The organism is Streptomyces sp. ITFR-16, assembly GCF_031844705.1.
In the GTDB taxonomy this organism is placed as follows: Bacteria; Actinomycetota; Actinomycetes; order Streptomycetales; family Streptomycetaceae; genus Streptomyces.
This window is the reverse complement of record NZ_CP134609.1, coordinates 7,651,106-7,764,121: the sequence shown is the minus strand read 5'-3', so window position 1 is coordinate 7,764,121 and position 113,016 is coordinate 7,651,106. Positions and strand designations below refer to the sequence as shown.

Genomic DNA, 113,016 nt, shown 5'->3' with positions numbered 1-113,016 from the left:
TCGAACAGGAACATGTCGGTGATGATGTCGAACCAGTTGCCCGGCCCCATGACGGCCAGGGCGTCCCGGGCCGCGCCCCCGCCGCCGAGCGTCCACGAGAGTTTGAGTGCGGGAACCGCGGCCAGGACCGCCGGCACCGTCACATGTGCGGCGCTGCTCCGCCAGCCCTCCGCACGCTCCCGCTCGTCCATCCGGCCAATCTAGGGCCCGCTCCCCGGCGCCCCGTCCCGACACACGTGAGCGGCCGGGGACGTCCGCCCCGGGGGGGGGCGGCCTGGTTGTGCCGCCCCGCCCTCCCCGCCCCGGTCCCTATGGCGTGGAGGCGAAGACCCACCGGTTGGCGGCGAGCGTGTCGTCCTTCTCCGGGAGGGGGCCGCGGCCGTGCTGCCGGGTGAAGTCGAAGGGCGTGCGGACGGTCGTGGTCCACCCGCGCGCGGCCAGGTCCGCAGCGGAGTCCGGCCGGGGCTCCGCGTTGAACAGGGCCGACAGGTCGACGCCGATCCGCTCACGTACCACGGTGTGGAGGGGGTAGCCGAACTCCCCGGCAGGCTTCAGGCCCTCCTTCACCTCGTAGCACAGGGCGCTTCCCGCGACGCTGTGCGCGGCGATGGTGGCGATGAGATTCCGCTCCGCGTCGGGGGGCAGGTACGGCACCAGCCCCTCGGCCAGCCAGACCGTCGGCCGAGCCGGATCGAAGCCCGCCGCGGTCAGGGGCCCGATCCAGTCGAGCCGCATGTCCACGGCGATCGGGCGGCGTACGGCCTTCGGCTCCGCGTCCAGGGAGTCGAGGACCGCCTGCTTGAAGGCGAGGACCCCTTCCTGGTCGATCTCGAAGACCGTGCGGCCCGGCGGCCACGGCAGCCGGTAGGCGCGGGAGTCCAGTCCCGCGCCCAGGATGACGATCTGGTGGGCGCCGGCTGCCGCACACTCCAGCAGGAAGTCGTCGAACACCCGGGTGCGCAGCCCGAAGAAGCGCGCCAGCCTTCCCCAGAGCGGGTCGGTGTCCCGGCCGGGCACCTGGTCGGGGTGGACGGGCCAGTCGGCGGCGGCCCGGGCTGCGCGTACGAAGTGCTCGGCGTAGGTGTCCCTGGCCAGGGCGTCGGGGCGGCCGCACTCGATGGCGCGTGCGGCGGCCACCATCAACGCCGTACGCCCGACCCCTTCGTCCACACCGGTACGTTTGCCGATGGCCTCCACCATGCTTCCTCCGACCATGTGATGGGCACTCATGTCTGCGTTCACTGTTGATCTTCCGGACGAGTTCCTCAACTGCTTCTACATCGACGGGCACTGGGTCCCCGCCGCGTCCGCCCGTCGCGTCTCCCTCGTCTCCCCGGTCTCCGAGGAAGAGGTGCTGAGCCTGCTGCTGGCGAGCGGTGCCGAGGTGGAACATGCCGTGGCAGCCGCCCGTGCCGCCTTCGACACTGGACCGTGGCCCCGCATGACCGCCCCCGAACGCGCCGCGTATCTGCGGAGGTTCGCCGACGAGGTGCGCGGGCGCCTTACCCTGCTGGCCCGGCTGTGGACGGCTCAGGTCGGGGCTCCCGTCCGCTTCGCCCAGGGGCTCATCCACGCCGGTGAGGATCGGTTCGACCACTTCACGGAACTTCTCGGCGGGTACGCGTTCGGCGAGCGGCGCCCCACGCGGCGCGGCCATGCCCGGGTCGTACGGGAACCGGTCGGGGTGGCCGCGCTCATCGCCCCCTGGAACGCCACCTTCAACATCTTCGCCCACAAGGTTCCCGCCGCGCCGGCCGCCGGCTGCACGGTGATCCTCAAGTCCCCGGTCGAGAGCCCCCTCGACGCCCTGGTGATCGCGGAGGCCGCAGCGGCGGCCGGTCTGCCACCGGGGGTTCTCAACGTCGTCACGGCCGGTGCGCGGGAGTCCGCCGAGCTGGTGGCGAGTGCCGGTGTGGACAAGATCAGTTTCACCGGCAGTGTGCCCACGGGGCTGCGGATCGCCGAGGCCGCCGCCCGGCGTATGGCCCGGACGACGCTCGAACTGGGCGGCAAGTCGGCCGCGATCCTCCTCGACGACGCGGACCTGTCGACGGCGCTGTGCGCCCTCACCCCGTTCACGATGCCGTTCTCCGGCCAGATCTGCTTCGCCCAGACCCGCATCCTCGCTCCCCTGCACCGCACGGCGGAGGTCGAGGAGGCGTACGTGTCCGCCGTACGGAGACTGTGGGTCGGCGACCCCTGGGACACGGCGACCGACATGGGCCCCGTCCTCGACGCGCGCCAGTACGACCGTGTGCTCGGGTACATCGAGGCCGGCCGGGCGGAAGGGGCCCGGCTTCTCATCGGTGGCGGAAGGAGCCCCGGCTTCGACCGGGGGTACTACATCGAGCCCACCGTGTTCACACAGGCCGCACCGGAGATGACGATCGCCCGCGAGGAGATCTTCGGCCCGGTGGTGACCGTGCAGGGGTACCGCGACGTCGACGAGGCCGTCCGCCTCGCCAACGACACGGACTTCGGCCTGAGCGGCAGTGTGTTCGGCGCCGACGTCGAGCGTGCCTTCGAGGTGGCTCTCCGCGTGAAGGCGGGTCATCTCGCGGTCAATGGCTTCGAGATCTCGGCCGGCGTGCCGTTCGGCGGCAGGAAGCTGTCGGGACAGGGCCGCGAGGGCGGTCCCGAGGGGCTGGAGAGCTTCCTGGAGACCAAGGCCGTGTTCATGCCGACCCCCTAGAACGCGCTGCCGCGGGGCTCCGACCGGGCGGCGCGCACGCAGTCGAAAGCCTCGGCGGTGGCCGGGGCACCGTCGCCGGCATAGCGGGAGACCAAGGGGTAGCGGCACAGCTCGCGCGTGACCGTCCCGCCGGAGGCATCGGTCAGGGCGGCCGTCAGCGTGCCGGGGGCGCGCCCCTGCTCGACCCAGGCCCTGAGGGCGCCCAGGTCGTCGGTCCTGCCGCTGAGCCCGCAGTGGGCCGTGCCCGGGGCAAGGAAGAGCCGGTAGAAGTCGTCCACCCGGTGCGAGCCGCCCATCTGCCGCTCCACGCGCTCGCGGTAGTCCACCGTGCCCTGGGTGGGGATCAGCTGGTCGGCCTGGCCGTGCCAGGTGAGGAGCTTGCCACCGGAGTCGCGGAAGCCCGACAGGTCCGGGTCGTCGGAGCCGATCACGGAGCCGAACTCCGCCTGGGACTGCCGGAACAGCCGGGTGAACTGGCCGGAGGTGAGCGTCGAGGTGTCGAAGGAGGGCTGCTTCTTGACGAACGTCGCGACCCAGGCCGCCGGTACGGAGAACGGCGTGCCCTTGACGTTGCCGTCGTCGGGCGCGGACGCCGCCAGGGGCTCGAAGTCGGCGCCGACCGGCAGGCCGTACCAGAGCCTTCCGCCCGCCGTCGTGCGGGGACCGTCCCAGATCTTGCGTACGACGGCCGCGTCCGCCGCCGTGAAGACCCCTTCCTCGCCGTCGCACACGGTCTTCGTGCCGATCAGTTCGCGGGGGTCGTAGGCGCACCGGCTCACGTCGGCGACCAGCCCGTCCTTGGCCCCGTCGAGCGTGTCGCACGCCTTGAGGACGGCCTCGTTGACGGCTTTGAACTCGCAGGAGGTGGGGTAGGCCCGCTCCTCGTTCATCACGACCTGCGGCCACAGCGTCGCGACCTCGAACTCGTCCCAGTTGATCGCGGGTGCGCCGGCGAGAATGCCGTCGAAGTCGTCGGGGTGGCGCTGGGCCTCCATGTACCCCTCGCGGCCACCGGTCGAGCAGCCGTTGAAGTACGCGTACGAGGCGGCCCTTCCGTACACCTCGGCGACCACCTGCTTGGCGACCACGGCCGCGTCGTGCTGGGACCGTTCGGCGAAGTTCTTCAGCAGCGGGGTGTTGATCCTGCCCTTGCCGTCCAGCGCCCAGGTGGTGTCGAGGAGATCGCCGACGCCCGCGTCGGTGGTCGCGGCGGCATAGCCCTGCTTGACCGCGCCGGCCAGCCCCAGGCCGTTGTCCCCCGCCGCGTAGGCGCTGCCGCCGAGGGCCTGGAACCGTCCGTTCCACCCGGTCGCGGGCAGCCAGACCCGTACCTTCGCGTGGTCGCCGGCGCCGGGGTGGGTGAGCGTGAGCGTCACCTCGCAGTAGGCGGGGACATCGGTGACCGAGCCGGCCAGCGGCCCGGACTCCACCTCGACGGTTCCGCCCGCCTGTCGCACCGCGGTCACGTGCTCCACCTCGGTGCCCGCCGGGGGCTTCACGGACACGGCCGAGCAGTTGAGGGGCGCGGAACCGGCGGCCACGGTCTCCGCCGACGCCGTCGGCAGGAACACCGCCGCCGCGATCAGCGGGAGGCCCGCGGCGAGCAGGACGGGAGTGCGTTTCATGACGTTCTTCCTGTTCAGGGTCGTCTGCAAGGAGGTGTACGGGAAGGTGTCCGGGCCGGGGGCGGGTGCCTCTCCGGTGTCCGGGCGGATCAGAAATCCGTCGACGCGGCGACGAGCGCGGCGGCGCGCTCCGCGATGCCGTAGACGGTCGCGTTCGTGTTGCCGGAGACGATCGACGGCATGACGGAGGCGTCGGCGATGCGCAGGCCCCGCAGACCTCGGAGCTTCAACTGCTCGTCGACCACGGCGCCTTCGTCCGTGCCGATCCGGCACGTCCCCACCGGATGGAAGTACGAGGCCGCCGCCGCTCTCAGGTACGCGCCGATCTCCGCGTCGTCGTTCACCTCCGGGCCGGGGACCACCTCGGCGCCGCGCCAGGTGTCCAGGGCCGACGCGCTCCCGATGGTCCTGGCCGCCCGGACCCCTGCCACCATCGCCGCGAGGTCCCGGGCATCGGCGTAGTAGCGCGGGTCGATGAGCGGGGAGTCGGTGGGGTCGGCCGAGGCCAGGCGGACCGTGCCGTGGCTGTGCGGGCGCATCAGCGAGACGTTGAGGGTGTATCCCTCCCCCGGGCCGGTGAACGCGCCCGCGTACTGCGGGACGTCGACGAAGATGATCTGCAGATCGGGGGCGTCGACCCGGTCCGAGCTGCGCAGCAGCCCGAGTGCCTCGCCGTGGTTGTTGCGACCTGCGGGCACGGGGCGGGCGGCGGAGTACACCACGCTCGCCATGACGTGGTCCTGGAGGTTGGCGCCGACGCCGGGAAGCGGGTGCACCACGTCGATCCCGGTCGCCCGCAGATGTGCCTCGGGGCCGATGCCGGACAGCATCAGCAGGTGCGGGGTGCCGATCGCGCCGGCCGCGAGGATCACCTCCCGGGCCGCTCCGACGGCGACCTCGTCCCCCTGGGCGTCGCGGTAGAGCACGCCCGTGCACCGGTCTGCGGTGATCCGGACTCGGTGCACCGGCGCGTCCGTCACCACGGTCAGGTTGCCCCGTCCGGCCGCCGGGCGGAGGTACGCGTCGGCGGCGCTCTGCCTGCGCCCTCCGACGATGCTCAGGTCCGGCAGGCCGAACCCCTCGTCCAGTCCCGAGCTGATGTCCCGGGCCCGGGGGAAGCCGGCCTCGGCCGCCGCCTCCAGACAGTCCGTGAGGACGGGGCTGGGACGGTGTGCCGGAGCCGTTCTCAGGGGCCCGTCCTGCCCCCGCGCCCCGGCGTCACGGCCATGGGCGCTCTCGCTCCGCTTGAGATACGGGAGCAGTTCGTCGAAGCCCCACCCCTTCGCCCCGGCGTCGGCCCAGGCGTCGTAGGCGGAGCGGTGTCCACGGGTGAACACCATGGCGTTGATGGCCGACGAACCGCCGAGCCCGCGCCCTCGGGCCAAGGGAATCGACGTGCCCGTGAACGCCTGCTCGGTGGTGCGCTCTCCCCAGTTGCGCCCGGTACCCAGAAGGGTGGGCCAGGCGGGCGGGAGTGATAACGCGCCGCCGGGGTCGTCGTCGCCGCCCGCCTCGATCAGCAGGACGCTCACCCGGCTGTTCTCGGACAGCCGCGCCGCCAGCACGCTCCCTGCCGTACCGGCGCCCACCACGACGTAGTCGTACTCCACGGTCTGGGTCATGAGATCCCTTTCATGCGTCACCGGTTAAGGTGGTGACGATGCTGTCACGGCCCCTCACTCACTGTCAAGGAGGCAGGGTGGGTGACAGCGGGCCCCGCGCCCCAGTCCTTGCCGCGCATGGCAGTCACCTGTCAAAATGGTGATGTGAACCTCAACCATGTCTTCGTCTGCGGAAACCCGGCCCTCGACTTCGCCGCGACCCTTCGCGCGCGCCGTTCGGCGCGGTTCGAGATGTTCGTGACCCCGGACCGACTGGATGCGTGGTACCTGGAGTCCGGCGTCGTCGACACGGTCACCCCCGGTGACGAGAGCGACGTGGAGCAGGCGAGAGCCGTGCGGGAGGCCGTCTACCGGCTGGTCACGGACCGCCGCCTCGGAGCCCCGTTCGACGAGGCCGCCCTCGGCATGCTGAACCAGGCCGCGCGCAGGCCCTCCGCCACCCCCCAGCTCACCCAGTCCGGGCGGGCGACCGCGGCCACACCGGAGCAGGCGCTGTCGACGGTCGCCCGACTGGCGGTCGAACTGCTCAGCGGGCCGGACGTGCCGCTGATGAAGGAGTGCGGCAACCCGGAGTGCACCCGCGTCTACATCGACCGCTCCCGCGGGATGCGCCGACAGTGGTGCGGCATGGACTCGTGCGGGAACAAGATCAAGGCCGCCGCCTACCGCGCCCGCAAGAAGAGCGCGCCCGCCGCCACGGCCGCGCACTGACGGAACCCCGCTCGACCGCGGCTCGGCGGCCGCCCCGCGTCCGCACTGCCCGAGGCCGGCGAAGTGCCGGGACCTATCCGATCTGTTCGGCCAGGGCGACGATGATGCCCGACGGGCCGCGAAGATTGCAGAGCCGGTAGGCGTTCTCGTACTGCGCCACCTCGCCGAGGAGTTCGGCGCCGTGGCCGCGCAGACGGGCGATCGTGTCATCGATGTCGTCGACGGCGAACATGACGCGGTGCAGGCCCAGCGTGTGGGGCGGCGGGTTGAGCGGTCCGGCAGTGACCGCCTCGGGGGCGTGGAACTTCGTGAGCTCCAGCTTTCCGTCGCCGTCCGGGGTGCGCATCATCGCGATGGCGCTGCGAACCCCGTCGAGGCCGAGCATCCGATCCGGGCAGGCCCCCGCAATCTGCGCTTCACCTTCCAGCTCCATGCCGAGCTCGGCGAAGAAGGCGACGGAAGCCTCCAGGTCGTCCACAACGATGGCCACGTTGTCCATCCGCCGAATCGCCACGGGGTGCTCCTTCTTCCTTCGTCGAGCAGGTCTGTCTTCCTGCTCCTTGTACCCCTGGGACGGAGCCGGTGCCGCGTCCTCGACAGCCGGAGGTGCCGAAGTTCTGAGTGCGTGCGCCTGAAGCGGGATCCGGCCCCTGACTCACGGCGCGGCAGTGTCGCCGGCCGCCCCCGCTCTCGTCACGCACGTCGGACATCTTCCCGTGCCACTCGCGGGGAACAGGTGCCGGTACACCGTCACACGGTTCTCGCGAATGCCACAGAGCGTGGCCCCCTCCCCCAGAGCGTGCTCCACAGCCGGTTCCCCGATCTCGCGGCACGCAGCGAACGGCAGTGGCTTGCACACGACCGGACTCCCCAGAGATCGGAGGCAATGCCCCATGTTCAGCAGGGCTGCCACTCTCGCATGACGGCCGGCCTCCCCGGATCCCCCCATACATCGCGCCGCCGCACGCCTCTGCGGCGGGGCGACGGCGCGCAGCGCTCCCGGAAACAGACTCGTCACCGTCTTGACCGGTGACGGCAAAAGCTGCCATGATTGCGTCACCACCTCAACCAGTAACGCTCGTTGAGCCGTCCCATGAACCCCGAGCAGCTACTCGGCGCCGGCTGGGCCGCATGCCTTTCGGCGCCGCGCGCCGCGCATGACGGTCACCCAGGTGTGCATGTATGTGTGTGACGTTCGGATCGCTGACCGAAGGCTGGAGCCCGCCCATGGACGATCAGTTAACCCCTGGCACAGAGCAGCCGACCCCCCGGGTGGGCACTCCGCCCGTGGACCCGGCCCTCGCGCTCGTCGAGGCGGCCCGCGCCGTCTCGCCCGTGCTGCTGCGGGACGCGGACACCGCCGAGCGGGAGAGCCGGCTCACCCACGCGACCGCGCAGGCCCTGCGCGAGGCGGGCATGTTCCGCCTCGGTGTGCCCAAGAGTCTCGGCGGACACGAACTCCCCGTCACCGGCTGCGTCGACGTACTGGCCGAGATCGCCCTGGCCTGCCCCTCCAGCGCGTGGATCGTCATGCTCTCGTACGGCGCCCAGCAGATCGCCGCGTCCTTCGGCGACAAGGCCCGTTCCGACCTCTGGGGCGAGAGCCCGGACGTTCCCATGTGCGGTGTGTTCAGCGGTGCGGGGGCCACGGCCGAGCCTGTCGAGGGCGGGCTTCTGGTCTCGGGCCGGTGGCCATGGGCATCCGGCTGCCATCACGCGGAGTGGGGTGTGCTCGGGGTGCCTCGGACCCGGCACGGCGACAGCGGGCCCGGCGGCCCGGGTGTCGCGCTCGTCCCCGTCGGGGGCCTGACCACCTCGGCCACCTGGGACATGGCCGGCATGCGCGGCACCGGAAGCGACACACTCGTCGCCGACCGAGTGTTCGTCCCGTACGACAGGATCCGGGGCTTCTCCGACGTGATGGCGAGCGGCCCCGGACCGGCGAACCGCTGTACCGCGTCCCGCCGGGATCGCTCACCCTGACGTCCCTGGCCCCCGCACTCGGGGCCGCACGCGCGATCTTCCGGCTGACGATGGAGACCGTCGACAGCGGGAAGCCCATGGCCATGTCCCTCCACGGGCGCCTGGCCGACTCCCCCAGCGTCCAGGCCGCACTTGCCGACGCGGCCACACTGATCGACTCGGCCCACCTCCACCTCATGCGGTCCGCCGAAGCGGTCGACACGGCAGCGGCGCCGACGGACGACGCCCCGACCCTTCTCGACCGGGCCCGGGTGCGCATGGACGTGGGCCACGCCTCCACCTGTCTGCGGCAGGCGGTACAGCTGCTGCTCACGGTGAGCGGCGCGGGCAGCTTCGCCCGGACCCGGGTCATCCAGCGCTACTGGCGCGACATCGAGACGGCGGCCCGGCACCCCACGCTGAACCCCGGTCTCGCCCGGGAGATGTACGGGCGGGCACTGGTCGGCGACGAACGGCCTGTCAGCCCCATGGTCTGACCCTGGCCCGGACGCACTCCCCGGCCCCCGCACTCCGCAGACTCCACGACTCGGCGCACAGCCCCCGGGCGTCAGCGTCATCACGGCATACGACCCGCACCACGGAGGACTTCAATGATCGACAGGCGTACCTTCGGCACGGCCGTCGGCCTGGGCACGAGTGCGGCCGCCGCAGTCTCGCTCACCGGTCCGCAGAACGCCGCGGCTGCCACCCGGAAGGCCGGGGCCGGTTCGGCGTCCGCCTCCGCCGACCCGGCAGCCGGCACGCACACATCCTTCAGCAGGGTGAAGCAGGTCAGGGCCGGACTGCTGAACGTCGGCTACGCCGAGGCCGGTCCCGCCCACGGCCCCGTGGTGATCTGTCTCCACGGCTGGCCGTATGACATCCACAGCTACGTCGACGTGGCTCCCCTGCTCGCGGCGCGGGGCTACCGCGTGATCGTCCCCTTCCTGCGCGGTCACGGTACGACGCACTTCCTCTCGCCCAGGACGTTCCGCAACGCCCAGCAGTCGGCGGTCGCCCTCGACATCATCGCGCTGATGGACGCACTCAAGATCGAGAAGGCGGTGCTGGCCGGTTTCGACTGGGGATCGCGTACGGCCGACATCATCGCGGCGCTGTGGCCCGAGCGCGTCAAGGCGCTGGTCTCGGTGAGCGGCTACCTCATCACCGATGTGGAGGCTCAGCAGACGCCTCTGGAGCCGGCGGCCGAGCACACCTGGTGGTACCAGTACTACTTCGCCACCGAGCGCGGGCGCCTGGCCATGGAGGACAAGGACCACCGGCCGGACCTGTGCAGGCTCGTCTGGGACACCGTCTCCCCCACCTGGGACTTCGACGACGCCACGTTCGCCCGCACCGCCGCCGCCTTCGAGAATCCCGACTATCCCGCGATCGTCATCCACAACTACCGCTGGCGGCTCGGTCTCGCCGAGGGTGAGCACCGCTACGACCGTTACGAGAAGCTGCTGTTCGCGAGGCCGACGATCAGCGTGCCGACCGTCGCCCTCGACGCGGAGCGCGACCCGTTCACGGCGCCGGGCGAGGGCACCTCGTACCGTGACCGTTTCACGGGCCCGTACGCGCATCGGACGCTGGCGGGCGTCGGCCACAACCTGCCGCAGGAGGCGCCCACAGCGTTCGCCCGGGCCGTCGTCGATGCGGACCGTCTCTGACCCGTACCGCCCCTACGGCAGAACGCCGTTGCCCGCTGTCGAGCCCCATGAGAGCATCAAGGCTCAACGGTCCGTCTCCTTTCCTCTGCGCTTCACGCGCACATGAAAGAGCGCGGGCCGTTGCCATGTTCACGGTTGGGAAATCCGTCAAGATCTGCGAATGGCAGGTGCGGTTTGATGTACACGACAGAGCCGGCAGAAGCGCGTATCGAGGATGCGGGCACCGCTTTGGTTGTGCCTTCCGCGTTGCTGGACGGTGAAATGGCCGATTTGGCCAGGGACTTCTTCGGGGCCACCGTCACGCCGGAGGACCTTGCCTCTGGTTCGGCCGACCTCACGCGGAAGACGGTCTATCTGTGTGGCGACATATCCGCGATCAGCGGCCACCAACTGCGTTCGGCCGAGCGCATATTCGTGGTACGGGAGCTGTCACACGGATACCGCGAGGATGCCGACGGAGCGTGGCCCGTCATCGGCCTCGGCCGCGTTCCCGTCCACGTACACGGTGCGGGCGTGTACTACCGACGCTTCTTCGACCTCCGTGACGACCACTTCGGACGGATCAGCGCGGAGCACACATTCCAGTCCCTCACGGAATCCACCAAGCCGGGAACAGCCCACCGCAGCGGGATCTATCTGACGCCGGTCACACAGAACGGTGACGAGCTGCATTTCCGCCTGCTGCGCTGCTCGACGAATCTTTCGGGTCCGACCGAGGGCTTTCGTCAGACCGACACGCGCATCGTCGAGGATCTCAACCGCGAGGCCGCGTCCGTCTTCCGGAACCACGCGCCGCTGAATCACGTCCTCGCGCAGATCTACCACAACACCCGAGCCACACCCGAGCGCAAGCAGTCCAAGGCCAGGATCTCGGCCCATGCGGACAAGACCAAGGACATGCCCGCCAACGGCATCATGGCCTTCTGCACCTTCTATGACGGGCTCGACAAGCTGCGGCCCCTGGCCGAAGACCCCTTCGACTACGGCGTGAAGCGTGCCAGTGGGCTGACCAGGCTCCATTTCCGCCTCAAGGAGCCGACCGCAGAACGCGACGGGGTCTCGCTCCCGGCGCAGTTCACGGTGACGCTCTATCCCGGCTCCGTGTTCTTCATGCCGCTGTCGACCAACCGCCTGTACACGCACGAAATCCGGCCCTCGACGTTGGATGCCTCCATGCTCCCGACCCGCCTGGGGTACGTGGTGCGCTGTTCCAGCGCCGAGGCCGTTCACAAGCACGGCCACACGTTCCTCAAAATGGCCGGAGACCTGGTGAAGCTGGGGCCACCCACACCGGCCGGCATGGACGAGCTGCGCCGGCTCTACGCCGAGGAGAACAGGACCTCGTCGTTCATCGACTACGGCGACGACATTCTCTTCAGCATGAATACGGGAGACTATGGTGCACCCCGAGCCTAGGTTCTCGGAACGGATCATCTCGTGTGCTCTGCCGGGCGGGGACAACCTCTTCGCGGAGCTGTCAGCGTCGGCTCATCTGGAAGACGCGGGAAAGGGCCGGCGCGGCGCCGTCCTGACCAGGATCGACGAGGCGGGCGGTGTGCCTCTCGTACGCACCACTACCCGATACGGCAACCCGGCGCAGCGTTTCCGGGCGGTGCACGAACGGCTGGCGCGACAGGTTCAGGAGCGTGCCGAGCTCTCGGTCGGATTCAACAATGCCCTCATCGAGAGCTACACGAACGCCTACAGGACCATGGGCAGCCATTCCGACCAGGCGCTCGATCTCGCCGACGACTCGTTCATCGCCGTCTTCTCCTGCTACGAGCATCCCGAGGTGAACCCGCCGAGGAAGCTGATCTTCGAATCGAAAGATCCTGTCGGCGAGAGGTTCGAGATCCCTCTCGCTCACCACGGAATCGTCGCGTTCTCCGTTGCCTCGAATCGGAGATTCAAGCACAGAATCGTCCTGGAGGCGCCCGCCCTGACGGCGGACAACCAATGGCTGGGTATAACGTTTCGAACGTCAAAAACCTTTGTACGGTTTCGCGATGGAGACGCGTACCTCCCGCAGGGGGCGCGCCTCGTATCGGCCGACGACCACCAGAGCCGCGAGTTCTACCGAATGCGGCGCCGTGAGAACCATGAAACGGACTTCGTCTACCCCCAGCTGACGTACACCGTCAGCGAGAGCGACCTGATGCCGCCCGTGTGACGTGAGGCGTGCCCGCAGGCATCACCGAGAGGAACAGCACCCGTGACTGAATGGCAGCTGACCAAGACATTCCGGAGCACGTCCGGCGAGGTCCGCTGGGAAAGGCTCGGAGAACGCGGCCGGGATCCGGTCGTCCTCCTCCACGGCACCCCTTCTCCTCGTATGTCTGGCGCGGCATCGCCCGCTCGCTCGCCCGCCACCACGAGGTGTTCGTGTGGGACATGCCCGGTTACGGAGCATCGGAGAAGTCCGCCGGCCAGGATGTCTCGCTGGCCGCCCAGGGCAGGGTCTTCACCGCGCTCCTGGCCCACTGGGGCCTGGAGGAACCTCTTGTGGTCGCCCACGACTTCGGCGGGGCCGTCTCCTTGCGGGCGCATCTGCTGCACGGCGCCCGCTACCGCGCTCTCGCTCTGGTCGACCCGGTCGCCCTGGCGCCCTGGGGGGTCGCCGTTCTTCCGTCTCGTCGGCGCGCACTTTGCGGTCTTCGAGCAGCTGCCGCCCCCGCTGCACCGGGCGCTGGTGCGCGAGTACGTGAGTTCGGCCAGCAGCCCCGGGCTGCACCCGGCCGTCCTCGACCGGCTCGTCCGGCCCTGGCTCGACGACCTCGGCCAGGCGGCGTTCTACCGGCAGATCGCCCAGGCCGACCAGCTCCACACCGACGAGGTGCAGGACCGGTACGGCGAGATCGACATCCCGACACTGGTGTGCTGGGGCGAGGACGACACCTGGATTCCCGTGGCGAAGGGACGCGAGCTCGCCGCCCGCATCCCGGGGGCGCGCTTCGAACCCCTCGCGGATGCGGGCCATCTCGTCCAGGAAGACGCACCCGCAGAACTCACCGCCGCTCTCCTCGCCTTCCTGCGGCGCAACCCCGTGTGAGCCGGGCCGAGGCCCTGTGCGGCTCGTGGGAGTCGGGTCTTCAGAGGTCGAGGGCGAGACAGGAGTAGTGGTTCCACGCGCCCTCGGGGTTGTAGCGATCGCTTGCCCCGTCGGCCGGAGCGGCGACTTTCACCTCGACCATGTCCTCGGACCTGACGCGCTCGGGCAACTGCCCGAAGCGGGCGTGTCGTGCCACTGCGGCACCGTCCGTCATGCCTTCGGTCTTCATCGTGGATCTCCGCTCGCTCGATGCGGATGTGCCGTACCGCTTGGGTGATTCGAGCTTGCCCCGCCCCGCGTCACCTGTCAAGCCGGTGACGCGGCGAGTGGCCCCGCAGTCGCGCCTGAGGCGCGGAACTCCCGCTCGGCGAGCGTCAATCCCCGTTCGGGAATCCCCTCGGAGCGTGAAGAAGGGTCACACTTTAGGTGACAGATCGAACACGTGGAGTGATGTGCGGTCATAAGGTGTGCGTGCCGGCGTTGCCCCGGCCCGTCCGCTCGCCGCTCTCAGAAAGATGCGCCATGACCACGATGCACGACGACGTCTTCAGCGATGAGATCAAGGAGCTGGTGGGGACCGTCGTTCGCCTGGAGAAGGACGCCAACGCCAAGACCGTTCTCCTGACCGACAGGAACGGGCAGCTGCTGGCCTGCGCGGGCGAGGTCGATCAGATCGACGCGGGCTGGCTTCCCGCACTGGTCGGGGAGGGCCCCGCTGCGGCCGGTGCGGCGACGAGGGAGCTGCGTGACGGGGGAAGCCTCGCGGTGCTTCCCCGGCAGGGGCAGCCCGACCACGCCCACGTACAGATCGCGGCCGAGCGCTTTCTGCTGGCCGTCGTCTTCGACGACCGCTCCTCCCTCGGGCTGGTCCGGCTCCGGTCCAGGAAGGCGGCCCAGGAGCTGAACCGCACCTACGAGGAGCTGGCGAGGAAGGCCGCCGCGGCCGGGGGCGACGCGGTGTTCGGCGAGATCACCGACGAGGACATCGACGCGTTCTTCCAGAGCTAGGGCAGGACGGGACCGGCGGACTTGCACCTCACGCGACGTCAGGGAGCATGGTGGGTGCATGAGCATCGACCGGACATGGAAGGTCGGAACGCTCGCTCAGACGAGTGGGCTGACCGTCCGCACCTTGCATCACTGGGACAAGATCGGCCTTCTGAGTCCGTCCAGGCGCACGGACGCCGGGCATCGCGAGTACGGCGAGCAGGACGTGATCCGCCTGTATCAGGTACTCGCGCTGCGTCGTCTCGGGCTGGGGCTGGAGAGCATCGCCACATGCCTGGACGTGGGCGTCGACCCGGTGAGGCTGATGGGCGATCACCTGGCCGGTGTCGAGGCCTCGATCGCGTCTCTGGAAGCCCTGCGGGAGCGGCTGGCCCACATCCACGGCGAACTGGTCTCCGACCGGGCACCGGATGTCTCCACATTGTTCGGGGTGCTCCAGACCATGGGCAGCGCGGGGCCGGAGAGCCGGCAGGCGCTGCTGCGCCACCTCGACGACGACCAGGTGCGGACTCTGCACGACCGTGCGGCGGCGCTGGGCCCTGCCGCGCATTACCTGCTGGACGTCGAGTGGCCGGAGCTGTACCGCAGGGCCGAGGCACTGCGCAGCTCCGGGGTGGAACCGACGGCGCCCGAGGTGAGGAAGGTGGTGGAACGCATGGACGAGCTCAGCTCGCTGTTCACCGGGGGCGACCGCGGGCTCTCGGCTGCGGTGCGGTCCGCCTGGCGCGACGATCCGGCCGCGATGTCCGGTGACCCCGAGGCCCCGGCCGACGCCTGGCACGACCTCACCGCCTACCTCGACCGCGCACGCTCCGCCGCATGACCGCCCTGGCCCGGCAGCCACGTGCCCCGTTCAGCCCCCGCCCCGCTCGACCGATCCCCGAGGAGGGTTCGTGACCCGTCGCCTTCGCATCGGCATCTCCGTCTCCGCCGCCCTGCCCACGCTCGTGGCGGCACTCGTCGTCCTCACACTCCTGGCGATCGGCGGGGTGGTGCCCTGGGCGGTCCTCCCCGCCGTCCTTCTCGCCATCGCCGTCCAGGCGTTCATCATGTTCGTCCGGCTCGGACGCGTGGCGTAGGAACCCCGCCCGTCGAGACCGTCCCGGCGCTCCACCGTACGGGGCAGTGGCGTCCCGGCCGCCGGATCGGCGAGGTGGTCGCGTATGACGTGCGGATCCTCCCCGCGTACCGGCCGCCCGGGCGGCCGACCGTCGATCGCAGCCACCAGCCACCTCGCCGAGTTCGAGCAGTTGCCGTGCCTCCTCGAGTGAACGCCGAGGAGGGGCGGCCTGAGGCCTCGTGGACCGCCGTTCGCTTCGTCAATCGTCATTGGTCATAGAATCGTGCCGTGAGCAGCGAGGATGCCGCCCTTGAGGCGTTGGTCGTACTGGGTGACCCCGTGCGGCGCGGACTGTACCGGCATGTCACCGCGACCCCCGGCGAGGTGGGGCGGGACGCGGCGGCCGAGGCGGTCGGGGTGTCCCGTTCGCTGGCCGCCTTCCATCTGGACAAGCTGGTCGACGCCGGGCTGCTGGAAGTGTGTTTCAAGCGGCTCTCGGGGCGCAGCGGCCCCGGGGCCGGGCGGCCCGCGAAGATGTACCGGCGGGCGGAGGGCGAGCACGCGGTCTCCGTGCCGCCCCGCTCGTACGACACGGCGAGCCGGCTGCTGGCCGAGGTGGTCGAGCGGGCCGGGCTCGACGGGGAGTTGCAGGCAGCGGCGAAGAAGGCCGGCGAGGCGGAGGGCAGCGCCTCGGACGGCGGGACCGACCCGGTCGAGGTCCTGCGCTCACGCGGTTACGAGCCGTTCTGGGACGGCGACACGCTGCGGCTCAACAACTGTCCCTTCCACGCGTTGGCCGACCAGTTCCCCGCCCTGGTGTGCGGCATGAATCTGGCCGGGATCGAGGGACTGCTCACCGGATTGACGGATGGTCAGAGCTGGAGTGCGGCCATGGATCCGCTCCCCCAGGGCTGCTGCGTCGCCCTGCGTCTCACGGAGGAAATCTAAAAAAGCATTCGTTGACTTTAGAAGGTTCACCCGGGCATGCTGGACCGCGTGAACGACTTCCACCTTGCCCAGGTCAACGTCGGGCGGATTCTCGCCCCGCTCGACAGTCCACAGCTGGCCGACTTCGTCGCCCAGCTCCCGGAGATCAACGCCGTCGCAGACGCGGCCCCCGGATTCGTCTGGCGCATGGTCGACGACGGCGGAGCCGACTCGACCGGCCTGCGTCCCGAGAACGACGACGCGATGCTCCTGATCAACTGCTCGGTCTGGGAATCGGTCGACGCGCTGCGCGACTTCACCTACCGCAGCGGGCACCTCAAGGTGCTGGCGCGCCGCCGGGAGTGGTTCGAGCGGCTGGCCGACTTCCACCACGCGCTGTGGTGGGTCCCCGCCGGACACCGCCCGAGCGTCGAAGAGGCGATGGACCGCATCGCCCTGATCCGCTCGGCCGGCGAGGGGCCGGACGCCTTCACCTTCCGGGCTCCGCACCCGCCTCCGTCGAGGCTGCCGGTGAGGTGACCGGCGGGCACAACCGCCCGGTCCTGCCCGGGGAGGGCGGCCAGCCGCCACGGCACGGCGGGATCAGCCCAGCGCCGCGCCGAACACCGAGCGGTGGGCGGCCGTGAACGCGTGCTCGCGCCGGGACCACGCGATGCGTTCCGCGATCTGCGCCTCGGTCCCGAGGCGAGGTGCGCCGGAGCCCAGCTGTCCGCGCCACCACTCCGCGTTGCGGGACTGGCGATCGAGCATCGCGTCGGGGAGGCGGGCACGGGACAGTCCGTCGAGGCCGTACGCGTCGGCCAGGAGCCGCACCTGGGCGGCCTGTTCGGTGACGGGCGGCGCACCGGACTTGGAGGCGACGCACCACGTCCACGCCAGGTATCCGAGGTCGTCCAGCGGGTCACCCGGCGCCGCTGTGTCGAAGTCGATGAACGCGACCGGGAGGCCGTCACGGAAGACGGTGTTGTTCGGGCCGGGGTCGTGGTGGCAGACAACGGGATGCGAGCCGGTGAGCGGGCTGTCACGGGTGGCGTCGTGCAGCCCGCGCAGCAGGGTTCCCGCCGCCCGGACCTGGGCGTCCGTCCAGGTCCGGAATCCGGCCGACACCCAGCCGTGCAGGTAGGTGAAGGAGTCACGGCCCGCGGCGTCACGCCCGAGGTGGCGCGGTGCGCCGGTGAAGCCCCGCGCTGTCAGATGGGCGAGCAGGCACGCGACGAAGGGCGACGCGGGGCCGGCGGGGCGCCGCACCGTGTCGCCGACCCGGACCACGCCCTGGGTGATGCGACCGCCGCTCAGGGGCACTTCGTCCTCCACAGCGGCCATCCTCCCAGCGCGGTTGAGATCACGCCGGGTATGACGCGCATCCTGACCCGCGGCGACCCGGAATCCGTGCTGGAGCCGGCAGCCTGTGTCGCCGCCCTCGACGAGGGGTTCCGCTCCACCGACCCCTGGTCGGGGGCGGGAGAGCGGGTACGGACGGACCTGCCGTTTCCCGGCACCGCCACGGCCCTGATCCCCGGGGTGCCGCCCGGGATCGACGCGTACACGGTGAAGGTGAACGCGAAGTTCCCCGGCGCCCGGCCGGCCCTGCGCGGCGTGATCTGTCTGCACAGCGGCCACGACGGGGAGCTGCTGGCGCTGCTGGACTCCGCCACCATCACGGCGTGGCGTACGGGGCTCGCGGCGGCCCTGGGTACGCACGTCCTGACGAACCCCGGCCCCGGAGCGGGCACGGCGCTCGGGGTGATCGGAGCGGGTGCCCAGGCGGAGCTCATGGTCCGTGGGCTGCGAGAACTGCGCGGCATCCACGAGGTGGTGGTGCACGACACCGATCCGGGCCGTGCCGACGCGTTCGCCGCCCGGCACGGCGGGCGGGTCCTCGGCTCCCCCGCCGAGGTCGCGTCGGCCTCGGAGGTCGTCCTGCCGGCCACCTGGTCGCGTACCCCGTTGCCGCACCTCGCCGACACGCGCCCCGGGCAGCATCTGACCTCGCGGGGAGCCGGCGAACCCGGGAAGCAGGAGCTGTCCGCCGACCTGCTCGCCTCCTCGGCCGTCGTCGTCGACGACCGTGAACTGGCAGGATCCACGGGAGGGCTCGCGGCAGCGGCCCGGGCCACCCTCGGCGAGATCCTCCGCGCGGGCCCGCCCGGCCGTACCGACCGCGCGGAGCGGACCGTGTACGCCCCCGTCGGGCTGCCCCGGCAGGACCTCGCCCTGGCCTGGCTCGCGTACCGGCAGGCCGGACGGCGCGGCATCGGAACGCACACCGACCTGCTGTCCTGAGCGGTCCGGTGTGCAAAACCACCGGGCTCCGGGCCGCGTCCGTCCACACGTCGGAAGATCATGACCACTGACGGAGGATCCATCCATGACGGCAGCAGCTGCCCGCTACCTGTACGTGACGCGCCATGGTGAGGCCGACTCGGACGAGACCGCCCTGACGGAGAACGGTCGCCGGCAGGCCGTGCTGCTCGGCGAGCGGCTCCGAGGCGTCCCCCTCACGGCCGTTCACCACGGGCCGCTCGCACGTGCCGAGCAGACGGCGCGGCTGGTCGGGGAACAGCTCGACGGCGTTCCGCTGCTGCGGTCCGAACCGGCCGGTGACTACATTCCCTATGTGCCGAAGCACGAGGAGCTGCCGCCGGAGTCCGCCGACGCGATGCTCGCGCACCTGGCGCAGTTCCCCGCGGAGGAACGCGAACAGGGGCCGGGGCTGGCGCAGGAGGCCCTGGACCGGTTCACGGGAACGGTGGAGGGGGACGAGCCGCGCCACGAACTCGTCGTCACCCACAACTTCCTCGTCGGCTGGCTCGTACGGGACGCGCTCGACGCCCCGAAGGCACGCTGGCTGGGGCTCAACCACGCGAACGCCGCGCTGACCGTCATCCGCTACATACCCGGCCGCCGCCCGTCCCTCCTCCTCTACAACGACACCGGCCATCTCCCCGCCGAGCTCCGCTGGACCGGCTTCCCTCCCGAACTCCACGTGTAAGGACCGAGAACCGTGACCGACCTGGATCCGTTCACCGATGTGCTCGACTATCCGCTGTACGTGGTGGCCGCCGAGGCCGACGGGGAACGGTCCGGGTGTCTGGTCGGCTTCGGTTCGCAGTGCTCGATCGCCCCCGTCCGGTTCATGATGTGGCTGTCGAAGGCGAACCGTACGTACCGGGTCGCCCTTCGTGCCGAGTGGCTCGCGGTCCATGTGCTCGCCCGTGACCAGGAGCATCTGGCCCAGCTGTTCGGCGGCGAGACCGGGGACCGCACCGACAAGTTCGCCCGCACGGGCTGGCACGCCGGGCACGGCGGGGCGCCGGTGCTCGACGAGGCGCCCGCCTGGTTCGTCGGCCGCGTCGAGAGCCATCTCGACGGGGGCGACCACGTCGGCTTCCTGCTCGCCCCGGAGGCGGTGCGCCACCCCGAGGACAAGGGGCTTCGCCCCTTCACCCTGGCCGACGGCCACGGCATCACACCGGGCCACCCGGCAAGCTGACGGGGCGTAATCTCCGTCACGCTTCGCTGCCCGGACCGGCGGCACAGGCCAGCGGAGGGGCGATCGCCTGGGCGTCCGCTCCCTCCCCCACCCACAGGGCGATGAACAGCGCCGCGGTCGCCTCCAGCAGGTCCGCCCGGTCGAGACCGCCGCCGGCCACCGGTTCACAGCCCACGTTCCGTACCAACTCGTGTACGCGGGCGAGGGACCGCTCGTCGTCCCCGCAGACCGGGACCGCCAGCGGCCGGCCGTCGAAGACGGGCGGCCGCATCCGCCAGACGTCCTCGTGGCAGAGGTTGAACGCCTTGACCACATGCGCTCCCGGTGCCGCCTCGGCCAGCAACCGCGCGGCCGACGGGCCTCCTTGGGTCAGCAGCCGGAAGCCCGGACCGACCGGGTTGGAGCAGTCGAGCAGCGTCCTGCCGTCCAGTACGGGCGCCAACTCCCGTACGACGAGTGCCCCGGCCTCGAAGGGCAGCGCGGCCAGGACGACTTCGCCGGACCCGGCCGCCTCCCGAAGGCCGGCGGACCTGGTGGCGCCCCCGATGCTCCGCGCGAGGGACTCCGCCCTGTGCGCGTCGCGGCCGCCGATGGTCACCTCGTGTCCGGACCGCGCCCAGTGGGTGGCGAGCGCGTCCGCCATGTTGCCCGTTCCCAGCACACCGATTCTCATCACGTGCTCCCTCTCCCTGCCCGCTTCGACCGTTCGGCACGACGTTAGGAGGCCGGTCGGGCACCATCTGGTAAGTGACGACCGATACCTTCCTCGCCGACTGCCGTGCCCGCCTCGCCTTCGATCTGCTCTCCCACACCTGGAACGCCGTGGTGGTCCGGGCGCTGCGTGACGGTCCCCGGCGCCCGGTCGAGCTGCGGGAGGACATCGGGGGCATCAGTTCGAAGGTCCTGACCGAGACCTTGCGCCGGCTGCAGTTCAACGGGCTGGTGGAACGGCACGCCCTGCCCGGTGCGCCGCCGAGGGTCGAGTATCAACTCACCCGGCTGGGGCAGACGTTGCTGGCACCGATCGAGGCGGTCGGCGCCTGGGCCTTCGAGCACGGGGACGAGGTCATGGCCGCCCAGGAGGCCGCGTGCGCCGCCGGTCCCGCCCCCTCGGACGGCGGCCGGGGGCTCAGCTGAAGCTGCGGCGGTAGGCGAGGGGGCTCACGCCGGTCGTGCGCTTGAAGCGGTCGCGGAAGGCGGTGGGTGAGCCGAAGCCGACCTGTGCGCCGATGCGCTCGACGGACTGGCGGGTGGTCTCCAGGAGGTGCTGCGCTCGGCGGATGCGGGCGCGGTGGAGCCACTGCAGCGGCGTGGTGCCCGTCTGCTCGCGGAAGCGGCGGATGAGCGTACGGGTGCTGGTGCCGGCCCGGGCCGCGATGTCGGCGAGGGTGAGGTCGTCGGCCAGGTTGTCCTGCAGCCAGCCGAGCAGGGGCTCGAAGGAGGAACCCTGGGGTGTGGGCACGTAGTCGTGGACGATGAACTGCGCCTGTCCGCCCTCGCGTTCCAGGGGCATGACGGAGAGTCTGGCGGCGTGGGCGGCGACCGCCGACCCGTAGTCGCGGCGGATCATGTGCAGGCACAGGTCCAGGCCGGCGGCGGCACCGGCCGAGGTGAGGAGTTGGCCGTTGTCGACGTACAGGACGTCCGGGTCGACCTCGACGGCCGGATGGGTGGCCGCCAGGAGCCCGGCCGCCGCCCAGTGGGTGGTGGCCCGCAGACCGTCGAGGAGCCCGGTGGCGGCGAGCGGGAAGGTGCCGGAGCAGATGGAGGCGATACGTGTCCCGTTCTCGGCGGCCGCCCGCAGCGCCCGGCGGACCGCGGGGGCGAGCGGGGCCTCCGGGTTCGCCGTGCCGGGCACGATGATCGTGTCCGCGCCCTCGATGCCCTCCAGCCCCCAGGGGGCACGCAGAGTGAAGGAGCCCGCGTCGGTCTCCTGGGTCTCCGCGCACACGCGGATCCGGTAGCCGGGGCGGCCGTCCGGGAGACGGGTGCGGGTGAAGACCTCGATCGGGGTGGACAGGTCGAACGGGATCACCCCGTCCAGGGCGAGGACGGCGACAGTGTGCATGGCCAGAAGGTACCCCCTCGCCGCCTGGACCGGTGCGGGCCGGGTGCACCGGTTCTCGTTTCTGTGCAGGTCAGTGGTCTGTTGTGGGCTTTGGCGTTATCCCGTGGGAAGGTGTCATTAATGCCACTGGGCGGGAGGGCGGCGGCCGCCTAGCGTCGTGGACGAGCCCGGCGGGGACCGGGTCAAGGCACCCACGAAGGACCACCTCATGCACGCCCAGATCGTCCTGTTCGACGGCTTCGATCCGCTCGATGTCATCGCTCCCTACGAGGTGCTGTACGCCGGGCGTACCGCCTCCGGCGGCGCGGTGGATGTGGAGCTGGTCTCCGCCGAAGGGCCGCGCGAGGTGGTCAGCGGCACCGGCGGCCTGGCGCTGCGTGCCACCGCGATGCTCGACCCGGGGCGCGCGGGTCTGATCCTGCTCCCCGGTGCCTCCGGCCGGGTCGGCGAACCCGGCGAGGTCCACGACGAGGACGCGGGCGCCGGCGGGGAGTGGCAGCGGGACGCGTTCGTCCCGGTGCTCCTGGGCCGCACCCTGAACACCGGGCTGCCCGCGCTGATGGCGGCGGCGATGAGCCATCCGCAGGTGACGGTGAGCGCGGTGTGCGGCGGCTCGCTGGTCCTGGCCATGGCCGGCCTGATCGAGGGCCGCCACGCCACGACCCACCACCTGGGCCTGGACATGCTCGACGCCACGGGTGTCCACGCGGTGAGCGCCCGCGTCGTCGACGACGGCGACCTCGTCACCGCTGCCGGCGTCACCTCCGGGCTCGATCTCGGGCTGTACCTGCTGGAGCGCGAGGTCGGGCCCCGGATCGCCCATGCCGTCGAGGAGTTGTTCGCGCACGAGCGCCGGGGGACGGTCTGGCGCGCCCGGGGTCCCGTGCCGGCCGGTCTCTGACCTCACGCCCGCCACCGCAGCCACGACCGTTGACCCCTGACCCGTACGGCACCGTTGACCCGTACCGCACCCCAAGGAAGCACCTCACCATGTCCGTCGAAGGCACCTGGGACCTGTCCGTCGCCACCCCCATCGGCAAGATCCGAGCCGTGACCGAACTCCGCCGCCGGGGCGGTGTCCTGACCGGGTCCGCCCACGGGGCCGGTCAGGACGTCCCGCTCACCGATGTCGCCCTCGAAGGCGACCGGCTCAGCTGGCGGCAGGCCGTCACCAAACCCCTGCGCCTGAACCTCGCCTTCGCCGTGACCGTCGACGGCGACACCCTGACCGGCACCGCGCGGGCGGGCCGCCTTCCGGCCTCGGCGGTCAGCGGCCGACGCCGTACCGTCCCGGCGCACGTGGAGCGCTGACCCGTGACGAAGCTGTTCCTCTCCCTGCATGTGCTGGCCGCCGTGCTGACGATCGGTCCGGTGACCGTCGCGGCCGGCATGTTCCCGAGGGCGCTGCGCCGCGCCCACAGCGATCCGGATGGCGCCGAGGCGCTCACCCCGCTTCGGATCCTCCACCGCATCTGCCGTGTCTACGCGGCCGTCGGCATGGCGGTTCCCGTCTTCGGGTTCGCCACGGCCGGCAGTCTCGGGGTCCTGGGCAGCGGGTGGCTGATCGCCTCGATCGTGCTGACCGCAGCGGCGGCCGCCGTGCTGGCCCTGCTGATCCTGCCCGCCCAGGAGGCGGCTCTCGGCGCCGGCCGGGCCTCCGTGTCCGGCTCGGCCGGCCGCCTCGCCCTGCTCACCGGCGTCTTCAACCTGCTGTGGGCGACGGTCACGGTCCTGATGATCGTCCGCCCCGGCTCCACCACGGGGGCCTGACGATGGACCACCGCGCCCTGCGCATCGCGGCACATGCCGAGCTGGTATCGCTGCTCGTCATGCTAATCAACCTCGTCACCGCCCACCTCGCCCCCGTCTCCGCCCTGATGGGACCCCTCCACGGCTGCGCCTACCTGTTCGTCGTGGTGGGGACGTGGCGCACGGGCTTTGTGACGACGGCCGCAAGAGCCGTCGCCCTCGTTCCCGGCGTCGGCGGTCTGCTCGCTCTGCGGCTGATCCCGCCGGGGGCGGCCGCCCGGCGCGGCGGCTGACGGCAGTACCCGCCGGCCTCGGTGGCCGCCCTCAGCGACCACCCTCGGTACCGGCCGCCGGCACCGTACCGCCGGATCCGCCGCTGTCGTCGCCGTCCGTCTGGGAGAGCGGCTTCGCGATGTCCTCCAGGGAGCGCTGCTCGGCGTTGACCGCGAGAAAGGCCGCGACGATGCCCGCCGCGCACATCAGCGCCGCGCCGATACTGAAGGCGAGGGCGGTGTCGCCGCGTACGCCCGATTCCGTGAGGTCGGCGAAGATGAGCGGGCCGCTGATACCGCCGACGGCCGTACCGACCGCGTAGAAGAAGGCGATCGCCATCGCCCTGGTCTCCATCGGGAAGACCTCGGAGACCGTCAGATAGGCGCTGCTCGCCCCGGCCGAGGCGAAGAACAGCACGACGCACCAGCACGCGGTGAGGGTGTTGGCGGTGAGCGAGCCCCGGTCGAAGAGCCAGGCCGTAACGAACAGCAGGATGCCCGGCACGATGTACGTACCGGCGATCATGATGCGGCGTCCGATGGTGTCGAACAGCTTGCCGAGGACGAGCGGGCCGACGAAGTTGCCGGCCGCGATCACGGCGAAGTAGTAGCCCGTGTGGCCGCTCTGGACATCGTAGAAGGTGGTGAGGATCGCGCCGAAGCCGAAGGTGATCGCGTTGTAGAGGAAGGCCTGCCCGATGAAGAGGGAGAGGCCGAGCACTGCCCGCTTGGGGTAGCTGCGGAAGACGGTCTTCGCGATGAGCCCGAAGCCGATGCTCTTGCGCTCATGGATGGTGATCTCACCGGCCGGAGGGGGCAGCTTCTCGTGCTTCTCCTCCTCGATCTCCCGCTCGACGGAGCCGACGAGCCTGTCCGCGTCCTCGCCGTGGCCGTGGATGAACTGCCACCGCGGGCTCTCCGGCACATGCCGGCGTACGAGCAGGATCACGAGGCCCAGTACGACACCGAGGGCGAAGGTGAGCCGCCAGCCGAGGTCCTTCGGGAAGTAGTCCGTGTTCAGCATGACGATGGACAGCAGCGCCCCGCCGACCGCGCCCAGCCAGTAGCTGCCGTTGATGATGAGGTCGACCCGGCCCCGGTACTTGGAGGGGATCAGTTCGTCGATGGCCGAGTTGATGGCCGCGTACTCGCCGCCGATGCCGAATCCGGTGAGGAAGCGGAAGAGGAAGAACCACCACGCGCTGAACGACAGGGCGGTCATCGCGGTCGCGGCGAGATAGACGGCGAGCGTCACCATGAACAGCTTCTTGCGGCCGAAGCGGTCGGTGAGCCAGCCGAAGAACAGCGCGCCCGAACAGGCGCCCGCCACGTAGAGGGCCGCGGCGAGACCGGTGACCTGGGCGGAGGTGATGTCCAGTCCGGAGCCGTCCTCGGACAGCCGGCTCGCGATGTTGCCGACCGTCGTCACTTCGAGGCCGTCCAGGATCCACACTGTGCCGAGGCCGATGACGATCATCCAGTGCCAGCGCGACCAGGGCAGCCGGTCGAGCCGGGCGGGTACCGCCGTGGTGATGGTGCCGAGCCCGGAGTCGCCGGGCGCAGCGGCCTCGTCGCGCGGGTCGCGGCCCCGGTCACCCCCTCCGCCGCCCGGGCCCTGCTTCCTGCCTCCGGGGTCGTCCGATGCGGCGGGGGTCGTCACGGCAGCCTCCTCGTCCGGGGCGGCCGCACACCGCGGGACCGCCGAGAGTCCAATATCCGCCAGTTGCCCGGACAGCGCCGCCGCACACGCGCGGACTCCCCCACATGGGGCTCGGCCGGCCGTTACGGGACTCGCGGCGCGACATGGAGCGCGGCGTCGTGCGTCACGGTGGCGGCGGCCGTGTTCGCCATCAGCGGCGAGCGTGCCGGCCGGAGACGGGCGGTCCGCAATCCGGACAGGCTCCGGGTCCGGAGCGACGACGGGCCGAGCCGATCCGGCGCCGCGAGGGCTCAGGGCCGGTGGGCGGCCCCTCGGCACTTCCGGGCCTGCGCGAGCAGCGCCTCGACCTGGCACCCCACCTCCGTGGCGTCGCTGACGGCGGTCGGGAAGAGGAGGCGGGCGTCACGGTGCCCCTGGGCGTACTCGTAGCGCAGGGTGAACCCGTAACGGTCCATCGCGTACGGACGTACGTCGACGACTCCACGCCGGACGTCGGGCGCGGCCAGCCGGGCGAGCCGGGCGACCACGTCCCGGTGGCCGTCCTCGAGATGGGCGAGCATGGGCGCCTCCTGGAGCGCGAGCGCGTCCGGCTCCGCGCGGAACACCTCGTCGAGGCCCACGTGGTGCATGCGCCCGTCCCACTGGATGCAGGCGCGCCCCGGGTCCAGCTGGAGGGGGATGACGTTTCCGTCCCGGCCGCCCGACGGGGCGAGCCAGCCGGAGAGCGAGATCCGGGCACGGACCCGGTCGCGCGCCCGCACGGGCGAGATGTCCGTGAACTCCACGAGCGCTCCGAGCGCACCGCGCGGTGCACAGACCATCTCGGCGGCGAGCGGCGTGTCGTCCGGCACGCGGAGCACGAGCCGTCCGTCCTCGACCGTGTGCATGGCGATGAGGTCGTAGGACGCACCGACGGTGGTCAGGCTGAGCGAGTCCGAAGCGGCGACGACGGAGCGGATCCGCTCCGCGTGGGAGAGCTCGGCGGTGCGGGGACGGGCGAAGACCATCTCAACTCCTTAGGTTAGGCTTGCCTAACTTAGCATCCTCCGGAGGTTCTGGTTCCTGGGCCACCGAGGAATCGGAAGCCGGGCGGCGGGTGCATCAGGAAGTCGCGATGGGAGATGTTCCAGGCGTAGGCCCCGGCCAGCGCGAAGACCACCCGGTCCCCCGCCCGTAGCCCCGGTGCGACAAGTCCGCTGGTGAGCACGTCCTTCGGGGTGCAGAGCTGGCCGGCGACCGTCACCCGGCCGCCCTTCGCGGCGGGCCTCGGCCACGGATGCGGCCATGCCTCGACGGGCACCACCTCCGCCGGCTGGTCGTGGCCCTTGGCGGCGGGCGTCCGCAGGTGGTGGGTTCCGCCTCGGACGACGGCCACGTCCTGCCCGTGACTGCGTTTCACGTCCAGCACCTCGGTCACGTACCAGCCGCAGTAGGCGGTCAGCGCGCGGCCGGGTTCGATCCGCAGCCGCAGGCCGGGGTGGCGCGCGACGAGGGACGCCAGCCCGGCCCCGTAGGCAGCCCAGTCGAAGCGGTCGGCGGGGCTCGTGTAGTCGACGCCCATGCCGCCGCCCAGGACCACCTCGTCCAGCGCGGTCCCGTGACACCGCGCCAGAGCGGTGGCCGCCGCCACGACGGCCTCGGCGACGCACAGCAGCGCGCCGGCGGGCAGGCCGCTGGCGAGGTGCGCGTGCACCCCTGCGGCTTCGAGACCGGGGCAGTCGCCGTCGGTGAGCAGCCGGAGTGCCTCGGACGCCTCCTCCGGGCCCATGCCGAAGGGGGCCGGGCGGCCGCCCATGGTGAGGGCGCTGCCGGTCAGCGTGCCGTCCGGAACGGGCGGGTTGATCCGGACCAGGACGCGGGTGGGCGGACGGCCGGGGACAGGGGTGTGCGCGGCGAGCGCACGGAGCATCCGCACCTCGTGGAGGCTTTCGGCGTGGACGCGCTCCACGCCGGACGCCAGCGCCTCGGCGAGTTCGGCGGGGGTCTTTCCCGGTCCGGAGAAGGCAAGGGGCCGTCCGGGCACGGCGGCCCGGACGTGGGCGAGTTCACCGCCGGACGAGACCTCGAAGCCGTCCGTCCACGGGGCGAGGGTGGCGAGGATCCGGGGGTCGGGGTTGGCCTTCGCCGCGTAGTACAGCTCCACCTCCGGCGGAAGGGCCGTGCGCACAGCCGCGGCGTGCGTATGCAGGTCCGTCAGATCGTGTACGTAACAAGGAAGTTCATGGGCAGCGAGGTTCCGCGCATCCGAGCGGACGGCGGGGGTGAGCAGTGGCGAGGGCACCGGTGATCCGTTCGAGTCGGTGGTAGGGCGGGCGGGGCTCCGGACGGGGGGCGCGGTCAGGTGGGGCGGCGGCCGTTCGCGGCTGCGGGGGCCAGCGGTGACGGCAGACGCACGTACCCGGCGTCGCGGTCGGCCGAGCGGCGCCAGCGGGTGAGGAGGTTGGCCTTCGCGGGCAGCGGCGCGCCCGCCAGCAGCGCGCGCAGTTCCCGCGGCCGGCCGAGGGTGCCGGAGCTGCTCTCCAGGACGGTGCGTACCTGCCGCCACAGGGCGGGTTCGGTCTCCGGGTGGAGGTCGGCCACGGCGGCGAGGACTTCCGCGATGTGATTGACGAGCAGGCAGTAGACGACCCGGTTCCATCCCCTGTCGCGGTCGTACGTGAGGGGGCCCGCGACCTCGTGGGGCAACTCGCGCAGGGCCTCGGCGTGGTGGCTGCGCAGGAGCTTGGTGCCTTCGAGGTCGCGGAAGAGGGCACGCTCCGCGAGGCCGTCGGGGCCGAAACAGACGACGACGTTCTGCAGGTGCGGTTCGAGGACCACCCCGTGGCGGAAGAAGGCGGTCAGGACGGGAGGGATCAGCACGGCGGTGTAGCGGCGCCACCACGCGGCGGCCTCCTCCGGCCCGGCGTCCGCGAGGAGCGTCAGGGCGCGACCCGGGGCGAGCGGGTACTCGTCCGCGACGGCTGCCGCCAGGAGCGGGGTGGCGCCCTCGGGGGTGTGACGGGTGAGGCCCTCGCGGACGATCACGCCGAAGCCTTCCAGGAGGGCACGGTCGGGGCGGCCGTCCGCGCCGGGGAGGGCGAGCGAGCGGTAGGCGGGCTCCCGGAGCACGGCGGCCCGGGGGTGGCGCGCCGCGAGGTCGGCGAGGACGGGTCCGAGCAGCCGGGTCAGGGCGACGGCTCCGGTGAGCTCGTACGAGGAGTTCTTGCGCAGGCAGTTGGTGATCCGCACGTCCAGGCTGAACTTCAGGAAGTCCGTCCCGTCGTGGACCGTCCGCACGGAGGCGGTGGGGGTGACCGGGGTCGCTGCGGACCCCAGGTCGAGCACGTCCCGGCGGGCGAGGGCGGCCCGCAGCGCGGGATGCCCGCCGAGCATGCGGAACTGCCAGGGATGCGCGGGGAGCAGCCGGTACCCGGGAGGTGCCTCGCCCGCCCGGTCGAGGGCCGCCGCTCCCCCGGGTTCCACCGTGTCCCCGACGAGGAACGCGTCCCGGACCGCCAGCAGCCGCAGCGGGAACCGTGCCCCTTCCTCGGGCGCGTACGCGGCCCAGGTGTCGGGATCGGCGCCGTGTGCCTTGGGTGTGGGGTGGAAGCGGTGGCCGAGGAGCAGGGACTGTTCGGAGGCGAGGTAGGCGTCGAGGGGGTCCCCGGCGCCGGCCTGGTCCGGGGTACGGGCCGGTGCGCGGACGAGAGAGCTGGCGATGGCGCGGTGGCTGGCGGCCACCTGGGACAGGAACTCGTCGTTGTCCGTGCCGGTGCGCAGGGTCAGTTCGCCGTGCACCAGTTCGGCGAGCCGCTGCCAGCCGATCGTCTGCCAGGCGCCGCCGCGCGAGACCTCCCTCAGCCCGGCGGCACCGGAGAAGCGGTGGGCTCCCAGGAGGGAGGTGCGGCGCACGCCGATCCGCAGCAGGGTGTCCAGGTGCGGCAGACGCACGACGAGGCGTCCGTCGGTGAGGGTGCGGTCCTCCGGTGCGGTGGCCTCGCGCAGCAGACAGTTGAGCAGGGTGTGAGCGACCGCGTCGTCGGCGGTGGGGAGGAACGTCGCACGGGCCGGTGTGCGCGTGGTGGTGCTGGGCATCGGCGGTTATGCCTTCCGCAAAAGGTAGTTGGGGCCTGTGGTGTAGTGCTTGTTGATGTCGGTGGCTCCGGACCGCGCCTTGGTCAGCAGAGTGCCGGCCGTCACCATGGCCTTCACGGGCAGCTCGGCGGCGTCCAGGACTCGGGCCCGCAGGACAGCTGCGGCCTCCGGGCGGGTGCCGGCGGTGCGGTCGACCGCCTCCGCGAGCCGGTCGCGTACGAGGCCGAGCAGCCGGTCGAGGGGTGCGGTGCCGTGCGCGGCCAGGCCGAAGGCCAGGGAGCCCGCGCACAGGTGGACGGTGATGGCGGTGAACAGGTCGGCGACGGGCCCGTCCTCGCTGACGCAGATCCGCCGGTCGTCGAAACCGAGGCGTTCGGCCGTCGGTTCGGGACAGCCCCAGGCTTCGGCCAGGCGGCGGGTCCGGACACGCGGGCCGTCGTTGTCCTTGAGGAGCAGGCGGGGGCCGTCGGTGCCGCCGCCGAGGACGAGTGAGACGTTCTGCTGGTGGGACTCCAAGGCGATGCCGTGGGCGAAGAGGGTCGTCTGCCAGTCGAACAGCAGGGTCAGGACGGAGTCGGCCAGGGCGACCGGGTCGCCGCCGTGGAAGCGGTCGGCGAGGCCGTCGATGACGGGCCTCCCGTCCGGGGCGGTCGCGAGGAGTGCCGCGAGCGGGAGGACGGTTGCGTCGTCGAGCCCGGCGGGCTGCCGACGGTGGAGCACGGCGAGGAGTGGGTGTCCGGCGTGGGCGTAGTGGGTCTCGTCGGCGAGCAGGACGCGTCCGGCGAAGCGTGGCTCGCGCCGCAGGACCCCCTCGATGAGGTGTTGTCCGGCGGCGCCGTCGCGCAGGGAGCCGGGGGTGACCGTACGCCGGTTGAGCAGGCCCAGGGTCGCGGTGGCGAGCGGGAGTTTGATGTGGGTGTCCGGACGGCCCGCGAGTGCGACCGTCCGCATGGACAGGGTCGGTACGACGTCGAGCGACGGCCGTTCGGCGAGGTGTGCGTACGGGGCGAGGCCCGTCTCGGCCAGGGCGGCGCGCAGGGGGCCGGCGGCGGTGAGCGGGTGGACGGGAAGCAGGAGGTGGCCCTCGCGGTGGCGGGCCGGCAGCCCGAGCTCTTCGGGAGTGGGACGGATGCCGTCCGGGGCGGGCCCTGCGTACGGTGGAGCGCTCCCGGTGGCGGATGCGGTGCGGACCGTGCCGGTCGCGGCCGTGCCGGGTCCGGGCACCAGGGTGACGCGCGGGGCCGGCAGCGAGAGCCAGCGCAACGGGAACCGAGGGTGGAATTCGGGGGCGTACGCGCGCAGTTCCGGCTCGCCCAGTCCTTTGCGGCCTCGGGAGACCGGATGGACCGGATGGTCGGTCCGGGCGGCCAGGGTGTCGTAGGCCAGTGATCCGGTGTGGCCGCGCCAGTGGGCCGCGTCGGTGCCGTGCCCGTCGGCCAGCCTGGCGAGCACCGGGGCCCGGGTCGCCGTGTGCAGGTGGCGGGCCGCGAGGTCGCCGCGGCACTCCTCGGCGAACGCCGCGTAGCCGGCGGCGTCCTCAGGGGCGGCGAGCCGGGCCAGGGCGCGGAGCACGGAGTCGGTGGTGACCAGGTCGGTACCGTCCGGCTCCTGGCGAAGGAGGGGCAGGCGGGCGGCCCAGATGCTCTGGAAGCCGTCCTTGCGCAGGGGCAGGAGGAGAGCGCGGCCGGGCCCCGTGACAAGGCGCAGCCAGGGTCCGTCGGCCCGGTCGAGGACGGTGCCTCGGGTGCGCAGCCCTGCCACGTCCTCGCGCAGCAGGGCACTGAGAACGCGCAGGAGCTGGTGTGCGGCGTTGTGCGTGGTGTGCGCGGGTTCGGCGGCCGGGGCACCGGGGACCAGGCGCGGGGCCCCGGTCACGGGGTGATCTCCCAGCGCTGGGCGGCGAGGAAGGAGTCGGCGGCGCGGTCCACCGCCGCCTGGTCGGGGCCGATGGTCCGCAGGATGCCGAGGTAGTCGCGGTTGGTGCGGTACAGCGGCCGGTGCGCGCCGACCGGGCGCAGCGGGCGGTAGGTGAGGCGTACCCCCGCCTCGGTCAGGTCGGTGTCGCCGGGCGCGGAGGTGAGCACTCCGGCCCGGTCGGCGCACGGGGAGTCGATCCGCGCGGCGCCCTCCGCGCGGGCGCCCAGGGTCTCGGGCAGAGGTTCACCGAGGTGGGTGGCGAGGACGAGGTCGAAGAGCGGGATGCCGAGCAGGTCGGCGAGGAGGAGGTCGCAGTGGTCCCCGATGACGCGGTAGTTCACCTCGATGATGCGTACGCGGCCGTCGTGGACGACGAACTCGGTGTGGCAGGCACCCGCCCCCACGCCGAGCGCCGCCAGCCGGCCGAGGACTTGGGTGACCACGGCCGCGGGGTGGTCGCGGACGTAGGTGAGCCGCTGTTCGATGAAGTGGGGCGGCGCCGAGAGGCGGGTGTGGAACCCGCCGAGGACATGCAGACGGCTGCCGTCTCCCAGGGTCTCCAGGGTGTACAGCTCGCCGGGCAGGAACTCCTCGACGACCAGGGCGGCACCCGGGCGGCGTGCGCGGATCTCCGCGCAGTGGCGCAGGAGTTCGTCGGGGTTCTCGGCGCGCACGACGTCCTCGCTCGCCACACCTTCGCGCGGTTTCACGACGCACGGGAAGCCGACTCCCGCCGCTTCGAGGCGGTCACGGGGCGACTCCCCCGGCAGGATCTCGGCCGCAGTGACGGATTCGGCTCCGGACAGGGCGAGGTGACGGCGCATCAGGGCTTTGTCCTTGGTACGCAGAGCGGCGCGCCAGCTCTTTCCGGGCAGGCCGAAGAACTCGGCGGCCAGTGCGCCCTGCACCTGGAGATGGTCGCTGTTGGTGAAGACGGCGTCGGGTTGCGCGTGCCGGGAGATGTGGCTGATCACCGCGCGGTGGTCGCGGACGTCGCAGGCGGCGATGCCGACCCGGGGCCCCAGGAGTGCGGGCGGTCCGTACGCGTCGGGCCGGTCGGTCAGGACAGTCACGGACAGGCCGAGCCGTGCGGCGGCCGGAAGGAATCCGCTCACCACCGAATCGGTCGGATTGAGGGCGAGCACATACATCTGCATCAGCGGTCACTTCCGGCGCACTGGACGAGGAGAGACGACGGAAGCTTAGGTTAGGCATGCCTAATTCCACCAACTGGGCGACAACACCCCGGGGTTCGCTCGACCGCCCCCCAGGCAGTAGTAAGGTGAGCCTCCCCTAAGCTGACGATCCGCTGGTCATCACCACTGCCGCGGGTTCTGTCCGTCGTGTGTGCACTTCCTCCTAGGAGCCCCCGTGATCCTCGCCCCGGCACCGGCATCCCTCCGGACCGCCGAGAGCAGCTCCGCCCTCCTCGCGGCCACCTACCGCCGGCTGATCGATGTCTGTCCGGGGCTCGACGCCGAGGTGGCCGAACCGGGTGCTCCGGCCGCGCAGAACTGGGTCGATGTCGCCGAGCTCGCGGGCCGGCCCGGTCTGCTGGACGCCTTCCTCGACGCGGAGCGGGGGCGGATCGCCGAGCAGTACGAGCACCGGGCGCGTCCCGATGTGGTGGCCTCCCGGCTGCTGCACAACTGCCTCTGGTCGCTGTGCCTGCTGCTCGGCGGGCCCTGGTACCTGGAACGCCGGGTGCCGTTGCTGCGCCCGGAGGACGTACGGATCGGGCGGTGCGAGGACCGGTACCAGGTGGTGCCGGGGACGTTCGCCTGTCTGCCGGGCGATCCGGCGGAGGGGCTGCCGGGGGTGCGCCGGGTGCCGGACGAAGCGGCGCTGGGCGACCTGTTGCGCGGCGCCGTCGCCGAGTTGGTGCGGCCGCTGTGCGCGGCGCTGGGGTCCCATGTGCGGCGCGGGCCCCGGACGCTGTGGGGCATGGTCGAGGACGATCTCGTCTCGTCCCTCTGGTACGTGGGCCGGATGCTGGGCGAGGAGGAGCAGGCCGTCGCCGCCGCCGGGCGGCTGCTGCCGGGGCCCCTTCCGCCGTTCCCCGCGGGCGCCGGGTTCCGGCGGCTGACGGGGGCGGACGGTGCCTCGTACCCGACCCGGGACCGGGCGGGGTGCTGTCTCTTCTACACGATCCGCCCGCACGAGGCCTGCGACACCTGTCCCCGGACCTGTGACGCCGACCGGCTGCGCGGTTTCGAGGCCGGGCGGGGCTGACCGCCGGGAGGCGGGGGCGTACACGGCGGCGGGCCGCCGGACGGGGAGTTCCCGGTCCGGCGGCCCGCCCGTGCGTCATGGCTTCCTGGGCTGGGTCCGGGGCAGCCTCGTGGCCCCGGCGGCGGCGAACAGGCAGAAGCCGAGCACCCACCAGAAGGTGTCGCCGAACGCCGCGGAGATATCCGTGCCATGGGCCGACAGGCGGTTCTGCAGGACCACGGCCAGGGCAGCGGTGCCGACCGAACCGCCCACCGTGTTGAGCAGGTTGAGCGCTCCGGACGCCCGGGGCAGGTGCTCGGGCTCGATCCGGCTGTAGACGATGTTCATCACCGGCGCGCCGATCATGGCCATCCCGAAGCCGCGCACCACCAGCGCCGAGGCGATCACCACGTCCGGGACGCCGTGGCCCAGCTGGGTGAACGGCACCGTGCCCGCGAGGATCAGCACGATCCCGGTCACCACCAGGGTCCTCGGCGCGACCTTGCTGATGGTGCGGTTGACCAGCACCGACCCGGCCGCCGCACCCAGCCCCTGGGGGGCGAGCAGCAGGCCCGCCTCCCAGGCGGACATGCCCCGGCCGGTCTGGAAGTACAGCGGCAGCAGGAACATCGTGCCGAACACCGAGGCGCCGAGGACCAGCAGGGCGACGGCGGCCGCGCCGAAGGGGGGCCGGGCGAACAGCCGGGGGTCGACCAGCGGGGTGGCGCGGGTGCGCAGTCCGTGCACCGTGAAGCCGGCCAGCATCGCCAGCCCGGCGGCCACCCCGGCGGTGGCCGGGACGGTGCGCCCGTGGGCGACCTCGGTCAGGCCGTAGACCAGCACGGCCAGGCCCGGCGAGAGGAGCAACGCCCCCCGCAGGTCGAACGCGGTGCGCCGGGTCGACGGCGGCACCACCGGCACATGGCGGCGGGCGAGCAGGACCGCGGCCACCCCGATCGGCAGGTTGACCAGGAACAGCCACGGCCAGGGCGCCACCGCGAGGATGGAGCCGCCGGCCAGCGGGCCGAACACCGGTGACAGGAGCGGGACGACGGCGACGACACTGATGACCCGTCCGGTGCGCCCGGGGCCCGCGACCCGGGCCAGCAGCGCCTGCCCGGTCGCGGGCAGCAGTCCGCCGCCGAGGCCCTGGACCACCCGGAACACGATCAGGCTGGTCACCGACCAGGCCGACGCGCACAGCACCGAGCCGAGGAGGAACAGGCCCACGGCGGCGATCCAGGTCCGCCGGCCGCCGAAGCGGTCGGCGAGCCAGCCGGAGGCCGGCACGGCCGCGACCACGGCCAGCAGATAGGCGGTGGAGACCCACTGGATCTCGGCGACGGACGCGCCGAACTCCTCGGTGAGGCGGTCGATCCCGACACTGACGATCGTGGCGTCCAGCGTGGCCATGAAGGTGCCGAGCACCAGGATGAACGCGATCCGCAGGAGTTGTCTGTCCACACGCTCCACCGGGGGCGCGGCGTCGGCGCTCATCGGCCCTCCAGAAGGTTCAGCACGTCGTGGTCGAGGTGGGTGTCCAGGCCGCGGAGCAGGCCGAGGAGTTCCCCGGCGAGCCCGCTGACGTCCGTGCCGGCCCGGTGGGCGAGCACGCCGGTCCAGCCCTCTCCGTCGGGCATGACGGTCAGGGTCGCGGGGTGGTGGGTCGACTCCCGGAACCGGGTGCCGGTCACGGTGAGCCCGGGGGCGGGCTCCCGCAGGCGCTCCGGGTCGACGGGGTAGTTCTCGAAGACCACCATGCTGTCGAAGAGCCTGCGCCGTCCCATGAGCCGTTCCAGGTCGGACAGGGGAACGTGGTGGTGTTCGACCAGGCTCCGCTGTCCCGACTGGAGGGCGGTGAGCGTCTCGGCGAGGGTCCCGTCGAGCCGGGCCCGTACCGGAACGGTGTTGGCGAGCAGGCCGATGATCTCCTCGACGCCCTCCAGCTCCGGCGGGCGGCAGGAGACCATGGCGCCGAAGCAGACGTCCTTGTGGCCGGAGCGCCGGGCGAGGAGCACCGCCCAGGCGCCCTGCACCAGGGTGTTGAGGGTCAGGCCGCGCCTGGCCGCGAGCCGGGTGAGGCCGGCGACCAGGTCCGGGCCGAAGGTGATGACCTCGGGTTCCTGCCAGGCGGGACCGGGTTCGCCGTCGCCCAGGTAGTCCCCCTCGGGCAGCCCGTCCAGTTCGGCAGCCCAGGCGTCGAGGTCCGGCTCGTGCTCGGCGCACCAGGTGAGGTAGTCGGCGAACGGTACGGGGGCGGGCAGGGCCGGGGCCTCGCCGCTCAGCCGCGCGGTGTACAGGGCGAACAGTTCGCCGAGGATGCGCGGGGCGGACCAGCCGTCGGAGAGCGCGTGATGGCTGGTCATGACCAGGTCGGCCGCATCGGGACCGCGACGGATCACGGTGAGGCGGAAGAGCGGGCCCCGAGCGAGGTCGAACGGCTCGGCGAGGTCGGCCGCCAGGACCGCGTCCGCCGGTTCGTCGGTGACGCGGAACTCCGGCCGGGGCGTGGTCGGGATCACCGCCAGCGAGGCGGGGAACACGGCGCCCAGGTTCGGGTGACGGGCCAGCAGGTCGTCGCCCGCCGCGCGCAGGGCGTCGGTGTCGAGCCGGCCCGCGAGGGAGAACGTCGACTGCACGGTGTACGGGTCGGGGCGCTCGGTCCGCGAGTGCCGCAGCATCACCTCCTGGAGCGGGGTGAGCGGCTGGACCCCGGCGACGGGACGGTCCCGGTCGAGCGCCTCGATCTCCGGTGCGGCGGCGGTCCGCAGCAGCGCGGTCCGCAGGTGCCCGGCCAGGTCCTCGATCTCGGCGGCCGTGAACAGCGCGGCCGGCCAGGTGATCCGGACCCCGAGGGCGTCGTCGCGCACCAGGGCGTTGACCATCAGGCTGTACGGCAGCGGCATCGCGTCGGAACCGTTGGAGCCGAGCGGGTCGGCGTCCGGGGGCGCCTGCCACGGCGTCTCCTGTTCCGGGGCGCCGGGGTACTGCCCGAGGTAGTTCCAGGCGATCTCCGGTTCCACGCGGTCCAGCAGGCCGGCCGAGGTGAGGATGCCGTGGCCGAGGCCGTCGCCCTGGGCGCGCAGCCGCTCCCTGACAGCCCGCACGTCGTCGTCCGCGTCGAGCCGTACGGGGTGGACGGCGGTGAACCAGCCGACGGTCTGGGAGAGGTCGACCTCGCGCGGGCGGCCGTGGCTCTCCAGCGCGACCAGCACCTGCGGTGCCCCGCGCCACGCCCGTACCGCCCGGGCGAGCGCCGTCAGCAGGACGGCGTCCGGGGTGGTGCGGTAGGCGGCCGGCAGGGTCGTGATCAGGGCGCGGGTCGTGTCGGTGTCGAGCCGGAGTTCATGGTGTGTCGCGGTGGCCACGGTGTCCCGGGCCGGGTCCAGCGGGCCGGTGAGGGGCTCGGTGGCGGTCATCCGCCGCCAGTGCGGCAGTTCGGCGCGCCGGTCGGCGTCGTGCAGCGAGCGCGCCCAGCCGAGGAACGACTGCCCGTGCCGGGTCAGCGTGCCGCCGGAGTAGGCGTGTTCCAGGTCGTCGAGCAGAACGCGCCAGGACACGCCGTCGATGACCAGGTGGTGGGCGATCAGGGCGAGCCGGCCAGGCCGGCCGGGTCCCGCGTCGACCCACAGCGCGCGCAGCAGCGGACCGGTGCGCGGGTCCATCGCCTTGCGGGCGGTGGCGATCCCGGCGTCCACGGCGGCGCGCGGGTCACCGTCCGCCCGGACACAGGTCAGCATCTCGGCGCCGGTCACCGCGCCGGCCGGCGGGATGCGCAGCATGTCCCCGGCCAGGTGGGCGCGCAGCACGTCGTGGCGGGCGAGCACGTCGTCGAGCACGGCCTGCCAGGTCCTCTCGTCACCGCCCGGCGGGACGCAGACCTCCACCCACTGGCAGAAGCCGTCGGCGGCCGTCCCGGAGCGGCGCAGCAGGTCCCGCATGACCGGGGTCAGCGGCGCGTCGCCCACGGCGGGTGCCTCACCGCCGTCCAGGGTGCGGGCGCGGGCCGCGATTCCGGCGACCGTCTCGCCCTCGAAGACGTCCTTCGGGGTCAGTCCGAGTCCCTGGCGCCGGACCCGGGAGACCAGTTGCAGGGAGACGATGCTGTCGCCGCCGATGTCGAAGAAGTTGTCGTCGGGCCCGATCTCGTCGGTGCCCAGGACGTCCCGGAACACGGCGAGCAGGACGGCCTCCGCCTCGGTGGCGGGTTCGCGCCGCGCGGTGGCGGCGGTCTCGGGGGCGGGCAGTGCGGCGGAGTCGAGCTTGCCGCTGGGGCTCAGCGGGAGCCGGTCGAGGGGGACGAGTGCCGTCGGCACCATGTGGTCGGGCAGTTCCTCGGCGAGGTATGCGCGGACCTGGGCGGTGTCCAGGTCCGCGTCGTCGGTCGGGATGACGTAGCCGACGAGCCTGCCCTCGCGCATGATCACGGCGCAGGCGCGCACATCGGGGTGGCCGGTCAGGGCGGACTCGATCTCGCCGAGCTCGACGCGGAAGCCGCGGACCTTGACCTGGTGGTCGGCGCGGCCGAGGAACACCAGCTGTCCGTCGGGCCGCCACCGGACGAGGTCGCCCGTGCGGTACATCCGTTCGCCGGGCGGGCCGTAGGGGTCGGCGACGAACGTGCCGGCGGTCAGACCGGGGCGGCCGAGGTAGCCGCGGGCCAGGCTCGGGCCCCCGAGGTACAGCTCGCCGGTGACCCCGACGCCGACGGGCTGGAGCCCGCCGTCCAGGACGTAGGCGCGGACGTTGGGGTCGGGCCGGCCGATCGGCAGGGGCCCGGCGTCGTCCGGGTCGTAGTGCCAGGTGGTCGAGTTGATGGTGACCTCGGTGGGTCCGTAGGCGTTGAAGAGCGCCCGGCGGCCCCGGCCCCAGCGCCGGGCCAGTTCGGGATCGAGCCGCTCGGCGCCGACGACGAAGAACACCTCGGGGTCGACGGTGCGGTCGTCGGGCATCGCGGCCAGGAACGACGGGAGCAGGTTCACTCCGGTCACCCGGTGCTCGACGATGTAGTCCAGCAGTTCGTCGCCGGGCACGCGCACCTCCTCGGGCGCGATCACGGACGTACCGCCGGACAGCAGCGGCACCATCGTCTGCCAGAACGCGACGTCGAAGCTGGTCGAGGCGAAGTGCAGATACCGGTCGTGCTCGGTGACCCCGACGACCTCTTCCTGAAGGGCGATCAGGTCGGGCACGCCCCGGTGGGTGACGCCGACGCCCTTGGGGCGCCCGGTGGTTCCGGAGGTGTAGATGACGTAGGCGAGGGCGTCGTCGGTGAGCCGTGCGCGGGCGTCGGCCGGGTCGGTGTCCGGTACGGAGGCGAGGGTGGCCGCGTCGTCCAGGCGCAGGACCGGGATGTCGCGGTCGACGGGCAGTGCGGCGCCGGTGGTGACGGCCGCGGCCGGGTTGATGTCGTCGAACATGTACGCGAGGCGCTCGCGCGGGTAGCTCGCGTCCATCGGCACGTACACCGCGCCGGCCTTGGCCACGCCGAACAGGGCCACGGTCATCTCGATGTCGCGGCCGAGGAGCACCGCGACCGGGTCCTGCGGCCGTACCCCGCGCGCGATCAGCGCGTGGGCCAGCCGGTTGGCCTGCCGGTCCAGCTCCTCGTAGCTGAGGCTACGGTCGCGGCAGACCAGGGCCTCGGCACCGGGCTTGCGCCGCACCCAGGCGGCGAACTCCTCCAGCCAGTGGCCCCGGTCCTTGGCGGCGACGATCTCGGTGCCGGTACGGAGCATCAGGGCGCGCTCGTCGGGGTCGAGCGCGGGCAGCCGGAGTGCGGGCCTGGCGGGGTCGTCGACGATCTCGCGCAGGAGGTGGTGCAGCCAGCGGCCGTAGTCGCGCACGGTCGCCGCGTCGAAGGCGCGCGGCTGGTAGCCGAGGCCGATGGTGATCTCCTCGTCGGGGATCACGATGACGGTCAGGGCGTAGTGGGTGGCGTCGGTGATGTCGACGCCGGCGAGTTCGAGACCGGGGGCGAGGGGGGTGCGCTTGCGGCTGGAGAGCGGGAAGTTCTCCATGACCAGCATGGTGTCGAAGAGTTCACCGATGCCGACCGCCCGCTGGATCTCTGGCAGGCCGACGTGGTGGTGCTCGGCCAGGGCGACGCTCTCGGCGTGCACCTGTGCCATGAGGTCGCGCACGGTGCGGTCCTGGCTGTGCCGGACCCGTACCGGGACGGTGGTGCCGAGCTGGCCGATCATCGACTCGACGCCGTCGACCTCGGCGGGCCGGCCGGAGACCGGGCAGCCGAACACGACGTCGCGGCGGCCGGTGAGCCTGCCGAGGAGCAGGCCCCACGCCGTCTGGAGCACGGTGGTGAGGGTGACGCCCTGTTCGCGGGCGAAGGTGCGCAGCCGGTCGCTGAACTCGACCCCCAGCGCGACGGTTTCGCGGCCGGGCCGCTCGACGCCGCTGCCGGTGGCGGCGGGTGCCAGCCGGGTCGCGTCGTCCACACCGGCCAGCGCCTCCCGCCAGGCGGCGAGCGACGCGTCCTTGTCGCGGTCCGCCAGCCAGCGGAAGTACTCCGACAGCGGCGGGGAGGCGGGTGCGGCGGGGCCGCCGCTCAGCTCGGCGTACAGGGCGAGCAGGGTGCGGCCGACCAGGGGCATCGACCAGCCGTCGAGCAGGGCGTGGTGGTTGGTGATGACCAGCTTGTGCTCGGCGGGGCCGACGCGGGAGAGCAGGAAGCGGATGAGCGGCGGCCGGGACGGGTCGAAGGGGCGCTCCAGATCGGCGCGCGCGGCTTCGGGGAAGCGGTCGTCCTGGCGCCAGTCGAGGGCGACATCGGCGGGGATCACCTGCACCACCTCGTCCCCGGCGGTGCCCAGGTACACGCGCAGGGCCGGGTGGCGGCGCAGCAGTTCGTGCGCGGCCCGGGCCATCCGGTCCGGCTCCAGCTCGCCGGCCAGGGTGGTCACGGCCTGCACGACATAGACATCGGTGTCCTCGTCGTCCCGGACCATCGTGTGGAAGGACAGCCCGACCTGGAGCGGGGTGGCGGGCAGGACGTCGCTGAGGCGGCCGGTGCGTTCGAGGGCGTCGATGGCGTCCTGGTCGAGGCCGACCAGCGGGAGGTCGGACGGGGTGAGTCCGCCCGCGGTGTGCAGGGCGTGCGCGGCCAGGGCGTCGAGCGCGGCGGCCCAGGACTGCTGGAGGCGGCTCACGGCCTCGGCGCCGAGGACCTCGGTCGCGGCGGTCCATTCGACGGCGAGGCGCGGCTCGTCGCCCTCGTGGACGAAGCAGTTGAGGGCCAGCACCTGTTCCAGGGCCTTGGCGGCGGGTTCGGTCACCGAGAAGGCGTCGTGCTCCGGCAGGCTCCAGCCGGACGCGGACAGCGGGGCGAACCGGCCCAGGTAGTTGAGCAGGACGTCCGGCGGCGGGGTGGCCGCCAGTCCGGGTCCGGCCTCCGGGTCGAGGTGGCGCAGGACGCCGTAGCCGACGCCGCCGTCGGGGACGGCGCGCCGGGCCTCCTTGGCGGCGCGCAGCGTCCGGCCGACGTCGTCGGACGCGGGCACCCGGACCGGGTACTCGCTGGTGAACCAGCCGACGGTGCGGGACAGGTCGAGGTGTTCGCGGCCGTGGCCCTCCATGGAGACGGTCACCGCGTCGTCGCGCAGGCCCCAGCCGCGCAGGGCGAGGACGAGCGCGGCGAGCAGCACCTCGTCGACCCCGGCGCGGTAGGCGGCGGGCAGGGTGGTCAGCAGGGCCTCGGTCGCCTCGGCCGAGGCGACGGTGACCGACCGGTGGGCGGTGGAGACCGTGTCGCGGGACTGGTCCAGGGGGCGGGCGCCGAGCCGGGAGGCGGCGGCGAGGGCGGTCCGCCAGTGGTCGAGCTCGCCGCGCCGGGCGCCTGTCCTGCCCTGTTCGGCGAGGAGCGTGGCGTGCCGCCGCCAGGAGGTGCCGACGGGTTCGAGCGTGCCACCGGTGCAGGCGGTGTGCAGGTCGGGGAGCAGGACGCGCCAGGAGACGCCGTCCATGGCGAGGTGGTGCACGACGACGACCAGCCGGTCGGGCGTGCCGTCGCCGGTGCGCAGCAGGGTCACGCGGAGCAGGTCGCCCGACCGGGGGTCGAGCTGGCCGGCGAGCCGCTCGGCCAGCGCGGTCACGTCGTCGTCGTGGACCTCGTCCACGACGGCCCGCACCAGGCCCCGGGGCAGGACCTCCAGGCCGTCGGCGACCCGCAGGCGCAGGGCGTCGTGGTGGTCGAGGACGGTCTGCACCCCCTTGACGAGCGCACCGTGGTCGAGTGCGTCGATGCTGAGGGCGGTCCACTGCGCGTACCCGGCGACGGTGTCCACGTCCGGATGCGGGTCGAGCAGGCCGCGCACGATGGGCGGGGCGGGCACCGGCCCGATGGGGTCGTCCGCCGGTTCGGGCGAATCGGCGAGGAGGGTGGCGGAGGCGGCCAGCGCGGCGAAGCTGCGGCGGGCCAGCAGATCGCGTGGCCGCAGCCCGATGCCGAGCGCCCGCAGCCGGCTGCTGACGGTGATCGCGGTGATGCTGTCGCCGCCGAGGGCGAAGAAGTCGTCGTCGACACTGACGCGTTCGACGTCGAGTGCGTCGGCCAGGACCTCGCAGAGCAGCCGTTCGCGGTTGGTGGACGGCTCCCGGCCGGTGCCGGAGAAGGCGGGTGCGGGCAGGGCGGCGCGGTCGAGCTTGCCGTTGGGGGTGAGGGGCAGCCGGGTCAGGACGACCACGGCCGAGGGCACCATGTGCTCGGGCAGCCGCGCGGCGAGGTGGGCGCGCGCCTCGTCGCCGGTGACGGAGGCGGACACGATGTATCCGACGAGCCGGGAGGAGCGCACCCGGGCGGCGGACGCGGTCACTCCGGGCACGGCGGACAGGGCGGCCTCGACCTCGCCGGTCTCGATGCGGTGGCCGCGGATCTTGACCTGTCCGTCGCCCCGGCCCAGGTACTCCAGGCCCCGGCCCGGTATCCAGCGGGCGAGGTCGCCGGTGCGGTACATCCGGTCCCCCGGTGCGCCGAAGGGGTCGGCGACGAAGCGTTCGGCGCTCGCGCCTGGCCTGCCGAGGTAGCCGCGGGCCAGGTGCGGTCCGGCGAGGTACAGCTCGCCGGGCCGGCCGTGCGGGACCGGCTGGAGCGCGCTGTCCAGCAGGTGGATCCGGGTGCCGGCGAGGGGGTGGCCGATTGTCGGCTCGTCGCCCTCGATCCGGGCGGTGGTGCTGTCGACGGTCGCTTCGGTGGGCCCGTAGATGTTGCGTGCGGTGATCCCGGACTCGGCGACGCGCCGCCACAGGGCGGGCGGGGTGGCCTCGCCGCCGAGCACCAGGAGGGCCGGGCGCAGGTCCAGGAGCCCGGCGTCGATCAGGGGCGCGGCCATCGACGGGGTGGTGTCGACGATGTCGATGCCGTCGCGGGTGTACGCGGCGAGCAGGGCGTCGGCGTCGCGGGCCGTCTCGGTGTCGTACACGTGCAGTTCGTGCCCGCACAGCAGCCAGACCAGGTGGTCGAAGGCGGAGTCGAAGGCGAACGAGTAGGTGTGCGCGACGCGCAGCCGGCGGCCCGTCGCCCGTTCGGCCTCCGTGACGACGGTGGCGCGCTGGTGGTGCAGCAGCGCGGCCAGGCCGCCGACGCGGCCGAGCACGCCCTTGGGGCGGCCGGTGGAGCCGGAGGTGTGGATGACGTAGGCGAGGTGCTCGGGGTGGCGCGGCGCGGCCAGTTCGTCCTCGGCCAGGGGCGCTGCGGACCGCCCGGCGGCCTCGTCGAGCAGGGTGGTCCACGGGAGTCCGTCGACGGCGCCGGCGGTCAGGACCAGCGCGGGGCGGGTGTCGTCGATCAGCTCGCGCAGCCGCTCGGGCGGGTAGGCGGCGTCCAGCGGGAGGAAGGCGGCGCCCGCGTCCAGTACCGCGAGCAGGGCGACCACGGAGTCGGCGGAGCGGGGCAGGGCGAGGGCCACGACGTCGTCGGGTCCGATCCCCCGTGCCCGCAGCGCACGGGCCAGCCGGTGCACCCGCTCCGCGAGCGCCGCGGCGGACAGCCGCTCGTCGCCGCAGACCAGGGCCGTGCGCCCCGGGTCCACCGCGGCCATCGACGCGAAGGCGGCCGGTACGTCGACGGGGGTGCCGGGCAGGGCCGGCGGGCACCAGTCGGCCCGCAGCCGTGCCACGTCCTCGGCCAGGGCGATCCGGCCGACGGGGCGGCCCTCGGTCAGCCCGGCGAGCAGGGCGCGCAGGCCCGACATCAGGCTGTCGACGGCGGCCTGGTCCTTGGTCCGGGAGTCGACCTCGAAGCCGAGCAGCAGCCCGCCGTCGCGGGTCGGCAGGACGCTCAGGCCCATGTCCTCGGGCGGGCCGCCCGCGACATTGCGCATGACGCCGCCGGCACCGGCGAAGTCGAGGGCGAGGTCGAATGCCTTGAGGTTGATGCCGCGTCCGTGCAGCAGCGCGCCCGCGCCGGGCACGCCGAGGTCGCGGGGCAGGTCCTCGCCCCGGTAGCGCTGGTGTTCACGCATCTCGCGCATGGCGGAGGCGACCCGCCGGCTCAGCTCCCCGAGCCCGTCCCCGCCGCGCACGGTGACCCGCAGCGGCAGCACGTTGACGGCCATGGAGGGGGTGCGCAGCTCGGCCGAGGCCACCCGGCACATGAGCGGCAGGGCGAAGACCACGTCGGTGCGGCCGAGCATGCGGTGCAGGAAGGCGGCGTAGCCCGCGATCAGCGCCTCGCCCCAGGTGACGCCCTCCTTCTCGGCGAACTCCCGCAGCCGGGCCGTCTCCTGCGGAGAGACGACGGCGCGTGCGGTCAGGGTGCGGCCGGGCTCGTCCGAGGCGTCGGGGTCGTCGGCGGCGCCGAGGTCGGGCAGCGGGGTGAACCGCTCCACCCAGTAGGCGCGGTCCTCGGTGAACCGCTCGCTGTCGCGGTACTCCCGGTCGGCGGCGACGAGAGGGGCGAAGGTGCCGAAGGTCGAGCGCGGCGGCTCGGTGCCGCGGACCAGGGCGGTGTAGCGGGCGGCGGTGCGCCGGGCGAGCATCGCGGCGGTGTAGCCGTCGAAGATCAGGTGGTGGCCGAGCTGGGTGTACCAGACCTCGCGGTCGGAGAGCTTGATGACGGTACGTGAGTACAGGACCCGGTCGGTCATGCCCCGGCAGGCCTCGGCGGTCCGGGCCCGTTCGGCGTCGACGAGCGCCTGGGCCGCGGCGGCGGGGTCGGCCGCGTCGCTGACGTCGACCACCGGGGGCGGTGCGACCGGTTGGCCGCTCACCGCCTGGCGCGGCCCGTCCGGGGTGTCGTACACCCGCAGCCGGAGGGTCTCGGCCTCTTCGGTGGTGGCGCGGACCGCCTCCGCGAGCGCGGCCACGTCGACCGGTTCGCTGCCGGATATCTCCACCACGTCGCCGACCACGTAGTACGGCGATTCGGGTTCGAGGCGCTGCGCGTTCCAGATGCCCAACTGGGCACTGGTCAGGGCCAGGAGGTCGTCCGGGGACACGCTTGCGGGGCTCAACTTACTCTCCTTGAAGGGTGGGAACGATCATCGGTGTGCCGGTCACGGGGTCGGGGACGATGACGCTCGGCAGGTCGAAGACGTCCTTGATGAGGGCGGCGTCCACGATGTCCCCGGGGTCTCCCTCGGCGATCACCGTGCCGCCCTTCATGGCGATCAGGTGGTCGGCGAAGCGGCAGGCCTGGTTGATGTCGTGCAGGACCGCGACCACGGTGCGGCCCTCGTTGCGCAGCCTGGCCAGCAGGCCGAGCAGTTGGTACTGGTGGGTGATGTCCAGGAAGGACGTGGGTTCGTCCAGGAGCAGGTAGGGCGTCTGCTGGGCGAGGACCATGGCCATCCACACCCGTTGCCGCTGTCCGCCGGACAGTTCCTGCACGGGGCGTTCGCCGAGGTCCTCGACACCGGCGGCGGCCATCGCCTCGTCGACCGCCTCCTTGTCCTCGGCCGACCAGAGCGCCAGCATCGACTGGTGCGGGAACCGTCCCCGGCCCACCAGTTGGCGGACCTTGATGTCCTCGGGCGCCAGCGGGTCCTGCGGCAGGAAGCCGAGTTGTCTGGCCAGGGCCTTGGTGGCGTAGCCGCCGACCTCGCGTCCGTCGAGTTCCACCTGCCCGGAGGCCGGCCGGAGCAGCCGGACCAGTGCGCTCAACAGGGTTGATTTTCCGCAGGCGTTGGGGCCGACGATGGCGGTGAACGCCCCGTCGGGGATGTCGAGGCTGAGCCGTGTGGACACGACCCGGTCTCCGTAGCGCAGGGTGAGCTCCCGCGCTGTCAGGCGTGCGGTCACGCGCGCCTCACCTCCTTGGTCAGCAGCCAGATCAGATAGCAACCGCCGATCGCGGTGCTCACCACGCCGACGGGCAGCGCGACGGGCGCCAGCAGCATCTGGGCGATCAGGTCGGCGCCCTGGAGGAGCACCGCCCCGGTCAGCGCGGCCGGGAGCAGCGGCACTCCGGCCGCTCCGGCGAGCCTGCGCCCGATCTGCGGGGCGGCCAGCGCGATGAACGCGATCGGCCCGGCCACCGCCGTCACCGTGGCCGTGCAGCCGACGCCGACCAGCACCATGAGCAGCCGCAGCCGGTCGAGACCGACCCCGGTGGTGACGGCGACGGCGTCACCGAGGGAGGCCTGGTGCATGGCGTGGGCCCGTGCGGTCATCAGGATCAGCAGGACGGCGATGACCGCGAACGGGATGCCCAGGTCGTCCCAGCCCACACCGTTGAGCGAACCGGCGCTCCAGCCGACGGCGGCGATCGCCACCTCCAGCTCGGAGCGCAGCACGATCCATGAGTTGATCGCGGTCACCATCGCGTTGACCGCGATGCCGATCACCACCAGCCGCAGCCCGGAGAAGCCGTGTTCGAGCGAGAGCAGATAGATCGCGGCCGCGACGACGAGTCCGCCGAGCACCGAGCCGACGGCCAGTTGCGCGGAGGTGCCGGACAGGACGGTGATGGCGACCAGGGCTCCGGTGTAGGCGCCGGCGTCGAGGCCGATGACATCCGGGCTGCCCATCGGGTTGCGGGTGAGGTTCTGGAAGATCGCCCCCGCCACCCCGAGCGCGAGGCCGAAGACGACTCCGGCCAGCACGCGCGGCAGCCGCCAGTCCCGGATCACCACGGAGTGCTCCGAGCCGGTCAGCACGGCGAACACCCGGCTGGGGGACGACCATGACGCCCCGTAACACAGCCCCAGCAGGCCCAGGCCCAGCATCAGGGCGACGAGTACCACCACGAGGACCACCGTGCGGCGTTCGGTCCTCGGTCCGAGCGTCTTCACAGCGAACCAGCTCCGTAGCGGCGGACGGCCCAGATCAGCATGGGTCCGCCGAGGAAGGCGGTCACGATGGCCACCGGCACCTCGCCGGTGGGCAGCAGTACCCGGGAGGCGATGTCGGCGCCGAGCAGCAGGATCGGGCCCAGCACCATCGTGTAGAGGATGAGCCAGGGCACCGAGCCGGCCGCCGGCTTGCGGGCGAGGTGGGGCACGATCAGCCCGACGAACAGGATCGGTCCCGCGACGGCGGTCGCCGCCCCGCTGAGCACGGTGATCAGGACGAGGGCGGCGCCCCGGACCCGGCCCACGCTCGCGCCGAGCGTCTGGGCCACGCTCTCGCCCAGGGTGAGGGCGTTGAGCGCCCTGCTCAGCAGCACCGCCCCGAGCAGGCACACCCCGATCGCGGTCAACGGCAGCGCCAGCGGGGCCTGTTCGCGGCCGGCCAGCGAGCCGACCGACCAGAACCGGTAGGTGTCGAAGACATCCGGGAGCATCAGCCGCATGCCCAGCGCGACGCCGCCCAGGATCGCGGTGAGGGCGACCCCGGTGAGCACGAGGCGCAGGGGCGAGCGCTGTCCGACCGCGGCGACCAGCAGGGCCGCGAGGACGGAGCCGACGACCGCGAAGCCCAGTTCGCCCGCCTGGCCGGTGGCCAGGCCGAGCGCCGAGCCGACGGTGACGGCGAACCCGGCGCCCGCGGTGACGCCGAGGATGCCGGGCTCGGCCAGCGGATTGCGGGCGAGCGTCTGGATCAGGGAGCCGGCCACCGCGAGGGCGGCGCCGACCGCGACGGCCAGCAGCGCGCGCGGCGCCCGGACGTCGCGGACGATCACCTGGTCATCGGTCCCCCGGAAGTCCAGCAGTGCCCGCACGACTTCCGAGGGAGGAACGTGGCGGGCCCCGACGCCCATGCTCAGCACGGCGACGGCGGCCAGCAGGATCAGTCCGCCGACGAGCAGGCCGGCCTGCGGCACGGCCCGACGGGTTTTCGCCGCCCGGGGCGCGCGGCCCGCGACGGTCACCGCTTCAGCAGCGGAGCGAGCGACTCGTCGATCGCGTCCAGGGTCTTCAGCGCTTCCCCGTAGGTCGCCGCCTCGGTGTAGCGGAGCGGGAAGGTCTTGCCGGCCTTGACGGCGGGCAGGTTCTTCCAGAGCTTGGAGTCCAGGACGTACTGGACGGACTTCGGGACGCTGCCGTCGGCGTTGACCGAGTAGGTGATGGCGTCGGCCTCACGGAGCGCGGCCGGAAGCTCCTCGATGGAGGGGTACTCGCTGACCGCCTGCGAACCGGGGCCGGGCTTCTTGACCTTGCCGTAGTACTTCGCGCCGAGGTCCTCGGCGATGTTGGTGCCCCAGGAGCCGTTGAACTCGCGCTGGAAGGTGCCCTTGGCGGCGTCGCCGTACGCGCCGACGTGACCCAGCTTGAGCTTCGGCAGCACGCTCTTGTACTTGTCGGCCAGACCGGCGGCCTTGGTCTCGTACGTCTTCTTGGCGGCGTCGAACTGCTTGAGCGCGCCGGCGGCGTCGGACTGCTTGCGCGAGAGGTCGCGCCAGGCGGAGGGCAGGCTCGGACCGATGGCCACCACGGGAGCAATGGACTCCAGGCGCTTGACGTCGATGTCGGCGAGCACGGGGGCCGGCACGCCGATGACGATCAGATCGGGGTCGGCCTCGGCTACGGCCTCGTAGTTCGTCTCGGCCGCCTGCTCACCGGCCACCTTGGTGAGCTTCTTGTACGTGGCCAGGTCTTCCTTCGTCATCAGCGGCTCGCCGCGCTGCCACGACGAGATGCCGACCAGCGGCGCGTCGGCCTCGATCAGAGCGGGCACGGCGTAGCCGGTGGCCACCACACGCTTCGGGTGCGCCGGGATGGTGATCTTGCCGTTGTCCGCGGCGAACACCCGGGTCTTGGCCGTGTCCGAGGCGTCCGACCCCCCATCCGACGACGATCCGCATCCAGCCAGTACGAGGGCCAGCGAGAGGGCGCCGACCAGGCCGGACGATCTGCGTATGGACATTCCGTTACTCCTTGCTAGTTAGGTAAGGCTCACCTTAGTAGATGGCCTTTCGGCAGGACAACCAGGGAGTGACGGCTCGCGCCACTCCCCGTCCGGCCGTTGATCAGTGGTCGTCCTCGTCGAAGTCGGCGACGCCGCGCTTCCAGTAACCGGTGATGTCGTGGTCGGCCTTTTCCAGCCGCAGTTCGTCGCGGACCCAGCGGCGCAGCGGCTTGATCTGCCCCGCCTCGCCCGCGACCCACACATACATCCGCTCCCCCTCGGGCACGGTCACCCCGGTCACGGACCGCACCAGCAGATCGCCGGTGCCCGCCGGGAGTTCACCCCGGTGCAGCCAGCGCACCTCGACACCCTCGGGCGCGGAGAGCTCGATCTCCTCCGCCGCGTCGACGACCTCGATGAACGCCCAGCCCCTGGCGGTCCTGGGCAGCTCCTCGAGCCACCGGGCGATCGCGGGCAGTGCGGTGATGTCGCCCGCGAGCAGATAGCGGTCATAGGTGTGCGGGACGATCAGCCCGCCGGGCGGCCCGGCGACATGCATGGTGTCGCCCGGTTCGACCGCGGCCGCCCAGTCCGCGGCGAGGCCGCCTTCGTGCGCGGCGATGTCGATGTCGATCTCACCCGTGACCGGGTCGTAGCGGCGCACGGTGTATTCCCGCGAGGTGAGCGCCGGCCGGGGCCAGCGCAGCATCGTCCCGTTGCGCTCGGGCAGCCGCAGCGTGCCGTCCGGGTCCGGGAAGATCAGCTTCACATGCTCGTCGGGGGCGTGCGCCTCGAAACCCTGGGTGCCGGGGCCGCCCAGGGTCACCCGCAGCAGACCGGCGCCGACCGCGACGGTGCGGACGACCTCGGTCTCCCGGATGCCGATCGGGTAGCCGACCTTCTCGGCGTGGCGGCCCGCCCGGACCTCGGCGATCCGGTCCAGGTGCCGGCCCCGTTCGTCGACGCGGCTCATGCCGGATCACCCGTCAGAAGAGCGGTCCAGTGGGAGAGTTCGGGGAGTTCGAAGAGGTCGGGGAACTCCAGGCTCGTCGCTCCCGCCGCACGCCAGCGCTCGACCAGGACCATGATCCGCATCGAGTCCAGACCGAGGTCGACCAGATTGTCGTCGGCCCCGATCTCGTCGGGCTCGCAGCCGAGCAGCTCGGCTATGTCGGCCCGGATGCTCTCGGGCGACAACGTCTGACTCATGGAAGAACTCCTTCGGGGATGAGCACCGACGGGCACGGTGGACACGTCGGCGGTGGTGGTACGGAGCCATGGCGGCGGGCGGCGGGCAGGGGCGCCGGTGTCCGCGACGGGCCGGGGTGGGCGCCGCGAGAGCCTCACGGCGGGGCGGGGTGCGCCGGCCCCATGGCGGGCCCGCACGGTTCAGGCAGCGGGCCGGTCCGGGGGCCGCCGCCAAAAGGCGTCCGCCGACGGCGCGTTGGCACCGGACCGCGCCTCCTCGCGCGCCACCCTGCCGATGAGGCCTTCGACGGCCTCACGGTGCGGGCCGACGCCCTCCATGTTCCACACCGGCATGGACTTCCCCCCTCGGACCAAAGTAAGGCTAACCTAACACCGATCGCCGCCGGTCCGGGCGCCAGTGGACCGATATGTGACGGTTCGACCTCCACCCCTTCACATGCACCTCGCGTGACCCTCTGTCAGGCAGCCGGACACGCACCCCGGTTCACCCCCCACCTGCGCGATCACTCAAACTTAGGTTACCCTCACCTAACCAACCGCAGGAGGTTGCTCATGCCTGAGCACATACCGGAAAGAAACGGTGAATTCGACGGCCGCACCGCCCTGGTGACCGGTGCGGGACAAGGAATCGGCGCCGCTGTCGCCCAGCTGCTCGCCGCTCTCGGCGCCCGGGTGGCCGCCACCGACCGGGCACAGGACGGCATCGACGCCCTGGCCGCCGAGTGGGAGCGGCAGCAGTCGAAGAGGCCGGAGAACGAGCGGTCGGCCGGCCGTCTGGAGCCGTACGTGATGGACGTCACCGACCGCCCGTCGGTGGACCGCGTCGTGGCCCGTGCCGAACGTGAACTGGGCCCCATAGACGTGCTCGTGAACGTCGCGGGCATCCTGCGCACCGGACCGGCCGCCGAGCTCTCCGCGCGGGACTGGGCGGAGACGTTCCACGTGAACACGGACGGCGTCTTCCACGTCTCGCAGACCGTCGCCCCCCTCATGGCGGCCCGGGGAGGCGGCTGCGTCATCACCGTCGGCTCCAACGCCGCCGGGATCCCCCGCACCGGCATGGCCGCCTACGCCGCCTCCAAGGCTGCCGCGGCCATGTTCACCAAGTGTCTGGGGCTCGAACTCGCCGGCAGCGGCGTACGGTGCAACGTCGTCGCCCCCGGTTCCACCGACACGGCCATGCAACGCGCCCTGTGGACCGACCCGGGCGCCCGGCAGCGCGTCATCGACGGGGACCCGTCGACGTACCGCACGGGCATCCCGCTGGGCCGGATCGCCGAGCCCACCGACATCGCCGACGCCGTGGCCTTCCTCGCCTCGGACCGCGCCCGCCACATCACGCTCCAGGAGCTGTACGTCGACGGCGGCGCGACCCTGCGCTGAACCGCCCGCAGCCCTTCCGCACACCCCGATCCCTCGCACCCGCTGACGGGACCATCGAGAATGGAGTCCCCGTGTCGACGGCATCCCAAGTCGCCACGCACGAACCCCCGGCCCACCCGGCCATCGGAGCGGCCACCTCGCTTCTGGACGCCTACACGCCCGGCGCCCGCTTCCTCGCCACACCCCGGCACACGCTGCTGGCACACGGCACCGCACACCAGGTGCCGCACGGCGAGAGGCCCGTCGACGAACGGGTGGCCGACACCCTGGCCGATGCCGTCGCCGCCGGACAGAAATCGCCCGTGGTGATCGGGGCCATCCCCTTCGACCACACGGCTCCGGCCGCCCTGAGCGTGCCGGCCGTGCTGCGCACCGCCCCGCCCCTGGCCTCCGACCCGCTCGTCGCGCTGCCCGCGGCCGCACCCGGCCCGGTGGACTGGCACATACGCCCGGTCCCGGAGCCCGAGGTCTACGCGGCGGGCGTCGCCTCCGCCGTGGAGCGCATGTGGCGCGGCGAGTTCAGCAAGGTCGTCCTGGCCCGCACCCTGGAACTCACCTCCCCCTCCCCCGTCGATCTGCCCGCCATGCTGCAACGGCTGGCCCGCCGCGATCCCTCCGGCTACACCTTCGCGCTGCCGACCGGGCCCACCCGCACACTGATCGGCGCCAGCCCCGAACTGCTCGTCTCCAGACGGGGGCAGCGGGTGGTGGCCAATCCGCTCGCCGGCTCCGCCCCGCGCAGCGCGGATCTGGCCGAGGACGTCCGCCGCGCCGCCGCCCTCCTGGAGTCCGTCAAGGACCTCCACGAGCACGCGGTCGTCGTGGACGCGGTCCATCAGGCCCTCGCCCCGCACTGCTCCGAGCTGACCGTGCCGTCCCGGCCGACCCTGATCCGCACCGCCACCATGTGGCACCTGTCCACCACGGTCACCGGCACCCTCGCCACCCCCGACGTCTCGGCGCTGACCCTCGCCTGCGCCCTGCACCCCACGCCCGCCGTGTGCGGCACACCGACGACGACGGCCCGTCAGATCCTGACGGAGACCGAGCCGTTCGACCGCGGGTACTTCACCGGCATCGTCGGCTGGGGCGACGACCGGGGCGACGGCGAGTGGGTCGTCACGATCCGCTGCGCCGAGGCCGAGGAGCGCACGCTGCGCCTGTACGCCGGCGCCGGCATCGTCGCCGCGTCCGAACCGGAGGCCGAGACCGCCGAGACGGCGGCCAAGTTCCGCACCTTCCTGAGCGCCGTGGGAGCCGAGCTGTGAGTACGGACGCCGCCCCCACCTGGCCCGCCGACTTCGCGGAGAAATACCGGGCGGCCGGCTGGTGGCGCGGGGAGACCTTCGGCTCCGTGCTCCGGGAGCGGGCCCTGGCCCACCCGGACCGCACCGCCGTGGTCGATCCCGTCGCCGGAACCCGCTGGAGCTACGCGGAGCTGGACGGCCGCGCCGACCGGCTGGCGGCGGGGTTCGTGGCCCGGGGCATCACCAAGGGCGACAAGGTGGTGGTCCAACTCCCCAATGCGGCCGCGTTCTTCGAGGTGATCTTCGCGCTCTTCCGGATCGGCGCGCTGCCCGTCTTCGCACTGCCCGCGCACCGCGAGACGGAGATCGCGTACTTCTGCGAGTTCACCGAGGCGGTCGCCTATGTGATCCCGGCCGAGCACGGCGGGTACGACTACCGCGAGCTGGCGGCGAAGACCCGCGCCCGGGTGGGCACGCTGAAGCATGTGTTCGTCGCCGGCGGGGAACCCGGCGACTTCGAGTCGCTGGACCGGGTGCATCAGGAGCCGGTCGAGCTCGACGGCCCCCGCCCGGACGATCTGGCCTTCCTCCAGCTCTCCGGCGGCAGCACCGGCGTACCGAAGCTGATCCCGCGCACGCACGACGACTACATCTACTCGCTGCGCGGCTCGAACGAGATCTGCGAGGTGGACGAGAACAGCGTCTATCTCTGTGTGCTGCCCGCGGGACACAACTTCCCGCTGTCCTCGCCCGGTTCGCTCGGCGCGCTGTACGCCGGGGCCCGGGTGGTGCTGTGTCCGCAGCCCTCCCCCGAGGCGGCCTTCCCGCTGATCGAGCGCGAAGGCGTGACGATCACCGGCCTGGTACCGCCGCTGGCGCTGCTGTGGACCCAGGCGGCCGCCCGGACCACGCACGACCTCGGCAGCCTGGACGTCCTGCTCGTGGGCGGGGCCAAATTCAGCGAGGAGGCGGCCCGGCGGGTGCGCCCCGCGCTCGGCTGCCGGCTCCAGCAGGTCTTCGGGATGGCCGAGGGGCTGGTCAACTACACCCGGCTGGACGACCCGTACGAGACCGTGGTCACCACCCAGGGGCGGCCCATCTCGCCGGACGACGAGATCCTCGTCGTCGACGACGAGGACCGCGAGGTCGCACCGGGCGGGACGGGCCACCTGCTGACCCGGGGGCCGTACACCATCCGGGGCTACTGGAACGCGCCCGAGCACAACGCCCGTTCGTTCACCGAGGACGGCTTCTACCGCACGGGCGATGTCGTCCGCACCACGCCCACCGGCCATCTCGTGGTCGAGGGACGGGCCAAGGACCAGATCAACCGGGGCGGGGAGAAGATCGCGGCCGAGGAGGTGGAGAATCACCTCCTCGCCCACCCGGCGGTGCACGACGCCAACGTGGTGGCGGAGCCCGATCCGTATCTGGGCGAACGCATCTGCGCCTATGTGATCCTGCGCCCGGACGCGGAACCGCTGAAGACGCTCGCGGTCAAACAGTTCGTACGGGAACGGGGCCTGGCGGCCTACAAGGTGCCGGACCGGGTCGAGTTCGTCCAGGAGTTCCCGCAGACGGGGGTCGGCAAGGTCTCCAAGAAGGACCTGCGCAACGCGGCGGCCCGCACCGGGTCGGCGTGACGGAGCCCGGCTCCCTGGCAGCGGTCAGGGAGCCGGGCTCGCCGCGTTCTCGGTCACCGGGTACGGGATGAACGTGCTGCTGTTCTCGTCGATCGCCAGCGTGCGGTCCAGCGGGGGCACCGCCCGCTGGGGGCAGTCCGTGCGTTCGCACAGGCGGCAGCCCATGCCGATGGGAACGGCGGAGGCGGCGTTGCCGAGGTCGAGGCCGTCGGAGTAGACGAGCCGGGAGGCGTGCCGGATCTCGCAGCCGAGCCCGATGGCGAAGGTCTTGCCGGGCTCCCCCCAGCCGCCCCGGTGACGGGTGAGGGCGCGGGCCGTCCACAGATAGCGCTGCCCGTCCGGCATGGCGGCGACCTGCACATGGATGCGGCCGGGTGCGGCGAACGCCTCGTAGACGTTCCACAGCGGGCAGGTGCCGCCCGCCCGGGAGAAGTGGAACGCGGTGGCGGACTGGCGTTTGGACATGTTGCCCGCCCGGTCGACCCGGACGAAGGAGAACGGCACCCCGCGCAGCCGGGGCCGTTGCAGCGTGCTGAGGCGGTGGCAGACCGTCTCGTAGCCGAGGCCGAAGTGGTCGGTCAGCCGCTCGATGTCGTAGCGGAACTCCTCCGCCGCCGTGTGGAAGCGGCCGTACGGCAGGATCAGCGCGGCGGCGAAGTAGTTGGCGATGCCGATCCGGGCCAGCGACCAGGCGGCGGAGTCCTGCTCGAAGTCCTCCGAGGCGAGCGCGGCGAGCCCGTCCCCGTACTCCAGAAGCGCGAGCTGGGTGGCCATCCGGAAGGCCTGCTGGCCGGGGCGCAGCCGGGCGGAGAGGTGCAGGACCCGGGCCGCCGGGTCGTAGTGGTGCAGGAGCCGGCCCGCGTCGGCGGCCAGGCGGACACCGTGGTGCTCGGTGAGACGGGCGGAGAGCGCGCGGACGACTTCGCCGGGGCGGACCCCGATCCCGGCGGCGAGTTCCTCGGCGGCGTGGTCGGCCTCGTCCAGGTAGTTCTGGCGCCGGTAGAAGAACTCGCGGATCTCCTCGTGCGCGGAGCGCGGTGTCGCCACCACTCCGCTCCCCCGGCCCTCGACGGTTTCGGAGAGCTGCTCGCTGAGGTGCTGGTTGCGCCGGCCGAGCTCCACCAGGACGGTCGCCACGGCGGGCATGCGCGAGGCCAGGTCAGCGAGGTCGGAGGCGGACACCCGGCCCGCGGTGACCTCGCCGGTGAGGGCGTCGCGCAGGTCGGCCACCAGCCGGCTGGTGTCCCGCTCGGAGAAGAAGCCGGGGTCGACGCCGAACTCCTCCGTCAGGCGCAGCAGTACGGGCACGGTCAGCGGCCGGGAGTCGTGCTCCATCTGGTTGAGGTAGCTGGGCGAGATGGCGAGGACCCGGGCCAGTTCGGCCTGGCTCATCCGCCGCTCCTCGCGCAGGCGTCGCAGCCGCGCCCCTGCGTACGTCTTGCTCATCCCTCGCTCCTGTCCCGCTGCGGCCGACGACCGCTCGCTCGTCATGCTAACCGCGAAGACCTTCGCCGGAGCATTAACAACCTTTGCATTTCCGCGCGGAAAGATGCGCAGAAGTTGGCAGACGTCCACGCTTGCTGGCACTGCGTGCCACTGCCAGAGTCGTACTGCGGCCCGCCGGACCCCGGCGGCCGGCCGGGGGCCCGGGACACGATTCATACCCTGACGTCGGAGTTCCCGGGCCTTTCGGCCCGCAGCCTCGGCAACATTGCCGCTGATTGCCCATCCATGGGACCGGCGGGCCGCACCCTCGGACATCACAGGCACTGAGTGCCATGCTGTTGGCATAGTTCACCACTGGGAGACGGTCATGACGCAGGCAGGGACGACACAGGAATCAGCCCAGGAGCTGGCCCGGCGATGGGCCACCGACCCCCGGTGGAAGGGCATCGAGCGCACCTACACCGCCGAGGACGTCGTCCGGCTCTCCGGCAGCGTCCGGGAGGAGCACACCCTGGCCCGCCGAGGCGCCGAGCGGCTGTGGCGCCGGCTGCACGAGCAGGACTACATCCACGCGCTCGGCGCCCTGACCGGTGGCCAGGCGGTGCAGCAGGTGAAGGCGGGGCTGCAGGCGATCTACCTGTCCGGATGGCAGGTGGCCGCCGACGCGAACCAGTCCGGGCACACCTATCCCGACCAGTCGCTCTACCCGGTCAACTCGGTGCCCCAGGTGGTCCGCCGTATCAACAACGCCCTGCTGCGCGCCGACCAGATCGCCACCGCCGAGGGCGGGAGCGACACCACCGACTGGCTGGCGCCGATCGTCGCGGACGCCGAGGCAGGCTTCGGCGGACCGCTCAACGCCTTCGAGCTGACCAAGGCGATGATCGCCGCGGGTGCGGCCGGCATCCACTACGAGGACCAGCTCGCCTCCGAGAAGAAGTGCGGCCACCTCGGCGGCAAGGTCCTCGTGCCCACCGCCCAGCACATCCGCACCCTGAACGCCGCCCGCCTCGCCGCCGACATCGCCGATGTGCCCACGCTCGTGGTGGCCCGCACCGACGCTCTCGCCGCGAACCTGCTGACCAGCGACGTCGACGAGCGCGACGCGCGGTTCGTCACCGGCGAGCGGACCGCCGAGGGCTTCTACCGGGTCGAGAACGGCATGGCGCCCGTCATCGCGCGCGGCCTCGCCTACGCCCCGTACGCCGACCTGATCTGGGTGGAGACCGGCACCCCGGACCTCGCCCAGGCGCGCGAGTTCGCCGAGGCGATCCACGCCGAGCACCCGGACCAGATGCTCGCGTACAACTGCTCGCCCTCCTTCAACTGGAAGGCGGCGCTGGACGACGACCAGATCGCGAAGTTCCAGCGCGAGCTGGGCGCGATGGGCTACCGCTTCCAGTTCATCACCCTGGCCGGCTTCCACTCGCTCAACCACGGCATGTTCGACCTGGCGCACGGCTACGCCGAGCACGGCATGACCGCGTATGTCGACCTCCAGGAGCGGGAGTTCGCCGCCCAGAAGGACGGGTTCACCGCGGTCAGGCACCAGCGCGAGGTCGGCACCGGCTACTTCGACCAGATCTCCACCGCCGTCAACCCGGCCTCCTCGACGACCGCGCTGACCGGGTCGACCGAGGAACAGCAGTTCCACTAGCCCCAAGCGTCCCTCACCCCCTTTCCACCGCCCCAGCGTCCAGGCCGGGCGCCCGGCCCCATCGTGCTCCGGCGCCCGGCCGCGCATGCCGAGGAGACCCGCATGCCTCTCTCCGCTCCGACCGCTCCCGCTCAGGTCCTCGGCGCTCCGGGTGACCGCCACGACGAGATCCTCACGCCCGCCGCCCTGGAGTTCGTCGCCCGACTCGTCGACGCCTTCGCGGACCGCCGCCCGGCCGTCCTGAAGGAGCGCCGCCGGGTGGCGGCCCGGCTGGCCTCCGGCTCGCCGTTCGACTTCTCCCTCGTCTCCGCGGGCATCCGCGCGGACGACTCCTGGCGGGTGGCGCCACCCGCGCCCGGGCTGACCGACCGGCGGGTGGAGATCACCGCGCCGCCGGAGCGCCGGACGGCCGTCGACGCGCTCAACTCGGGCGCGCAGGTGTGGATGGCCGACTTCGAGGACGCGACCGCGCCCACCTGGGACAACATCGTCGGCGGCCAGCTGACCCTGCTGGACGCCGCCGAGCGCAGGCTCGACTTCACCACCGCCGGGGGCAGGCGGTACCGGCTGGACGAGCGGACCGCGACCGTCGTCGTCCGTCCGCGCGGCTGGCATCTGCTCGAAGAGCATCTGCACATCGGCGGACGTCCCGCCCCGGCGGCCCTCGTCGACTTCGGGCTCTACTTCTTCCACTGCGCACAGCGGCAGATCGACGCGGGCCGGGGTCCGTACTTCTACCTGCCCAAGCTGGAGAACCGCGACGAGGCGCGGCTGTGGAACGACGTGTTCGTCCTCGCGCAGGAACTCCTCGGCATCCCGCGCGGCACCGTCCGCGCCACCGTCCTGATCGAGACCGTCACGGCCGCCGTCGCGATGGAGGAGATCCTCTACGAGCTGCGCGAGCACAGCGCCGGGCTCAACGCGGGCCGCTGGGACTACCTCTTCAGCCTCATCAAGACCTTCGGCCACCGCACGGACTTCCTGCTGCCCGACCGGGGCCAGGTCACCATGACCGCCCCCTTCATGCGCGCCTGCACCGAGCTGCTCGTGCGCACCTGCCACCGGCGGGGCGCGCACGCCATCGGCGGCATGGCCGCCCAGGTGCCGGGCGAGGACCCGGAGGCCCACCGGGCCACGCTCGCCGCGGTGCGTCTGGACAAGGAGCGCGAGGCCGAGGACGGCTTCGACGGCTCGTGGGTCGCCCACCCCGGACTCGTCCCGGTCTGCCGCGAGGTCTTCGACGGGGTGCTCGGATCGCGGCCGCACCAGATCGAACGCACCCGGAGCGACGTCGAGGTGACGGCGGCTCAGCTCATCTCGGTCCGGCGCGTCAGCGCGCCGCCCACGCCGGAAGGGGTGCGGACCAATGTCGCGGTGGCCGTGCGCTACTTCGCCGCCTGGCTGCGCGGTCAGGGTGCGGTCGCGCTGTACGGGGTGATGGAGGACGCCGCCACGGCCGAGATTGCCCGCGTCCAGATCTGGCAGTGGCTGCGCCACCGGGTCATCGAGCGAGGGACGGTGACGGAGCTGCTGGAGGACGAGCTCGCCGCCCTGGGCGCGGAGTACCCGTGGGCTCCTCTCGACGAGATCCGCGCGCTCTTCGAACGGACCGCCCTGGCCCGGGAACTGCCGGACTTCTTCACTGCGGACGCCTACACCCGTCATCTCGTGCACCGCCCGGAAGGACAGTCATGAACGGCGACATCCGACGCATCGGAGTGGTGGGCGGCGGGCAGATGGGTGCCGGGATCGCCGAGGTGTGTGCCCGCGCCGGCCTGGACACCGTCGTGTGCGAGGCGGATGCCACCGCCGCCCGGGCCGCCCGCGAACGTGTGGCCGTCTCCCTCGGACGCGCGGTGCGGCGGGGCAAGCTGGACCGGGTGAGCGCCGAGGACGCCCTCGCCCGGATGATCTTCACCGGCAGCCTGGACGACCTGGCCGACCGTCAGCTCGTCGTCGAGGCCGTCGTGGAGAACACCGAGGTGAAGACGGAGATCTTCGCGGCCCTCGACAAGATCGTCGAGGACCCCGGGGCCGTGCTCGCCACCAACACCTCCTCCATCCCCGTGATGCGGCTGGGCATGGCCACCGGGCGCGCCGACCGCGTGCTGGGACTGCACTTCTTCAACCCGGCCCCCGTCCTGCCCCTGGTGGAGGTGGTCTCCTCGCTGCACACCTCCGGGGAGGTCATCGCCTCCGTACGGCACTTCGCCGAGCACACCCTCGGCAAGACGGTCGTCCGGTCTCAGGACCGGGCGGGGTTCGTCGTCAACGCCCTGCTCATCCCCTACCTCCTCGCCGCGATCCGGATGGCGGAGTCGGGGTTCGCCACGGCCGCCGATGTGGACGCGGGCATGGAGCTGGGCTGCGCGCACCCGATGGGACCGCTGAAGCTCGCCGATCTGATCGGCCTGGACACGGTCGCCTCCATCGCCGCATCCCTCTACGACGAATTCAAGGAACCCCTGTACGCCCCGCCGCCGCTGCTCCAGCGCATGGTGGAGGCGGGGCTGCTGGGCCGCAAGAGCGGCCGGGGGTTCCACCTGTACGACCGGGGCTGAGGGGCCCGGGTCCACCGCCGGGCCGAGGGGCCCGCGGTGCTGTGGAGAGGGGCGTACGGCGGCAAGGGATCCGTCGTACGCCCCCTCGGCGTGCCCGGCCCCCGGCGTCTCATTCCATGTTCCGGAATGTGAACAGTGGCGTGGCGGGGGTGGCACACCCTCTAGGGTGGTCCGTGCAGCTGGTTCGCCCTGTCCGCCAGGCAGGAGCGTCGTAAGAGGGAACCCGGTGGGAATCCGGGACTGCCCCGCAGCGGTGAGTGGGAACGACCGCCGTCATCAGCACTGGATCCGCCCGGATCCGGGAAGCGACGGCCAGTAGGAGTCTGCCCCGGCAGACGTGCCCGCGAGTCCGAAGACCTGCCCGTTGCCCGCACACGACCATTCGTGTGCGGATATCCCGGTGACCTCGTGGGCGGGTCGGCGTACACATCAGACGGAGAGACCGCACCGTACGGGTGCCGGAATCCGTCCGGTTCGTCATCCCTTCGCGTCCGCGTCCCGTCCCGGGATGTTCAGGAGTCATCTCGCGAAGGAGATTTCCGTGACAGCGAAGCCCGCAGCCGCGGCAGCACGAGCCACCGTGTACGGCTACCCCCGCCAGGGTCCGAACCGGGAACTGAAGAAGGCCATCGAGGGCTACTGGAAGGGCCGGGTCACCGCCGACGCCCTCCGGGAGACGGCGGCCGGTCTGCGCCGCTCCCACTGGCGGCAGCTGGCCGACGCCGGTGTCCACGAGGTGCCCACCGGTGACTTCTCGTACTACGACCACGTCCTGGACACCAGCGTCATGGTCGGTGCGATCCCGCCCCGGCACCGCGAGGCCGTCGCCTCCGACGCGCTCGACGGGTACTTCGCGATGGCCCGCGGGACCCAGGACGTGGCTCCGCTGGAGATGACCAAGTGGTTCGACACCAACTACCACTACCTCGTCCCCGAACTCGGCCCGGACACCGTCTTCACCGCCGACTCCGCCAGGCAGGTCACCGAGCTGAGGGAAGCCCTCGCGCTCGGCCACACCGCCCGCCCGGTGCTCGTCGGCCCTGTCACGTATCTGCTGCTGGCCAAGCCCGCCCCCGGGGTGGCCGCCGACTTCGAACCGCTCACCCTGCTCGACCGGCTGCTGCCGGTCTACGCGGAGGTGCTCGCCGATCTGCGGGCCGCCGGCGCGGAGTGGGTACAGCTCGACGAGCCCGCCCTGGTCCAGGACCGGACGCCGGCCGAGCTGAACGCCGCCGCCCGCACCTACCGTGACCTCGGCGCGCTGACCGACCGTCCCAAGCTGCTCGTCGCCTCCTACTTCGACCGGCTCGGGGAGGCGCTGCCCGTCCTGGCGAAGGCCCCGGTCGAGGGCCTGGCGCTGGACTTCACCGACGAGGCGGCCGCCAACCTGGACGACCTCGCCGCCGTCGGCGGACTGCCCGGCAAGCGGCTCGTCGCCGGTGTGGTCAACGGCCGCAACATCTGGATCAACGACTACGAGAAGTCCCTGGCGACGCTCGCGACACTCCTCGGCCTCGCCGACCGGGTCGATGTGGCCGCCTCCTGCTCCCTGCTGCACGTCCCGCTGGACACCGCGCCCGAGAAGGACATCGACCCGCAGATCCTTCGCTGGCTGGCCTTCGCCAGGCAGAAGACCGCCGAGGTCGTCACGCTGGCCAGGGGGCTGGCCCAGGGCACCGGCGCGGTGACCGCCGAGATCGCCGCCAACCGCGCCGACCTCGCCTCCCGCGCCCACTCCCCGATCACCCGCGACCCTGCCGTGCGCGCCCGTGCCGCCGCGATCACCGACGCGGACGGCCGGCGTTCCCAGCCGTACAGCGAGCGCGCCGCCGCCCAGCGGGCGCACCTGCGGCTGCCGGTGCTGCCGACGACCACCATCGGCTCCTTCCCGCAGACCGGTGAACTGCGCACCGCCCGCGCCGACCTGCGGGCCGGCCGGATCGGCACAGCCGGTTACGAGGAGCGGATCAAGGCCGAGATCGGCGAGGTCATCTCGTTCCAGGAGAAGACCGGCATCGACGTCCTGGTGCACGGCGAGCCCGAGCGCAACGACATGGTGCAGTACTTCGCCGAGCAGCTCACCGGCTACCTCGCCACCCAGCACGGCTGGGTCCAGTCGTACGGCACCCGCTACGTCCGCCCGCCGGTGCTGGCGGGCGACATCTCCCGCCCCGAGCCGATGACGGTGCGCTGGACCTCGTACGCGCAGTCGCTGACCGACCGTCCGGTCAAGGGCATGCTCACCGGGCCCGTCACCATGCTCGCCTGGTCCTTCGTCCGCGACGACCAGCCGCTCGGCGACACCGCCCGGCAGGTCGCGCTCGCCCTGCGGGACGAGGTCGACGACCTGGAGGCGAACGGCACCTCGGTGATCCAGGTCGACGAGCCGGCGCTGCGCGAGACCCTGCCGCTGCGCGCCGCCGACCACGCGGCCTACCTGGACTGGGCCACCGAGTCCTTCCGCCTCACCACCAGCGGGGTGCGGCCGGACACCCAGATCCACACCCACATGTGCTACGCGGAGTTCGGCGACATCGTCCAGGCCATCGACGACCTCGACGCCGATGTCATCAGCCTGGAGGCCGCCCGCTCCCACATGCAGGTCGCCCGCGAGCTCGCCGCCCACGGCTACCCGCGCGAGGCCGGTCCCGGCGTGTACGACATCCACTCGCCGCGCGTGCCCGGCGCGGACGAGGCCGCTGCCCTGCTCCGCAAGGGGCTGAAGGCCATCCCCGCCGAGCGCCTGTGGGTCAACCCCGACTGCGGCCTGAAGACCCGCGGCTGGCCCGAGACCAGGGCGTCGCTGGAGAACCTGGTCACCGCGGCCCGTACCGTGCGCGCCGAACTCCCGTCCTCCTGACCGGGAGGTGACCGGGCAGTGACCGGCCGGCCGGGGCGCCTGTGCCTGAGCGGCGCTCAGGCGTCCCGGCCGTCGGCGTCCGCGGGTCCCGAAGGAGTGAAGCGCACCGGGGCCCGGAAGCGGGCGCGGCGGGCGGCGCGGCGGAAGGTGGTGAGCACGGCGGGGCCCGCCAGCACGATGCAGACGAAGTTGGTGACGGCCCGCCCGGTGTCCCAGCCGAGCGAGGTGGCGAGGTCGAAGGCGAGATAGCGGTGCCACTGCTCGGTGAACGGCAGTCCGGGCAGATAGGCGATGGAGCTGTTCGGGTCGAGGGAGAAGGGCCAGAAGGACAGATTGAGCAGGAAGCCGAAGAGGTAGCCGGAGACCGATCCGTACGCGGCGAGCATCAGGACCTCGCGGCGGCCGGTGGCCCGGGGCAGGAACCCGGCGAGCATGCCCACGAAGGCACAGCCGAACATCTGGTACGGCATCCACGGCCCGACCCCGCCCGTGATCAGCGCGGAGGTGAAGAGCGAGGTGCAGCCGAGGGTGAAGCCGAAGCCGGGGCCGTAGACGCGCCCCGCCAGTACCAGGACGAAGAAGACCGTCTCGATGCCGGCCGTTCCCGCGCCCAGGGGCCGCAGTGCCGCGTTGACGGCGGACAGGACGCCGAGCATGGCGAGGGCCTTGGAGCTGATGCCGCCCTCGGCGATCTCGGAGAGCACCACGCACAGGACGAGGACGAGCAGGACGCCGAAGATGAGGGGCGGGGCGTAGTTCGAGCCGAATGTGCCGGGAGCGACGACGAAGGGCCAGAAGAACGCGACCACGCCGAGGAACGCGGCCAGGGCGATGACCAGCGTGACCCGGGGGGTGAGCCGGATGGCCGCGGTGGTGGTGCTCATGTCCGGTCCTCGCCGTCGGCCGCCGGGGCGTCGGGTGCCTCCAGGGCCGCGGTCACCTGGTCGACGGTGAGGAAGGGCAGCGGCGCGAGGATCTTGGCGGTCTGCGGTGCGAACACGGGTGAGGCGACGATGACTTCGCAGGTGGGTCCGTCCGCGACGATGTCGCCCTCGGCCATGACGACCACCCGGTCGGCGGTGCGGGCCACGAACTCGACGTCGTGCGTGGAGACGACGACCGCGCGCCCCTCGGCCGCGAGTGCGGCGACGATCCGGGTCAGCTCCGCCTTGGCCCGGTAGTCCAGCCCGCGCGTGGGTTCGTCCAGGAGCAGCACCTGGGGGGTCGCGGCGAGCTGGATCGCGAGGACGAGGGCCAGCTTCTGCCCCTCGGACAGGTCCCGGGGGTGGGTGGCGTCGGCGATGCCCGGGGCCAGCCGGTCGAGGATCTCCCGCGCCCCGGCAGGGGTGCCCCCGTCGGCGGACTCGCTGTCGGCCTGGCCGAGTTCCTGCTTGACGCTCTCCAGGTAGAGCAGGTCGGCGGGTGTCTGCGGGACGAGCCCGACGAGCCGCCGGGCGTGCGCGGCGGACAGGGTGTGCGGGTCGCGCGCGGCGCCGTCCGAGGTGACGCGTACGGTTCCGGCCCGGCGTGGTCCGGACCCCTGGAGCGCCCACAGCAGGGAGGACTTCCCGGAGCCGTTGCGCCCCATCAGCGCGGTGATCTCGCCGCCGCGCAGGTCGAGGTCGGCCTCGCGGACGGCGGGGACACCGTGGTAGCTGACGGTGACGCCCCGCGCGGTCAGCAGGGTGGCGCGTCCGGACTCCGGGGCGGGGCGGACGGGGGCGGGACGGACGTCACGGAGCCGGGTGCGCAGCGGGGCGGCGGCGCGGCGGGCGTCGCGGACGGACAGGGGCAGCGGGTGCCAGTCGGCGGCGCGGGCGAGTTCCACGATCGGCGGGGCGATGGACGAGGTGCGCAGGATGTCGGCGGGGGCGCCGTGGACGGCGCGGCCGTCGCCGGGGAGGTGGATGACCCGGTCCGCGTACTGGACGACGCGTTCGAGACGATGCTCGGCCATGAGGACGGTGACGCCGAGGTCGTGGACGAGGCGGGTGACGGCGGCAAGGACCTCGTCGGCGGCGGTGGGGTCCAGGGCGGAAGTGGGTTCGTCGAGGACGAGGACGCGGGGGTGCGCGGTGAGGACCGAGCCGATCGCCACGCGCTGCTGCTGGCCGCCGGAGAGTTCGTGCAGGGCGCGGTGGCGCAGGTCGGCGAGGCCCAGCAGGTCGAGGGTCTCCTCGACGCGCTTGCGCATGACTGGGGGTGCGATGGCCAACTGCTCCATGGCATAGGCGAGTTCTTCTTCGACGGTGTCGGTGACGAACCCGTCGAGCGGGTCCTGCCCGACCACACCGACGACATCGGCGAGTTCGCGGGGAGGGTGGTGGGCGGTGTCCCGGCCGTCGACGGTGACGCGGCCGTGGAGGGTGCCGCCGGTGAAGTGCGGCACGAGTCCGTTGACGGCGCCGAGGAGGGTGGACTTGCCGACGCCGGTGTGGCCGACGACGAGGCAGAGTTCGCCCTCCTCGACGGTGAGGTCGATCTCGCGCAGGGCGGGCCGGGCCGCGTCGTCGTACTGGACGGTGACCTGGTCGAAGGTGATCACGTGGCTTCGGCTTTCTCGGCGCGCTGCCGGGGTACGGCCGCGTGCGGCGGGGCCGGCGGCGGTGCGAGGAATCCGGCGGTCCCGGCGAGCAGGATCGCGAAGGTCGGCACCGCCGGCAGGGTGGGCCAGCTGAGGGGGTAGATGGAGGGGTTGAGCTCGGCCGCGTCGAAGCCGACGTTGCCGAAGAGCAGGACGGCGGAGAGCACCCCGGTGCCGGCGACGGTCCATTCGGGCAGCAGCCACGGGTCGGGCCGGTAGGTGGTGCGCGAGACCCGGCGTCCGCCGAGCCGCAGGCCCGCCACGCACAGCACGGCTCCCGCAGCCATCGCGGGGAGTCCGAGGAAGGCGGGTGTGGTCGCGTCGAGGAGCCCGTAGGCCCCGGCGCACAGGCCGCACATGCCGAGGAGCATGAGCGCGCCGGTGATCCGCCGGGAGCGGCGGGTGGCGGTGCCGGCGCGTCCGTAGCCCCGGGAGTCCATGCCGGCGGCGAGGCGCAGGGAGCGTTCGAGTGCGTCCTCCAGGACGGGGACGACGATGCCGCGCAGCGCCTTGAGGCCCCTGTTGCGTCCGGCCCGCAGCCGGCGGGCGCGGGCGACGCGCTGGACGCTCTGCACGAGTTGAGGGGCCACGCTGATGGCGACGGTGACGGCGACCCCGAGTTCGTGCAGGGCGCCGGGCAGGACGCGCAGGGCCCGTTTGGGGTTGGCGAGGGTGTTGGCGGCGCCGATGCAGCACAGCATGCAGGCGAGCCGCAGCCCGTCGGTGGCGGCCGAGAGCAGGGCTTCCAGCGAGACGGGGCCGCCCAGCCGGATGCCGGCGTACCAGTCGGGGGTGGGGATGTGCGGGAGCGAGAAGAGGAAGTGGTCGTGCGGGGTGATGCCGGTGGCGAACACGGCGCGGAACAGGACGCGGATCGCGACGACGGTGAGGGCGAGGCAGAGGTAGTACTTGAAGCCGCGCGCCCAGGGGGCTTCGGTGCGGCGGGCGGTGACGACGTATCCGAGGACCGCGAGGACGAGGAACAGCAGCAGCGGGTTGTTGGTGCGGCTCACGGCCGTGGCCAGGGCGAGCGCCCAGATCCACCAGGCGACCGGGTGCAGCGTCCTGGGCAGGCGTCGGCCGCCGGTGTCCGGCGCGTGGCCGGACACCGGTGCGGCCGATTCGGGAGCGGTGTCCGGCACCCGGGTCACTCCGTGCGGCGCCGGCGTACGGCCGCGTATACGGCCGCCCCGGCGACGAGCACGATCAGCGCCCCGCCGACGATCACCGGCACGCGGGAGCCCGCGTCGGCCTTCGCGTCGGCGGCCGGCTCGGCGTCGACCACCTTCTTTCCCGTGCCCGGGGCGCTGGGGGCCGGGCTGGGCGTGACGGTCCCGGACGGACTCGGTGACGGGGAGTCGGAGGCGCTGGGCGACGGGCTCGGGGACGGCTTCGCCCTGGCGGAGGCCGGCTCGGTGGGCGACGGTCTCTTCGGCTCGGACGGCTGGGGGCCGGTGTCGGTGCCCGGTGGCAGCTCGGGGGCGCGCTCGGTCGAGGCGGGCTTGCCCGCGTTGCCCTGCGCCCGGGTGTTGTGGGCGCGCAGCTGGTCCGGGGTGAGCGTGGGCCGGCCCTCGGTGCCGCCGATGTCGGTGCCGCCGAAGATCCACAGGTCGACGCTGCCCGGCTTCGGGCGGTAGAGCATGGCCCCGAGCTGGCTGTACTCCCAGGAATTGGCGCCCGGGTCGGCGTGCCAGTAGGACCAGTACGCGGAGGCGGGCGGCGTCAGGACGCAGTCGTCCTGCTGAGGGGTGGGGTACTGCTTGCCGCCCCGGTGGCCGCTGTAGCCGATCCGGCAGATGAACGCCGGGCCGTCGTGCCCGGTGCCGGTGGTGCGCCAGCCGCCCTGGTTGAGGAGTTCGTACCCGGTGGTGGGTGTGGTGCCGCAGGAGCGGTAGACGGGGCCGCCCCAGTGGCTGAAGTCGACCGCGAGCACGACGCCGGAGGTGGTGGTGCACCGGCCCATCGGCTGCGGATCGGCCGCCGCCGAGGAGGCGTTGGCCGTCAGCGCGGCAGCGGACAGCAGAAGGGCGGCCGCCGCTCGGACGGCCCTGCGCCATGCCGGGATGCTCATGCCCGCTCCCCTGCGGCGGCCCGGCGACGGCCCATGACGACCACGCGCCATCCGGCGCCGACGAGCAGGGCGGCGAAACCGGCGAGGGCGACGGCCTGCACACCGGTCGAGGCCAGTGCCCCTCCGCCGGAGCCGCCCGTGCCGGTGTCGGCGATGCCGCCCGTGCCGCCCGTCGAGTCGTCGGGGGTGACGATCTGCGGGGTGGAGGCGCCGGGGCTCGGGGTGGGCTGGGGTGCGGTGCCGGTGAGGCTGCGCTCCAGCGTGCCGAACGAGATGCCGGTCGCCCCGCCCACCGCCTGGGTGGAGGCGCGCAGATCCGATCCGCGCTGGCCTTCCTTCGCCACGTTGAACCCGCCGTCGCCGTTCTGCTGGCCGGCGAGGAACTTACGGGCCTTGGCGATCTCTGCGTCGTAGCGCTCGGCGTCCAGGGAGAGCCCCTGGACCGCGAGGGCGGCGGAGTTGACCGAGTCACCGGCTGCCCCGGGGAAGCCCCCGTCGGGCAGTTGCTTGCCCGCGATCCAGCCGAGCGCCTTGTCGACGGCCCGGTCCGCCTTCTCGCCGCCGGCGAGGTCCAGGGCCATCGCGGCGATGGCGGTGGAGTCGACGTCGGAGTCGCCCGTGGCGGGGATCAGGCTGGGCCAGGCACCGCTGCCGTGCTGGAGGCTCTCCAGGTACGCGATCGGGTCCTGGGCCGCCTTCTTCTCACCGGCTCTCAGCTGGGCCATGACCGCCAGCGACTGGGAGAAGACGGAAGGGGCGTAGGTGTAGGCGCCCTTGGCGGCGCAGCTGCGGTCCGGCGCCTTGCTCGGCGCGGCGCACACGGCCGCATCGAGTCCGGCGACGAGGTCCTTGCCGCCGAAGGCGCGGGGGTCGCGGCCCACGGCCTCGGCCAGCAGGGCGGCCTTGCCGATGGACCCGCCGAGCGCGTACTCGGTGCCGGTCCCGGTCCAGTCCTGGAGGGTTCTTCCTTCGCCGTCCTTGCCGCCCTTGTCGAGGAAGTCGACGATCCCGCGCAGCTTGTCGTTGTTCAGGCCGGTCGCCGCGAGCGCGTAGGCACCGTCGATGGTGAGGCCGAAGTCCGCGTGGCCCGAGCCGGTCCCCGCGACGTAGTACTGCCCCTGCTTCAGGTTGGCCGCGCTGGTGAGGTAGGCGACGCCCTTCTTCAGGTCGGGGCCTTCGCCGGCGGGGCGGGTCGGGGCGGTGGTGGGCGGCTTCGTCGTGGGCGGCCCGGTGGTGGGCGGGTCGGTCGGCCCGGACTCCTTCACCGTCAGGCGGACGAGGTCGGTCCCGGCGCCGGCGAGGACGGCGGGCGAGGTCGCGTACAGCGCCGGGTCGGTGGCGTCCTGCTCGAAGCCGAAGCCGCCGCCGTCCAGTTGCTCGCGCGAGAGCCAGGAGACGGCCGCGTCGGCCTGCGCGGTGTCGCCGAGTGCGCGCAGCGCCTGGGCGGCGTACGCGGTGGCGTGGACGCTGCCGGTGGCGGAACCGGTGTAGCCGGCGAAGGAACCGTTCTCGCTCTGTGCCTTCTTCAGGTACGTACGGGCCTTGGCGACGGCCGCGTCCCGGCCGCCGGCCTCCTTCAGGGCGAGCGCCACGAGACCGGTGGTGGCGGGGTCGCCGTCGCAGTACTCGTCGGGGCCGATCAGGATGCCGGTGACCCCGCCGTCGTCGCACTGGAGCTGGGTCAGCCGCTCGACGGCCGCGGCCGGGGGGACGGCGTCGGCGCGGAGCAGGGCCAGGACGGCGAGCGCCTGGCCGTCGCCGTAGGAGGCGTTGCGGAAGTCGCCCGGGGCGGTGCAGCCGGAGGTCGTCGGGCCGGTGGTGCAGACGTTGTCCACGAGGCCGGCGATCAGGTCGTGGCCGCCGAAGTGGCGCGGGTCGCCCTCCGTGGCCTCGGCCACCAGGGCGAGGCGGGCGGCGGCGGTCGCGTCCGGTGCCTGGCCCGCGCCCGAGGGGTAGGCGTAGTCGTCGGCGTGGGCGGCGAGGAAGGCGGTGACCTTGTCGAGGGTACCGCCGTGGCCGCCGGTGGCGGCGAGTGCGTAGGCCGCCTCGGTGGTCAGCAGGTAGTTGGGGGTGTCGGCGCCGTCGTCGACAACGCGTTCGCCGTCCTTGAGCGCGCTGTCGACCCAGGCCGAGGCGGCGGCGAGGTCGATCGCCCCCGGCGCGACGGTGGGGGTGTTCCCGGGGTCGGGGGTCCCCGTGCCGCCCTGGGCCCGCACCTCGTCCGGGGTGAAGGCCGGTTTGCCGGTGGTTCCGCCGATGTCGGTGCCGCCGAACACCCAGGCGTCGACATCGCCGTCCTTGGGCTTGCGGTCCATGGCCCCGTACTGGCTGTAGGTCCACTTGTTCTGGCCCGGCGAGGCGATCCAGTAGGACCAGTAGGCGGTGGCGGGCGGGGTGAGGACGCAGGATTCCTGGGCCGTCGTCGGGTACTGCGTGCCGGAGCCGAGGCCGATACGGCAGATGAAGGCGGGGCCGTCGTGCTGGGTGCCCTCGGTGGTGAACCCGGCCTCGTGGAGGAGTTCGTACCCGGTCGTCGGTGTCGTGTCGCAGCCGCGCTCGACCTTGCCGCCGAAGGGACCGAAGTCGACGGCGACGATCGCGCCCCTGCTGGCCGTGCAGTCCCCGAGGGGGTCGGCCGAGGCGGGGGTGACGGTGACGAGTGTCACGCACATGGCAAGCAGCAGGAACGCCGCGGATATCAGGGCCAGGAACGCACGGGCCCCCGCCTGTCGGTCTCTTCGCTGTGCCGTTGCGGTCCCCACCGCGGCCCCCTCGTCCTGGCGCCGCGAGGACAGGAACGTGGCAGAGGCGCCCGCACCCCAGAGGTCACCACGGGGTGGAGCTGTCGACCACGCCGTAGTCCGCGACGGCGTTTCTCGCTGCAGATCAGGGCCCAGGTAATCCGGCTCGCCCGGCGGATGCCGGGCCTACGGTTGCGGGTCAGCGCCGGATTTCGACCGGCTTCCCCTGGAACCTCGTGCTTATCAGGCGGATTGGAGCACGGTGCCGCACACGGCGTCAAGACGACGTGTGGCAGCGCGCGGAGGGCGGCGCGGGGGCTGCTGGCAGGACCGCACGGCCTGGGGTAGCGTCCTGGGCTGCCACATGGGGGAACCCGGTGAGAGGCCGGGGCTGACGCGCAACGGTGTGGAGCGGCGGGGACCGCTCCGAGCCCGAATGCCCATGGCGGCGGTGCACCACAGGAAGCCGGTCCACGCGTTCGGGCGGCGGCCCCTGCCACTGCTGCCCTGCCTTCGAGGCGGGACGCGGGGCCCGGCCGGCGCCCCTCATCACAGGAGCAGGCCATGCCCCGTACCCTCATCCCGACCCGTCTCGCCCTCACGGCGACCGTCTCCCTCGGGGCGCTCTGTCTGAGCGTCCTGCCGGCCGCGGCGACCGCCACGCCGGCCCAGATCGCCACCTCGAAGACGAACGGTGTCGCATACCTCAAGTCCCTTCAGGCGGCGGACGGTTCGTACGCCGGAGCGGGACTCTCCAACGAGTGGGCGTTCAGCGCGCTCGCCTCCGCCGGTACGGCGGCCGTCGACGTCACACCGGGCGGCGACGCCACGAAGAACGCGAGATCCGTCTACCGCGGTCTGCTCGCCACGGCGGGCTGGCCCTCGGCGACACCGGTGGTGACCGACTACGAACGCGCCACCCTCAACGCGTACGCGGCCGGCATCGACCCGGCCCGGGTCTCCGCCTCCCGCAACCTGATCGGCGACATCTACGGCTACTGGCAGACGGCGGAGCCGGGCTACTTCGGCCCTTCGGCCAACTTCAACGGCACCGTCTTCGCCGCGCTCGCCCTGGGCGGCGCGAAGACCCAGGCCGGAGCGCAGCGCATACCCCAGGCGCTGCGCTCCGCGCTGATCACCCGCATCCGCGCCAACCAGCACAACGACGGCGGCTGGAACTACAGCAAGGCCGAGGGCGACGCGGGCCAGCTCGGCAGCACGAGCGACATCGACATGACCGGTGCCGCGATGGCGGCGCTCTGCGTCTCCGGCGTGCCGAACACGGACACCGACATCACGCAGGCCAAGGCGTTCCTCAAGAGCAAACTGGTGCCCACGAGCGGCGCGTTCAACGCCATGTTCGGCGTCAACACCGACTCCAACGGCTGGGCCGTGTCCGGCCTGAACGCCTGTGGCATCAACCCGCAGACGGGCGACTTCCTGACCTCGGCGGGCAAGACCCCCGTCGACTTCCTGATCGCCCAGCAGTTCAACCCCGGCGGCGGATTCAAGTACCTGCCGAGCGACACCTCGCCGTCCGCCTACGCCTCCATCGACGGGCTGCGTGCGGTCGCGGGAGGGGGCTTCACCGCCACTCCCCCGGCGCCCGCCACCAGCGGCGCGCCGCAGTGGGTGGCGCAGTCCGCGTTCACGCCCGGCACCGCCACCAAGCTGGCCCTCACCGTGGACGACGGCACGGGCGGCCTGAAGGTGTGCTCCGTCTCCTTCACCCCGACCGGGACGACGACCACGCTCGGCGCGGTCCTCGACGCGGCGACGACGGCGGCGACCCCGTCGGGCTGTGTCAGCGGGGTGACGCCCTCCTCGGGCACCGGCACGATCACGGCCCTCAACGGCAAGGCCAACAGCGGGTCGAACACCTGGAAGGTCGGCGTGGACGGCTCGGCCTTCGCCGGCGCCGCCCGGAACAAGGTCATCAACGCGGGCGACACGATCGCCCTGCGCTGGGGCGCCTGACCTCGGCGTTCCCGTGCGGCGGCCGGCCCGCAGCGAGGCCGGCCGCCGCGCGGGGCGGTGCGTGCGCACCACGACATGACCTGCCGTCAAAGTGTCGTAACCTTCCGTTCCGTCGTGCTCGCTCTATGGTCGTGATGCGTCCGCAGGCGGTGCCTGCGGCAGCCCAGGGAACGAGGGAACCGTCCGCTTCCGTGGGCCCTTCAGCGACCGCATCGCCGTCACGAGCCCGTGGAGTGGTATGGCTACCGAGATCCCCGCCCGCGTCCCCGGCCCGCCGGCCTCCGCCGGCCGAGTGCTGCGCCGGTGGAAGATCTGGCTCGCTCCGGGCCTGCTCAGCATCCTGGTCACCCTGGTGCTGTCGCTGCTCTACATGGGCGGCATCCTCACGCCGGCCCGCAGCCTGGACCAGTTGCCGATCGCTCTGGTGAACGCGGACACCGGCGCTCCGCTGCCGGGCCAGCGGGAGAACCTGGGCACCCAGGTCAGCGCGGCGGTCGTCGCCTCCACCCCCGGCAAGCAGGTGCGGTGGCACCGGGTGAGCCGGGCGGAGGCGCAGCAGAAGCTGGCGGCGGGCAAGGTGTTCGGCGCGCTGGAGATCCCCGGCGACTTCACCGCGTCGGTGGGGCGGCTGACGACGGCCCGGGCGACGGTCCGGCCGACGATGACGGTGCTGACCAACCCGGGCGCGGGCAGCCTCGGTTCCTCCCTTGCGGCCCAGATCGCCCAGAAGGCCGCCCAGCAGTCGTCGCTGTCGATCGGGAAGCAGCTGACGAAGTCGGCCACGGCCGCCGGGGCGAACGCCACGACGCGTCTTCTCCTCACCGACCCGGTGGCGGTGAGCACGCGGGTGGGGCATCCGATCGGGGAACACACCGGTCTGGGGCTGAGCGCTTTCTACTACACGCTGCTGCTGGTGCTCGCCGGGTTCCTGAGCGCCAACATCGTGCACACCGGTGTCGACACCTCCCTCGGCTACGCGGACACCGAGATCGGCCCCTGGCACACCCGGCGCCCGACCCTGCCGATCGACCGGACGCAGACACTGCTGCTGAAGATGGTCATGACCGCGGGACTGACGGTGCTGACCACCACGGCGCTCATGGTGGCGACCATCACCGTCCTGGGGATGGACGCACCCCATGTGGTGCAGCTGTGGCTGTTCTCGTACTGCGCGTGCCTCGCGGTCGGTCTGGGTGTCCAGGCGATCAACGCCGCGTTCGGCAGCGTCGGGCAGCTCGTGGCCATGTTCGTGTTCATCGCGCTGGCGCTGCCGTCGTCCGGTGCCACGGTGCCGCTGGAGGCCGTGCCGTCGTTCTACCGGTTCCTGGCCGCCTTCGAACCCATGCGCCAGCTCGCCGCCGGTGTCAGGGCGATCCTGTACTTCGACGCCCAGGCGGACGCGGGGCTCACCCGGGGCTGGATCATGGTGGCGATCGGCTTCGTGGCGGCGCTCGTGTTCGGCTTCGCGATGACGCGCTACTACGACCGCAAGGGTCTGGACCGGCTGGTCCCTCAGCCGGGGTGACCCTGCGCCCGGCCGCCGTCCCACCCGTGTTCGAGCAGATCGAAGGCGACGTCGACGGCGTGCCCGGCGTCTGCGGCGTCGTGGGCCAGGGCGGAACTCTCCAGGGCGAACCGCGCCAGGGCGGCGCAGCGCGGATCGTCGGCCGGGGCGCCGATGTCCGCGGCGATCGCCCGGGCAAGGGCGTCCTGGTGGCGCATCCACATGCGGTGCGCGTAGTCGCTGAGCGCCGGGGTGCCGGTCACCAGGTCGAGGAAGTCGCGGTAGGCGGGGTCGGAGCCGGCCGAGCGGACACGGGCGCGCTTGACCTGGGCGCACAGGGCCTGGGGGATCGTCGTGCCGGGGGCGCGGTCGCGGACGGCCGCGACGAGCCCGGCCTCCTGGTCGGCCTCCTCGTCGAAGACGAGCGCCTCCTTGCCGGGGAAGTGCTTGAGCAGCGTGGTGGTGGAGACGTCGGCCGCCTCGGCGACGTCGTGCAGGGTCACGGCGTCGTATCCGTGTGCGCAGAAGAGCCGCAGAGCGGCGTCCGCGAGCGCCTTGCGCGTGGCGGCCTTCTTGCGTTCCCGCCGTCCGATCGGTGTCGTCATTCTTTTATCGTACACAAGGGTGCCTGATCCCAAAAGTTGTACCGTTGCACTTTTTTGGTCGTTGTGCTTCTGTGGCTACGGGAGGACCCGCCGCGAAGCCGGGGGATTCCGCCGGTACGCACCGGCCCGGCGCCCTCGACGGCGTCGCCGTTCTCCTCTTCCCCCGCCCACTCTCAGCTCGACGTACGACCACGGAGGTCGCCGTGAACCGCATCCCCCACCCCATATCCGCCGCCCGTATCGCCGTCATCGGCGCCGGACCCGGCGGCCTCGTCTGCGCCCGTGTCCTCCAGCGCCACGGCCTCGACGTCACCGTCTACGAACTCGACGCATCCCCGACCGCCCGCGCCCAGGGCGGCACCCTCGACATGCACCCCGACACCGGTCAGCACGCCCTGCGCGCCGCCGGGCTGTGGGACGCCTTCGCCGCGCTGGCCCGGCCCGAGGGCGAGCAGTGGCGCCTGGTCGGACGCGACGGGCGGATCATGTTCGACTCCGCCCCGCCGGAGGACGGCCGGGGCCGCCCGGAGATCGACCGCGGCCGGCTGCGCGGTCTCCTCCTCGGCTCGCTCACCCCCGGCACGGTCCGGTGGGGTCACAAGCTGGACCGCGCGGAACCGCTCGGCGACGGCCGCCACCGTCTGTACTTCGCCGACGGCAGCACCGCCGGCACCGACCTGGTCATCGGCGCCGACGGCGCCTGGTCACGCGTCCGCCGGCTGGTGTCGGACGCGATGCCCGTCTACACCGGCGTCACCTTCGTCGAGACCGGACTCGACGACGCCGACACCCGCCACCCCGAACTGGCCGCCCTCACCGGCAACGGCACGATGATGGCGCTCGACGACAACCTCGGCATCGTCGCCCAGCGCAACAGCGGCGGCCACATCCGCGTCTACCTCGGCCTGCGCACCCCCGAGGACTGGCACCGGCGGGCTGGCATCGACCCGGCCGACCCCGACGCCGTCCGCGACGCACTCCTGGAGCGCTTCACCGGCTGGGACGCGGCGCTGCGCGCCTACCTCACCACCACCGACACCGGCTACACCGACCGACCGCTGTTCGCGCTGCCCGTCCCCCACACCTGGGAGCGCACCGCCGGGGTCACCCTGCTCGGCGACGCCGCCCATCTGATGTCGCCGCTCTCCGGCATGGGCGCCAATCTCGCCATGCGCGACGGCGCCGACCTCGCACAGGCCCTCCTGGACCACGCGGACGTCGACGAGGCCGTCACCGCCTACGAGAAGATCCTGCTGCCCCGCTCCGCCGAGGCGGCCGAGGGCGCGGCCGGCGCCCTGGACGGCACCTTCGCCCCGGACGGCGCCGCACAGACCCTGGCCCATATGACCGCCCACCACTGACCCGCCTCCAGACGTCGCACCCGGCACACGGCCCACCGGCGCCTACAGCGCGCGCCGGTAACGGACTTCGGGCACCGACACCCCGTCGTACTCCTCCGTCCGCACGGCTCCATCGGCGGCGTAGCCGGCCTTCTCGTAGAAGCGGCGGGCCCTGGTGTTGGCGTCGAGGACCCACAGCAGCATCAGGTCGAAACGCCGGGCGCGCGCATGCGCGTGGACCGCTTCCAGCAGGGCGCGGCCGATTCCGGTACCAATGAGGGAGGGGCCGGCGTACAACGCGTACAGCCTCCGCGTCGGCCCGGGTCATCGCTCTCACTGTGGACATCCCGGCACCCTGGAGGACCCCCCTGGACCGGTGGCGGTGGCGTGCGTCGGTCACTCGTCCTCCAGCGCCGCCACCCGCCGCTTCAGGGCTCCGATCAGCGTGGTGATCTGACGACGAGCCCGGTGGTGGCCGAGCGCCGCGACGCCGATGTGCCGGGCCGGGGCCGGTGGACCGACCGGGACGGTCCGCAGGCCGGGTATCTCCGGTGTCAGCGCGATGGACGGGATCAGCGAGATACCCAGGCCCGCGGCGACCAGTGAACGGGCGAAGAAGTAGTCGCTCGTCGTGCCGCGCACCTCCGGGACGAAACCGGCCTGCTCGGCGTAACGGCGGAGGTAGGCCTCGGTCTTCAGACAGCCGAGCACCCAGGGCTCGCCCGCCAGCTCGGCGAGGTCGAGCACCTCGCGCCCGGCCAGGGGGTGCCGCGCGCCCAGGACGACGTGCAGGGGGTCGTCCATGAGCGGGGTCCACTCCAGCCCGGGCCCGCTGCCCGGCCGGCCGGGCAGCGGGCCGTCGAAGTGATAGGCGAGTGCGAGGTCGACGGCTCCCTGCCGGACCAGTGGAAGGCTGTCCTCGGGCTCGAACTCCCTGACATGCAGCACTGTTTCGGGGTGGGCCGCCGTCAACTCGGCGAAGGCGCCGGGGAGCAGCAGCCTGCCACCGCTGGTGAACGTGGCGACGGTGAGCTGGGTGCGGCCCGTGCCGAGCTCGCTCACCTGCTGCTGGGCGTGTTCCAGCTCGGCTGCCACCGACTCGGCCGCGCCGACCATGATCCGGCCGGCCGGGGTGAGGGTGACCCCGCGCGTGCTGCGCGCCACGACCTGGGAGCCGAGGCTGCGCTCCAGGGCGGCCACATGCTGGGAGACGGCCGAGGGCGTGAGCCGCAGGACGGCCGCCGCCCGGTTGAAGCTGCCGTGCTCCGCCACCGCCCGCAGGACGCGAAGCCGCTGTATGTCGATCAACAGTTCTCCTTATGACGTACCCAGCAGGTCGGCACTTCTGCTGATGACCGTACGTCGCCAGGATGAAGGGCATGCAAAGAATCTGCGTCATCGGCGGCAGCCGCTACTTCGGAAAGCTCCTGGTCCAGCGGCTGCTTCTCGCCGGGCACCGGGTCACGGTCGTCAACCGCGGCTCCGCGCCGCCTCCGCCCGGGGCGGAGCACTTCGTCGTCGACCGCGACGACGAGGCCGCCCTGTCCGCCGCGCTCGGCGCCCGTACCTTCGACGCGGTCGTCGACCAGATCTGCTACACCCCGGTCCAGGCCGCGAGCGCGGTCCGCGTCTTCCGCGACCGCACCCGGCGGTACGTCATGACGTCCACCATCGAGGTCTACGACCCCGCGTCCGCCGCGCTGCCGGCCGTCGCCCGCGACACCCCGGTGCCGGAGGAGACCGTGGACCCGGCCGTCTGGCCGGTGCGCACGGACCTGCCCTGGCACGACGCGGACTATCTCGACGCCCACTACGCCGAGGGCAAGCGCCAGGCGGAGGCCGTCTTCACCCGGGACGGGCGGTTCCCGTACGTGTCCGTGCGCAGCGCCCATGTACTCGGCGGCGGCGCCCAGGAGTTCACCGGCCGCCTCGCGCACTACACCGAACGGATCTCGCGGGGAGCGGAGTTCGTCGTCCGCCCCGAGGAGCTGCCCACGGTCTTCATCCACTACGAGGAGCTGGCCGGCCTCCTCCTGTGGGCGGCCACGGCCGACGGCTTCACGGGTCCGCTGAACGCCTGCTCCGACGGACTGCTCGACGTCCACGGCCTGGCGGCGGCGATCGGCGCGGCCACCGGCCGGACGCCCGTGCACCGGACGGCCGCCGCGAAGGAGCCGGCCGGGCCGTTCTCCTTCGACCGGCACTACGCCATGAGCAACGACCGGGCGAAGCGACTGGGCTTCACCTTCGCGCGCACCGCCGACTGGCTGCCCGGCGCCGTCGCCGAATCCCTTGCCGTTTCCACCGTCCCTGCGGCCTGAGGAGCACACCGCCATGCAGTACCGCACGATCGGCAGCACCGCGGTGAGCGCCATCGGGCTGGGTGCCATGCCGCTCTCCATCGAGGGCCGCCCGGACGAGGCGCGGGCCGTCGCCACCGTCCACGCCGCCCTGGACGCGGGCATCACGCTCATCGACACGGCCGACAGCTACCACTGGCACGCCGGGGAGACCGGTCACAACGAACTCCTCATCGCCCGGGCGCTGCGGTGCTACCCCGGCGACACCTCCGGCGTGCTGGTCGCCACCAAGGGCGGGCGGGGGCGCCCCGGGGACGGCAGCTGGACCGTCACCGGATCGCCCGGTCACCTCAGGCGTGCGGCCGAGGCCTCGGCCCGGCGGCTGGGTGTCGAGGCGATCGGCCTCTACCAGCTGCACAAACCGGATCCCGACGTGCCCTGGGCCGAATCCGTCGGCGCGCTGCGCGATCTGCTCGACGCCGGCACGATCCGGGCCGCCGGGATCTCCAATGTGACGACGGACCAGATCCGCGAGGCGCATACCATCCTCGGCGAGGGGCTGGTCTCCGTACAGAACCGCTACTCCCCCGCCGTGCGGGACAGTGAGCCGGAGCTGCGGCTGAGCAGACGGCTGGGGCTCGCCTTCCTGCCGTGGAGTCCGCTGGGCGGCATCACCCGAAGCTCACTCGACGGCCCGCCCGAGCCGGCCTCTGCGGGCACGCCCTTCCACCGGGTCGCATCCGCCCACGGTGTCAGCCCGCAACAGGTGGCGCTGGCCTGGCTGTTGACCCGCTCACCTGCCATGGTCCCGGTTCCGGGGGCCAGCCGCCCCGCGTCGGTCCAGGACTCCGCCCGGGCGGCCTCGCTGAAGCTGAACGAGGCGGAGACGGCCCTGCTCGACGCCACCGGGCAGGGCGCTTCCTAGGAACGTGCCAGCCCGTGGCGGGTCGCCCAGGCGTCGATCGCGCCGGCCAGTTCCTCCGGGCGGTCCTCCGGGGTGTGGTGACCCGCCGGGCCGTGGCGGGACACCTCCAGGCCCGCGATGTTCGCCTCGCACCAGGCCACGGCGCCCCGGTCGGTCATGGCGCCCGGTCCCGGCTCGAACGCGGCGAGCAGCTTGGGGACTTCCGGGCCGGCCGCCAGCCAGGCGTCGTAGCGCTCGATACGGGCCACGACATCGGCCGGCTCGCCGTCCAGCGGCATCATGCGGGTCCACGCCAGCACCGGGCGGCGGCTGTGCGGAGTCGGGTAGGGGCGGCGGTAGACCTCCAGATCGGCGGGGGCCAGCGGGGTGGCCAGGGTGTCCGGGAGCCCCTCGATGAACAGCGACTTCTCCAGGATCATGTCCTCACCCACCCCGGGCGTGCGCAGCAGGGTGAACAACTCCCGGCCCGCTGCCGGGAACTCGTCGCCCACCAGAGGTTTGACGACGGTCTCGGTGAAGGCGATGCCCCGGACGGTGTGCGGGAGCCGGGCACCTCGGTCGAAGGCGAGCGCGCCGCCCCAGTCGTGCCCTATGAGAACGGCCTCGGTCAGGCCGAGCGCGTCGAACCAGGCGTCGAGGTAGCGGGCGTGGTCGTCGAAGGAGTAGGCGAGATCGGGCTTCCCGGAGTCGCCCATGCCGACGAGGTCGGGGGCCAGCAGCCGCCTGCCGGGCGCGGCCACACCGGGCAGGACGTTGCGCCACAGGTGGGAGGAGGTGGGGTTGCCGTGGAGGAAGACGAACGGCAGTCCGTCGGGGTCGCCGGACTCGCGGTAGTGGAAGGTGGTGTCGAGGACGGGAACGGTGGGCATCGCGGTGTCACATCGCTTTCGGTACGGAACTTCGGCAGGGGACCTCGCTACGGAATCCTCTTGCGGGATCTCGTTACGGGGCTCAGAGGTTGAGGCTCTGGACGCGGTCGACGGCGATCTCGACGACGACGAGGTCCGGCGGGGCGGGCGGGGCCGCGCGGTAGCGGGCGGCGTAGCGGCGGACCGCCTCGGCGAGGCGGCCGGGGTCGTCGGTGACCGCGGCCCGGCCTTCGAGGGTGATCCAGCGGAAGCCGTCCGCCTGGCAGAGCGCGACACGGGCCGCCGGGCCGCCCGCCGCGATGTTGCGGGCCTTGCGGGCGCCGGCCCTGGTGGTCACCCGGGCCAGTCCGGTCGCGGCGTCGAAGGTGAAGCGGACGGGGGCGACGTGCGGGGTGCCGTCGGGGCGCAGGGTGGTGAGGGTGGCGGTCTGCCGCAGGGCCAGGAACGCGCTTGCTCCGGTGCCGAGTTCGGCGGTCGTCCCCCGGCTCACTTCTTCTTCACGCCCTCGTTCCAGATGAGCTTGGCGATGTTCGGCCTCACGTCCGTGGTGATGACGCCCACGGCCGTACGGACGTAGCGCCGCTCGTCCAGTTCGCGCAGCATGCTCGCGGCGAGATCGGTGCGGGCGGTGAAGACGCCGTCGGCACTGGTCTCCTCGGTGCGGTAGTCGGTGACGGCCGGGTGCTCGAAGAGGCCGGAGGGCCGGACGAGGGTCCAGTCGAGACCGGTCGCACGGATCACGTCCTCCATGCGGCGCATGTCCTCGTGCAGGGTGCGGCCGAGGCGCCGGTTGACCAGGGGGTCGAGGACGTGGTTGAAGAAGTGCGCGCCGGTGGGGCGCCAGGCGGGGTCGGCGATGCTGGAGCTGATGGCGAGCAGCCGCTTGATGCCGTGGCGGGCCATGGCATCGGTGAGGGCCGCGGCGCTCGCCGAGTACGTGGTGATCGTCTCCTTGCTGAAGCGCGCGCCCAGCGCCGAGAGGACGGCGTCCGTCCCGTCGAGCGCGGCGGCGACGGCCGCCGGATCGGTGGCGTCCGCGACGGCCTCGGTGAGGCCCGGCCGGTCGGCGAGGGAGCCGGGGCGGCGGGTCACCGCGACGACCTCGTGGCCCCGGTCGAGGGCCTGGGCGGTGAGACGGCGGCCGGTGGGTCCGTTGGCGCCGAAGACTGCGATACGCATGGCGGGGGTCCTGTCGTGTGGTGGCCGGTGGGGCGGGTGGCTGGGACACCCTTGACTCTCCCGAGCACGCCACGCAGGCTCAACGCTGATGAATAACGCCGCCCTCGCCCCCGCCCGCACCCGGGGCCGCCCCCCGGGCAATCCGCCGACCCGAGCCTCGATCGTCTCGGCGGCCCGCACCCTGTTCCTGGAGCGCGGCTACCGGGCGACCACGCTGCGCGCGGTGGCCGGGGCCGCCGGGGTCGACGCGGCGCTGATCGCGTACCACTTCGGCTCGAAGAAGGGCCTGTTCGCGGACGTGATGCAGTTCCAGTGCGCCAACGCGCTGGCGGTGGACGAGGTCCTCGGCGGCGACCCGGCCACGCTGCCCGGCCGGCTGATCGACGCGGTGACGGGCCTGTGGGAGGATACCGACTTCCGCCGGCTCACCACGGGCGACGAGGCCACCGAGGTCATCCGCGAGTACCTGGAACGCGAGCTGCTGGCCCGGCTTGTTGAATTTCTCGGCGGCCGGGACGCGACCGCGCGTGCCACGGCGGTCGTGACGATCCTGGGCGGCCTGATCTACACCCGCTACGTCAACCCGCTCCCCACCCCCGCCGCCCTCACCCCGGCACAGACCCGCACCGCCCTCACCCCGGCCCTCCGCGCGGCCCTGGCCCCGACCGGGGCCCGGCGGCAGTCACGGGGGAAGCCGGGAACCGAGGGAGGGCGCGTCCTGGCCGGCGGCGGCTGCGGCCAGTAACTTACTTTCCAGTAAGTCCGGCTGCCGAACCGTCCAAGGAGACCCATGCCCCGCACCCCGCATTCCTCGCTCCTCCTCGCCGGGCTCATGGCCGGGGCCGGGGTGCTGCACTTCACCGTTCCGAAGGCATTCGACGGGACCGTGCCGCGGGTTCTGCCGGGGTCGCCGAGGGCGTGGACATATGCGAGCGGGGTGGTCGAGTGCGCGCTCGCCGCCGGGCTCGTCCATCCGCGCACGCGGCGCGTCGCGGCGCGGGCGACGGCCGGCTTCTTCGTCGGTGTGTTTCCCGCCAATGTCCAGATGGCCGTCGACTGGCGGCACCGCCCCGCCCTGCCGAGGGCCGCCGCCTTCGGGCGGCTCCCCCTGCAGATTCCGCTGGTGCTGTGGGCCCGCAGGGCCGCCAGGGACGAGGACGCCCCCGGCGTCCGGTAGGGCGGCTCAGCGGAAGGGGCCGTCGTCCGCGAAGGCGTGGGCGGCGAAGCGTTCGCCCATCCGCCGGTACGCGGCAGCGGTGGGGTGCACGCCGTCGGCCAGGTCGTCCGTCTCGCCGGGGCCGAGGAGTTCACGGCCGTCGAGGTGGTGCAGGCGGGGGTCGTGGGCCTGGCGGACCGTCACGATCCGGGCCAGTTCGTCCCGTACGACCGAGAGCGTCAAGGCGCCGCGCGCCACCTCCGCGGGGTCCCCCGTCGCCACGAACCTCCCGTCCCGGCCCGCGGTGGTGGGACCCGGCACCTCCTCGACGGCCGGGCAGCTCACCGGGGACACGATCAGGAGCGGGGCGTCCGGGTGGCCGTCCCGGATCGTGTCCAGGAACCCGTGCACCGCCGGGCCGAACGTCCGCAGCCGGAACGCGGCCAGGCTCACGATGTTGATGCCGGTCTTCAGGCTGATCAGGTCGGCGGGCAGGTCGCGGATCGTCCGGGCGACATAGGGGTCCAGGAGCGCGTTGCCCGGCTGGCTGAGGTTGACCACCTCCACGCCGCCGCGTGCGGCGGCCACCACCGGCCAGGTGCCGGTCGGGCCGTCGGCCTCGATGCAGTGGCTGATGGAGCTGCCGTGGTGCACCCAGCGCCGCCGCCCGTCCGGCAGCGGCGGCAGGACGGCACCGTCCGCGCGCAGGGCCACGAGTTCCATCGGGGTCTGCTGCGGCAGCCACAGCTCGATGTGCTTCAGTCCCGGGGCGAGTCCGGAGAACCGCACGGTCCCGGGCTCGCCCGGGACCAGCTGCCGCGGACCGTCCGGGCCGCCGGTCCGCATCACGTCACCCACCGGAGCCTGCCGGCGCCCGGCCAGCACACCGTCCACCAGCAGGTCCAGCATCCCGGTCGGGGCGGGCCCGGTGTCCGTCGCGAGCCGGCCGGTGAAGGTCAGCACCTCGAACTCCAGCTCCGAGGCATCCGTGCGGAACACCAGCCGCACCCCCGAAGGCATCAGCGTCGTCCCGTCGACCGAGGGGTCCTGATACTGCTCCTTGGTCCACGCGGGCAGCCGACGCGGCATCAGCCCCTTCCGGCCCGCCTGGATGTCCAGCGCACCCCGTATGTCCACCGGCCCGTCCACCAGCGGAACATCCCGCATCGCCACCGTCCCGCCTCTCCCGCCCGGAATCCCGGATCGCTCTCCGGCGCACCGTACATGCCGGACATGCGGGATGGCCCGGACCATTGGGTCCGGGCCATCCCGCATGTCCGGTGTGTTCTGCCGCTGCCTACCAGCGGTACCAACGGCCACGACGGCCACCGGTTCCGGCGGAACGCATCACGAATCCGAGCAGCCACACGGCCAGCACGATCACGGCGACGATCCACAGAGCCTTGAGAGCGAATCCGGCACCGAAGAGAAGCAGGGCGAGAAGAAGAACGAGAAGCAGGGGAACCATTGTTATCAACCTCCAGAACAGCATGTGCCCTGGCATCCGTTCCCCATTCCCCGGAAAATCATAAGTTTTTTCTTTTCGTGTGGGGGCAGAAGGTGGCGCTCTGCCGTTGCGCAGAAATGCGTCGCGAAATCGGTCATGATTCCGTCGGCGCCTTTTCGGGGCGCGCCGTTACGCGGGGTGCGCGTCGACCGGCGTCCTGAGCGCCGTGCTCCCGGAGCGCCAGGCGGACAGGATGTGGGCGGCGAGACGGTCCTCCAGGTAGCCGGTGGCCTCCACGCCCAGGACGACGTCGGCAGCGAGGTGCGGTTCGAGCTCCAGCAGCCCGCCGATCACCTCGCGGCGGACCACTTGTTCGTGGACCGCGTCGGCCTCGACGTGCTCGTCGTAGAAGCGCTGGGCGGCGGCACCGGCTCCCACCCGGCGCAGCGCCTTGGCCAGCCTGCGCGAGCCCGGGGACGACGTGATCTCCAGAGCGGCGAAATGGCCGACCAGCGCGCCTCGCAGGGAGCGGTGGAGCCCGAAGAGGGACATCAGGTTGACCGTCGCGAGGGCGGGTGCGGGGGCGTGTTCGAGGTAGGCGCCGTACGCCGTGTCCAGGTCCAGGTCGGCCATCAGGTCGGCGAACAGCCGGGCGTGGATGTCCTCGGCCCGCCCGGCGCCGAACTCGTCGAACTCGATGGCCACCATGGCCGCCTTCGCCCGGCCCACGAGCCGGGGCACCACCCACAGATGCGGATCGGCCTCCTTGAGCTGGTAGAGCGAGCGCAGCGCCGCGTACTCGCGCAGCTGCCCCCGCTCGCCCTCGCGCTGGAGGAAGTGGCTCACGCTGTGCGGGTCGTCTCCGGCCGGTTCCACCAGCAGTGCGTCCAGCGCCTTCTCCACGTCCTTGCCGCCCGTGGTGTTCTGCCGCAGCGTCCGCAGGAAGACGGCCTCGGCCGCGGCCCGAACGCGCAGCAGGGCCGGGTCCCACTCCAGGTCGTCGTCCGCTTCCTCGAAGCCCCGGTAGTGCAGCTCGTAGAGCATGTGGAGCAGAAGGTGCAGGTCGTCGCCGAGCGGGTCGGACGCCTGGATGGCGTCGTCGGGGGGCAGCGAGGCGCTCCGGCCTCTGAGCACGGCGACGACGCTCTCGGAGAGGTCGCCCCGAGGCGCGGGGAGGCGGGGCGCCGTGACGGCGGAGGGTGCGGCCGGGAGTGCGGTCATGATCCGTCCTCGGCTGTCGTGGTGGCCGCGGCGCTTTCGTCGGCGGGCCCGGGGACGCGCCGGCGGTGGCTCGTGTCGCACCACGGGTACGTACGGCTGCGGCGGCAGGTGCAGATGGCGACGACGAACCGCTCGGAGACGAAGACCTCGCCGTCGCCCGTGGTCACCTCCACGGGCCCCTCCACCAGCAGCGGACCGTCCTCCCGGTCCACCCGCATGCGGCGGGGACGTTCATTCCTTTCGCGCACGGACAATCACCAGTTCCTCCTGGTCCGCGCCCGACGGCACCAGTCCCCGGGCGCGCAGCCAGGGCAGCCGGGCCCTGGTCACAGGACCGAAGGGCAGGGCCGTGCGGGCGCTCACCGATGTGTTCAGTCCGGCCCGGGACAGCCGCCGTACGGTCTCCTCCGGCCTGCTGAGCTCCGAGTGGACCAGGAGCAGCACTCCGCCGGGGCGCAGGGCCGAGGGCGCCAGGTCGCAGATCCGGTCGATCAGTATCCGGCCGTCGAATCCGGCGTCCCAGGCCCGGCCGGCCCCGCGCCTGGGCACGGTGCCGCTCGGGGCGGGGACGTACGGCGGGTTGCTGACGAGCATGTCGAAGCGGCGGCCCGGGAAGAGGGACAGCAGGTCCCCCCGGTGCACGGAGACGGGCAGGCGGGCCAGCGCGGCGTTCAGCCGGGCCGACGCCACGGCCCGGCGGCTGATGTCGACTGCGGTCACCCGCGCGCCCAGCCGCGCCGCGCACAGGGCCAGTGCCCCGCTTCCGGTGCACAGGTCGAGTACGTCCGTTCCGGGACCGATGCCTTCGCGGTGCATCGCGGATGCCAGCAGAGCCGTGTCGGCCTGGGCGCGGTAGACGCCGGGCAGGCGAATGGTCACTCCGTGCAGAGGCCGTACCTGACCGGCCGGTCCCGCCGCTATTCCTGCGGCCATGAAGATGCCTCCCGTATCGGACGGCCGCCCGTGTGCCAGGTTCGCCCATCCGGGACGCGGCCGCCACTTGTGCGCCGGCCGTGCCGACGTAAATCCGGCCCGGTGCGAAAAGAAATTTCACGGTCGCCACGACGCCGGTATCACGACGTCCGTGGAGCCGATATCACGATTTCCACGAGGCCGGTATTCCGCGTCCTTTCGGCTGCGCGACCGGTCCAGGGCTCACTTGCCCCCGCGTCCGTGCCCCACACGTCATTTCTGCCGTGTGATCTCTTTCGCCTTGGCGACGACGAAGCCCCAGCCCTGGGCGGCGGTCGGCTTGGCGGGTACGGCGATCTCGTCCGGGTTGGTCAGGACGTCGAGCAGGACCGGCCCCGGTGTGCCGAAGGCCCGGCGCACGGACTCCTCCAGCGCGTCGGGGTCCGTGACGCGGATGCCGGTGATCCCCAGGGCCGTGGCCACCGCGGCGAAGTCCGGGTTGTCGAGCTCGGTGCCGAATTCGGGCAGTCCCGTCTGTTCCTGCTCCAGCTTGACCATCCCGAGGCGGCGGTTGTCGAAGACGATCAGTTTGACGGGGAGCTCGGCGGTCCTGAGGGTCATGAGGTCTCCGAGCAGCATGCTCAGTCCGCCGTCGCCGCAGAACGCGACCACCTGGCGCTGCCGGTCCAGGCACTGGGCGCCGAGAGCCTGGGGCATGGCATTGGCCATGGAGCCGAGGTTGTACGAGCCGATCAGACGCCGCTCCCCGCGCATCTCCACGAACCGGGAGAGCCACACGGTGGCCATGCCGGTGTCGGAGGTGAAGACCGCGTCGTCGGAGGCGGTCCGGTCGACCGCCGCGGCGAGGGCCTCGGGCCGTATCCCGTGGGTGGGGTTGTCGAGCGCGGCACGCATCCGCCCCACCGGGTGCTCGTCGTGCGCCGGGTCCGCCGTGCGGGCCTGGCTTAGGCGCCAGGACGCGAAGTGCTTCCGGGCCCGGTCGAGGTGTGTGCGGTCGCGGCCCTCCCCTGCGCCCAGGCAGGCGAGCAGATCCCGGACGGTGACGCCGACATCGCCGACGAGCCCGGCCTCGACCGGGACCCGGCGGCCGATGTGGGCGGGCTCGGTGTCGACCTGGACGACGGTGCGGCCCTCCGGATACCAGTCCCGGTAGGGGAAGTCGGTGCCCAGGAGCAGAAGGGTGTCGGCCGACTCCATGGCGGAGGCGGCCGCCGGGTTGCCGATCAGCCCGGTCTGGCCGACCTGGAAGGGGTTGTCGTCGCCCTCGAAGCCCTCTTTCGCCTTCAGGGTGAGCACCATCGGGGCCGCGAGCCGGTCGGCCAGTTCCCGAACGTCCTCACGGGCCTCGCGGGCACCCCTGCCGACGAGGAGGGTGACCCGCTCGGCGCGTTCGAGGAGGTCGGCCGCCTTCCGTACGGCTGCCTCCTCGGGCCGGGTGACCGCCGTGCTCAGGGGGCAGCGTGCCCTGCGGTCCGTGCCCAGCTTCCGGTCGCCGAGGTCGGCCGGCACGGTGAGGACGGCGACGCCCCGGCGGCCCAGGGCGCTGCGGACGGCCGTCTCCAGCAGCTGCGGCAACTGGTCGGGAGAGGTGAGCGTGGCCCGGAACACCGCGACATCGCTGAAGAGGGCGTCGTTGTCGACTTCCTGGAAGGCGTCGCTGCCCATGTCGGCCACGGCCACCTGTCCGGCGACGGCCAGGACGGGGGTACGGCTCTTGGCCGCGTCGTAGAGGCCGTTGAGCAGGTGGACCGAGCCGGGGCCGACGGTGCCCATGCAGACGCCGATGGTGCCGGACAGCTGGGACTGCGCACTGGCGGCGAAGGCGGCGGCCTCCTCGTGCCGGCATCCCACCCACTCGATGTCCTCGGTGAGCCTGATGGCGTCCGTCAGCGGGTTGAGCGCGTCTCCGACGACGCCGAACACCTGGCGCACGCCGAGTTCGGTCAGGGCGTCGACGATGGTGCGGGCAACGGTACGGGTCACGAAGTCCTCCTGGTCAGACGGTGAAGTGGTCGGGGTCGGCGGCTTCCCAGTCGGCGGCCCACGACGGGGGCGGCCCGGTGAGCAACTGGCCCGGGGCGAGCCACTCGTACATCTCCTCGAAGGAGCGCAGGCTCTGGGGTGTGGTGCGCCGGCGGAGCATGTGGGGGCGCAGTCGGTCCGGGTGTGTGACGCCCATGGACGCCATGATCTGCAGGGCGCTGTCCACAGTGGCCTGCTGGAACCGCTGGACGCGCACCGACTTGTCGGCGACGTTCAGGGCGCGGGCGCGCCGGGGGTCCTGGGTGGTGACGCCGGTGGGGCACTTGTTGGTGTGGCAGCGCTGGGCCTGGATGCACCCGACGGCGAACATCATCGCCCGGGCCGAGTTGGCGTAGTCGGCGCCCTGCAGGAGGCGCTTCACCAGGTCGGCGCCGGTGGCGACCTTGCCGCTCACCCCGATCTTGACCCGGTCGCGCAGCCCGGTGCCGACCAGGGCGTTGTGCACCGTGAGCAGCCCCTCGGTGAGCGGCATCCCGACGTGGTCGGCGAACTCCAGGGGCGCGGCGCCGGTGCCGCCCTCGGCCCCGTCCACGATGATGAAGTCCGGTGCCGTTCCTTCCTCCGCCATGGCCTTGCACACGGCGAGGAACTGCTGCCGGGAGCCCACGCACAGCTTGAATCCCGCAGGCTTGCCGCCCGCCAGGTCCCGCATCCGGGCGACGAACCGGACCAGTTCGCGCGGGGTGGAGAACACCTGGTGGTACGGGGGCGAGACGACGGTCCGCCCTTCGGGCACGCCGCGCACGGCGGCGATCTCCGCGTTGACCTTCGACCCCGGCAGCACACCGCCGATGCCCGGCTTCGCGCCCTGCGACAGCTTGAGCGACACGCACTTCACCTGCTCGCGTGCCGCCCCCTCGGCGAACTTGTCGGCGTCGAAGCCGCCGTCCTCGGTCCGGCAGCCGAAGTAGCCGGTGCCGATCTCCCAGACGAGGTCGCCGCCGGGCCGCAGGTGGTAGTCGGAGATACCGCCCTCGCCGGTGTCCTGGGCGAACCTCCCGCCCGCCGCACCGGTGTTGAGGGCGAGGACCGCATTCGACGAGAGCGAGCCGAAGCTCATCGCGGACACGTTCAGAAGTGCCATGTCGTACGGCCGCGTGCAGTCGGGGCCGCCGATACGGACCCGGGGCGGAATGTCGGGAACCGGGCAGGGCGCCATCGAGGGCACGAGGAATTCATGTCCGGTGCGGTAGACATCCCGCTCGGTGCCGAACGGCTCCTCGGCGTCCGTACCCTTCGCGCGTTGGTACACGATGCTGCGCACATCCCGGTCGAAGGGGCGGCCGTCGAAGTTCCGCTCCACGAAATACTGCTGAAGTTCCGGGCGCACGGCCTCCATGAGAAAACGGGCGTGCCCGATCACGGGATAGTTGCGCAGGACCGTGTGGTGCCGCTGCGTCAGATCCCGTACGCCCAGCAGGCCCAGGGCCGCGAGCAGCGCTGCGGCGATCCACCACCACGGCGACACCCACACCGTCAGACCCGCGCCGACCAGGGCCGCGAGCAGAGCCAGAGTTACCGAACCGATTCGTATCACCCCCGACGGATTGCCCGGACCGGGCGGCTCACACCGTCGGCCCGCCCCAAGAGAGTCCCAAGGAATGTTCATGTGTAGCGGCCCGGATGCAGGGCAGCCGACTTTCTGAGAGGGCGTCGCCGATTCGATATCGGGACAGGCCCTCATCGAATTCCACGAGCGAATATGTGGAACAGCGAATAGTCTGCAAGTTTTTTCGTGCAGTCGCTGAACGTGCAGTCGATGAAGGAGTCAATTCATGAGTGACAACATCTGGGGCTACGAGCCGACCGTCGGCCACACCGCGGGCACTGATCTGACCGGGTTCAAGGTCGAGGCGACCGACGGGAGCATCGGCAAGGTCGACAAGCACTCGGACGATGTCAACTCCTCGTACCTCGTGGTGGACACCGGTGTGTGGATCTTCGGCAAGCACGTCCTGCTGCCGGCCGGCACCGTACGCGCCATCGACACGGCCGACCGGAAGATATTCGTCGACCTCACCAAGGACCAGATCAAGGACTCCCCGGAGTTCGACAAGGACAAGCACGTCGGTGACGCCGGGTACCACGACCGGGTCGGCGGCTACTACCGGGGCCACCGCCGCAGCTGATCCCCTGCCGGTCTCCTCGGAGACCTCCCGGATCACCGCGTCGAGCGGATCCTCGGCATGCTGGACCCTCCCGCCCGGGAGGGTCCAGTTTCCTGTGACTTGGTGGGGGGCAGCACCCGCCCGTCGTCGATGCACACGGCGTACGCCGCCGGCCGGGTGCTCGTCCCCGCACTCTCCCACCGAACCGGCGTGAAGCGCACCGCACCCGGGCGGTCAGAGAGCGGCGAGCAGCCCGTCGAGCGAGGCGGGGACGCGGTCGGGGGCGAGGGCCTCGACAAGGACGCTGCCGTAGCGGATCTTGCGCCCCTTCTTCGTGCCGAAGAAGCGCCGGAACTGCTGCTGGGCCGAGCGGCCGCGCTGGGCGGGCTGGTTCAGAAAGGTCTTCAGCGCGCGCAGGTCGCCCTCCGACGCGATCAGTTCCTCCACCCGGCTCGTGCCCAGGGCCCGGATGAGTTCGTCCTCCAGATCCGCCGCGCAGACGAAGATGTCCTGCTGCACCGCGCCCGCCCGCTCGAATCCGCGGGCGTAGTAGCCGCGTTCCCGCACGTCGCAGAGTCCCGTGAGGCGCAGGCCCAGGCCGGTGGGTCCCAGAAGTTCGGCGTAGCGTCCGACGCTCATCGCACCGCCCATCGACAGGACGCAGACACCTTCGGCCTCCAGGTCGCGTCCCCGGGCTGCGGCGAGCGCGTCAACTGCCGCGAAGTCGCTGGGTCCTTCGAGCAGGACGGCCGTCCGCACGGACAGCGCCCCGGCCAGTTCGCGAGCGGGGTCGCCCAGACCTCCGGCCGCCCAGGCGGTGACCGCCTCCCGGAACGCCCTCATGTCAGCCATGCGGTCATTCTCCGCGTTTCCCTGCGGCCCCGGTAGGCAATATCCGCGAGCGGCCCCGGCGCGGTGCCGGTGCCCGCGCCGGTGCCCGCGTCTGCGCCGGGGCCGGTGGCCGAGTCCGTGTCCGTGTCGGCAGCAGCAGGGCGGGCAGCAGTCCGAGCGCGGCTAGGGCCGCGAGGACCAGCAGGGCCCGGCCCGTCGCCTGGCCGGCGGTGTGCGGCACGCCCGTGGCCGGGTTCAGGGTCATCATGCTCGCGGCGACGGCGATCCCGAGGGTCGGACCGACGTTCATGGCGGTCTGTTTGATTCCGCCGACGACACCGGCGAATCCGGATGGCGCGTCCCCCACGACGGTCCCGGTGGTGGTGACCATGACGGCGGTGAACCCCGCGCCGAGCACGGCGAAGCCCACTCCGGTCATCACCCACGGGCTGTCCGGGCCGAGCCGGGACAGCCCCGCGACGGCGAGGACGACGAGGCTCTGTCCCGCGACGGCGACCCGGCGCGGGCCGTACCCGCGCAGCGCCGCGGCGGCGACCGGTGCCCCGAGGACCATCAGCACGGTCATCGGCAGGACACGCAGGCCGCTGGCGAGCGGGCTGAGCCCCAGGCCGTCCTGGAGGAGGAACGTGGTCACGAACAGCGCGCCGAACATCCCGCCCGTGGTGGCCAGCAGCATGGCCATCGAGGCCATCACCGGTACCGAACGCGCCACGGCGGGCGGCACGATGGGGCTCGTGCCGCGCCGTTGGTGCACCGCGAGCCCGGCCCCCAGCGCCACGGCCAGTGCGAGCCCCAGCAGCGTGCGGGGCGTGGCCCAGCCGTGCGCCGGTACGCCGGCCAGGGTGTGCACCAGGACCGCGAGGGTGCCGGCGAGCAGGACCGTACCGACGAGGTCGAACCGCCCCGGACCGCTTCGCGAGACCTTCGGCGTCCGGACCGCGAGCGTGAGCGCGGCGATGGCGATCGCCGCCGGAACATTGATCAGGAACACGGCACGCCAGCCCAGATGCGCGACGAGGACGCCCCCGAGCAGCGGGCCGCTGCCCGCCGCCACCCCGATCGCGCCGGTCCGCACGGCGACCGCCGCACCGAGCCGCTCGGCCGGGTACACCAGTCTCAGCAGCGCGAGTGTCGCCGGTTGCAGGAGCGCGCCGAACACGCCCTGCGCCGCGCGCAGTCCGATCACCCAGCCGATCCCGGGCGCGAGGGCGATGCCCGCCGAGGCCGCCCCGAAGCCGAGCACACCGAGGAACAGCAGCCGCTTGTGCCCGTACCGGTCCCCCAGGCCTCCGGCCACGACGAGGGAAGCGGCCACCGCGAGGAGGTAGGCGGTACTGGTCCACTGGACCTGCGCCACGTCGGCCCCGAGGTCGCGCCGCAGATCGGGCTGGGCCACCAGGAGCACCGTGCCGTCGAGCGCGACGATCATCGCACCGGCCACACTCACCAGCAGCGCGACGCGTGGCCGTACGGCTGCGCTCATGCCGTCACCGGGCCGAGGTGGGCGTCCAGCACCGCCACGACCAGCCGGTCGAGCCGCTCGTCGTCGGAGATGTCGCCCGGGAGCGAGGCACCCAGGGCGAGTTGCAGACTGCCCCACGCCCACAGCTGGGCGACGCCGTGCAGGTTGACCCAGAGCGCTGCGGCCGTCACGGCCGCCGGCGCGGTGTCGCCCGCGGTACGGGGCGCGGGCGCGTTCTCCGCCCGGTCACCGTCGACGAGTTCGACGAGGCGGCCGAGCAGCGGGAGCGTGGACTCGCGCAGCCGTGGCCCGTCCGAGGCGTGCGCCTCGCTGTCGAGCAGGTCGTGCCGGAACATCAGCTCGAACATGCCCCGGTGCTCCAGCGCGTAGCGGAGGTAGGTGCGCGCGAGCGCCCGCAGCCGGTCCCTGGGTGATGCGGCCCCTTCCACCGCCGCCTCGAAGCGGGCGCCGAGGCAGGCGAATCCCCGGTGCGCGATGGCGGAGAGCAGCGCGTGGTGCGTGGGGAAGTAGCGGCGCGGCGCCCCGTGCGACACGCCCGCGCGGCGGGCGATCTCGCGGAGCCCGAGCGATGTGGACCCGTCGGTCATGACGAGGTCCACGCCGACATCGATCAGTCGTTCCCGGAGTGAGCTCTCACGTTCCATAGACAGTGTCTACCAGTCAGAGGTAGACACTGTCTACAGCGTCTCTCGTCACCGGACCGGTTCACTCGGCCCACTCACCGAGGCGTCGATCCGGGCCAGTTGGCGGCCGAGGCTCGTCATCCAGACCTCCAGGTCGACGGAGAGGGCGGTCGGCAGACAGCCGTCCGGTGCGGGCGCCGGAGGCCGTGCGGGCGCGGGCCGGCCGCCGTCCAGGACGGCGGCGATCCGGTGCGCCTCCGTCTCCAGGTCCGTCGCGGCGGCGGACGCCCAGTCCCCGGCCGGCCCCGGCGGGCCGGTGCCGGGGCGCAGGCCGAAGCGGGGCAGCCGGTGGGCGCCGAGGATCATGTGGCTCGTGACGATGAGCACCGCGTGCCAGTCGGTGCCGGTTCCTTCCGGCGCGGCGGTGGTCTCGCTGCGGTACTGGGCGTACGCCGCCTCCGCGAGGCGCAGCCGGTGCAGGCTCGGCAGAGTGGGCACCGGGGTCTGCGCGTCGGGCGAGGGGCGGGCCAGCGCCTGGGCGGTGGGCGGCACCAGCCCGCCGCAGGAGCGGAGCAGGTCGGCCATGGTGCGGCGGACCTCGCGCCCGGCGCCGGCCGGCCAGGCGAGGAGCCCGCAGAGCAGACCGATCACGCTGCCGGTGACGACATCGATCATCCGCGCCTCCGACAACCGCCAGGTGACGGGTGCGATCTGGGCGAACGCGGTGGCCACGACCAGGGTGAACATGCCCTGGGCGCAGGCGATCCCCAGCAGCGGCCCCAGGGAGAACGCCATCAGCATCGCGGGGGCGAGGAGGGCGGCGTACACGTCGGTGTGCGGGCCGAGGCCGGTCAGGAGTGCGCCTGCCGCGAGGGCGCCGACCGCGTTGCCGGCCACGGCCCGGCGCACCGCCTGCCAGGTCGCGCCCACCGTCGTGCGCCCGAGGGTCAGCACCACCAGCAGCACCCAGAAGCCGTGGGCCAGGTCGAGGGAGCCGGCCACCAGCCGGGCGGCCGCGAGTCCCAGGGCGGTGCGCACCGCGTTCTGGAAGAGCACCGACCGGAGGGTGATGTTGCCGGATACCCGCCGGGCCCACAGCCGGGGTGTGGGCAGCTCCGCGTACCAGAACTGATCGCTCGGGGCCGCCGGGCCGACGGGCCTGCCGTGCGCGGTGATGTCCGCGGTCACCTCGACGATCCGGGCCGACTCGGCCAGGGCCAGCACCAGCGACTGCCGTCTCAGCACACCGATCGGCGGTACGTGGCCGGGCGGCCCGGACAGCATGCGTACGCGCTCTTCCTGGAAGCCCCGCATCGCCTCTTCCAGCGTCCCGGCCACCGGTGCCTGCTTCCCGGTCCGCAGGAAACGGGCACAGGCGGTGCACACCTCGGCAACCTGGCCGAGAAGCGCGCCGGACGCCGGGTCGACGGCTTGCGGCGGCCCTTCGGCGAGGGTGGCCAGCTGGTCCAGCAGCCGGCGTACCGCGCGCCCCGCCTGGTCCAGCGCGCGGTCCGTCCGGCCCGCGCCCGCCGGCCGTTCCGCGGGCGGCAGGGCCGACAGCCGCAGCCGGGCGCCGGTCGCGCGCAGCGTCGCGGCGGACACCCGGCCTGGCGAGTCCACCGCCTCCGCCGCCGCGCCGAGCGCGGCGGCCAGCCGTTCCCGGTAGGACGGGGTCGCCGGATCGGGCAGCAGGAACTCGCAGGCCACGAGGAGCCCGATGCCGACGGTCAGCCCCAGGAGACGGTGCCCGAGCGTGGAGGGGGCGTACGGCGGGAAGCAGGCGAGGATGTAGAAGAGCTGGAGACCCGGCCCCGCCCCTGCCGGCCGGGGGCCCGCGATCGCCGCGAAGGCCAGCAGGAATCCGACGACGAGCATGCCGCCGACGGCCGCCCAGGTGTCGACGGCGAGCAGCGTTCCCAACGACGCCAGCGCGAGCGCCGGGGGAAGGGCGCGCAGCATGACGGAGGCCCTTTGCCGGCCGGAACCCGGGATGGCGGAGAGCAGGCCGAGGGCGATGGGCGCGAAGAGGGCGTAGAGAGCGGAGACCGGCTGCCCGGCGGCGTAGAGCAGCGGGTAGAACCCGGCGCCGGCGGCGGCCGCCACCCGGACCGCCTTGCGCAGGACGACCGCCCGCTCCGGACCGCCGGTCACCCGGACGCTCCGCCCTCGGCAGGCGGCGCCCCCTGCCCCGGCAGCGGTCGTGCGCACATCCCGCACACTCCCCTTCCGTCACCGCAGCCGCACGCACACCGGCGCACCGCCGGCCGCGCATGCCTCCTGCCGCCATTGTCGGACAGCACGCACGGACCCGCGCGCGGTGCCCACGGGGCCTGGGCACCACGGGGAACGGGCCGCCCTGTGGCAGCATCGGGTGCTGTCGGCCGGCCGTCGGCCGCGCCGCCGACACCGGCCCGATTCAACGGAGCAGTCCATGCGAATCCATCTGTCCAGCGTGTTCGTCGACGACCAGGACAAGGCCCTCGGCTTCTATACGGACGTCCTGGGCTTCGTGAAGAAGGCCGAGGTCCCGCTGGGCGCGGACCGATGGCTCACGGTGGTCTCGCCGGACGATCCCGACGGCACCGAACTGCTGCTGGAGCCCGACGGCCACCCCGCCGTCAGGCCGTACAGGACGGCGCTGGTCAAGGACGGCATCCCGGCCGCCTCCTTCGCCGTGGACGACGTACAGGCCGAGTTCGAACGACTGCGTGGGCTCGGGGTGCGCTTCACCCAGGAGCCGCTGGTGACGGGACCCGTGACCACGGCGGTCCTGGACGACACCTGCGGCAACCTGATCCAGATCGTGCACAGCGCCTAGCGGCGGCCCGCCTCCCCCGCGCGAGGAGAGCGACCGCACCGCACCTACCGTGAGAGCGGGTTGACGATGTCCGACGCCGACGACTACCCGGCCCGGAGTGCCGGCGGGGCCCGCACGACGACCGAGCTGGACGCGCGGCTGGTACGGTGCCGCGCCTGCTCGCGCCTCGTGGCGTGGCGGGAGGAGACGGCTCGCGCCAGGCGTCCCGCGTTCCGGGACTGGGAGTACTGGGGGCGCCCGGTGCCCGGGTACGGACCGGCGGACGCCGCGATGGTGATCACGGGACTCGCGCCCGCCGCGCACGGCGCCAACCGGACCGGCCGGATGTTCACCGGCGACCGGGCCGGCGATCTGCTGTACGCGACCCTGCACGAGCTCGGACTCGCCTCCCGGGCCGCGGTGACCCGCCCGGGCGACGGGCTGGAGCTGTACGGGGTGCGGGTCACCGCTCCGGTGCACTGCGCGCCGCCCGCCAACCGCCCCACACCCGGCGAGCGGGACACCTGCCGTCCCTGGCTCGTCCGGGAGTTGCAGTTGCTGCGCCCCGGCGTGCGTACCGTCGTCGCGCTGGGCGGTTTCGGCTGGCAGGCCGTGCTGCCGGCCCTGGGGCGGTCCGGCTGGACCGTGCCCCGGCCCCGGCCGGTGTTCGGCCACGGCGCACGGGTGCCGCTGGCCCCGGCGGACGGGACTCCGGGACCGGTGACGCTGTTCGGCTGCTACCACGTCAGCCAGCGCAATGTGTTCACCGGCCGGCTCACCCCGGCGATGCTGCGGGAGGTCCTGGCCGAGGCCGCCCACGCCGCCGGCCTTCCCGTCGAACGGCCGGGTCCGGCAGATGTCACGGCTCCCGGCGGGTGAGCGTGAACAGACCCCCGTCCGGGTCCTGCAAGGTCCGTGAGTACCCCTTCGGTGCCCAGGACGCGGCGGACGACTCGGGCCGGCCCGCACCGTGCGCGACCGCGGCGGCGACGGCCCGCTCGACGTCGTCGACGGCGAAGTTCACGAGCCAGCGCGGGCGCAGGTGCCGGTGCTCCGACGTCTGCACGCCGCCGCCGCGCAACGAGAGAGCCACCCGTCCGCCGTGTTCGACGAGGACGTGGTCGTCCCGGTGGACGATGTCGATGCCCGGCTCCACGGCCCAGCCGAAGACCTCCCCGTAGAACACCGCCGCGTCGAACACGTCACGGGTCTGGAGATCGAGGCGTGCGGGGGCGCTGCCCTGCCCCACCGACCAGGCCAGCGCGGGGCCCTCCCAGAATCCGAAGGCCGCCCCGTCCCGGTCGGCGGCCAGCCCGGCCCGCCCCTCGCCCAGGGCCACCGGCCCCACCGCCAGCGTGGCACCCCGCTCCTGGATCCGGGCGGCCGTCACATCGGCGTCCCGGACCGCGAAGTACGGCGTCCAGACCGAGTCCGGGGCGAGCCCGGGCCGCCGGGCCCCGATGCCCGCGACCGGCGCGCCGCCCGACGACGCCACGAGGAACTCGCCGCCGAGCGCACTCGCGCGGAACTCCCAGCCGAGCACCGCCGCGTAGAAGGCCCGGGCGGCGGACAGGTCGCCGACCATCAGGTTGACCCAGCACGGGACACCCGGCGCCGGGTCCACATGCTCCGCACCAGACGCGGCCATCAGCTCTCCTCCACCCGCCACTGTTCCCATGGTCCGACAACGCACCCGGGCTGGCATGAGCCGGGACGCGGCGGCCGGACCGGTACGGACGACGCCCGCGTCCGCAGGCCCCGCCCGCCGCAGCGAAACCTATCGCCGGGGCGGCCGCCGCCCGGTATGCCGCCCGGTGCGTCCCGGCGGCCTTGGGCCAATGGAGCAACGGCCGCCTCGTTCCCGGCCGGAGCGGACGGGGCTCACCGCCCGGACGCCGGGGGGAGCGCTTCCGCCGTGGCCGCCGCTGCCCGCAGGCCGGGGAGGAGGCCGGCGATGCGCTCGATCTGGTCGTGCTGTCCATGGAGGTCGAGGGCGGCGGGGCGCAGGACGAGGTGCCGGGCACCGGCCTCGACGTACCGGCTGAGGCGGTGCAGGACCTGAGGTGCCGAACCGGCGACGACGGCCTGGATCTTCTCCAGTTCGTCCAGCGGCATGCCGTAGACGGCGCGCGCGTAGTCGTCGAGCGCGCGCCGGGCGTTCTCGGGACGGTCGTCGACCTGCACCGACACGAACAGGGCCGGTGTGACGGCGGAGGCCGGACGCCCTGTCTCCGCCGCCGTCCTGCGGATGTCGCCCAGGCCGGACGCGTACGTGGCGGGGTCGGGCGGGTACGGGAGCCAGCCGTCGTACAGCCGGCCGGTACGGGCGAGGGCGGCGGGGGTCGCACCGCCGAGCCAGACCGGCGGACCGCCCGCGCGGAAGGGCCGGGTCGCGGGCGGGAGGTCGTCGAACCGGAGGATCTCGCCGTGGAAGTGGGTGGCGCCGCTCCACAGCCCGCGCCAGAGCGCGACGGTCTCGTCGAGGCGGGCGAAGCGGCGTTCCCACGGCAGTTCGGACAGGGTGTAGAAGGGCCGCCCGAAGCGGCCGGGGAAGCCGGCCCCGACCGCCACGGCCAGCCGGCCGCCCGACAGCAGGTCGATCGAGGCGAGGGACTGCGCGGCCTGGACCGGCCGCCGCAGGAACGCCAGGAGCGCACCGGTTCCCAGCGTCACGCGTTCCGTGGCGGGCGCGAGGGCGGCCAGCATCGTGAGTGCCTCGATGCGCGGGCTGATGAGGGAGTCGTTGACGAACAGCGAGGAGAACCCCCGGCGTTCGGCCCGGACGCCGAGGGCGACCAGGTCCCGGGGATCCCCGTCGGTGCCCCACTGGGCCTTTCCGGTGGGAAGAAGTACGCCGATGTCCATGTCGCGGATGCTTCCGCCGGGCGGGGACAGGGGCAATTCCCTCCGGGGAATGGCCGGGCCCGCTCCCGTGCCGGTACAACAGGCGCGTGGACTTCCCGACCGCGCTCCGCGAGCGCCGTACCGGCCGCCGTCTCAGCCAGCTCGATCTGGCGCTGCGGGCCGGTACCACCCAGCGGCATCTGAGCTTCCTCGAGTCCGGCAGGTCCGCTCCCGGGCGGAATCTGGTCGCGCGTCTTGCGGAGTCTCTGGAGCTGCCCCTGCGGGAGCGCAACGAGCTGATGCTGGCGGCCGGATACGTGCCGGCGTATCCGGAGAGCGCGTTCGACGGCCCGGACCTGGCTCCGGTGCGCACGGCCATCGGCCACGTACTCGACGGTCATCTCCCCTATCCGGCGCTGGTCGTGGACCGGAACGGGGATCTGGTCGCGGCCAACGAGGCGCTTGCCGTGATCACCGAGGGCGCGGCGCCCGAGCTTGTCGGCCTGGGGAAGAACGTCTACCGCCTCGCCCTGCACCCGGACGGCCTGGCGCCCCGCATCCGCAACCTCGGCGCGTGGGCCCACCACATCCTGGCGCGGCTGGCCGACCGGGACGTCTTGCGCGCCGAACTCGCCTCCTACGTACCCGGGCCGGACCGGTCGGCCTCGGCGGCACTCGGCTTCGCGGTGCCCCTCCAGCTGGAGACGTCGTACGGCGAACTGCGGCTGATGACGACCGTGACGACGTTCGCCACGGCGGTCGACGTCACACTGGCCGAACTGAAGCTGGAGGCGTTCCTCCCGGCGGACGCGGCCACGGCCGAGGCGTTGCGCACGGCCGCCGGTACGGGCTCCTCCGGGCCGGAACTTCCGACGGTGGAGGGAGCGTCGTAAGGATCATGACCGACCTCGACATCCCACACCTCGACGAACTCGCCCCGTTCTGGGACGAGATCCGGGAGGACTACCAGGACTCCCGCAACGACCGGTACGACCAGGCGGTGCGGGACTGCGTCGCCCTGCTCGCCGCCGACCCCGGTGGCGCTTCGGCCCCGATATGGACGCTCGGGCTGGTCCTCATGGCCCCCTACCTGACCTGGCTGCCGGGCGAGGGTCTCGTGTCCCCGGCCATGGCTGCGCTGGAGGCCACCGACACGGCGCTGCGGGACCGGCCCTGCGCTCACACGTCCCATCCGTATCTGCGTCACGACAGCGAGGGCGACGAGTACCTGGCCGAGCAGGTGGTGGCGCTCGCCGACGACACCGCGGAATGGGAGGAGGACCGGCCGCGGGACGAATGGCTCTGCCCGCGCAACGTGGCCGGCTTCGCCCGCATAGCGAGGGACATCATCGAGCCGGGGTCGGCCGACGCCATCCCGCCCCGTCTGCCGATGGAGGCCGCGGGCAGGATCGACACCCTCGCGGCGCTGCTGCACGGCTACCCGAAGCCGTGGACCGACATCGACGACGAGATCTCCTCCCAGGCGAGGAACCTCTCGCTCGCCGAACCGGAGGACCGCGCCGGACACCTCATGGTCGTCAGGGCCGTCGCCTGGTACGCGGTGTCCGGGATGGTACGGACGAAGTCGGTCCTCGACGACCTCGTCGAGGCCCTGGAGGAGGCGCTGCCGCACTTCGCCGGCGCCGAGTGCGGCCATGCGTGGCACCCGGCTCTGCCGGCCACCGGCCCGGCTGCCGCAGAGCTCGGCATCATGCTGAGCAGCCGTGGCGGGCGGGGGGTGTACGAGGGGACGCGCGAGGAGGACGAAGCCTCGCTGGAGCACGTGACATGCCCGGTCCTCATGGCGGAGACCGGCGAGGAGTCGCTGAAGCTGCTGCGCGAGCGGCGCGAACTGCTCTTCGGGGACCGCGACACCTCGCACGCCGACGCCGAGTATCTGCGGGCGGACGGGCGGCTCGACATCGAGAAGATCACGGAACGGCTGGACGACAAGAGCTGGAACGAGCCGTACGCCGACGACCTGGGCCTGTGGGCCGCCCGCCGGTACGAGGGGGCCGACGCGCGCGAGCGTCCGGTGCTGCTCCTGACCGCCTGGCAGGCGACGAAGATCTCGTACCCCGACCCGCCGGCCTCGGTGGTCCGCGACATCCTCGCGACCCTGCGCGCCGTGGCCGCCGCGCCCCGCCCGGAGCGGTGCGGACACGAGGACGAGCACCCGGCGCTGCGGTACGGCGAGTTCCGGGCCGGTCTGCCGCACTTCTACGCGCCGCAGGAGTACCCGCCGGCCGGCGAGCCGCTCAGCGCGGAGTCGTGGATGTGCCCGAGGTTCGCCGGGACGGTCGCCGAGGAGGGCCTGCGCGCGCTGGAGCGTCTGGCGGCCAAGGACGGCTGAGAACGGCTGGAGCCGCACACGTGGGCGAACGCCGCGGGGCAGGTCCTCGCGGCGTTCGGGACCGGGCCCCTTGATCGAAAACCAATCGAAAACCATTCGACACATCCGGCCGGGCAGGTCATGATCCGCACTCGTGACGACACCGCAGCAACTCCTGGCCCGGACCGCCGCCCGCAACAACGCCGAGTGGTGCGCGGCCATGAGCCAAGCACACGGTGTCGTGGGCGCGTTCGGTACGCAGGCCTGGGCCGCTCCGGTCCGTACCCCGCTGTACTACCCCGACGCGGTGACGCTGGTGCCGGGCGCCGACCCCGCCGCACTGACGGCACGGATCGACACCACCGCTCCCGGCGCCACCGTCAAGGACAGCTACGCGGACCTCGATCTGTTCGCCGCCGGTTTCCAGGTGCTGTTCGAGGCCCAGTGGATCCACCGCCCCGCGCTCGCGCCCGCCACCGGCACGAGGCTCGCCTGGGAGGTGGCGGGCGACACGGCGACGCTGCGCGCCTGGGCGCTCGCCTGGGACGGCGGGAACGGCAACGCGGACCTCTTCCGGCCCGCGCTGCTAGACGATCCCGCCTCCTTCGTCCTGTCGGGACGGTCCGCCGACGGCGAGGTGGTCGCGGGTGCGGTGGCCAGTCGCGGTGACCGGGTGGTCGGCATCTCCAACCTCTTCGGACCGGACCACGGCCCCGACGCGGCCTGGCCACTCGTCCTGGAGGCGGTCCACCACCTCTTCCCCACCCTGCCGGTGGTCGGTTACGAACACGGCGACGACCTGACGGCCGCGATCCGCCACGGATTCGAACCGGTCGGCCCCCTGCGGGTCTGGCTGCACGGCTAAGGCCCGCCCGGGGCGGGCGCCGCTACCCGTGCACCGGGTCCGGGGCGAGGGTGACGGTCATCCACGGGGCGGCGATCTCCCGGTAGCTGTGTCCGACGGGGTCGACGCCCGTGCGGTCGTCGAGGCTGTACGTCGTCACCATCACCATCTCCGAGTCGTCCGCGACGGAGACGAGAGGGGTTCCGCAGCGCGGGCAGAACCCCCGGCTCAGGGTCGGCCAGGTCGCGTACCAGGCCGGCTGCCCTCCGGGCCCGGTCCAGGTCAGTTCGTCCCTGCGGAATCCGACCCACGCCATCGCGGGTCCGCCGGCGAGGTGTGTGCAGTGCTCGCAGGAGCACAGATGCGGGTCGTCGGGGGTGCCGGACACCTCGTAGCGGATGTCCCCGCACCGGCAGCGTCCGGTGCGGTGCTCGGGGGCGGAGGCCGGTCCGGTCATGTTCTGCATCTCCCTTGGTCCGTACGAGAGTCGGGGGTTTGCCCCAGTGTGCCGCATGGCCGGACCGGCGCACCGGCGGTCGCACCCCGTGTCCGGGGGCGGCGCGCCCGGACACATCCAAATCCACTTGATATTTGCGCAAGCAACGTTATAGTTGCCTGACGCGAACGATCACGGGGCCAACTCCCCGTATTCGTACTTTATTTGGGGGATTCACATGTCTCGCTCATCGATTGCAGTTCGCACACGAGAAGTAGCACCGCGTAGCGAATCGGACGGTCCGGTCGCGTGCGAGACACACCCCGACGAGCCGGGAGCCGCATGGCCGCCGAGCGTCCGGGCCGTGACCCTGCACCACACGCTGGTCCAGGTCACGGGCGACCTCGACGACGAGTCACTGCGGGCCGTCCAGGGCCTCTACCCCTGGCGCCACGTCACCCGCTGCGCGTCCGAGATCATCGTCTGGCCCCTCGGCACCCTGTGGGTCTCGCACCAGCCCACCGCCGTCGTGCTCCGCGGCCGCTTCGACGCGCGGGACGTGAACGCCGTGCAGGCCATGCACCCCGGACGGACCGTCAGCCGCGACGGCGACCAGATCACCGTATGGCCCGCGCACCCCGCCGGCACCGGCCGGCCGGCCGCATCGGAGACCGGCGCCCGGTGACCGCGCCGCACGGCCGCTCCACCCGGGCGCGGAGCGGGATCAGAGGGCGGGGACGGGTGCGTCGGCGGAGATGATCCCCTGCTCCCGCAGCGCGGCCCAGAAGGCGGCGGGGACCTCCTGGGCCGGCGCGGCCAGGTCCTCGGCGATGCGGCTCGGCCGGGTGGCGCCGGGGATGACCGCGGCGACAGCGGGATGGGCCAGGACGAACTGCAGGGCGGCGGACTTGATGCCGATGCCGTTCTCCTGGGCCAGCGCCTTGATGCGGGCGACCTTCCGGACGACGGCGTCGGGTGCCTCGGCGTACTCGAAGTGGCTGCCGCCGGCGAGGATGCCGGAGCTGTACGGACCGCCGACGACGATGTCGACGCCCTGCTCGGCCGCCGCCGGCAGCAGCCGCTGCAGGGCGCGTTCGTGGTCGAGCAGGGTGTAGCGGCCGGCCAGCAGGAACGCGTCGGGGCGCGGCTCGTCCAGGTCCAGCGTCATCTCCAGCGGCTCGACCTTGTTGACGCCGAGTCCCCACGCCTTGATGACGCCCTCGCCCTTCAGACGGGTGAGCGCCCGGAAGGCGCCGGTGCGGGCGCTCTCGAAGACGCCGGCCCACGCGTCGCCGTAGAAGTCCTGGGCGATGTCGTGGACCCAGACGATATCGAGGCGGTCCGTCCGCAGGCGCCGGAGGCTGTCCTCGACGGAGCGCAGGGTGGCGTCGGCACTGTAGTCGTTCACCATCCTGTTGGGGCGCCCGTGCTCGAACAGGGCACCCTTCTCGCCGAGTTCACGGCTCGCGGGGTCCTCGACCTCGTCGAGGACGATCCGCCCGACCTTCGTCGACAGGACGAACTCGTCGCGGGGCTTCCCGGCGAGCACGTCACCGAGCCGGATCTCGGCGAGACCCGCGCCGTACAGCGGTGCGGTGTCGAAGTAGCGGATGCCCTGGTCCCACGCGGCCCGCACGGTGGCGGCGGCCTCGTCGTCAGGAATGGCGCGGAACATGTTGCCGAGGGGAGCGGTACCGAAGCCGATACGGCCGGGCAGCAGGGAGCGGATGCTCATGGGGTACCTCGATGGATGCGGAGGGTGGGGGGTGGAGTGCCGCAGCGTGGCGGCACCTCCGCAACATTACTTGCACGCGCGGGTTATATGCAAACGCGCTATATCGGCATGTGCAGCCATTCCCGTGTCCGTCCCTCCGCACCGCACGGTCAGCCGAGGTAGAGCGGGAGCTTCGTCGCAAGGGCACCCAGCCGGTCCGTCTCCTCGGGCGTCGGGGCGCGCCGTCCGGTGCCCACGAGCAGGGCGTCCCGGTCGGTGAACGACGCCGGGAACGGGCTTCCCGCGATCGTCTCCAGCATCGCGCGGGTCCGGGCGAGCCCCTCGGCAGGCGGCTGGGCCGCACCGGGAAGATGTGCGACCAGGTCGAGGTGGTGCAGGGTCCACTCCAGTACGTACGCGGACAGGTAGTCACCTGCGGTCAGCACCACCTCGCGGGTGGCGACCCGGGCGTCCGGGTCCGCGAGCCCGGCTGCCCGGCCGGCGGCGGAGCCGACGTCGTCCAGGTGGAACTTGAGGAGGTGCGGCTCCTCGTAGGCGGCGGCCAGCCGGACGATCAGCGCGTCGAGGGGATCGTCACCGGTGGGCGGCGCCTCGCCGACCTCCCAGTAGGTCACCGCGTCCCGCGTCGGCTCCCCCTCGGCGGGAGTCGCGAGGGTGATCAGGACGTCCTGCGCGTCGATGACCAGGTGACACACCAGATCCTGGACGAGCCAGCCGGTGCAGCCGGACGGGCGGGTGAAGTCTTCGTCGGGGAGTTCGGCGACCGCCGCGAGCAGTGCCGACCAGCAACGTGAGAAAAGGTCCACGACCGCAAGCTAACAGCGCCCCTCACCGGCGCAACCGGTTTCCGGCCCGCCCCCGGGCCTGGGCGGCGGGCCCTGCCACAAATCAACAGGTTCGGACCGGGCGAAATCGAGCAGGCGTGAAGCATGGGCTCACTCACGCGAACAACCGGGTCATCGTCCGAGCGCATACGCCTTCCCCGGAGCCGCAGAACAGCCGGGAGCGCCCGCGCACCCCGTCGCCGTGTCCTGGCGCCGGTCGCGCTCGCGTCGGTCGCGCTCGTCACGGCCGGCTGCGGGGACACGTCCGCTCCGGCGGGGGCGGCGCACTCCGCGCCCAGCAGCGCCGCGCAGGACGCGCAAAGCCCCTTCGGCACACAGTCCCCGCAGTCCTCGGCCCCGGCCGGAGCGGGCACGGCCTCCCCCGGCAGCACCGCCCGCTCGTCGGAGCCCGCCGGTACCGCTTCCGAGGCAGGCGCCTCCCGGCGGTGCACGGCCGACCATCTCTCCATGAGTCTGGGGCGGGCCGACGCGGGCGCCGGGCAGATCTACTACCGCCTCACCTTCGTGAACAAGGCCGATCAGTCCTGCACCCTGCACGGGTTCCCGGGTGTCTCCCTGATCCGGCGCGACGGAAGTGCGGTCGGTGTCCCGGCCGAGCGCGAGGGCGGCACGCGGGCACAGACGGTGATCGGTGCCGGCAAGTCCGCAGGCGTCTCGCTGCACACCCTGAACCAGGGGATCAACGGCTCCGCGTGCTGGGGCCGGGCCGACTACCTCCGGGTCTACCCGCCCGGTTCCAAGGAGGCCCTCACCCTGCGCGACCCGCAGCTCCGCGTCTGCGGCGGCCGTTTCACGACCACAGCGGTGGGGCGCTGACCGGTCAGGAATCAAGAAGCGCGCCCCCAGGGCCGGAAATAGCATCGACGCATGGCTTCCATCGAATGCGTCACGCTCGCGGCGACCGACCCGTCCGCCGCACAGGACTTCTACACCACCGCCTTCGGTCTGGGCCCCCAGGTCCGGGTGCAGGACGCCGAGGAGCCGACGGCCGGCTTCCGAGGCTTCACACTGTCACTCACCGTCGCGCAGCCGGCCACCGTCAGAGGGTTCGTCGACGCGGCGCTCGACGCGGGTGCCACGGCCGTCAAGCCGGCCGCCAAGTCCTTCTGGGGCTACGGCGGCGTCGTCCGCACGCCCGACGGCGCGCTGTGGAAGGTCGCGAGCTCCTCGAAGAAGGACAAGGGGCCGGACACCCGGCAGGTCGAGCAGTTCGTTCTTCTGCTGGGTGTCACGGACATGGCCGTGAGCAAGCAGTTCTACGTCGACCGCGGCTTCGTCGTGGGCAAGAGCTACGGGCGCAAGTACGTCGAGTTCGAAACCCCGTCGAGCGCGGTCAAGCTCGCGTTGTACCCTCGGCACGCCCTCGCCAAGGACGCCGGGGTCTCCCCCGACGGCACGGGATCGCACGGGCTCACGATCGGCAGCGACAGCGGGTCCTTCACCGACCCGGACGGCTTCGAGTGGGCGGCGGCCTCGTAGCGACACGGGGGCCGTGCGGACACGACACGAAGCAGGAGCCCCCAGCATGCGCCCACAGCCCGAAGAAGTGCCGCACTTCTCGGGAGGCCCCACGATCCCGGTGGTCCGTCGCTCCCGCCCGTTCGGCGGCCCGGTCCCGCATGCCGCGGTCCCGACCGAGGCCGTGGAACCGCTGGGGCCGCCGGAGCCGGTCGGCGATCTGCTCCGGCTGCGGAACTCGGCGCCCCGGCCGCAGGGATCGTGACCCCCGTGGCCCACGTGATCGAGACCCCCCGCGCCGAGGACGCCGAGTCGCTGGGCAGGGTGCAGCTGGCGGCCTGGCTGCAGACCTATCCGCACGCGGAGTCGGGCATCGACGAGAAGTGGATCCGTGAGCAGCGTGGGTCCTCCGCGACCGCCGAAGGCAGCGCCCGGTGGCGGGAGTTCATCCTGGAGACGGAACGGCGGCCGGACCTGCTGTTCTGCCGCGTCGTCCGCTCCGGCACCGGGATCGCCGGTTTCCTCTGCGGCCGGCGGGACGACGAGGGGGTCGGCCTGGGTCCGATGTATCTGCTGGACGAGGCCCAGGGCGCGGGTCTCGGAGGGCGGATGATGAGTGAGTTCCTGACCTGGGCGGGGAGTGCGCCCATGCTCCTGTGGGTCACCGAGTACAACGAGCGCGCGATCCGCTTCTACGAACGCCACGGGTTCAGGGCCACCGGCGAACGCGAGATGTGGCGGGGGCGGCTGCCCAATGTGCGCATGGTCCGCCCCGCCCCGCCGAAGTCCTGACACCGCCCGGCGGCCGCGCGGGTCCGCCGCCGCGACCGGTTCTCCACCGGCGCGCGGCACACTCGACGCACCCCGCGCGGACCTCCACACCGCGCGGGGCCGTCGCGATGTCAGAGAGGACCACCACATATGAAGACGAGGACCATCGGGCGCCTCGAGGTCTCCGCGGTCGGCCTGGGGGCCATGGGCCTCAGCCAGGGGTACGGAGCCGGCGTGAGCGGCAGCGAGGCGACCGGCCTGATCCGCAAGGCGTTCGACCTGGGCTGCACCCTCTTCGACACGGCGGAGGGCTATGCGGCGGGCGCCAACGAGGAGTTGGTCGGGCCGGCGCTGGAACCCATCCGCGACCAGGTCGTCATCGCCACCAAGTTCTACCTCGGCGGCCCCCTCACACCCGCCGAGCTGAGCAAGCAGATCCACGCCCGGCTGGAGGCGTCCCTGACGCGCCTGCGCACCGACCATGTCGAGCTGTACTACCAGCACCGGGTGCCCGACTCGATCCCCGTCGAGGACATCGCGGGCGTCATGGGCGAACTGATCGACGAGGGCAAGATCCTCGGCTGGGGGCAGTCGCAGGCGACCGAGGAGCAGATCCGCCGGGCGCACGCCGTGACGCCGCTGACCGCGATCCAGAGCGAATACTCCCTCATGGAGCGGATGTTCGAGCAGGGTGTCATTCCCGCGTGCGAGGAACTGGGCATCGGCTTCGTGGCGTTCAGCCCGCTGGCGACCGGTTTCCTCAGCGGCAGGATCACCGCCGACGACACCTACACCGGGGCCGACGTCCGCCGGGTCATCACCCGGTTCGACAAGAACAACATCCGTGCCAACCAGCCGCTCCTGGACCTGCTCACCGCCTTCGCCCGGGAGAAGGGCGCCACCCCGGCGCAGATCTCGCTGGCCTGGATGCTGCACAAGAAGGACTTCATCGTCCCCATCCCCGGCTCGCGCCGGATCGAGCGCGTCGAGGAGAACCTGGGCGCCGCCGCCGTGGAGCTGACCGCCGAGGAGTTCGACCGGATCGAGACCGAACTCGCCAAGATCGAGATCCACGGCAACCGCACCGACGAGGACATCGCCAAGCTCGGCATCATCAAGGACTGAGAGGCGGGCGGGGACGGAAGCCGCCGCAGGAGCTAGGGACACGCGCCGGGAGCCTCCCCGTTCCCGTCCTCGTCCTCTTGCTCGTCCTCTTCGGGAATGCCGAGGACGGTGAGGAACGCGGCCGCCGCCGGGGTGGTACCCGAGCGGCTCCACACGGCGTACTCGACGCGGGCCGGTGCGTCGGCGACCTCGACGGTGACGACGCCGACGAGCCGGGGAGCGTACGCGGAGGGGAGCATGGCCACGCCGAGGCCCGGGCCGACGAGCCGGGCGATGTAGTCGGCGCTTGTCACTTCGTAGGCGACGTCACGGCGGAGGCCCTCGGCGGCGAAGGCCTGGTCCGACTGGAGGCGTCCGGCCGTGCCGGCCGGAAGGTCCACGAACTCCTCGGACGAGAGCCTTCGCAGGCTCACCGAGGGCTCACCGGCCAGGGGGTGGTCCGGGGCGACCACCGCGACGAGCCGGTCGCGGGCGAGTTCGCGGGCGGCGACGCCTTCGGGGCGCGCCGTCGTGGGCAGTCCGAGGAAGGCCACGTCGATGGCTCCCCGCGCGACCTGCTCGACCAGGTCCTCGCTCGCGCCCACCCGCAGGCTGATGCGCACCTGCGGGTACTGACGGCGGAAGTCGCGCAGCGCGCCGGGGACATCGACCGCCGCGACCGTGGGGATCAGGCCCACGGCGAGCCGTCCGCGTACCTCGCCGACGGCCGCCGCGACCTCGGCGGCCGCGCGTTCGGCGGCGTCCAGGCACTGACGGGCGGCGGGGAGGAACGCCTCGCCCGCCGGTGTCAGCCGGACCCTGCGGCTGGTCCGTTCGAAGAGCCGGGCGCCGAGTTCGCGTTCCAGCCGGGCGATCTGGTGGCTGAGCGCGGACTGCACGACCAGGCAGCGTTCGGCGGCCCGGGTGAAGTTGTTCGTCTCGGCGACGGCGAGGACGTACCGCATCTGCTGGAGCTCCATGGATCCATCGTGTATCACGATCGCTGAGCTGACAAACATGTGTTGGACTCATCGATCCGGGCCGTTCGAGACTGCCGGTATGACAAGCCCAGCAGTACCGAGCACCGCCGGTGAGACCGTCGGCCGCCCCTCCCCCGGCCGGTTGTCCGGCACCCTTCTGACGGCCCTCGCTCCCCTGGTGTGGGGCACGACCTATGTCGTCACGACCGAGCTTCTCCCGCAGGGACACCCGATGTTCGCGGGACTGCTGCGGGCGCTGCCCGCCGGTCTGGTCGCACTGGCGATCACCCGGACGCTGCCGCGCGGCGCGTGGTGGGGGAAGGCCGCGGCACTCGGTGTGCTCAACATCGGGCTGTTCTTCCCGCTGCTGTTCACCGCGGCCGAGCGCCTGCCGGGCGGGGTGGCGGCCACCGTCGCGGCGGCCCAGCCGCTGATCGTCGCCGTCCTTGCCGTGACGGTCCTTCATGAGAGCCCGTCCGCCTGGCGTCTCGCCTGGGGGGTGACCGGTGTCGTCGGGGTCGGCCTGGTGGTGGTCGGGCCGGACGCCGGGCTCGACGCGGTCGGCGTCGCGGCGGGTCTGGCCGGCGCCGCGACGATGGCGCTCGGTGTGACGCTCACCAAGCGCTGGGGGCGGCCCGCCGGAGTGGGGGCCACCGCCTTCGCCGGCTGGCAGCTCACCGCGGGCGGCCTGTTCCTGGTTCCCGTCGCCCTCCTCGTGGAGGGAACGCCGCCCGCCGTCGACGCGGGCGCCGCCCTGGGCTACCTCTGGCTGGGTGCGGTCGGCGGTCTGGCCGCGTACGTCCTCTGGTTCCGGGGGATCACCACGCTGCCGGTCACCTCCGTCGCCGTGCTCGGCCTGCTCTCGCCGCTGGTGGCCGCCGTGCTCGGCGCCGCCCTGCTCGGCCAGACGCTCGGACCGGTCCAGCTCGTCGGGTTCGGGCTCTGCCTCGCCGCGATCGTCGCGGGACAGCTTCCGGCGCCCACCCGGTCACCGGCGCCGGGAGAGGCAGCTCGCTGAGGTCCGGCGCGGCGCCCGTCAGCGGACGGCCGCGGCCGTGCCCAGCTGCTCGCGGTACGCGCGGGCGGTGGCCATCAGCTGTTCCAGCGTGTCCCTGGTGCTCATGAGGTCGGCGATGTGCGCGGAGAGCCGCTCGTGCTCCTGCGCCATCCGCTCCAGTGCCGCATCGGAGTTGTCCCGGCTGGGGGCGTCGACGCAGGGCAGCAGCTCGGCGATGGTGCGGCTGGACAGCCCGGCGGCGTACAGCCGCTGGAGGAAGACGACCCGCTCGACCTCGCTGTCCGTGTAGTGCCGCTGCCCGCTGGCGCTGCGGACGCTGGTGAGCAGCCCCTGCTCCTCGTAGTAGCGCACGGACCGGATGCTGACCCCGGCCCGTGACGCGAGTTCACCGATCCGCATATCCGCCTCCTGTGTGTGTTCCGCGTCACAAGGGCTTGCCCCTGACATCGACGTGAGGTTTTAGCGTAACTCCCGTGCCCGACTTCCGGGTACGACGGACGCGGAACACCGAGGAGTCCCGACATGACGCACCTTCTCTCCGGCCACCGGCTCGGCGGCCTGACGCTGCCCAACCGGGTGGTCATGGCCCCGATGACCCGGGTCCGGGCCGCCGCGGGCGGCCTCGCCACACCGTCGATGGCCGCCTACTACGCCCAGCGGGCCACCGCCGGGCTGATCGTGAGCGAGGGGGTGCAGCCGAGCCTGATCGGGCAGTCCAACCCGGGCACCCCGGGGCTGCACACCGACGAGCAGACAGCTTCCTGGGAACAGGTGACCGGCGCGGTCCACGCCAACGGCGGCCGGATCTTCGCCCAGATCATGCACGGGGGACGGGTCTCACACCCCGACACCACCGGGCTGCAGCCGGTCGGCCCGTCGGCCGTGGCCGCCGTCGGGGACGTGTTCACCCCGACCGGCCCCCAGCCCTCCCCCGTGCCGCGTGCGCTGGCCACCGCCGAGGTGCCCGAGCACGCGCGGTCGTACGCGGACGCCGCACGCCGCGCCGTCGACGCGGGCTTCGACGGGGTGGAGCTGCACGGCGCCAACGGCTATCTGATCTCGCAGTTCCTCTCCTCCAACGCCAACCTGCGCACGGACCGCTACGGAGGCCCGGCCGCCCGGCGCATCCGCTTCGCGGTCGAGGCGGCGGAGGCCACCGCGGACGCGGTCGGCGGTGCCAGGACCGGGATCCGGCTCTCTCCGGGCGGCGGCTTCTGGGGCGTCGAGGAGAGCGACACCACCGAGCTCTACACCGCGCTGCTGGCCGAACTGGCCCGCCTGGAGCTCGCCTACGTCCACCTGGAGGCCACCGTCGCGGAGGAGGTGCTCCTCACCCTGCGCCGGGCCTGGCCGGGCACGCTGATCGTCAACCCGGTCCTGCCGATGGGACCCAAGCAGACCGGCCGGGACGACGCCGATCACTGGCTGGACCTGGGCGCCGACCTCATCAGCTTCGGCCGGGCCTTCGTCTCCAACCCCGACCTGGTGGAACGCCTGCGCACCGGGCTGCCGATCGCCCCCGCCGACGAGGCCACCTACTTCCAGGGCGGCGACGAGGGCTACCTGACCTATCCGCCGTACGCGTACGCGGCCTGACGGCCGTCCCGGGGCGGCCCGGTCCGGGTATTGCGGCAACATGAAGATTTTTCCGGGAGGTTGACCAAAAAATCGGCCCTTCCTCATGCTGGGCGCCATGCACTCTCAAGGCGGCCCCCTGACGCGGCTCAGGCGCGGGCACGAGGAACTCGTGCTCGGTCTGCTGCGCCGGCACGGCCCGCAGAGCCGGGCGGAGCTGGGACGCCGCTCCGGGCTCTCGCGCACGACGCTGTACGACATCGTCGGGACCCTGGTCGCGAGCGGCGCCGTGGTCTCCACCGCCGCGCACCCCGGACCCCGCAGACGCGGCCGTCCGGTCGAGCATCTGACGCTCGACCCGGCGGCCGGTCAGGCCGTCGGCATCGACTTCGCGCGCCGGGCCGTCCATGTGGCCGCCGCCAATGTCGCCCATGAGCTGATCGGTTCGGCGAGCCTGGCCCATCCCCCGGAGCTGTCGTGGGAGGACCGGGTCGGCCTGGCAGAGGAGTTGGTCTCCTCGCTGGCGGGTGGCACGCTGCGGCTCTCCGCCCTCGGGGCCACCGGCGCGGTCGGCGTCGGCGTGGTGGGCCCGGTGCGCCGCAGCGGGCCAGACGAGGAGCCCGAGGGATCGCTCGCGGCCCTCGCCGAACTGCTGGGGAAGCGGTTCGGCGCTCCTGTGCTGCTGGACAACAACACCCGGCTGGCCGCGCTCGCCGAGGCGACCTGGGGTGCGGCGGCCGGCAGCCGTGACGTGCTCTATCTGCGGCTGTCGCACGGGGTCGGCGGCGGGCTCGTCGTCAACGGCTCGCTGCACCGCGGCGTGGACGGACTCGCGGGCGAAATCGGCCACATCACCGCCGAGCCCGGGGGCGCGCCCTGCGAGTGCGGGGGCGCCGGGTGCCTGGAGACGGCCGCCTCGGTCGGCGCGGTGCTCGACGCGTTCCGGGACCGGGGCGGGCGGGCCGATGCCGTGCCCGCGCTGCTGGCCGCGCTCGACGCGGGCGACCGGGCGGCGCACGAGGTGCTGCGGGCGGCCGGCGAGCGGATCGGCGTGGTGCTCGCCGGGGTCGTCAACGCGGTCGGCCCGGGGGTGATCGTGCTGGGCGGTGAGCTCGCCGAGGCGGGCCCGGCGCTGCTGGAGCCGGTCGAAGGCGCGCTCGACGCCCATGTGCTGCCGCTGGCCCGGGACCGGCTCTCGGTGTGCCGCGCCGCGCTCGGGGAGGCCGGCGGCGCCCATGGCGGCGTCGCTCTCGCCCTGCACGAATCACCCCTGCTG

The 113,016-nt window shown here is 72.6% G+C and carries 104 protein-coding genes, 2 pseudogenes and 3 riboswitches (2 of these 109 only partly in view); of the genes and pseudogenes, 51 read left to right on the top strand and 55 right to left on the bottom strand.

What is annotated here, in order from left to right; genetic code table 11:
- Positions 1-191, bottom strand: partial view of a hypothetical protein gene (locus RLT58_RS34335; protein ID WP_311314268.1) — the beginning only. Its footprint begins 580 nt before the window's first position; the window shows 191 of its 771 coding nt (coding positions 1-191); it begins with the start codon at positions 189-191; its stop codon lies off the left edge, out of view.
- Positions 192-309: 118 nt separating this feature from the next.
- The gene (locus tag RLT58_RS34330; protein WP_311314267.1) at positions 310-1,230 is read right to left on the bottom strand and encodes a class I SAM-dependent methyltransferase; all 921 of its coding nucleotides are present in this window, start codon (positions 1,228-1,230) and stop codon (positions 310-312) included.
- On the opposite strand from RLT58_RS34330, the gene RLT58_RS34325 reads away from it, so the two are divergent.
- On the top strand, positions 1,229-2,692 hold the full coding sequence (locus RLT58_RS34325; protein WP_311314266.1) for an aldehyde dehydrogenase family protein: 1,464 nt from the start codon (positions 1,229-1,231) through the stop codon (positions 2,690-2,692). The two genes, RLT58_RS34330 and RLT58_RS34325, sit on opposite strands and share 2 nt — an antisense overlap.
- Here the strand turns inward: RLT58_RS34325 and RLT58_RS34320 are convergent.
- Both RLT58_RS34320 and RLT58_RS34315 read right to left on the bottom strand, forming a co-directional pair.
- Positions 2,689-4,317, bottom strand: coding sequence for a tannase/feruloyl esterase family alpha/beta hydrolase (locus RLT58_RS34320; RefSeq protein WP_311314265.1), 1,629 nt, complete (start codon positions 4,315-4,317; stop codon positions 2,689-2,691). The genes RLT58_RS34325 and RLT58_RS34320 overlap by 4 nt on opposite strands.
- Before the next feature lie 89 nt (positions 4,318-4,406).
- A complete protein-coding gene (locus RLT58_RS34315; protein ID WP_311314264.1) occupies positions 4,407-5,939 on the bottom strand; it encodes a GMC family oxidoreductase in 1,533 nt (510 codons plus the stop codon).
- 144 nt (positions 5,940-6,083) lie between these two features.
- On the opposite strand from RLT58_RS34315, the gene RLT58_RS34310 reads away from it, so the two are divergent.
- Positions 6,084-6,650 carry a CGNR zinc finger domain-containing protein gene (locus tag RLT58_RS34310; protein ID WP_311314263.1) on the top strand — a complete coding sequence of 189 codons (567 nt, stop codon included), beginning with the start codon at positions 6,084-6,086 and terminating at the stop codon, positions 6,648-6,650.
- A gap of 73 nt (positions 6,651-6,723) precedes the next feature.
- Here the strand turns inward: RLT58_RS34310 and RLT58_RS34305 are convergent, their stop codons facing one another.
- A complete protein-coding gene (locus RLT58_RS34305; RefSeq protein ID WP_311314262.1) occupies positions 6,724-7,164 on the bottom strand; it encodes a VOC family protein in 441 nt (146 codons plus the stop codon).
- Between the two features lie 713 nt (positions 7,165-7,877).
- Here RLT58_RS34305 and RLT58_RS34300 point away from each other — a divergent pair.
- From RLT58_RS34300 to RLT58_RS34275, 6 genes and pseudogenes are all read left to right on the top strand, one after another.
- A complete protein-coding gene (locus tag RLT58_RS34300) occupies positions 7,878-8,633 on the top strand; it encodes an acyl-CoA dehydrogenase family protein (protein WP_311314261.1) in 756 nt (251 codons plus the stop codon).
- A gap of 50 nt (positions 8,634-8,683) precedes the next feature.
- The gene (locus RLT58_RS34295; RefSeq protein WP_311314260.1) at positions 8,684-9,109 is read left to right on the top strand and encodes an acyl-CoA dehydrogenase family protein; all 426 of its coding nucleotides are present in this window, start codon (positions 8,684-8,686) and stop codon (positions 9,107-9,109) included.
- 114 nt (positions 9,110-9,223) lie between these two features.
- On the top strand, positions 9,224-10,285 hold the full coding sequence (locus RLT58_RS34290; RefSeq protein ID WP_311314259.1) for an alpha/beta fold hydrolase: 1,062 nt from the start codon (positions 9,224-9,226) through the stop codon (positions 10,283-10,285).
- Positions 10,286-10,462: 177 nt separating this feature from the next.
- Positions 10,463-11,701, top strand: coding sequence for a hypothetical protein (locus RLT58_RS34285; RefSeq protein WP_311314258.1), 1,239 nt, complete (start codon positions 10,463-10,465; stop codon positions 11,699-11,701).
- The gene (locus tag RLT58_RS34280; RefSeq protein ID WP_311314257.1) at positions 11,682-12,455 is read left to right on the top strand and encodes a hypothetical protein; all 774 of its coding nucleotides are present in this window, start codon (positions 11,682-11,684) and stop codon (positions 12,453-12,455) included. Before RLT58_RS34285 ends, RLT58_RS34280 begins: the two co-directional genes overlap by 20 nt.
- Positions 12,456-12,497: 42 nt before the next feature.
- Positions 12,498-13,334 (top strand): annotated as a pseudogene (locus RLT58_RS34275) (alpha/beta fold hydrolase).
- A gap of 40 nt (positions 13,335-13,374) precedes the next feature.
- Here the strand turns inward: RLT58_RS34275 and RLT58_RS34270 are convergent.
- On the bottom strand, positions 13,375-13,563 hold the full coding sequence (locus RLT58_RS34270) for a hypothetical protein (RefSeq protein WP_311314256.1): 189 nt from the start codon (positions 13,561-13,563) through the stop codon (positions 13,375-13,377).
- Positions 13,564-13,856: 293 nt separating this feature from the next.
- Between RLT58_RS34270 and RLT58_RS34265 the strand changes: the two genes are divergently transcribed.
- The 5 genes from RLT58_RS34265 to RLT58_RS34245 all read left to right on the top strand — a co-directional run bounded on the left by RLT58_RS34265 (position 13,857) and on the right by RLT58_RS34245 (position 16,869).
- Positions 13,857-14,342 (top strand): roadblock/LC7 domain-containing protein, encoded by a 486-nt coding sequence (locus RLT58_RS34265; RefSeq protein ID WP_311314255.1) that lies wholly within the window; start codon positions 13,857-13,859, stop codon positions 14,340-14,342.
- 58 nt (positions 14,343-14,400) lie between these two features.
- Positions 14,401-15,165 carry a MerR family transcriptional regulator gene (locus RLT58_RS34260; RefSeq protein ID WP_311314254.1) on the top strand — a complete coding sequence of 255 codons (765 nt, stop codon included), beginning with the start codon at positions 14,401-14,403 and terminating at the stop codon, positions 15,163-15,165.
- A 70-nt stretch (positions 15,166-15,235) separates the two neighbouring features.
- Positions 15,236-15,421 carry a hypothetical protein gene (locus RLT58_RS34255; RefSeq protein WP_311314253.1) on the top strand — a complete coding sequence of 62 codons (186 nt, stop codon included), beginning with the start codon at positions 15,236-15,238 and terminating at the stop codon, positions 15,419-15,421.
- Positions 15,422-15,690: 269 nt separating this feature from the next.
- Positions 15,691-16,350, top strand: coding sequence for a helix-turn-helix transcriptional regulator (locus tag RLT58_RS34250; RefSeq protein ID WP_311314252.1), 660 nt, complete (start codon positions 15,691-15,693; stop codon positions 16,348-16,350).
- 48 nt (positions 16,351-16,398) lie between these two features.
- Entirely contained in the window at positions 16,399-16,869 is a 471-nt protein-coding gene (locus RLT58_RS34245; RefSeq protein WP_311314738.1) for a DUF3291 domain-containing protein, read from the top strand.
- Between the two features lie 63 nt (positions 16,870-16,932).
- Here the strand turns inward: RLT58_RS34245 and RLT58_RS34240 are convergent, their stop codons facing one another.
- Positions 16,933-17,664 carry a phosphotransferase family protein gene (locus RLT58_RS34240; protein ID WP_399131754.1) on the bottom strand — a complete coding sequence of 244 codons (732 nt, stop codon included), beginning with the start codon at positions 17,662-17,664 and terminating at the stop codon, positions 16,933-16,935.
- 39 nt (positions 17,665-17,703) lie between these two features.
- Here RLT58_RS34240 and RLT58_RS34235 point away from each other — a divergent pair, with 39 nt between their 5' ends.
- The 3 genes from RLT58_RS34235 to RLT58_RS34225 all read left to right on the top strand — a co-directional run bounded on the left by RLT58_RS34235 (position 17,704) and on the right by RLT58_RS34225 (position 19,843).
- A complete protein-coding gene (locus RLT58_RS34235; protein WP_311314250.1) occupies positions 17,704-18,633 on the top strand; it encodes an ornithine cyclodeaminase family protein in 930 nt (309 codons plus the stop codon).
- Between the two features lie 85 nt (positions 18,634-18,718).
- Positions 18,719-19,342 (top strand): histidine phosphatase family protein, encoded by a 624-nt coding sequence (locus tag RLT58_RS34230; RefSeq protein WP_311314249.1) that lies wholly within the window; start codon positions 18,719-18,721, stop codon positions 19,340-19,342.
- A gap of 12 nt (positions 19,343-19,354) precedes the next feature.
- The gene (locus RLT58_RS34225; protein WP_311314248.1) at positions 19,355-19,843 is read left to right on the top strand and encodes a flavin reductase family protein; all 489 of its coding nucleotides are present in this window, start codon (positions 19,355-19,357) and stop codon (positions 19,841-19,843) included.
- A gap of 16 nt (positions 19,844-19,859) precedes the next feature.
- Here RLT58_RS34225 and RLT58_RS34220 read toward each other — a convergent pair whose 3' ends face one another.
- Positions 19,860-20,516 (bottom strand): NADPH-dependent F420 reductase, encoded by a 657-nt coding sequence (locus RLT58_RS34220; RefSeq protein WP_311314247.1) that lies wholly within the window; start codon positions 20,514-20,516, stop codon positions 19,860-19,862.
- A gap of 74 nt (positions 20,517-20,590) precedes the next feature.
- On the opposite strand from RLT58_RS34220, the gene RLT58_RS34215 reads away from it, so the two are divergent.
- Positions 20,591-20,980 carry a winged helix-turn-helix transcriptional regulator gene (locus RLT58_RS34215; protein ID WP_311314246.1) on the top strand — a complete coding sequence of 130 codons (390 nt, stop codon included), beginning with the start codon at positions 20,591-20,593 and terminating at the stop codon, positions 20,978-20,980.
- Here the strand turns inward: RLT58_RS34215 and RLT58_RS34210 are convergent.
- Positions 20,973-21,911, bottom strand: coding sequence for a GlxA family transcriptional regulator (locus tag RLT58_RS34210; protein ID WP_311314245.1), 939 nt, complete (start codon positions 21,909-21,911; stop codon positions 20,973-20,975). The two genes, RLT58_RS34215 and RLT58_RS34210, sit on opposite strands and share 8 nt — an antisense overlap.
- 208 nt (positions 21,912-22,119) lie before the next feature.
- Here RLT58_RS34210 and RLT58_RS34205 point away from each other — a divergent pair, with 208 nt between their 5' ends.
- From RLT58_RS34205 to RLT58_RS34190, 4 genes are all read left to right on the top strand, one after another.
- Positions 22,120-22,812 carry a DJ-1/PfpI family protein gene (locus RLT58_RS34205; protein WP_311314244.1) on the top strand — a complete coding sequence of 231 codons (693 nt, stop codon included), beginning with the start codon at positions 22,120-22,122 and terminating at the stop codon, positions 22,810-22,812.
- An 89-nt stretch (positions 22,813-22,901) separates the two neighbouring features.
- Positions 22,902-23,222 (top strand): hypothetical protein, encoded by a 321-nt coding sequence (locus tag RLT58_RS34200; protein WP_311314243.1) that lies wholly within the window; start codon positions 22,902-22,904, stop codon positions 23,220-23,222.
- 3 nt (positions 23,223-23,225) lie between these two features.
- Positions 23,226-23,681 (top strand): hypothetical protein, encoded by a 456-nt coding sequence (locus RLT58_RS34195; protein WP_311314242.1) that lies wholly within the window; start codon positions 23,226-23,228, stop codon positions 23,679-23,681.
- Between the two features lie 2 nt (positions 23,682-23,683).
- Positions 23,684-23,953, top strand: coding sequence for a DUF3817 domain-containing protein (locus RLT58_RS34190; RefSeq protein WP_311314241.1), 270 nt, complete (start codon positions 23,684-23,686; stop codon positions 23,951-23,953).
- A 31-nt stretch (positions 23,954-23,984) separates the two neighbouring features.
- On the opposite strand, the gene RLT58_RS34185 is transcribed toward RLT58_RS34190, so the two are convergent.
- The 6 genes from RLT58_RS34185 to RLT58_RS34160 all read right to left on the bottom strand — a co-directional run bounded on the left by RLT58_RS34185 (position 23,985) and on the right by RLT58_RS34160 (position 32,740).
- On the bottom strand, positions 23,985-25,592 hold the full coding sequence (locus tag RLT58_RS34185; protein ID WP_311314240.1) for an MFS transporter: 1,608 nt from the start codon (positions 25,590-25,592) through the stop codon (positions 23,985-23,987).
- Between the two features lie 290 nt (positions 25,593-25,882).
- The gene (locus RLT58_RS34180) at positions 25,883-26,599 is read right to left on the bottom strand and encodes a DUF2470 domain-containing protein (RefSeq protein ID WP_311314239.1); all 717 of its coding nucleotides are present in this window, start codon (positions 26,597-26,599) and stop codon (positions 25,883-25,885) included.
- Between the two features lie 29 nt (positions 26,600-26,628).
- Positions 26,629-27,873, bottom strand: a complete 1,245-nt coding sequence (locus RLT58_RS34175) for a type III PLP-dependent enzyme (RefSeq protein WP_399131748.1) — start codon at positions 27,871-27,873, stop codon at positions 26,629-26,631.
- A 56-nt stretch (positions 27,874-27,929) separates the two neighbouring features.
- On the bottom strand, positions 27,930-29,666 hold the full coding sequence (locus RLT58_RS34170) for an IucA/IucC family protein (RefSeq protein WP_311314238.1): 1,737 nt from the start codon (positions 29,664-29,666) through the stop codon (positions 27,930-27,932).
- Between the two features lie 6 nt (positions 29,667-29,672).
- A complete protein-coding gene (locus RLT58_RS34165) occupies positions 29,673-31,541 on the bottom strand; it encodes an IucA/IucC family protein (RefSeq protein WP_399131746.1) in 1,869 nt (622 codons plus the stop codon).
- Entirely contained in the window at positions 31,538-32,740 is a 1,203-nt protein-coding gene (locus tag RLT58_RS34160) for an ATP-grasp domain-containing protein (RefSeq protein WP_311314237.1), read from the bottom strand. The genes RLT58_RS34165 and RLT58_RS34160 overlap by 4 nt, the downstream gene beginning before the upstream one ends.
- Before the next feature lie 214 nt (positions 32,741-32,954).
- On the opposite strand from RLT58_RS34160, the gene RLT58_RS34155 reads away from it, so the two are divergent.
- Positions 32,955-33,815: a (2Fe-2S)-binding protein gene (locus RLT58_RS34155; protein WP_311314236.1), complete on the top strand. Its 861-nt coding sequence runs from the start codon at positions 32,955-32,957 to the stop codon at positions 33,813-33,815.
- Between the two features lie 75 nt (positions 33,816-33,890).
- Here the strand turns inward: RLT58_RS34155 and RLT58_RS34150 are convergent, their stop codons facing one another.
- The 9 genes from RLT58_RS34150 to RLT58_RS34110 all read right to left on the bottom strand — a co-directional run bounded on the left by RLT58_RS34150 (position 33,891) and on the right by RLT58_RS34110 (position 50,576).
- Positions 33,891-35,291, bottom strand: coding sequence for an MDR family MFS transporter (locus RLT58_RS34150; protein ID WP_311314235.1), 1,401 nt, complete (start codon positions 35,289-35,291; stop codon positions 33,891-33,893).
- Positions 35,288-45,259 (bottom strand): non-ribosomal peptide synthetase, encoded by a 9,972-nt coding sequence (locus RLT58_RS34145; RefSeq protein ID WP_311314234.1) that lies wholly within the window; start codon positions 45,257-45,259, stop codon positions 35,288-35,290. The genes RLT58_RS34150 and RLT58_RS34145 overlap by 4 nt, the downstream gene beginning before the upstream one ends.
- A 1-nt stretch (position 45,260) precedes the next feature.
- The gene (locus RLT58_RS34140; RefSeq protein WP_311314233.1) at positions 45,261-46,046 is read right to left on the bottom strand and encodes an ABC transporter ATP-binding protein; all 786 of its coding nucleotides are present in this window, start codon (positions 46,044-46,046) and stop codon (positions 45,261-45,263) included.
- On the bottom strand, positions 46,043-46,972 hold the full coding sequence (locus RLT58_RS34135) for a FecCD family ABC transporter permease (protein ID WP_311314735.1): 930 nt from the start codon (positions 46,970-46,972) through the stop codon (positions 46,043-46,045). Before RLT58_RS34135 ends, RLT58_RS34140 begins: the two co-directional genes overlap by 4 nt.
- Before the next feature lie 62 nt (positions 46,973-47,034).
- Positions 47,035-48,057 (bottom strand): FecCD family ABC transporter permease, encoded by a 1,023-nt coding sequence (locus RLT58_RS34130; RefSeq protein WP_311314232.1) that lies wholly within the window; start codon positions 48,055-48,057, stop codon positions 47,035-47,037.
- On the bottom strand, positions 48,054-49,052 hold the full coding sequence (locus tag RLT58_RS34125; protein WP_311314231.1) for an ABC transporter substrate-binding protein: 999 nt from the start codon (positions 49,050-49,052) through the stop codon (positions 48,054-48,056). Before RLT58_RS34125 ends, RLT58_RS34130 begins: the two co-directional genes overlap by 4 nt.
- Before the next feature lie 103 nt (positions 49,053-49,155).
- Positions 49,156-50,007: a siderophore-interacting protein gene (locus RLT58_RS34120; RefSeq protein ID WP_311314230.1), complete on the bottom strand. Its 852-nt coding sequence runs from the start codon at positions 50,005-50,007 to the stop codon at positions 49,156-49,158.
- The gene (locus tag RLT58_RS34115; protein ID WP_311314229.1) at positions 50,004-50,243 is read right to left on the bottom strand and encodes a phosphopantetheine-binding protein; all 240 of its coding nucleotides are present in this window, start codon (positions 50,241-50,243) and stop codon (positions 50,004-50,006) included. The genes RLT58_RS34120 and RLT58_RS34115 overlap by 4 nt, the downstream gene beginning before the upstream one ends.
- A 180-nt stretch (positions 50,244-50,423) precedes the next feature.
- On the bottom strand, positions 50,424-50,576 hold the full coding sequence (locus RLT58_RS34110; RefSeq protein ID WP_311314228.1) for a hypothetical protein: 153 nt from the start codon (positions 50,574-50,576) through the stop codon (positions 50,424-50,426).
- A 219-nt stretch (positions 50,577-50,795) separates the two neighbouring features.
- Between RLT58_RS34110 and RLT58_RS34105 the strand changes: the two genes are divergently transcribed.
- The 3 genes from RLT58_RS34105 (at position 50,796) to RLT58_RS34095 (ending at position 54,516) form a co-directional block, all read left to right on the top strand.
- Complete coding sequence (locus RLT58_RS34105) at positions 50,796-51,626, top strand: 2,3-dihydro-2,3-dihydroxybenzoate dehydrogenase (RefSeq protein ID WP_311314227.1); 831 nt, start codon at positions 50,796-50,798, stop codon at positions 51,624-51,626.
- 71 nt (positions 51,627-51,697) lie between these two features.
- Positions 51,698-52,894, top strand: a complete 1,197-nt coding sequence (dhbC, locus tag RLT58_RS34100) for an isochorismate synthase DhbC (RefSeq protein ID WP_311314226.1) — start codon at positions 51,698-51,700, stop codon at positions 52,892-52,894.
- On the top strand, positions 52,891-54,516 hold the full coding sequence (locus RLT58_RS34095; protein WP_311314225.1) for a (2,3-dihydroxybenzoyl)adenylate synthase: 1,626 nt from the start codon (positions 52,891-52,893) through the stop codon (positions 54,514-54,516). Before dhbC ends, RLT58_RS34095 begins: the two co-directional genes overlap by 4 nt.
- 24 nt (positions 54,517-54,540) lie before the next feature.
- On the opposite strand, the gene RLT58_RS34090 is transcribed toward RLT58_RS34095, so the two are convergent.
- Entirely contained in the window at positions 54,541-55,962 is a 1,422-nt protein-coding gene (locus RLT58_RS34090; protein ID WP_311314224.1) for a short-chain fatty acyl-CoA regulator family protein, read from the bottom strand.
- A 367-nt stretch (positions 55,963-56,329) separates the two neighbouring features.
- Between RLT58_RS34090 and aceA the strand changes: the two genes are divergently transcribed.
- From aceA to metE, 4 genes are all read left to right on the top strand, one after another.
- Positions 56,330-57,619, top strand: a complete 1,290-nt coding sequence (gene aceA, locus RLT58_RS34085; protein ID WP_311314223.1) for an isocitrate lyase — start codon at positions 56,330-56,332, stop codon at positions 57,617-57,619.
- Positions 57,620-57,721: 102 nt separating this feature from the next.
- Positions 57,722-59,314, top strand: a complete 1,593-nt coding sequence (aceB, locus tag RLT58_RS34080; protein WP_311314222.1) for a malate synthase A — start codon at positions 57,722-57,724, stop codon at positions 59,312-59,314.
- Complete coding sequence (locus tag RLT58_RS34075; protein ID WP_311314221.1) at positions 59,311-60,180, top strand: 3-hydroxybutyryl-CoA dehydrogenase; 870 nt, start codon at positions 59,311-59,313, stop codon at positions 60,178-60,180. The genes aceB and RLT58_RS34075 overlap by 4 nt, the downstream gene beginning before the upstream one ends.
- Before the next feature lie 163 nt (positions 60,181-60,343).
- Positions 60,344-60,560, top strand: a riboswitch (cobalamin riboswitch).
- Positions 60,561-60,721: 161 nt separating this feature from the next.
- Entirely contained in the window at positions 60,722-63,040 is a 2,319-nt protein-coding gene (gene metE, locus RLT58_RS34070; protein ID WP_311314220.1) for a 5-methyltetrahydropteroyltriglutamate--homocysteine S-methyltransferase, read from the top strand.
- 56 nt (positions 63,041-63,096) lie between these two features.
- On the opposite strand, the gene RLT58_RS34065 is transcribed toward metE, so the two are convergent.
- From RLT58_RS34065 to RLT58_RS34045, 5 genes are read right to left on the bottom strand one after another with little or no spacing between them, the layout of a single operon-like run.
- Entirely contained in the window at positions 63,097-63,924 is an 828-nt protein-coding gene (locus tag RLT58_RS34065; protein WP_311314219.1) for an ECF transporter S component family protein, read from the bottom strand.
- Complete coding sequence (locus RLT58_RS34060) at positions 63,921-65,585, bottom strand: ABC transporter ATP-binding protein (RefSeq protein WP_311314218.1); 1,665 nt, start codon at positions 65,583-65,585, stop codon at positions 63,921-63,923. Before RLT58_RS34060 ends, RLT58_RS34065 begins: the two co-directional genes overlap by 4 nt.
- Positions 65,582-66,766 (bottom strand): energy-coupling factor transporter transmembrane component T, encoded by a 1,185-nt coding sequence (locus RLT58_RS34055; protein WP_311314217.1) that lies wholly within the window; start codon positions 66,764-66,766, stop codon positions 65,582-65,584. Before RLT58_RS34055 ends, RLT58_RS34060 begins: the two co-directional genes overlap by 4 nt.
- Before the next feature lie 5 nt (positions 66,767-66,771).
- Positions 66,772-67,695, bottom strand: coding sequence for a hypothetical protein (locus RLT58_RS34050; RefSeq protein WP_311314216.1), 924 nt, complete (start codon positions 67,693-67,695; stop codon positions 66,772-66,774).
- Positions 67,692-70,367: a prenyltransferase/squalene oxidase repeat-containing protein gene (locus RLT58_RS34045; RefSeq protein WP_311314734.1), complete on the bottom strand. Its 2,676-nt coding sequence runs from the start codon at positions 70,365-70,367 to the stop codon at positions 67,692-67,694. Before RLT58_RS34045 ends, RLT58_RS34050 begins: the two co-directional genes overlap by 4 nt.
- Before the next feature lie 206 nt (positions 70,368-70,573).
- Positions 70,574-70,702: riboswitch (cobalamin riboswitch) on the bottom strand.
- A gap of 98 nt (positions 70,703-70,800) precedes the next feature.
- Positions 70,801-70,878: riboswitch (cobalamin riboswitch) on the top strand.
- Between the two features lie 122 nt (positions 70,879-71,000).
- Here RLT58_RS34045 and RLT58_RS34040 point away from each other — a divergent pair.
- Positions 71,001-72,413: a prenyltransferase/squalene oxidase repeat-containing protein gene (locus tag RLT58_RS34040; protein WP_311314215.1), complete on the top strand. Its 1,413-nt coding sequence runs from the start codon at positions 71,001-71,003 to the stop codon at positions 72,411-72,413.
- Positions 72,414-72,651: 238 nt separating this feature from the next.
- Complete coding sequence (locus RLT58_RS34035; protein ID WP_311314214.1) at positions 72,652-73,938, top strand: YhgE/Pip domain-containing protein; 1,287 nt, start codon at positions 72,652-72,654, stop codon at positions 73,936-73,938.
- On the opposite strand, the gene RLT58_RS34030 is transcribed toward RLT58_RS34035, so the two are convergent.
- Positions 73,926-74,522, bottom strand: a complete 597-nt coding sequence (locus tag RLT58_RS34030) for a TetR/AcrR family transcriptional regulator (RefSeq protein WP_311314213.1) — start codon at positions 74,520-74,522, stop codon at positions 73,926-73,928. The genes RLT58_RS34035 and RLT58_RS34030 overlap by 13 nt on opposite strands.
- 203 nt (positions 74,523-74,725) lie before the next feature.
- Between RLT58_RS34030 and RLT58_RS34025 the strand changes: the two genes are divergently transcribed.
- Positions 74,726-75,883 (top strand): FAD-dependent oxidoreductase, encoded by a 1,158-nt coding sequence (locus RLT58_RS34025; RefSeq protein ID WP_311314212.1) that lies wholly within the window; start codon positions 74,726-74,728, stop codon positions 75,881-75,883.
- Positions 75,884-75,925: 42 nt separating this feature from the next.
- On the opposite strand, the gene RLT58_RS34020 is transcribed toward RLT58_RS34025, so the two are convergent.
- Both RLT58_RS34020 and RLT58_RS34015 read right to left on the bottom strand, forming a co-directional pair.
- A complete protein-coding gene (locus RLT58_RS34020; RefSeq protein ID WP_311314733.1) occupies positions 75,926-76,168 on the bottom strand; it encodes a GNAT family N-acetyltransferase in 243 nt (80 codons plus the stop codon).
- Positions 76,169-76,258: 90 nt separating this feature from the next.
- A complete protein-coding gene (locus tag RLT58_RS34015; RefSeq protein ID WP_311314211.1) occupies positions 76,259-77,170 on the bottom strand; it encodes a LysR family transcriptional regulator in 912 nt (303 codons plus the stop codon).
- A 71-nt stretch (positions 77,171-77,241) separates the two neighbouring features.
- Between RLT58_RS34015 and RLT58_RS34010 the strand changes: the two genes are divergently transcribed.
- On the top strand, positions 77,242-78,183 hold the full coding sequence (locus RLT58_RS34010; RefSeq protein WP_311314210.1) for an NAD-dependent epimerase/dehydratase family protein: 942 nt from the start codon (positions 77,242-77,244) through the stop codon (positions 78,181-78,183).
- 13 nt (positions 78,184-78,196) lie between these two features.
- On the top strand, positions 78,197-79,087 hold the full coding sequence (locus RLT58_RS34005) for an aldo/keto reductase (protein WP_311314209.1): 891 nt from the start codon (positions 78,197-78,199) through the stop codon (positions 79,085-79,087).
- On the opposite strand, the gene RLT58_RS34000 is transcribed toward RLT58_RS34005, so the two are convergent.
- The 3 genes from RLT58_RS34000 to RLT58_RS33990 form a co-directional block, all read right to left on the bottom strand.
- Positions 79,084-79,956 (bottom strand): haloalkane dehalogenase, encoded by an 873-nt coding sequence (locus RLT58_RS34000; RefSeq protein WP_311314208.1) that lies wholly within the window; start codon positions 79,954-79,956, stop codon positions 79,084-79,086. The genes RLT58_RS34005 and RLT58_RS34000 overlap by 4 nt on opposite strands.
- Before the next feature lie 82 nt (positions 79,957-80,038).
- A complete protein-coding gene (locus RLT58_RS33995; RefSeq protein WP_311314207.1) occupies positions 80,039-80,446 on the bottom strand; it encodes a pyridoxamine 5'-phosphate oxidase family protein in 408 nt (135 codons plus the stop codon).
- Complete coding sequence (locus RLT58_RS33990) at positions 80,443-81,135, bottom strand: NAD(P)-dependent oxidoreductase (protein WP_311314206.1); 693 nt, start codon at positions 81,133-81,135, stop codon at positions 80,443-80,445. Before RLT58_RS33990 ends, RLT58_RS33995 begins: the two co-directional genes overlap by 4 nt.
- A gap of 88 nt (positions 81,136-81,223) precedes the next feature.
- On the opposite strand from RLT58_RS33990, the gene RLT58_RS33985 reads away from it, so the two are divergent.
- The gene (locus tag RLT58_RS33985) at positions 81,224-81,880 is read left to right on the top strand and encodes a TetR/AcrR family transcriptional regulator (protein ID WP_311314205.1); all 657 of its coding nucleotides are present in this window, start codon (positions 81,224-81,226) and stop codon (positions 81,878-81,880) included.
- Between the two features lie 45 nt (positions 81,881-81,925).
- Positions 81,926-82,312 carry a DoxX family protein gene (locus tag RLT58_RS33980; RefSeq protein WP_311314204.1) on the top strand — a complete coding sequence of 129 codons (387 nt, stop codon included), beginning with the start codon at positions 81,926-81,928 and terminating at the stop codon, positions 82,310-82,312.
- Between the two features lie 6 nt (positions 82,313-82,318).
- On the opposite strand, the gene RLT58_RS33975 is transcribed toward RLT58_RS33980, so the two are convergent.
- From RLT58_RS33975 to RLT58_RS33945, 7 genes are all read right to left on the bottom strand, one after another.
- The gene (locus RLT58_RS33975) at positions 82,319-83,458 is read right to left on the bottom strand and encodes an SGNH/GDSL hydrolase family protein (protein WP_311314203.1); all 1,140 of its coding nucleotides are present in this window, start codon (positions 83,456-83,458) and stop codon (positions 82,319-82,321) included.
- 130 nt (positions 83,459-83,588) lie between these two features.
- The gene (locus tag RLT58_RS33970) at positions 83,589-83,759 is read right to left on the bottom strand and encodes a hydrophobic protein (RefSeq protein ID WP_311314202.1); all 171 of its coding nucleotides are present in this window, start codon (positions 83,757-83,759) and stop codon (positions 83,589-83,591) included.
- A gap of 168 nt (positions 83,760-83,927) precedes the next feature.
- The gene (locus RLT58_RS33965) at positions 83,928-84,959 is read right to left on the bottom strand and encodes an iron-containing redox enzyme family protein (protein ID WP_311314201.1); all 1,032 of its coding nucleotides are present in this window, start codon (positions 84,957-84,959) and stop codon (positions 83,928-83,930) included.
- The gene (locus RLT58_RS33960) at positions 84,956-85,177 is read right to left on the bottom strand and encodes a CDGSH iron-sulfur domain-containing protein (RefSeq protein ID WP_311314732.1); all 222 of its coding nucleotides are present in this window, start codon (positions 85,175-85,177) and stop codon (positions 84,956-84,958) included. Before RLT58_RS33960 ends, RLT58_RS33965 begins: the two co-directional genes overlap by 4 nt.
- Before the next feature lie 13 nt (positions 85,178-85,190).
- Positions 85,191-85,892, bottom strand: coding sequence for a HemK2/MTQ2 family protein methyltransferase (locus RLT58_RS33955; protein WP_311314200.1), 702 nt, complete (start codon positions 85,890-85,892; stop codon positions 85,191-85,193).
- Between the two features lie 252 nt (positions 85,893-86,144).
- Positions 86,145-87,875: a thiamine pyrophosphate-dependent enzyme gene (locus RLT58_RS33950; protein ID WP_311314199.1), complete on the bottom strand. Its 1,731-nt coding sequence runs from the start codon at positions 87,873-87,875 to the stop codon at positions 86,145-86,147.
- Positions 87,876-87,888: 13 nt separating this feature from the next.
- Positions 87,889-89,472 (bottom strand): FMN-binding glutamate synthase family protein, encoded by a 1,584-nt coding sequence (locus tag RLT58_RS33945; RefSeq protein WP_399131732.1) that lies wholly within the window; start codon positions 89,470-89,472, stop codon positions 87,889-87,891.
- 238 nt (positions 89,473-89,710) lie between these two features.
- Here RLT58_RS33945 and RLT58_RS33940 point away from each other — a divergent pair, with 238 nt between their 5' ends.
- A complete protein-coding gene (locus tag RLT58_RS33940; RefSeq protein WP_311314198.1) occupies positions 89,711-90,064 on the top strand; it encodes a PRC-barrel domain-containing protein in 354 nt (117 codons plus the stop codon).
- A 48-nt stretch (positions 90,065-90,112) separates the two neighbouring features.
- Here RLT58_RS33940 and RLT58_RS36175 read toward each other — a convergent pair.
- From RLT58_RS36175 to RLT58_RS33915, 5 genes and pseudogenes are all read right to left on the bottom strand, one after another.
- Positions 90,113-90,199: pseudogene (locus RLT58_RS36175) on the bottom strand (hypothetical protein); the annotation flags it as partial.
- A gap of 78 nt (positions 90,200-90,277) precedes the next feature.
- Positions 90,278-90,895 carry a TOPRIM nucleotidyl transferase/hydrolase domain-containing protein gene (locus tag RLT58_RS33930; RefSeq protein WP_311314197.1) on the bottom strand — a complete coding sequence of 206 codons (618 nt, stop codon included), beginning with the start codon at positions 90,893-90,895 and terminating at the stop codon, positions 90,278-90,280.
- 4 nt (positions 90,896-90,899) lie between these two features.
- A complete protein-coding gene (locus RLT58_RS33925) occupies positions 90,900-92,378 on the bottom strand; it encodes an MFS transporter (RefSeq protein WP_311314196.1) in 1,479 nt (492 codons plus the stop codon).
- Complete coding sequence (locus tag RLT58_RS33920; RefSeq protein WP_311314195.1) at positions 92,375-93,022, bottom strand: TetR/AcrR family transcriptional regulator; 648 nt, start codon at positions 93,020-93,022, stop codon at positions 92,375-92,377. Before RLT58_RS33920 ends, RLT58_RS33925 begins: the two co-directional genes overlap by 4 nt.
- A 48-nt stretch (positions 93,023-93,070) precedes the next feature.
- Complete coding sequence (locus RLT58_RS33915) at positions 93,071-95,152, bottom strand: FUSC family protein (protein ID WP_311314194.1); 2,082 nt, start codon at positions 95,150-95,152, stop codon at positions 93,071-93,073.
- 280 nt (positions 95,153-95,432) lie between these two features.
- Here RLT58_RS33915 and RLT58_RS33910 point away from each other — a divergent pair, with 280 nt between their 5' ends.
- Positions 95,433-95,819, top strand: a complete 387-nt coding sequence (locus RLT58_RS33910) for a VOC family protein (protein ID WP_311314193.1) — start codon at positions 95,433-95,435, stop codon at positions 95,817-95,819.
- A 66-nt stretch (positions 95,820-95,885) separates the two neighbouring features.
- Positions 95,886-96,677 (top strand): uracil-DNA glycosylase, encoded by a 792-nt coding sequence (locus RLT58_RS33905; RefSeq protein WP_311314730.1) that lies wholly within the window; start codon positions 95,886-95,888, stop codon positions 96,675-96,677.
- On the opposite strand, the gene RLT58_RS33900 is transcribed toward RLT58_RS33905, so the two are convergent.
- Entirely contained in the window at positions 96,658-97,446 is a 789-nt protein-coding gene (locus RLT58_RS33900; RefSeq protein ID WP_311314192.1) for a VOC family protein, read from the bottom strand. The genes RLT58_RS33905 and RLT58_RS33900 overlap by 20 nt on opposite strands.
- Positions 97,447-97,679: 233 nt before the next feature.
- Positions 97,680-98,663, bottom strand: coding sequence for an LLM class flavin-dependent oxidoreductase (locus RLT58_RS33895; RefSeq protein WP_311314191.1), 984 nt, complete (start codon positions 98,661-98,663; stop codon positions 97,680-97,682).
- An 86-nt stretch (positions 98,664-98,749) separates the two neighbouring features.
- On the opposite strand from RLT58_RS33895, the gene RLT58_RS33890 reads away from it, so the two are divergent.
- The 3 genes from RLT58_RS33890 to RLT58_RS33880 all read left to right on the top strand — a co-directional run bounded on the left by RLT58_RS33890 (position 98,750) and on the right by RLT58_RS33880 (position 101,839).
- On the top strand, positions 98,750-99,535 hold the full coding sequence (locus RLT58_RS33890) for an MmyB family transcriptional regulator (protein WP_311314190.1): 786 nt from the start codon (positions 98,750-98,752) through the stop codon (positions 99,533-99,535).
- 5 nt (positions 99,536-99,540) lie between these two features.
- The gene (locus tag RLT58_RS33885; protein ID WP_311314189.1) at positions 99,541-100,995 is read left to right on the top strand and encodes a hypothetical protein; all 1,455 of its coding nucleotides are present in this window, start codon (positions 99,541-99,543) and stop codon (positions 100,993-100,995) included.
- A gap of 133 nt (positions 100,996-101,128) precedes the next feature.
- Positions 101,129-101,839: a hypothetical protein gene (locus RLT58_RS33880; protein ID WP_311314188.1), complete on the top strand. Its 711-nt coding sequence runs from the start codon at positions 101,129-101,131 to the stop codon at positions 101,837-101,839.
- Between the two features lie 22 nt (positions 101,840-101,861).
- Here RLT58_RS33880 and RLT58_RS33875 read toward each other — a convergent pair whose 3' ends face one another.
- Positions 101,862-102,275, bottom strand: a complete 414-nt coding sequence (locus tag RLT58_RS33875; RefSeq protein WP_311314187.1) for a GFA family protein — start codon at positions 102,273-102,275, stop codon at positions 101,862-101,864.
- A 343-nt stretch (positions 102,276-102,618) separates the two neighbouring features.
- On the opposite strand from RLT58_RS33875, the gene RLT58_RS33870 reads away from it, so the two are divergent.
- On the top strand, positions 102,619-102,939 hold the full coding sequence (locus tag RLT58_RS33870) for a hypothetical protein (protein WP_311314186.1): 321 nt from the start codon (positions 102,619-102,621) through the stop codon (positions 102,937-102,939).
- A 39-nt stretch (positions 102,940-102,978) separates the two neighbouring features.
- Here the strand turns inward: RLT58_RS33870 and RLT58_RS33865 are convergent, their stop codons facing one another.
- Both RLT58_RS33865 and RLT58_RS33860 read right to left on the bottom strand, forming a co-directional pair.
- The gene (locus tag RLT58_RS33865; protein ID WP_311314185.1) at positions 102,979-103,989 is read right to left on the bottom strand and encodes an aldo/keto reductase; all 1,011 of its coding nucleotides are present in this window, start codon (positions 103,987-103,989) and stop codon (positions 102,979-102,981) included.
- Between the two features lie 149 nt (positions 103,990-104,138).
- Positions 104,139-104,795: a maleylpyruvate isomerase N-terminal domain-containing protein gene (locus RLT58_RS33860; RefSeq protein WP_311314184.1), complete on the bottom strand. Its 657-nt coding sequence runs from the start codon at positions 104,793-104,795 to the stop codon at positions 104,139-104,141.
- A gap of 123 nt (positions 104,796-104,918) precedes the next feature.
- On the opposite strand from RLT58_RS33860, the gene RLT58_RS33855 reads away from it, so the two are divergent.
- The 5 genes from RLT58_RS33855 to RLT58_RS33835 all read left to right on the top strand — a co-directional run bounded on the left by RLT58_RS33855 (position 104,919) and on the right by RLT58_RS33835 (position 108,188).
- Positions 104,919-105,650, top strand: a complete 732-nt coding sequence (locus RLT58_RS33855; protein WP_311314183.1) for a DUF4232 domain-containing protein — start codon at positions 104,919-104,921, stop codon at positions 105,648-105,650.
- 51 nt (positions 105,651-105,701) lie between these two features.
- Complete coding sequence (locus tag RLT58_RS33850) at positions 105,702-106,313, top strand: glyoxalase (RefSeq protein WP_311314182.1); 612 nt, start codon at positions 105,702-105,704, stop codon at positions 106,311-106,313.
- Between the two features lie 46 nt (positions 106,314-106,359).
- A complete protein-coding gene (locus tag RLT58_RS33845) occupies positions 106,360-106,557 on the top strand; it encodes a hypothetical protein (protein ID WP_311314181.1) in 198 nt (65 codons plus the stop codon).
- A 5-nt stretch (positions 106,558-106,562) separates the two neighbouring features.
- Complete coding sequence (locus RLT58_RS33840; RefSeq protein WP_311314180.1) at positions 106,563-107,084, top strand: GNAT family N-acetyltransferase; 522 nt, start codon at positions 106,563-106,565, stop codon at positions 107,082-107,084.
- Positions 107,085-107,213: 129 nt separating this feature from the next.
- Positions 107,214-108,188 carry an aldo/keto reductase gene (locus tag RLT58_RS33835; protein WP_311314179.1) on the top strand — a complete coding sequence of 325 codons (975 nt, stop codon included), beginning with the start codon at positions 107,214-107,216 and terminating at the stop codon, positions 108,186-108,188.
- 32 nt (positions 108,189-108,220) lie between these two features.
- On the opposite strand, the gene RLT58_RS33830 is transcribed toward RLT58_RS33835, so the two are convergent.
- Entirely contained in the window at positions 108,221-109,147 is a 927-nt protein-coding gene (locus RLT58_RS33830; RefSeq protein ID WP_311314178.1) for a LysR family transcriptional regulator, read from the bottom strand.
- A 79-nt stretch (positions 109,148-109,226) separates the two neighbouring features.
- Here RLT58_RS33830 and RLT58_RS33825 point away from each other — a divergent pair, with 79 nt between their 5' ends.
- Positions 109,227-110,165 (top strand): EamA family transporter, encoded by a 939-nt coding sequence (locus tag RLT58_RS33825; RefSeq protein WP_311314177.1) that lies wholly within the window; start codon positions 109,227-109,229, stop codon positions 110,163-110,165.
- A gap of 18 nt (positions 110,166-110,183) precedes the next feature.
- On the opposite strand, the gene RLT58_RS33820 is transcribed toward RLT58_RS33825, so the two are convergent.
- The gene (locus tag RLT58_RS33820) at positions 110,184-110,564 is read right to left on the bottom strand and encodes a MerR family transcriptional regulator (RefSeq protein ID WP_311314176.1); all 381 of its coding nucleotides are present in this window, start codon (positions 110,562-110,564) and stop codon (positions 110,184-110,186) included.
- A 123-nt stretch (positions 110,565-110,687) separates the two neighbouring features.
- On the opposite strand from RLT58_RS33820, the gene RLT58_RS33815 reads away from it, so the two are divergent.
- Positions 110,688-111,761, top strand: coding sequence for an alkene reductase (locus RLT58_RS33815; protein ID WP_311314175.1), 1,074 nt, complete (start codon positions 110,688-110,690; stop codon positions 111,759-111,761).
- Positions 111,762-111,846: 85 nt separating this feature from the next.
- Positions 111,847-113,016 carry the 5' portion of an ROK family transcriptional regulator gene (locus RLT58_RS33810; RefSeq protein WP_311314174.1) on the top strand. Its footprint extends 42 nt past the window's final position, so 1,170 of the gene's 1,212 nt are visible here — the first part of the coding sequence; its start codon is at positions 111,847-111,849; its stop codon lies off the right edge, out of view.

Excerpts from the sequence above, each read along its gene's own strand:
- RLT58_RS34260 (WP_311314254.1), top strand. The coding sequence starts at position 14,401 with ATGAGCATCGACCGGACATGGAAGGTCGGAACGCTCGCTCAGACGAGT.
- RLT58_RS34265 (WP_311314255.1), top strand. The coding sequence starts at position 13,857 with ATGACCACGATGCACGACGACGTCTTCAGCGATGAGATCAAGGAGCTG.
- RLT58_RS33955 (WP_311314200.1), bottom strand. The coding sequence starts at position 85,892 with ATGGCCGCAGGAATAGCGGCGGGACCGGCCGGTCAGGTACGGCCTCTG.
- RLT58_RS33905 (WP_311314730.1), top strand. The coding sequence starts at position 95,886 with ATGTCCGACGCCGACGACTACCCGGCCCGGAGTGCCGGCGGGGCCCGC.
- RLT58_RS33830 (WP_311314178.1), bottom strand. The coding sequence starts at position 109,147 with ATGGAGCTCCAGCAGATGCGGTACGTCCTCGCCGTCGCCGAGACGAAC.
- RLT58_RS34320 (WP_311314265.1), bottom strand. The coding sequence starts at position 4,317 with ATGAAACGCACTCCCGTCCTGCTCGCCGCGGGCCTCCCGCTGATCGCG.
- RLT58_RS34325 (WP_311314266.1), top strand. The coding sequence starts at position 1,229 with ATGTCTGCGTTCACTGTTGATCTTCCGGACGAGTTCCTCAACTGCTTC.
- RLT58_RS33835 (WP_311314179.1), top strand. The coding sequence starts at position 107,214 with ATGAAGACGAGGACCATCGGGCGCCTCGAGGTCTCCGCGGTCGGCCTG.
- RLT58_RS33875 (WP_311314187.1), bottom strand. The coding sequence starts at position 102,275 with ATGACCGGACCGGCCTCCGCCCCCGAGCACCGCACCGGACGCTGCCGG.
- RLT58_RS34115 (WP_311314229.1), bottom strand. The coding sequence starts at position 50,243 with ATGAGTCAGACGTTGTCGCCCGAGAGCATCCGGGCCGACATAGCCGAG.
- RLT58_RS34180 (WP_311314239.1), bottom strand. The coding sequence starts at position 26,599 with ATGGTCTTCGCCCGTCCCCGCACCGCCGAGCTCTCCCACGCGGAGCGG.
- RLT58_RS33965 (WP_311314201.1), bottom strand. The coding sequence starts at position 84,959 with ATGACCGCACTCCCGGCCGCACCCTCCGCCGTCACGGCGCCCCGCCTC.
- RLT58_RS33850 (WP_311314182.1), top strand. The coding sequence starts at position 105,702 with ATGGCTTCCATCGAATGCGTCACGCTCGCGGCGACCGACCCGTCCGCC.
- RLT58_RS34030 (WP_311314213.1), bottom strand. The coding sequence starts at position 74,522 with ATGACGACACCGATCGGACGGCGGGAACGCAAGAAGGCCGCCACGCGC.
- RLT58_RS34150 (WP_311314235.1), bottom strand. The coding sequence starts at position 35,291 with ATGAGCGCCGACGCCGCGCCCCCGGTGGAGCGTGTGGACAGACAACTC.
- RLT58_RS33990 (WP_311314206.1), bottom strand. The coding sequence starts at position 81,135 with ATGCGTATCGCAGTCTTCGGCGCCAACGGACCCACCGGCCGCCGTCTC.
- RLT58_RS34000 (WP_311314208.1), bottom strand. The coding sequence starts at position 79,956 with ATGCCCACCGTTCCCGTCCTCGACACCACCTTCCACTACCGCGAGTCC.
- RLT58_RS33925 (WP_311314196.1), bottom strand. The coding sequence starts at position 92,378 with ATGAGCGCAGCCGTACGGCCACGCGTCGCGCTGCTGGTGAGTGTGGCC.
- RLT58_RS34315 (WP_311314264.1), bottom strand. The coding sequence starts at position 5,939 with ATGACCCAGACCGTGGAGTACGACTACGTCGTGGTGGGCGCCGGTACG.
- RLT58_RS34190 (WP_311314241.1), top strand. The coding sequence starts at position 23,684 with ATGGACCACCGCGCCCTGCGCATCGCGGCACATGCCGAGCTGGTATCG.
- RLT58_RS33845 (WP_311314181.1), top strand. The coding sequence starts at position 106,360 with ATGCGCCCACAGCCCGAAGAAGTGCCGCACTTCTCGGGAGGCCCCACG.
- RLT58_RS33940 (WP_311314198.1), top strand. The coding sequence starts at position 89,711 with ATGAGTGACAACATCTGGGGCTACGAGCCGACCGTCGGCCACACCGCG.
- RLT58_RS34235 (WP_311314250.1), top strand. The coding sequence starts at position 17,704 with ATGACGCGCATCCTGACCCGCGGCGACCCGGAATCCGTGCTGGAGCCG.
- RLT58_RS34295 (WP_311314260.1), top strand. The coding sequence starts at position 8,684 with ATGGAGACCGTCGACAGCGGGAAGCCCATGGCCATGTCCCTCCACGGG.
- RLT58_RS34210 (WP_311314245.1), bottom strand. The coding sequence starts at position 21,911 with ATGCACACTGTCGCCGTCCTCGCCCTGGACGGGGTGATCCCGTTCGAC.
- RLT58_RS34065 (WP_311314219.1), bottom strand. The coding sequence starts at position 63,924 with ATGAGCACCACCACCGCGGCCATCCGGCTCACCCCCCGGGTCACGCTG.
- RLT58_RS34280 (WP_311314257.1), top strand. The coding sequence starts at position 11,682 with ATGGTGCACCCCGAGCCTAGGTTCTCGGAACGGATCATCTCGTGTGCT.
- RLT58_RS33855 (WP_311314183.1), top strand. The coding sequence starts at position 104,919 with ATGGGCTCACTCACGCGAACAACCGGGTCATCGTCCGAGCGCATACGC.
- RLT58_RS34050 (WP_311314216.1), bottom strand. The coding sequence starts at position 67,695 with ATGAGCATCCCGGCATGGCGCAGGGCCGTCCGAGCGGCGGCCGCCCTT.
- RLT58_RS33825 (WP_311314177.1), top strand. The coding sequence starts at position 109,227 with ATGACAAGCCCAGCAGTACCGAGCACCGCCGGTGAGACCGTCGGCCGC.
- RLT58_RS34300 (WP_311314261.1), top strand. The coding sequence starts at position 7,878 with ATGGACGATCAGTTAACCCCTGGCACAGAGCAGCCGACCCCCCGGGTG.
- RLT58_RS34160 (WP_311314237.1), bottom strand. The coding sequence starts at position 32,740 with ATGCAGATGTATGTGCTCGCCCTCAATCCGACCGATTCGGTGGTGAGC.
- RLT58_RS34220 (WP_311314247.1), bottom strand. The coding sequence starts at position 20,516 with ATGAGAATCGGTGTGCTGGGAACGGGCAACATGGCGGACGCGCTCGCC.
- RLT58_RS34330 (WP_311314267.1), bottom strand. The coding sequence starts at position 1,230 with ATGAGTGCCCATCACATGGTCGGAGGAAGCATGGTGGAGGCCATCGGC.
- RLT58_RS34125 (WP_311314231.1), bottom strand. The coding sequence starts at position 49,052 with ATGTCCATACGCAGATCGTCCGGCCTGGTCGGCGCCCTCTCGCTGGCC.
- RLT58_RS33960 (WP_311314732.1), bottom strand. The coding sequence starts at position 85,177 with ATGCGGGTGGACCGGGAGGACGGTCCGCTGCTGGTGGAGGGGCCCGTG.
- aceA (WP_311314223.1), top strand. The coding sequence starts at position 56,330 with ATGACGCAGGCAGGGACGACACAGGAATCAGCCCAGGAGCTGGCCCGG.
- RLT58_RS34005 (WP_311314209.1), top strand. The coding sequence starts at position 78,197 with ATGCAGTACCGCACGATCGGCAGCACCGCGGTGAGCGCCATCGGGCTG.
- RLT58_RS34170 (WP_311314238.1), bottom strand. The coding sequence starts at position 29,666 with ATGCCCAGCACCACCACGCGCACACCGGCCCGTGCGACGTTCCTCCCC.
- RLT58_RS34200 (WP_311314243.1), top strand. The coding sequence starts at position 22,902 with ATGTCCGTCGAAGGCACCTGGGACCTGTCCGTCGCCACCCCCATCGGC.
- RLT58_RS33970 (WP_311314202.1), bottom strand. The coding sequence starts at position 83,759 with ATGGTTCCCCTGCTTCTCGTTCTTCTTCTCGCCCTGCTTCTCTTCGGT.
- RLT58_RS33900 (WP_311314192.1), bottom strand. The coding sequence starts at position 97,446 with ATGGCCGCGTCTGGTGCGGAGCATGTGGACCCGGCGCCGGGTGTCCCG.
- RLT58_RS34230 (WP_311314249.1), top strand. The coding sequence starts at position 18,719 with ATGACGGCAGCAGCTGCCCGCTACCTGTACGTGACGCGCCATGGTGAG.
- RLT58_RS34285 (WP_311314258.1), top strand. The coding sequence starts at position 10,463 with ATGTACACGACAGAGCCGGCAGAAGCGCGTATCGAGGATGCGGGCACC.
- RLT58_RS33885 (WP_311314189.1), top strand. The coding sequence starts at position 99,541 with ATGACCGACCTCGACATCCCACACCTCGACGAACTCGCCCCGTTCTGG.
- RLT58_RS33980 (WP_311314204.1), top strand. The coding sequence starts at position 81,926 with ATGCCCCGCACCCCGCATTCCTCGCTCCTCCTCGCCGGGCTCATGGCC.
- aceB (WP_311314222.1), top strand. The coding sequence starts at position 57,722 with ATGCCTCTCTCCGCTCCGACCGCTCCCGCTCAGGTCCTCGGCGCTCCG.
- RLT58_RS33930 (WP_311314197.1), bottom strand. The coding sequence starts at position 90,895 with ATGGCTGACATGAGGGCGTTCCGGGAGGCGGTCACCGCCTGGGCGGCC.
- RLT58_RS34010 (WP_311314210.1), top strand. The coding sequence starts at position 77,242 with ATGCAAAGAATCTGCGTCATCGGCGGCAGCCGCTACTTCGGAAAGCTC.
- RLT58_RS34105 (WP_311314227.1), top strand. The coding sequence starts at position 50,796 with ATGCCTGAGCACATACCGGAAAGAAACGGTGAATTCGACGGCCGCACC.
- RLT58_RS33910 (WP_311314193.1), top strand. The coding sequence starts at position 95,433 with ATGCGAATCCATCTGTCCAGCGTGTTCGTCGACGACCAGGACAAGGCC.
- RLT58_RS34045 (WP_311314734.1), bottom strand. The coding sequence starts at position 70,367 with ATGTGCGTGACACTCGTCACCGTCACCCCCGCCTCGGCCGACCCCCTC.
- RLT58_RS34075 (WP_311314221.1), top strand. The coding sequence starts at position 59,311 with ATGAACGGCGACATCCGACGCATCGGAGTGGTGGGCGGCGGGCAGATG.
- RLT58_RS34135 (WP_311314735.1), bottom strand. The coding sequence starts at position 46,972 with ATGCTGGGCCTGGGCCTGCTGGGGCTGTGTTACGGGGCGTCATGGTCG.
- RLT58_RS34205 (WP_311314244.1), top strand. The coding sequence starts at position 22,120 with ATGCACGCCCAGATCGTCCTGTTCGACGGCTTCGATCCGCTCGATGTC.
- RLT58_RS34040 (WP_311314215.1), top strand. The coding sequence starts at position 71,001 with ATGCCCCGTACCCTCATCCCGACCCGTCTCGCCCTCACGGCGACCGTC.
- RLT58_RS33815 (WP_311314175.1), top strand. The coding sequence starts at position 110,688 with ATGACGCACCTTCTCTCCGGCCACCGGCTCGGCGGCCTGACGCTGCCC.
- RLT58_RS33975 (WP_311314203.1), bottom strand. The coding sequence starts at position 83,458 with ATGCGGGATGTTCCGCTGGTGGACGGGCCGGTGGACATACGGGGTGCG.
- RLT58_RS33895 (WP_311314191.1), bottom strand. The coding sequence starts at position 98,663 with ATGGACATCGGCGTACTTCTTCCCACCGGAAAGGCCCAGTGGGGCACC.
- RLT58_RS33865 (WP_311314185.1), bottom strand. The coding sequence starts at position 103,989 with ATGAGCATCCGCTCCCTGCTGCCCGGCCGTATCGGCTTCGGTACCGCT.
- RLT58_RS33985 (WP_311314205.1), top strand. The coding sequence starts at position 81,224 with ATGAATAACGCCGCCCTCGCCCCCGCCCGCACCCGGGGCCGCCCCCCG.
- RLT58_RS34270 (WP_311314256.1), bottom strand. The coding sequence starts at position 13,563 with ATGAAGACCGAAGGCATGACGGACGGTGCCGCAGTGGCACGACACGCC.
- RLT58_RS34290 (WP_311314259.1), top strand. The coding sequence starts at position 9,224 with ATGATCGACAGGCGTACCTTCGGCACGGCCGTCGGCCTGGGCACGAGT.
- RLT58_RS33820 (WP_311314176.1), bottom strand. The coding sequence starts at position 110,564 with ATGCGGATCGGTGAACTCGCGTCACGGGCCGGGGTCAGCATCCGGTCC.
- RLT58_RS34035 (WP_311314214.1), top strand. The coding sequence starts at position 72,652 with ATGGCTACCGAGATCCCCGCCCGCGTCCCCGGCCCGCCGGCCTCCGCC.
- RLT58_RS34110 (WP_311314228.1), bottom strand. The coding sequence starts at position 50,576 with ATGCCGGTGTGGAACATGGAGGGCGTCGGCCCGCACCGTGAGGCCGTC.
- RLT58_RS34120 (WP_311314230.1), bottom strand. The coding sequence starts at position 50,007 with ATGAGCCGCGTCGACGAACGGGGCCGGCACCTGGACCGGATCGCCGAG.
- RLT58_RS33920 (WP_311314195.1), bottom strand. The coding sequence starts at position 93,022 with ATGGAACGTGAGAGCTCACTCCGGGAACGACTGATCGATGTCGGCGTG.
- RLT58_RS34090 (WP_311314224.1), bottom strand. The coding sequence starts at position 55,962 with ATGAGCAAGACGTACGCAGGGGCGCGGCTGCGACGCCTGCGCGAGGAG.